Below are 111094 nucleotides of genomic sequence, written 5' to 3' on the forward strand. Positions count from 1 at the left end.
TGGAAGACCGACTTGGCCAGATCCAGTCCGACAACCGACACTTGCTCCATCTTCACTCTCCCTCTCCGACTTATCCGCAGAAAAATATCCCGCGGGGAGGAGAGCCGTCCACGACATCAATTGTGGACATCCCGTCCTATGGCATCGTCAACTTGCGGGTCATGTGGGCGTCGGAAGATAACAAGTACACGGCACAGGTGTTTGTGACCAACGCCCTGAACAAAGACTATTTTGTCAGAATGAACGACGCCATCTTCTCGTCAGGTGCGGTGATCGCGCAGATGGGCGAGCCACGACTGTGGGGCGTCAAGCTTGGCGCTGCATTCTAACGTGTAGCTTGGTTCGCACCCTTCGTCGTTTCCATGTCTGAAACGACGAAGGGTATGCGAGTTTATCGGTTGTTCGGTTGAGGACGCGTGGCCGAGTGAGTTCGGCCCCCGAAGGCCTATATACGGGATGCGGCGTATGGTGCCAGGAACACGGGATGCCCAGGCGTTGCGGGCGCATATCAGGCATCTCAAATATGCTGTAGCGGCCACAACTTGTGAAGAGAGCGTTGCCATGCTGCGGGGATGCTCAGCGAAGCTGAATTTGCTCTGCTGAACCGCGCCGGGTTTGCGGGAAGCTGGTTGGTTGAGTCATGCTGCCAGATCTATAGCGGCGGTGGCGGCATAATATCGGCCTTCGGCTTCGGCGGGCGGGATATTGCCGATGGGTTCGTCTGCACGCCACAGCCGATCTTCTCCGCGATCGACACGACCGCTGCCCAGCATGAGGCGTGATCCTTCTCGTGATCCAAAACCATCCGTACCGCGCGCTCGCGAACTTCCGGCGCATACTTGTTCGCCGTCTTGCTCATACAGGCTCCACCTTCTCCGGAGTTGAAGCCTCCGGCAAACCCGGCGCGGTTCAATTTGCATCCGCGCGATCGCCGCGGCGGTTCAGGCGGACGCCCATAATCACATATATAGATTCGGTCGTTCGGAAGTTCCGCACGCTTGCGGAGATCGAGGAATATCGCAAGGAAGAACCGAATGATGACGTTTCGCCGCCAAAGCAAATGGCGAGCCCCTTCACCGGCGCATGAAGTGGATGCTGCGACGGGGTTCGCCGCGAGCCCGGCCGCGCGGTGCGAATGTACAGGAGATCGGTGATGGACGTGACACGCAGCGCAACGCCCGAAGCGCGACGGCGGGCAATTTTATCTGACTTGGGGCCAGGCGCTCATCAGTGCTGGTACCCGATCGCACTGTCGAGCGACGTGCCCAAGGGAAAAGCCATTGGCGTCGATTTAGCGGACGGCCGTGTTGTCATTTATCGAGGCGAGGATGAAGTCGTCCGGGTGATGTCCGCGTTTTGCAAGCATATGGGCGCTGACCTCAGCGTGGGCGGCGACGTTATCGGCAATAATATTCGTTGCCCCTACCACCATTGGGAGTTTGGCGAGGGCGGCAAGTGCAAAAAGATTGCGTCCGGCGATCCGATTCCAAAAGGATCGAGCTTGGCGAATCTTCCGACGGAAGAGCGCCTGGGACTGATCTGGGCGTTCCTGGGAGAAGCGCCGCTTTACGATCTGCCCACCTTCGAGGAGTTCGATGATAAGAAGCACGCGTATCGGGCATTCGAAATCGAACTCGACGCAAAGTTGAACATCGAGCCTTGGATGTTTGCAACCAACGTCTTCGACGTTGTTCACAATCGCGTGGTTCACGGTTTGACATTTGCCGATCCTGTTGTCGAGGAAGTCAGCCCTTATCTGCGACGAATGAGCTGGGACGCGGAGCACACAGGTGAGAAGCAAGAAGGCGCGTGGCGTCCCGACATCGAGGTCAACGGCGTTAACGGCATCACAACAAGGAGCGAAGTTGACGGCCGGCTCAAATGGTACGTCGCCGTGATGACGCCATGCGGCAGCCTGGGAACGAGGGTATTCTTTTCGATCGTCACCACGAAAGACGAAAAATCCGAAGAATATCTCGATACCTGGCAGGCGATGCATAACAGATTTGTCAACGAGGATCTTCCGATCCTGAACGGTTTGAGATTTGGCGACATGCATTTGGTGAACGCCGATCGCGCCATGGCGCGTTTTATGAGCGCGGTCCGGAAATACCCCCGTACAACGTTGGACGCACTTGAGACTGCGGCCAACGTGGCAGAGCGCAAGGCGGCAAATGCTTAGGTGTCGCGTCTCGAACCAGCCGCCGCGAAGGCCGCGCGCAACGCGCCGTGGGCGCCTTTGAAAAAATTAGGGTAAGCCGTCACGGCTAGGAATCGTCGACATTTAAGGTCAATCAGCTTGAACCTTAAAGAGGAAACAATGTCGACGAATTGCGGGCTGCTTACAGAACTGAGGCGACGCGATAACTCATGAGCTCGAAGATCATTTCCCGGCACGCTTCGAGGACGTCTAGCAGAAGAACATTCGGCTCGTCGTCCAAGAACATGGAGCGGAGAAGCCGACCTTTGTTCGCATAAGCACGGTGAACTCGCCGGAGTTCCGCGATGATTTAGAGGCGATTGTTTGCAAGGATCTGCATGGCGTGACGCTGCCGAAGGTTCAGAAATACCGCGCTTCGGCGCGGAGCTCATGATGAGCAGCGTCGATCACTTTTAGCTGCAGCTGCTGTCGCGCGCTCCATGGCCGCCGACTTCGATCGGTGTAGCTGTCGTTCTGACGCTCCCGTGTAGCATCCGGCCCACAGTGCATCTGTCTATTACGGGCTGAATAAATGCACCATCAAATCGCGGGACTAAATAGAAAATGTCCCAGGCGATCGAAACCCTGAATGACGTCGCGGGCTGAGACTGGGCACCGGCAACGTCGCGCTAAATCAGATGCGTGATGATTCAAGTTGAGCCGGGCTGACGGCTATCAAAGTCGGATCGCGTGATCTACTCGATTTGCTCAAGCGCTGCGGAATACGCGGTTTGTGGTTGGAGGGTTTCGATGACGGATGGCTGGCGGATTATTTCGAGCGATTCGCACGTGGTGGAGCATTGCGATCTCTGGCAGGAGCGGGTGGCCAAGCAGTACAAGGACCGGGCGCCGAGGCTGGTTCGCGAAGCGGACACCGACCGGCTGGTCTGCGAAGAAATTGCGATGCCGCCGATCGGCTTCATGGCCGGCGCCTACCGCAGCAACAAGGATGTGAAGCGCGAGGGTCGCTGGGAAACCGACGTGCCGTCCGCTGGATACGACCCGGACGCGCGCCTCAAGGAGATCGATAAGGACGGGGTCTATGGCGAGGTTCTGTACCCGACTCTGGGCCTTATCTTCTTCACGCTCGACGACCTTGACTTCAAGTGGGCGCTGTTTCGCGCTTACAACGACTGGATCGCTGAGTTCTGCGCAGCGCATCCCAATCGGTACAAGGGCATTGCTCTCATCGCTCACGACGATGTCGAATTGGCTACTCAGGAAATCCGGCGCGTTCACAAGCTCGGCCTCTCGGGCTTCATGCTTGCGACGGTGCAGGGTGAAGCCTATCAGCCCTATTCCTCCAAAATATACTACCCGATGTGGCAGGCCGCCGTTGAGTGCAATATGCCCGCGCACTTCCACTCGGCAACGTCGCGTGACAAGCGGAACTCGTTCAACAACGCGAAGGGGCGTGACCCGATTTGGTCCTTGCTGCGCAACGACCGCATCCAGCGTCCGCTTCTGGGGATGCTGATGGGCGGTACGTTCGATGCGTTCCCGGACCTGATCTTCGTCTCGGCAGAGAATGAGGTAAGCTGGGCGCCTTTGATGCTGGAAAGCGCCGACTTCGAGTTCCACCGGCATCGTGGGATCGAATATCAGGGCTTCGATGCCCGCAGCGATCATCCGCCGAGCTACTATTGGGAGCGCAACGTGAAGGCGGCGTTCATGCGTGATCACGTCGTTGCCCGCTTCCACGATATGATCGGCACGGAAACGCTGATGTTCCAGACCGACTTCCCGCACAGCGTCAGCACTTTCCCGAACACGCAGGCTTTTGTCCAAAAGCTGCTCGCCGGCGTCGATCCGGTGGCTCGGGACAAGATGCTCTATCAGAACGCAGCGACGCTCTACGGGTTCTGAGCTGGCGGCAATATCGGCCAACGCATGCCCCTGATGGCTGTGACAAACGAATGGGAACAGGGTAGAGGATGTACGACCTCATCATTCGCGGCGGGACGGTGATCGATGGCTCGGGGCAGCCTGGCTATCGGGGCGACGTTGCAATTCAGGACGGGCGCATCGCCGCGATCGGCGATGTCTCGGGCCTTGCCACACGAGAGATCGATGCCGACGGGCAGGTCGTCACACCTGGTTTCATCGACGGGCACACGCATCTCGACGCACAGATGCATTGGGATGCGCTGGGATCGTCGTCCTGCTGGCAGGGCATCACGACGGCGGTGATGGGCAATTGCGGGTTCACGCTGGCGCCGAGTTCCAAGGCGCGGCGCGGCCTGGTCGTCCGCAATCTCGAGCGTGCCGAGGACATCTCTGGCGCGGCGATGGAAGCGGGGATCGACTGGCGCTGGACGACGTTTCGCGAATATCTCGATGTCGTCGATGCCTTGCCCAAGGGCATCAACTACGCCGCCCAGATCGGTCATTCGGCGCTGCGCACCTTCGTCATGGGCGAGGACGCGTTCGAGCGAACGTCGAACGACGACGAGCTCGCGCTCATGCGGCGTGAGCTGGAGGACGCGCTGTCGGCCGGCGCGATCGGCTTTACGACCTCGCGCGGGGAGGGGCATCTGACCTCTGACGACCGCCCGGTGGCGTCGCGCCTGGCCGATTGGAGCGAGGTCCGCAGCCTCGTAATGGCGATGGGCAAGTTCGGGCGGCGGATGTTCGAACTCGCCCCGCCCAGCGCGTCGCGCTTTGGCGACATCGAGGTTCGCCGCCGCTTCCACGAGGAATTGCTGCAGCTTTCGGTGGCGAGCGGGGCGACGATTACCTGGGGCCTGATCCCGTTGCCCGACGTGACGGCGGAGGAATTGCCGCTGCTCGACCGCGCGGCGGCGGCGGGCGGCAAGCTGATCGGCCAGTCGCACAGCCGGGGCATCTACCTGCTCTGGTCGTTCCAGACGCAAACGCCATATGACTGGATTCCCGAGTGGAAGAAGGTCCGCTCGCTGCCGATCGAGCAGCAGCTTCAGGCGCTGAAGGACCCGCAGGTTCGCGCGACCCTCGTCAATTCGGCGAAACATGCCGTGTTCCCGGTCTCCGCCGCCGCGGACATCCCCAAGCCGCCGGATTTCGAGCAGATGGTGGTGTGGCAGAACGCGCTGCCGCCCAACCCGACGATGCACGACATGGCGGCGCAGCGCGGTGTAGATCCGATCGAGCTGTTCATCGATCTCGCCGTGGAAACCAATCTGGAGCAATATTTCTACCAGCCCGGCTTGCGCTGGGACGAAAAGGCGCTGATCGATGCGATGCGCCACCCGCATTGCGTGATGACCTTCTCCGACGCCGGGGCGCACGTCACGCAGCAGGAATGCTCGCTGCAGACCTATCTGCTGTCGCACTGGGTGCGCCAGCGGCAGGAATTCTCGCTCGAGGAAGCCGTGCGCATGGTCACGCTGGCGCCGGCCAAGGCGTGGGGCTTCACCGACCGCGGGTTGCTGCGCGAGGGCATGGCGGCGGACATCAACATCTTCGATCCCGAACGCATCACGCCGACGCTGCCCGTGCTGCTCCACGATCTGCCGACCGGGGCGCCGCGGCTCGAATCGCGCGCCGACGGCATCCTCGCGACGATCGTTGGCGGGCAGGTGACGATCGAGCGCGGGGAACATAGCGGGGCACTGCCCGGCAAGCTGCTGCGCCGTCAGGCGTGAAAGGGATCTCATGAAACAGCTTTCGGGCAAGGTCGCGGTGATCACCGGCGCGGGCAGCGGCATCGGTGCCGGCATGGCCCGCGCGTTCGCGGCCGCCGGCATGCAATGCCCTGACGCCCACAAGAACCGATCGCAAGATGCTGGCCCGTTCTTCGGCTGACGCGGCTCCGATACAAGCAGAGAATCGCGACATGGCAAGAATTACGTTCGTTGAATCCGATGGAACCGAGCATCAGATCGAGGCCGATGACGGCTACACCGTCATGGAAGTGGCGCGGGACAATGACGTGCCCGGCATCGAAGCGGAGTGCGGCGGTGCGGGAGCGTGCGCAACCTGCCATATCTATGTCGACCTGGCCTGGACCGCGGTGGCGGGCGAGGCCGGACCGACTGAGCGCGAATTGCTTGAGATGGTTGAGGACCGCCGCGCTGAAAGCCGGCTGAGTTGTCAAATCAATATCCGCTCCGAGCTTGACGGGCTGATTGTAAGATTGCCCGAAGTGCAGGGCTTTTGACCAGGCGAGAAAATCTCCTTCAAATTCGATCGACGGGCGCCGTCCGATATTAGTGGAAGTGCAAGGCGCTGACTGAACTTGCCAGGCTGACAGCGGGGCATCGTGCCAGCTGCTCCGATCGCGATTGTGCGCTGCACGCCAACAGCTTTACCGACGACATAGGCATGGTTCACCCGAGCGGCCCAAGCCGAAGGACCACAGTTCGAGCCGTTGATGGCCGAGCTTGGGTCGTCACAGCATCATCGTACTTCCGGTGGATGTAGCTTGGAAGGCTGGCGCCCTTCAAGCGGGCCGCAGGGTGGAAACCGCGTCTGTCAGTGGGCGTACAATTCTCCGCAATAGTGGGCTTTGAAAATTCCCTGGTGGCTGATCAGCCCAGCCAATTTTGCCGGGGCTAGCCCCGACAAAATTGGCTTCGCCGACATCCATGCCGTCCCCGTGTTGCGGGGAGGCGGTGTCGATGGTCCGACTTGGAGACTGCCGATGATCCTGAAGCTACACCGACCGGGTGTTCCGGTCGCTGCCATGGCTGTTCATCGCATCAACTCAACTCTTCGTGCGCCGCATCAAGGGGATAATGTAATCACAGCGAATAATTATGAATCAGACTCTTGAGGTACCGCGAGCCACATCTCTCGGTTTACACGAACCGACAGCCGCTCAGACCTTCGCCAAATGGTGACCGACCAACAGGTAGTGTACTGCGCCCCAGAGCTTAAAGAGCGACAGAATGAGAAGCGCAACCTTCAGAGAATCCGCGCCATAATAGGGCTGGAACAGATCGCTGAACAAGCCGCAGACGAACGCGCCAGAGGCCATGCCGACGCCGCTGATGGCGAACATCGTCACCGCTGCGGCGAAGCTGCGCGCGCTTGGATCCACGGCGGACTGAATCGTCGAGTACGTGGGGGCGAGGTAGAATGCCACCAGGAAAATGCTGATCCCCGTCAGGACGATGAACAGCGGATAGTTGCTCGTTAGCAGCGAGCCGATTTGGGCGATCATGGCGATGACGAAGGCAATGGCGAGCACATTGTACGAACTCCGCGGACCGCGCTTCGCCAGCCATCCACCAATGAAGCCGCCCCCCAAAATGCCCAATATCGCTACGCCGCCGGCAATTGCGCCAAAGGATGCCCCGGTCTCGGTCGCGTTGAGGCCGAACGTACGCATCACATAGGCCGGTCCCCAGCTGCCCAGCGCGCCCGAGCTGATCCCAAGGACCGCACCGCCGATCATCAGGTTACGAATTGGTTTGTTGGCGAGCAGGCTCCGAAAATTCCCCTTGGGCAGTTCGCGCGTGCCGCTCGCTTGCTCACGCACAGGCTCGCGGACGGTGGTGAGCACCAGTGCGCACATCACCACGCCGGTGCCGCCTACCATGAAAAGCGTCATGCGCCAGCCCAGCTGGTCGTTGAGGTAGCCGCCGAGCGATAGTGCGAGGAAGGTGCCGATCGCGAGTCCCAGTGAATAGATGGCAATCGCTTTGGGTCGCGAGCCCTTATCGGTGTAATCCGCGATAATCGAGTGGGCGGCCGGTGTCAGCGCAGCCTCGCCCACCGCGACACCAATGCGACTGATCAGCAATGTCTTCATGCCCAGCGCAAAACCACCGACGGCAGTCAGCGCGCTCCAGAAAGCGATCGCACCGCCGATGACGTGAACCCGGACGCCGCGATCCGAAAGTTTGGAGATCGGGATCGCGCTCACCGCATAAGTGAGTGAAAATGCCGGTCCGGTGATCAGTCCAATCTGCGTATCGCTCAACAACAGGTCGCGCTTGAGCGATTCAACCAGGATGAAAAGAACCTTGGAGTCCATCGCGGCGAGCGTCTGACAGAGCATCAGCACCCCCACGACATACCAGCCATAAAGCCTGCTGTGGGCGCGTGCGGGCGTGTCGATTGTCACGTTATCGAACCCTTCGATATGAGGAGCGTAAATTTGCAGAAATTGGTGATCTCAGCGTGCAAGGGCCTGACCGTCCTTGCGCGGATCGGAGCCGGCGACATAGCCATCCGCCGTCTTGAGGATGATTTGCGCGCCGCCGAACGAGAAGGTGGCATCCAGCTCTTCAGACACGACCTCGTGCCCGCGCGCCTTCAAATATTCGATCAGGGCCGGATCGGTTCCAGGCTCGATACCCACCCTGCGACCCGTGTCGATCCGCCAGCGCGGCGCATCGGCGGCCGCCTGCGGGTTCTGGCCATAGCCAAGAATGCGCAGCGCGATCTGCAAATGCGCCTGCGCCTGGATCGGCCCGCCCATCACGCCGAACGCCATCAACGGATTGCCATCAAGGTCCGTAGCGAAGCCCGGGATGATCGTGTGGAAGGGTAGTTTGCGCGGCGCGACCCGGTTCGCATGTCCCGGCTCGAGCGTGAAGCCGATGCCGCGATTGTGGAGCGCGATCCCGGTATCGGGAACGACCACGCCCGATCCAAAGCCCTTATAATTGGACTGAATGAACGACACCATCATGCCGTTCTCGTCGGCCGCCGCCAGACAGACCGTACCGCCCGGCCGCGGATCGCCATGACCGGGGTCGCGCGCACGATCAGGATCGATCAGCTTCGCACGCTCGCGGAGATAGGCGGGATCGAGCAATGCATCGGGCGCGAAGGGCATCGAGTCGACATCCGCCAGATGGCGGTAAATGTCAGCCAGCGCCAATTTCGTCGCCTCGATTGCGAGGTGCAGTTGCTGGGGATCGTCGGGCGACGATGGCTTCCAGCCCGCCGCGTCAAGGATGCCCAGACCGATCAGCGTGGCCAGTCCCTGATTGGCTGGCGGCAGTTCATGAACGATGCCATTGGCGAAGCGCTGGGAAATGGTTCCGACCCATTCCGCGCGATGCTCGGCGAGGTCGGCCAGGTTGAGTGCTGCCCCATGGGCCTGGGCATCGGCTACGATGCGTTCGGCGAGCGCTCCGCGATAGAAACTCTCGCCGCGTGTTGCGACGATCGACTCCAGCGTCGCGGCATGGGCCGGGGACCGAAACAGCTCACCAGCGCGCGGCGCTCGGCCGCCGGGCAGGAAACATTGCGCGAATCCGGGCTGATCCTTCAGCGTCTGGCCACCTAGCGCCCAAAGCCTGGCAATCGTCGGCGTAACATGAAACCCCTCGCGGGCATGGCGGATAGCGGGTTCCGCGATGGTTTCGATGGGTAGCGAGCCGAAGCGTTCCCACAGGGCGATCCAACTCGACACGACGCCAGGTACGGTAACCGAAGCCCAGCCGCGTTCCGGTACCGCGTCCAACCCCTGGAAGTACTCCGGCGTCCAGGCTGCGGGCGATCGGCCCGATCCGTTGAGGCCATGCAGTTCCTTTCCATCCCAAAGAATGGCGAAGCCATCACCGCCAATCCCGCATCCGGTGGGTTCGACAACGGTGAGCGCCATCGCTGCGGCAACGATCGCATCGACCGCATTGCCGCCCTTGGCAAGCATGTCCATGCCGGCAATCGAGGCAAGATGATGCGAGGTGGCGATGGCGGCGTGGCCCATCGCCGGCACGCGCCGCGATGGATAGGGCTGGGAAAAGTCGATCGGCGGCAAGCTCAAGCCATGAGTCATGTCCGGGTCAGCTCAACAGCGCCGGATCGACGCGCTCAGCAAAGATCATCTCGATCTTGACGCCATTGGGATCGAAGAAGTGAACTTGCGTATCGGCCGTATCGGCGACAGGTGCCGCCTTGAATTCGACCGCACGGCTGCGGAGATGATCCAGGAAAGCAAGCAGCCCGGTGCCCCGGAAGGCGAAATGATTGAAGGCGCCGGTCGGACCTTTTTCAGGCGCGCGATCAATGATGTGCAGGATCGGATAGTCGCCGCCGTCTGCATAGAGCCATGCGCCGGGTACCTTGACGCCGTTCGCCTCAAGCGGGGGGCGGTGGCCAGGCCGAAGAGCGAGTATGTCGCCGTAAAAGGCGATCGTGTCGTCCATGCACCCGCTCGATAGCGTCACATGGTCCAATCGAAGCGGCGGCATTTTCTCTCCCCACCCGGAAATGTGATACCAAGATAAGATACTTGAACGAATCTTATCGTCAAGTGGGGACGTGGAGATGAGGCGGCATGGGCGGGGGTGGCGGCACGCGCGGGCGCATGCGCACCGACAGGTCGGCATATCATTCACACGTATGTGATGAATCGAGACTTGCTTTGCGGAACATGCTTACGCAAGCACGCTTCGTCCTCGCTCGGGATCGCAGGGTGCGAAGGTATTTTTGTCGCCACAAGCGCGAGGAAGAATGTCGCTTTCGTCCGGGATCGTAAGGGGCTTGCGTTAGAGATGACGTTTGAACGCTGCCAACGCGAGTTCACCGCTGTTGGGCCAGCGCGCGCGATGACCGGCCGGCTGGTCCGCGCCTGCAATGCCACGCCTTCAATCGTAAAGGCCGAATAGCCGCTCCGGAGCAGCTATGCCCAGACGGCGTCAAGCAATGCGCCTTCCAGCTCGGCACCCCGCCGTCGCGTTTTCACGAGCAACTCTTCCGCTTCGTTGCCATCCACGACCACTTTAAGATTCATTTATGCATCCTAGTTGACGAAAAAAATAAGATGCACTAGCACCCCTTATAGCAAGGATAGCGCTCCTAGGTGAAGGGCAAGCTTCGCCGCGTAGACGTTTCTGTCGCGGATCGCTGCGACTCGGTGGATCGGGGTAAGAAGTGACGTCAGCTCATGGTTTGAAAATTCTCATCTCAGGCGCGAGCATTGCCGGCCCGACGCTCGGCTATTGGCTGACCGAATATGGGTTCGACGTCGAGATCGTGGAGCGCTCGTCCGAAGTGCGCGGCGGCGGCTATCCGATCGATCTTCGCGGCTCGGCGATGGATGTCGCCGAACGGATGGGAATGACAGCATCGCTGCGCGACGCGCATCTCGATATCCGCAAACTGACGTTGGTCGATCGCGACGGAGAGACGATCCTCGCCGTAAACCCAGAGCAATTCAGCGGCGGGACCCAGGGGCACGATGTCGAGGTGCCGCGCGGCGATCTCGCCAGGCTGCTCTATGAGCGAACCCGCGACCGCTGCGCCTACCGTTTCAACGACTATGTGACCGCGCTGGACGATCGGGGCGACTCGGTCGACGTCGAATTCAAGTCCGGACGGCGTGAGCGGTACGACTATGTGCTGGGCGCGGACGGGCTGCATTCGGCGACACGCGGCTTCATCTTCGGGCCGGAAGACCCTTTCATCCGCCATCTCGGCTATTTCTTCGTCGGCTTCACCATGCCCAACGTCTTTGGGATGGCGCGCGAGCAGCGAGTATTTTCGACCGCCGGGCGCATGGCGGGCATCAGCAGCGTCCGCAGTGACGATCGCGTGACCGCCCTGCTAACGATGGCGCTAGACGAAATGCCGGTGGCCGCGGAGCGCAACGCCGATGTCCAGCGCGATCGGTTCAAGGCGCTGTTCGGGCAGGATGGCTGGCATATCCCGCAGCTGCTCGAAGGACTCGATCGCGGTGACGATCTGTATTTTGACACGGTCAGCCAGATCCGCATGCCGGGCTGGTCGAAGGGCCGCATCGCCTTGGCGGGAGATGCGGCGCATGGCCCGTCGTTCGTGACGGGGCAGGGGTCCAGCCTGGCGCTGGCCGGTGCCTATGTCCTCGCCGGAGAACTGGCGAGCCATGCCGGCGATCCGGCTGCCGCCTTCGCCAGTTACGAACGCGAATTCCGCCCCTTTGCCGAGGCGAACCAGAACATCGCCGGCAAGCGCTGGCAGTTCATCCCGGACGATGCGGAAACCGAGCGCATGCGCAACGAGCACCTGCGTGCGAACGGACTGCCGGCGGCGTCCGGCGAAGCGAAGCGGGCGATTCACACCGCACTTAAGATCAAGGACTATCATGCTGACAGCTGACCATCCCAATGCCCTCTGGCTACGCGAGGTGTACGGGGTCGACCTGCAACCCGACCCGGCGGATGCCGGCCTGACTCAAGAGGAACGGGACCGCCGGCACGCCGAGCATGTCGCTAAATCTATGGCGCGGATGTCGCCCGATCTGATCATCCATACCGGCGGCGTGAAGCTGGCGGTGACCGCCGACATGGCGTTCATGAAGGCCTATGGCCGCCGCCGCGCGTCGCTGAGCGATAGCGGCGATGTCTCCATCATCGCGATCAACCAGGTCCTTGCCGACGATACCTATGGCATCCTGCACTTCCGTTCGCGCACGAAGCGCGGTGACCATGTCTGGGAACGGGTGGGGATGGGCGCGTGGCGCTTTGAGGACGGCATGGCCGTCGAACATTGGGAACTGTCCAACGGGCCCAAATGGGACGCCTATTATCTGGAGGGCGATCCAGACTTCAACGGTGATGCAATAGAGTATTGGACGAGGGGGCAGAGGTAACGCCAACTCTAATTATTAAATCGTTGATGTGAGTCAGGATCAAATAGATTCTCTTGAAGTATAAAACAGCATGCGGGGAGATTGACATGGTAACGAATTACTTGAAGTTGCGCTCGCGCAAGGCGTTGGTGACTATATTGCTGGGTTCGTCGATTTTAGTAGGCGGGCAGGCTTTCGCTCAGGATGGCGGCGCGAAGAGCGCTGAGAGTGCCGAGGACGAGATCTTCGTGACCGCGCAGCGCCGCGAACAGGCGGTGATCGACGTGCCGATCGCGGTCAGCGTGGTGGACGCCGAGAAGGTTGAGGATCTCAACCTTTCGACCTTCACCTCGATCGCACAGCAGACGCCGAACTTCAACGTGACCTTCACTCGCGGCGGCAACGCCGCCCCGAATCTGAGCATCCGCGGCATCCGCGGCGACGGTTCAACCGCGCGCGTCAACGAAAGCTCGGTTGCGGTCTATGTCGACGACATTTATCTGGGCGACGAGAACAGCCTGACCGGCCATATGTTCGATGTGGATCGCGTCGAAGTGCTGCGCGGCCCGCAGGGCACGCTGTTCGGGCGCAACACGACCGGCGGTCTCGTCCAGTTCGTATCCGCCAACCCCACGGCCGAATACACCCAGAAGGCAAGCATCCTCTATGGATCGGACAATTGGGTGGCGATCAACGGCGCCGTCAGCGGGCCGATCACCGACAACATCCGCACGCGTATCGCCGGACAGTTCGAAACGCATAGCGGCCATTACACCAATCGCGCCACGCTGCCCGGCGCGCTCCGCAAGCTCGGTGGCAAGGAAGCCTGGAGCCTGCGCAGCACGACCGACTTCGACATCGGTGAAGCAACGAAGCTGCGCGTGCAGGTGACGCAATCGCGCAACCGGTCGGAATCGACCCCGAACTACGGCTTGGGTATGTACCAGAATCTCACGGGTGCGCCGGTGCTGTGCTCGCGTACCCAGATCCTGGCCGCGCAGTGTTACGACAATCTCGTCCGCGCTGGCCAGCCGGCGCAGAACGGCATCCGGCCGGGTGACGCTATCACCGAACTCACCCGCGACGAGCTGGCGATCCGCCAGGACCTGACGTCGGCCACGGTCAAGTTCGAGACCGATCTCGGCTTCGGTTCGCTGATCAACATCGCCAACTACACCAAGTTCAAGTCGCGCATCGGCGTGGACGGCGACGGCAGCACGACGCCGAGCACGCTGGGCCAGCGCGTGTTCGTGGAGCTGCGCAACGCCACCGAACAGTTCAGCAACGAACTGAGGCTGCAGGGCGAGACGGATACGGTGAACTGGGTCGGCGGTCTGTTCTATTATCAGGACACCAAGACGGCCAGCCCGATCACCAACGTGCGTAACAATACGAATGGGCTGATACAGCGTTCGCCTGCCGATGCGCGCGTCGATACGACCTCCGGCGCGGTGTTCGGGCAGATCGACTGGAAGGTGGTCGATCAGCTCACGCTCTCGGCCGGCGCGCGCTACACCGTCGAGAATCGCGAGCTGTTGCGCGCGACGCTCGGCGGAATCACGAACGCTTTAGGCACGGGCCCGGTGATCGACGTCCGTGCTGCCGTCCCCGAGACCGACCCGGTCACCCGCGACGTGACGGGCCGGGCGAGCCTGACCTGGGAGCCGACGCCCGATAACAGCCTCTATGCGAGTTACTCGCGCGGTGCGAAGAGCGTCAGCTATAGCGTGTTCTATAGCAGCGGCACCGCGGCTTCGAACGCATTGCAAACCGGTCCGGTCGGCCAGGAGCATATCGACGCGTTCGAAATCGGCAGCAAGAACCGGTTCCTCGATCGTACCTTGTCGCTCAACCTTGCCGGCTTCTACTACATCTTCGACGGCAAGCAGGAGCTGTTGGCGGTTGCGCAAACCACCCAAACTCCCAGCGGTCCGGTGACGACCACCAGCACCCGCTTCCTGAATGTCGGGCAAGTCGAGATCTATGGTGCCGAACTCGAGTTCAACTACAAGCCGAGTGAGCGTTGGGACTTCGGGGTGAGCGGCGGCCTGCTGCACAGCGAAATCACCAAGACGCCGCTCACGTTCAGCGGTCCGCGGCTCGGCTTGGTGGCGCTCCAGGGCCGGCCGCTGCCGCAGACGCCGAAGTGGAATGTAAGCGGGACCTTCGCGCATCACGTCCCGACCGCGAGCATGGGCACCTTCACGCTTCAGGCCGAAGGGCGCGCGCAGGCGGAGCAGAATTTCGGCCTGTCGAACGATCCGCTCGCTCGGGTGCCGTCTTATGGTCTGGTCAACTTCCGCGTCATGTGGGAGTCGGACGACAAGATGTTCAACGCGCAGGTGTTCGTCACCAATGCGTTCAACAAGCTCTACTTCGCGAGCATCAGCGACGTGAATTCGGCGGCTGGCGCGTTCATCACCCAGGTGGGTGAGCCGCGCCTGTGGGGCGTCAAGTTCGGCGCTGCGTTCTGATCAACGGCCAACTCCGTACCCCCTTCCTCGTGCCGGCACCGAGAAGCAACGAAGGGGGTACGGGTTGGCTCGTACGATGAGCGTTGGTCTTCACTAAAGTCGGGGATGCGCCCATGTCCTGCAAGTGTAGTGGATGCCGTGACCAGCGCATGCAAATCTGGCGTTCACTGGTCGAGCGGCTGACAAGCAGCAAGAACGCCGTCCCGACAGTGGGGTCCGCGCCGGTGGAATCGCTCGGTGAGCTTCGTCCGCTCAGACGTCAGTAAGCTTTGTTACGGCCCATAACACGCTCGCGGTAATCCTGGCGCATGCTGCATCGGATAAGTCGGTAGCCCTCATTAGCCTGAGACCGGTTGCGGCCACTGCGAATTGATAGCTTGCGAACGATTTCTCAAAGCCGAACAGGCGCCGGCCTGTTTTGCGGATACCGATTATCGCCACGGCATAGGGATTTGAACACATAGGTGGTTTGCCGAGCGCAATCAGCCGCTCGACCTCCCAAATGTCGTCGAACGTCGCATTTGACGGCGCGTTGATACGCACACTCATTTCCAGTGCTACAATATCTTGAAAGATATGCCCGCGACCGGTGCGCTGAAAATCGATTACGCCCGCAAACTTCCGGCGGCCGTCGAGCATGATATTGTCCGAGTTCAGATCGCCGTGAACGATACAGCTCGTATAGGTACGCGCATCGCGGCGAGCGAACAACAGCTCGCAGATAGCTGGAAAGTCGGCCTTGTGGATCCGATATCCTCGCGCGTTATGCTGCCCTCCGAAATATCGTGCGGCATGACCTAACAGTGTCGTCTCGGCCAAGATTGCTGAACGAGTATCCCCGAAATAGCGTGCAAGATAATATCGTGCCAAATCGCTTTCGGGCTGTATCTCGCTGGCGCTACGCCAGCGGTGCAAATGCTCGAAAAGGGGCAAGAGGATCAAGTCCAGCGCAACCAAGTCCCCCATAGCGAGGCGATCGGTCAGCGTTTCCGGCTTGTCGCCATCCCCGAGCAACGAGTAGCAAAGCGCAGCGCGATCACGCGCCGTAGCGAAACCATGCAGCTCGGGCCGGTAGCGGCTCGGCAAGAACGGGCGGACGAATTTCTCATAGTTCGCCTGTTCGGCGGTTCCGGCATCGAGCGGCGCAACCTTTACCACCGTTCGAGCTGGATAAAGCCTGCGCCCGTCAGTGGCCACGGGCGTGGCCTTGAAGACGAAGGAGCCACTGCGGCCGCCGTTGAGCGTATCGAGCATGATTGCCTCACCCGCGGAGTCGCCGATATCGGCATTGGCGTTTACGAGAACTAATCTGATGAGTTCAGAAACTTCCTGTGCTTCGCGGGCGGTTTCAAAAGGACGCCTGCCGGAAAAACGGAGGTCCGGTGCCGTCGAAGCGGATGTACGCGGCATGGTTGTTAATTCCCAATGTCGTCGCGTGCGACGACTTTGCTGCTGGGTATCTTGAGGCCTGCCATGTCAGACCCGGGCGCCAGTTCGGCGTAGTAGCGAACCGTTCTGTTTGATTGCATCGACCAGCGCGCGCGCCGGGTTTCGACGACCTTTCCCATTGGCCAGCACGACGAATTCGACGTCACCCAGCGGCGGCAGGTCGTTGGAAGCGATTTCGGTGAGGCCGGCCGGAACGAGCGAGCGCGCGTGCGGTGCGACGCCCAGGCCAGCAGCGAGCGCGGCATGGATGCCACTCTGGGTGCTGCTGGTGCAGACGACGTTCCAACTGCTGCCAATCGTTTCCAGCGCCGTCAGTGCCGCAACGCGGGTGATAGCGGGCGGTGCCAGGAGAATAAGCGGGATCGGCTGTGTCGGGTCCAGGGTGAAAGCGGGCGCGCTGATCCAGATCATCGGCTCTCGCCAGACCAGGTCGCCCTGCTGCTCACCTGGTCGGCGCTTGATAAAGGCTAGATCGAGTGCGCCTAACTCGAGCTTTTTCCGTACATTCTCGCTTAGCTCTACTGTCAACTCGAGGATGATGCGGGGATGCTCGGCGGTGAATCGTCGCAGAACCTCCGGCAGTCCAGCCAAGACCACATCCTCGGTCACGCCCAGGCGGATCGAGCCGGCGAGTTCGGTGTGAGCAAAATGGCGCAGGGCGCGGTCATTGGTATCCAGTATCGAGCGGGCAAACCCCATCATCGCTTCGCCGCCCGGCGTAAGCCGCACCGAATGCGTGTCGCGCACGAATAGCCGGGTGCCACAGGCGGCCTCCAGTTTGCGGACATGTTCGCTGACCGTCGACTGACGCCGGTTCAGGCTCGTTCCCGCGAGCGTAAAATTGAGCGTGCGCGCGACCGCGACAAAGCTCTGCAGCCAGATTGGGTCCAGCATTATACTTATTCCTAAATACGATAACAGTAACATCAGTTATCGGAATTTACAATGAAGCAATTCTGGACCAGCGAAGTGTCATGGCGAAGCTCTTCAAACTGTTCGATCCGTATATCGCGCTCATGCTGGTCATGATCGGATTGGCGGCGGTGGTACCGGTATATGGCAAGGGCGCAGCGGCGGCAGGGACGACCGCGGACGTCGCGATCGCCTTCCTGTTCTTTCTCTATGGCACGCGACTTTCGCCAAAGGCTGCCATTGCGGGCTTTGTCCAGTGGAAGCTGCAAATCGCGGTTTTGCTATGCACGTTCGCGCTGTTTCCGGTCCTCGGGGTTGGCATAAGTCACCTTATGGCCGGCTTCCTTCCGCATGCGCTTCTGGTCGGGGTGGTGGTCTTGTGCATGATGCCGTCGACGGTTCAGTCGTCGATTGCGTTCACATCGGTTGCGCGCGGCAATGTCGCGGCGGCACTATGCGCCGCATCGCTGTCGAACATCCTGGGCGTCTTTATCAGTCCGCTGCTGGTGGGCTGGATGTTTCAGACGAGTGGCGTCACGCTGTCTTTTGATGTTTTTCGCGATATCCTCCTGCAACTCCTGGCGCCCTTTCTGGCGGGACAGCTTGCGCGGCCGTGGATTGGTGAGTGGATCCAACGCCACAAGCAGATCCTGGGCTACGCCGATCGTGGTTCGATCCTGCTGATCATCTACGTCGCCTTTTCCAAGGGCATGGTCGATAATGTCTGGGGCGGGGTCCGTCCGATGGATCTTTTGATCCTGATCGTTGTCCTGACGCTGCTGCTGGCTTTCATCCTTGCGCTGACCCACTTCGTCGGACGGCGGGTGTTGTCGCTCCCGATCGAAGATAGCATTGTCTTGCAATTCTGCGGATCCAAGAAGTCGCTCGCCAGCGGCCTGCCCATCGCGAGCCTGCTGTTTCCAGGGCCACAGTTGAGCCTGATTCTGCTGCCGTTGATGCTGTTCCACCAGATCGAGCTGATCGTTTGCGCGGTGCTGGCCCGGCGCTATGGTGCGAAGGCAGATCGCCGCGCTGTATCCGATCCCGGTACGAACCCGGTGGCGGCTCCGGCAACTTGAAAATGCGCCGATACACTGGTCGGTTCAGTACCGGCAACGCGGGGGGCATGGGAAATGGCGTATAACACCATTCGGTATGATGTGGCTTCGGGCGTTGCGACGATCACCTTGTCCCGCCCCGCCAAATTGAACGCATATAATGCGGAAATGATGCGCGAGCTGATCCATGCGTTCGACGCCGTCGATGGCGATGACGATGTTCGCGTGGCCATCGTCACCGGCGACGGCAAGGCCTTCTGCGCGGGCGCGGACATCAGCGAGGGCGTCGACGGGTTCAAGGTCGGCTCAAGCAACGAATTGCCGCTGCCCGATGGGCGTATCGATTATGGCTCCGACACAATCCGCGACGGCGGCGGGCGTATGACCCTGCGCATCTTCGAGATGAAGAAGCCGATCATCGGCGCGGTCAATGGGCCGGCGATCGGGATCGGCGCAACGATGCTGTTGCCGATGGATATTAGGCTGGCGAGCGACACCGCGCGCTTCGGCTTCGTCTTCGCGCGGCGGGGGATCGTGCCGGAGGGGGCGTCTTCCTATTTCCTGCCGCGCATCGTCGGCATTGGACGGGCACTGGAGTGGTGCTGCACGGGTCGGATCTTCGATGCGCAGGAAGCGCTGAACGGCGGGCTCATATCCCGGCTGTATCCGGGGGAGCAACTGTTGGCCGCGGCTCACTCGCTGGCTCGCGAGATCGCCGACAACACCGCACCGGTATCGGTCGCACTCACCCGGCAGATGTTGTGGCGCGGACTCGGCATGACGCATCCGATGGAAGCGCACCGTATTGAGAGCCGCGGCGTCTTCTCTCGCAGCGGCAGTGCCGACGGGGTGGAGGGTGTCGCGTCGTTCCTTGAAAAGCGCGCCGCCCATTTCCCCGACCTGGTCACGCGCGACATGCCCGACTACTTCCCCTGGTGGGAAGACGAACCCTACCGTTGATCCAGGCGGCGGCGGGCGCCACACCGGCCGGGCCGCAATCTCCCTTCGCCGCTACGACTTCGTCCCATAGGCTCCGGTGTAGCTTCCGTCGCGGATGCTGCGCAGGATCTCCGCTTCCCGGGCCTCCTGCGCATGCACGGCCTTGAGCAAGTCCGCCGCGATGGCTTGCGGAAACGCGACGACGCCATCGTCATCGCCCACGACGATGTCGCCGGGCGCAACGATCATGCCGCCGATCGCCACGCTGACGTTGATCTCACCGGGGCCATTCTTGAACGGCCCGCGATGAATGGCGGCGCGTGCGAAGCACGGGAATCCGGACTGTACAAAGGCATTGCGGTCCCGGATCGCGCCGTTGATGACGAAGCCTGCCGCGCCGCGAACCTGAGCGATCGTCATCATGATCTCTCCGACCAGCGCACGGCTGATTTCTCCGTCGCCATCCACGACGACGATATCCCCCGGCTTTATCAAATCCAGCGCCTTGTGGATCGCCAGATTGTCACCGGCCGCAACGCGGACCGTGAGCGCGGGTCCGGCCATGACGCCATCGACGACATGAAACGGCACGATGCCGATCGCACCGGGTAACCGGTCGAGATTATCGCTGATGATTGCCGTCGAACTGCGCTTGTACGCGGCGACAAGGCTTTCAAGCGTGCCAGCGGCGGCGGTGGCATTATCCATTGACTAGATTCCTGCTGCGACGGGTTGCTCGACTAGCGCTCTGCACGCTGTCACAATCGCCCTGCTGCCCGCTTCGACCGCATCCGGCGACGCGGCGAATGACAAGCGCAGATAGGGCGAGAGGCCATAAGCACCGCCGTCGAGCACTGCGACCCTGGCCTCTTCCAGCAGGTACAATGAGAAGTCCAGGTCCGTCTCGATGCGCTTCCCCCCCGGCGATGTCCTGCCGAGCAGGGCCGACACGCCGACATAAATATAAAATGCGCCTGACGGTGAATATGGATCGAGGCCGGGCGCGTCGGACAGGATTTCCAACATGCGGTCCCGCCGCGCCTGATACATCGCCTTTGCCTCGCTGACGCAGGTCTGGTCGCCGGTCAGCGCGACGAGTGCCGCTGCCTGACCGACCGAGCTGGCGCAGGTGGTGCTCTGGCCGATCATCTTGACGATCACATCGATCAACGGCTTGGGACCGGCGGCATAGCCGATGCGCCAGCCGGTCATCGCATAAGCCTTTGACGTGCCGTTGATGATCAGCGCGCGTTCGAACAGCAATGGTGCGACCTCGACCAGGCTGGGCGCGCGAGCGCCGTCATAGCAGAGATGCTCGTAAATCTCGTCGGTCATCACCCAGACATGCGGATGGCGGTGCAGCACCTCCGCAAGTTCGCTGAGTTCCTGCCGTGAATAGACGGCACCGGTCGGATTGTTCGGCGAATTCAGCACGAGCCAGCGGGTACGGGGCGTGATTGCCGCTTCGAGCATCGCAGCGGTTAGCTTGAACCCGACGTCGGGGCCGCAGGCGACGATCACGGGGCTGCCGCCATGCAGCGTGGCGATGTCGGGGTAGGAAACCCAATAGGGGGCAGGAATGATGACTTCGTCGCCGGGGTTCAGCGTTGCGGCGAACGCTTCATAGATCAACTGCTTGGCCCCGCATCCGACGACGATGTTGTCGGGGCCACACGGCAGCCCCTTTTCACGCTGAACTGTTTCCGCAATCGCACGCCGCAACGCCGGTTGGCCGGCCGACGCGGTGTAATGCGTGTCGCCGGCGCGCATCGCATCGAGCGCGCCGTCGATGATGTGGGCAGGGGTCGCGATATCGGGTTCGCCAATTGTAAGGTCGATGACCTGCTGTCCCGCCGCCTGCAGATCCGCGACAATCTTCTTCGCCACGATACTCGCAGAGGGTTTCATGGCCGCAGCGCGGCTGGAAATCGTTAAAAGCGGCGACATCGATTCTCCCTCTCACACGATGAGGTGCGATATCCAATAAGATACTTGAATGAATCTTATCGTCAAGTGTTGGGGGATCGCCTGGCGATCAGCAGGACGCTTATTCCGCGGCCAGATGGCTCATTTTGGCGGCATGCGGATCGCGCCGTCGAGGCGGATGACTTCGCCATTGAGCATGGGATTCGCGAGGACTGCGGCAACCAGTTCGGCAAATTCTTCAGGCTCGCCCAATCGGCTTGGAAAGGGCACCTGCTTGCCGAGCGAATCCTGCACGCCCTGTGGCAATCCGCTCACCATCGGTGTCCGAAAGATCCCGGGCGCGATTGCCATAACCCGGATCGCCGCCTGCGACAGATCGCGGGCGAGCGGCAGGGTCATGCCGATCACGCCGGCCTTGGACGCCGCATAGGCGGCCTGCCCGATCTGGCCGTCATAGCCCGCTACGCTGGCCGTGTTGACGATCACGCCGCGCTCCTCGCCCAACAGCGGTGTAGCCGACAGCCGCGCAGCGAACCGGCTGATCATTGCGAACGTGCCGATCAGGTTGACGTCGATTGCCTTGCGGAACAGCGCCATCGAATGCGGCTGGCCGTCGCGACCTACGGTGCGCATGCCCGTTGCAATCCCGGCACAATTGACCAGGATGCGCGCCACGCCATGTGCCTGCTCGGCGGCATCGAACGCTGCATCGATATCGTCATCGCATGTAATGTCGGCGCGTATGAAGCGTCCCCCGATGGCCGCTGCGTGGAGGCGGCCCGCTTCTTCGGCAAGGTCGACGATCGTCACCTTTCCGCCTCTGGCGGCGATCATTGTGGCGACCGCCCCGCCCAGGCCCGAAGCGCCTCCCGTTACGATTGCAGCGACATCTTTCAGCTTCATGCAATATTTTCCAATGGAGGGGGGACTTGCGAGATTTCCGCAACCGGGCGTTTCTGCAGCAGTCCGCTTCGCAGGCATTTGCAGACGATTTCGTCACGCTGATTATAAAGGCAGTGCTGGAAGGTGACGATGCCCGCATCGAGCCGCGATTTGCTTTCCCTCAGTTCGACCACCTCGCTCGTCGCATGAAGCGTATCGCCGATGAAGACCGGATTTGGCGTGACGACCTGGTCGAAGCCGAGATTGGCGACGAGTGTACCAAGCGTCGTCTCCCCGACCGACAGGCCGACCATCAGCGCGAAGGTGAAGGTCGAGTTGACGAGGATCTGGCCGAAGCCGCTGGCCCGGGCAGCTTCGATATCGAGGTGCAAGGGCTGCGGATTGTGCGTCATTGTCGAAAACAGCAGATTGTCGGTTTCCGTCACGGTGCGCCGGATCGGGTGCCGGATCGTGTCGCCGACCTGCCATTCGTCGAACCAGCGTCCGGCCATCATTCCCCCCTTGCGGTAAGTTGCGGCCATAACGGCGTCTGGTTGCGCAGCGCCACGCGGCCTAGTTCCGTCGCCCAATAGCTTTCGCCGCCGAAATCCTCGCGCCACTGCCACAGGCGGCGGGTCAGGCGGGCCAGGGCATATTCCTGCGTATAGCCGATCGCGCCGTGGATCTGATGCGCGTGCTCGCAAACGGTGCCTGCCGCCAGTCCCGCCCGGAATTTTGCGACCGCGACCGCTTGAAGGTCGAGAGGCGTCCCGGGCTGCACTGTGGCGACGGCAGCGTCCAGCGCCGCACTTGCCGCAGCAACCTCTGCGCTCATCTCGGACAGCAAATGCTGGATCGCCTGAAACTTCGACAGCGCCCGGCCGAACTGGATACGTTGCCCGGCAAACTCGATGCTCAGCGTCAAGGCTGCCTCGAGGGCGCCGCACATCTGCGCCGCGCGCGTAAGAGCGGCGAGGGGCAGGGCAATGTCATGGTGCAGCTCACCAGTCGCGATGACAGCCCCCGTAAGGGCGCCAGCATCGCTCAGCGGATCCTCGCCGACAGCGGCATAGGCGCTGGCGATCGGCCCGCGATGCAGGGTCAGCGAACGTCCCTGAACGCGAACCACATGATCGGCGCCGTCGCCAAACGGTATGCCGCGCTGCCATCCTTCGATGAGGACGCTCATCCTGCCAACGGGCGACTGCAGCCCGGCCTCGCTAAGCAGCCAGGAAGCGACAAGCGTGTCGGCGATCGGCACGGGCAGCGCATGAGCGCCCGCCAGCCGCGCCAGGCCGAAGCCTTCCGCGGGCGCCATCCCGTACCCGCCATGCGCTTCGCTCACCCAGAGCCGTGTCAGGCCGCTTCCCTCAAGCGCGACCCAGGCGGCGTCGAGCGACTCCCTGTGATCGGTGAGGATGCGTGTAGCCGTCGTTTCCAGCATCGCGTCCATCAGCGTACACCCAGCTGCCGGGCGATCACGCCGCGAAGGATTTCGGTCGTCCCGCCGCGCAGCGTGTTGGCCGGCAGGCGAAGCTGGACCTCGTCGCGCAGGCGCAGCAACGCCACCGGCACCTCGGCCTCGGGACGCGCTGCAATGATGCCTCGAATGGTTGCGAACAGATGCTTCTCGAACGCGTTGCCGAGTTGCTTGACGAGCGCGGCCTCAGTGTCGGGATGCTCGCCCGCCTGCAGGCGATACGCAATCCCGCGCGACATGATGCGCAGCGTGCTCAGGCGCGCAATAAGGTCACCGACAATCACAGGCGGGATGGCTTCGGGCATCGTGGCCAATGCATGCTCCAGCAGCAGGAATGTGGTCAGGAAGCGTTCGGGACCGGAGCGCTCCATCGCGAGCTCGCCCATGCATTGCGCCCAGCCATTACCCTCTGTGCCCAGCAGTGCATCGTCGGTGAGCTGAACATCGTCGAACACGACTTCATTGAAGTGCGTGTGACCGGCGATGTCGCGGATTCCGGAGATTTCGATCCCGGGCAATGTTAAATCGACCAGGAATTGCGAAAGGCCGACATGCCGGTTCTTTCCGTCGGCGGGCGATGTTCGCGCCAGAACGAGCATGTAGCTGGAGATGTGCGCAACCGTCGACCAGATCTTCCGTCCGCTCAAGGTCCAGCCGGTCGGCGTCTTCGTCGCCTTGGTCGTGACCGCGGCCAGGTCGGAACCCGCTTGCGGCTCGCTCATGCCGACACAGGTGTAGCATTCACCCGCGGCGATGCGCGGCAGGATCGATTGCTTTTGCTGCTCGGTGCCGAATTTCAGGATCTGGGCGCCTGACTGGCGATCCGCGATCCAGTGCGCGGCGACCGGTGCCCCGGCGACCAGAAGCTCTTCGGTGACGACGAGCCTGTGCAGCGTGGGCAGGGCGTGGCCGCCATAGGCCTTCGGCCAAGTCATCCCGATCCAGCCCATCTGGCCAAGCTTGCGGCTGAATGCCGGCGCGACGCCGCTTACCCAGCAATCGGCTGCAGGTTCGAATCCGCCCGCCGCTCGCTCCGTTTCCAGGAACAACCTGACACGGCTCCGTAGCGATCGTTCTTCCTGCGTTTCCGGCGCGATCGGGAAGATGAATTGGCTCAACTCACTTGTCCTCCGGCCTGATCAACGCGTCCTGATTTAGAACTTGGCTGCGTTTCGGTCCGCAGCGGAATGCGCAATGGCATCGTCAGCCCATCGGCGAAAGAAATTGCCGTGATCGGGGGCGTGATATCACATTCCGGATCATTCCCCGGTACGTTGTATACGGACCAAAGATGCGCGATTGGCCGGACACTGATATCCGCAATTCCAGTGAAATATGGGATTACGGCGAATTCAGCCCAATCCGGCCGAATGGAGAAGCGTGTTATGTCGGTTCTTTACGAACAATCGGGACGGCTCGTTACCCTCACACTGAACCGGCCCGAAACGCATAACGCCTTGTCGGCGGATGTGGTCGAGGCATTGGTCAACGGGCTGAAAACGGCGAATGCCGACCGATCGGTGAGCTGCGTGATCATCACTGGTGCCGGGAAAAGCTTTAGCGCGGGTGGCAATCTGCATGAGCTTCGTGACCTGACGGCCACGCAGAAGCTGACCGAGCCGGAACTCGCCGTCTGGTACCAGACGGGAATTCAACGCATCCCAGCGACCTTCCATGATCTCGACGTGGTCACGATCGCGGCCGTTCATGGCCATGCGATCGGCGCAGGCTGCGACCTGGCGGCAATGTGCGATATTCGTATCGCGGCCCCCGACGCATCCTTTGCGGAAAGCTTTGTGCGAGTGGGGCTTATCTCGGGCGATGGTGGCGCGTGGTTTCTGCCGCGTGTGATCGGCCTCGCGCGCGCCAAGGAAATGATGCTCACGGCGCAGCCCGTGGGCGCGCAAACGGCACTGGATTGGGGACTGGTCAATGCCGTGGCGGAGGATGGCAAGCTGGTCGATGCCGCAACGGAAATGGCCGGGCGGATCGTTGCCCTGCCGCCCAACGCATTGCGCGGGACGAAGCAGCTGCTTCGCAAGATGGAGAATAGCAGCTTCAAACGGAGCCTGACCGATGCCGCGCAGATGCAGGCGGCGCTCCAACTGCAGCCCGATCACCTCGAAGCCATTTCCGCGGTGCTGGAGAAACGACCGGGGACGTTCACGGGTGCTATCTGAATGCGCCGATCAAGGATGTGATGGTTTGCGTCAACCGCGCCAGATTGTTGGCCTCCTGCCGCTAGCAACCGATGAGGAAGTAGGCGTGAATGCATCGCGTTCGCGGGAAAACAGTGTCGGACCCACCGGAGCGAAACTGGCGCAGCATTGCATGCTGCCAAGGCTCGGCTTGCCGGAGGACATGGCGAAAGCCGTCGCGTTTCTGGCTTGGGACGACGCATTCTACATCACTGCGCAGTTGCTGCGGGTGGATGGTGCGCTACTCGATCACGCGCCGCAGATGGCTGAGGCGCGACGCAATGACGGTTTTTACCAAAGCCAGTTACGGCAATATTGATACGTCAGCTGTTCGCGTGCTGAGGGTGTGAAGTCGATGGGGCCTTTCGCGGAGCGGCCTGTCTGACCTCTATTCTCAGCAATTCCACGAAATTCGACAGCTCGCTTTCGATCCGGTCGACCGGTGCGCCGATGCCGACGGCCAATGGGGGATGATCACCCAATCCGTCGAGGCGCATTGCAATGACCGCCGCACCGGGCGTCACGATCCCCTTGGTGAGGAAATAGCCCAGCTTGCGTCCGTGCCTGACCGCATCAAGGACCTCAGCCGGCGAGATCAGCGGATCGCCCGCTTCTCGTTCGGCATTCGCGCGGCGAACGATCGCGCCGATTTCCGTATCGGATTTGCTGGAAAGCAAGGCGCGGCCGATTGCGGTCGTGCATAAGGGGCGACAGGCGCCCTGCTTCATGTGGAAGCGGATCGGATTGGTCGCCTGCTCGATCTTTACGTAGACAGCATTCATGCCCTGTTGCGTGCCTAGCAGGATCATGTCGCCGGTCGCGGCGCTCAGTCGGCGCATCATGGCTGGGGGATTTCGTCCCCGCCCGGCTTGCTCGATCAGCCAGGAGCCCAACAGGGCGATGCGGATGGTCGGCTGGAAGCGGCGCGTGCCCGGCTCCTGGCTGAGATAGCCCAGCGTCGTCAGCGAATGCAGCAGGACCGAGGTGCTCGATTGGGGATAGTCGAGCGCTTGCCTGATTTCCTGGACCGTCGCCGGTCGCTGACGTTCGGCGAAATATTCCAGCACTTCCAGAACGCGGCGCGCGGATTTGACGGTATCGTTCATGCCGGACCCCGCTGGGCTGCTTTTATGTCGGAATGACGTGCCACCGCCGTCACGCCGTCCGATCATACAAATGCGAGATCTTTTCCAGGCCGTGCAGTTGATCGAGGCGGCCGAACAGGGCCTTGCGTCCGGCAGCGTCCAGCCGCGCTTGCGTGCACTCCTCGAACTTTGCCCACAGCTTCGCATCGGACACGGGATTGCGCGCATGACCGAGGGGGAAGCGGACTGGTGGACCGGTCCGGACTTCGCCGGTGTCATATTCGATTTCGACCCAGTCCGCCGGCGAGAACAGCGCCTGGTCCGGATCGACTTCGTGGCTTTCGATCCGCTGCGTGCATCGCATCAACTTCACGACATCCGCCCGGCGGACATAGGTGTCGTCGAGTTCGCGCAGGCCGACATTGCTGGCGATGATCGCGGCCGCCACCGCGAATTCGGCGCTGAATTTTGCTTCGAGTCCGTCGGTCGGCATGCGGTAACGAAGGATCTGCGACTGGGTTTTTCCCAGGTGGACGCGGATGGCTCGAATCGCGTCGATGCGGCCTTCCGCGAGGCCGTCCATCGCCAGGGCCGAATTGATCAGTCGATGCGCTGCATAACAGACAGGATAGAGTTTGATATTCAGCCCTTCGGTAAGGATCCGCCACGCCTCGCCAAAGCGGGGGGCAGTTTCACGATCGACCTGACCCGATGGAGAAAAGGCTAAAAGAAACCCCCCCGGATGCTCCAGCGCGTCGAGCCCTGCGGTCATTCCGCGCGCTGCCATCTGAGCCGCCAACACCCCGCTCTGCGCGGCGCGCCCGAGTTGAAACGGCTTGGTCATCGTACCGAAATTCGCGACCAGACCCGCTGACATGGAAGCGGCGATTGCCAGTGCGGCAGAGGTCTGTTCGGCGTTAAGACGCAGCAGATTGGCACACGCTGCCGCAGCCCCGATCGACCCGAAAATGCCCGAGGGGTGAAAGCCTTTTACGTGGTGCTTGTCCCTGTCTCTCGATACGAGTTCGCACCAGATTTCATAGCCAGCGACATAGGCCGTGATGACGTCCTTGCCGCTGGCAAACGGCTCGCCAGCGGCAAGTAGGGCAGGGAACAGCACGGCGCTTGGATGGCTTTCGCCGCTGGTGTCGTCATAGTCGAGCGAGTGTGCCGAGGTCGCGTTGAGCAAGGCCGCATAATCGACAGTCGTTCGCAACTTTCCCCATAAGGCGTTGGCATCGTCCGACCGTGGTGCGCCGCTGGCGACGATCGACGTCACCGGCTCGTCGAGCCCGAGCAGGATAACCGACGCGCAATCGGCAATGCCGATCATCGCCGTCTCCGCCGCGGCGAACGGAAGGTTGTCGTAGCGCAGCTCCGCGACGAAGCGTCCCGCGCTTTTGGTCAACTCGTCCATCGAACACCTCGCATTTTCCGGTTCGGCGGCGCTACAGCCCGGCCCGTTCGGCGCGCTGCAAGATAACTTGCTGCATGCGTATGGTCCCGGCATCCACCATCTGGCCATCGATGGAGATAGTCCCCACACCCTCGGCCTCTGCCTTGGCATATTCCGCCATCATGGCGCGGGCCTTGCGCACGGCTTCTGCGTCGGGTGTGTACACGTCCAGCGCCACGTCGATCTGGACCGGATGAAGCGCCCATTTGCCGATGAATCCGAGCAACTGCGAGCGGATGCATTCCTCGCGATAGGTCTCGGTATCCTTGAGACCGGGGAATGGCCCGTCGATCGCATCCACTCCCGCCGAACGTGCGGCGATCGCCAGCTGCCACCGGCCATAATGCCAAGGATCGCCGGGATAGCTGCTCTTGCCGTACAGGATGACAGGGTCCATCCCCATCGACGCCGAGTAATCGCCGAAGCCGAAGATCAGCGCTTCGAGACGCGGCGTGGCGAACGCGATTTCGTTGACGTTGCGCATGCCATCGACTTCCTCGATCAGGACTTCGAGGCCGATTTTCTTGGTAAGCTTCAGCCGCTTCTCGATCTGCGACAACAGCGTGTCGACGAACAGCAGGTCGGATGCGCAGCGCGCCTTGGGCAGCATGATCGTGTCGAGATGCTCATGCGCCTGTTCAACGACATGGATGATGTCCTCATAGCACCATTCGGTGCCGAGATCGTTGATCCGCACGCAGCGCGTCTTGTCGCCCCAGTCGAGGTTCTTGAGCGCATCGATCACCTTTGCGCGGGCCGATACCTTCTCGCGCGGCGTGACCGCGTCCTCGAGGTCGAGAAAGACATGGTCCGCGTTGGACGCTGCCGCCTTGACGAGCATCTTTTCGCTTGAAGCCGGTACGGCAAGCTGCACGCGACGGCGACGGACGGGGCGTTGGTAGTTCATGGCGTTCCTATTTGACGATGTTGTGCTTGAAAAGGCGGTCGGCGGCGTCACCGGCATAACCGGCTGCCTCCAGTATCTCGCGCGTGTGCTCGCCGAGCAGCGGGGCGCGGTGGCGCACCCGGCCGGGCGTCAGGCTCATCTTGATCGGCACGCCCGCGACAGTGACGGGGGTCGCAGATCCCGGCTGCTCGACCTCGACGAGCATTTCGCGAATGCGGAAATGCGGGTCGGCGAAGATGTCCGACACATCGTAGATCGGACCGAACGGGATGACGCCGCCGAACAGCTCGGTCAGTTCGGCCTTGGTCCTGGTGCGCGTGAAGGCCTCGACGATCGAATAGACTTCGTCCTGCCGTTCCAGCCGGGCGCCATTGGCGGCGTATCGCGGATCTTCCGCCAGATCGTGCCGCTCGATCAGCGTCAGCAGCTTGCGCCAGAAATCATCGGTCGGCGCGCTCAGCGTAAGCCAGCCGTCCGCCGCTTTTACGACGCCATAGGGACATAGAAGTGGATGCCGGTTTCCCTCGGGCCGGGGAACGCGACCGGTATAGCTATATTGGTTGATGATCCGCTCGCTGGTGGCCAGCACGCAGTCCACCATGCCGACATCGACGAACTGCCCGAGCCCAGACTGCCTGGCCTTCATCATGGCCATGAGAATGCCGATCACGGCGAACAGCCCCGGAATGAGATCGCCAACGCCCGGACCGACCTTGACCGGTGTATCGGCGTCCGGTCCGGTGATGCCCATCATCCCGCCCATCGCTTGCCCCACTATGTCGAAGGCCGGCCAGGCGGCGTAAGGACTTTCGCCCGACCGCGGATCGCCGAAGCCGCGGATCGCCGCGTAGACCAGCTTGGGATTACGTGTCGACAACAGCTCATAGGAGAGGCCAAGCCGCTCCATCACACCGCCGCGCGAATTCTCGACCACGGCATCGGCGCTGTCGATCAGCTTGAGCAGAACCTGCCGGCCCTCGCGCGACTTCAGGTCGAGCGCGATGCTCTTCTTGTTGCGGTTCACGCTCTGATAATAGCCACTGATCTCACGCAACTCATCATCCGTGCGATAGGGGCCGAGCTTGCGCGTCTCGTCCCCTTTGAGCGGTTCGACCTTCAGCACTTCCGCGCCATGGTCCGCCAGAATTTGCGTGCAAAAGGGACCCGCGAGCACTTGGGTCAGGTCAATTACGCGCATCCCCTCCAGGGCGCCTGGCGGGGCCAAATTCATCAGGCCGTGGCCGGTCGGTTGCGGATGAGAACCGTGCGTTCGACTTCACACACCAGTTCATCGCGTTGATTGAAGCCATAATGCTTGAATGTGACCAGCCCGGCATCTGGACGGTCCGAAGAGCTGCACGACAGGACTTCGGTCGCGCTGTAGAGCGTGTCGCCTTCGACCACAGGCGTCTTGAGCCGCAGCTTGTCGAGAGCGACGTCGGCCAGTGCGTTTTCCGACGTGTCCTCGCTGGCAAGGCCGACGACGATCGACGCCGTCACGCCGCCATAGGTGATGCGCCGCCCGAATTTTGAAACCGCCATATTGTGGGCATTGAAATGCCCCTGTGCGGTATTCATCGTCAGATGCGCCAGAATGACGGTCTCGTTCTCGCCGATCGTCTTTCCGCGGACGTGGCGCATGCGCTGACCCGGTGAGAAATCCTCGAAATAGCTGTCTGGGCTGGTAAGTTTTGCGGTGGTCATTTGGCAGGCTTCCCCAGCAGTCGGTCGGAGATCACACGCAGCTGAATCTCGGACGTACCCTCGAAAATCTTTGTTAGGCGCGCGTCGCGCCAATGGCGTTCGACGGCGTAATGTGTCGTGTATCCGGCACCGCCATGGATCTGCAGCGCTTCGGACGTCACGCGCTCCGCCATTTCGGTCGCGAACAGCTTCACCATCGCCGCCTCGACGTCGCAGCGAACGCCGGTGTCGATCTTGCGGCAAACGGAATAGAGCAACTGACGCGCCGCTTCGATGTCGGTCGCCATCTGCGCCAGCTTGAAGCGGATCGCCTGGAATTCGCCGATGGCGCGGCCGAACTGAACGCGCTCCTGCGCATATTTCAGCGCGTCTTCCAGTCCGCCGCGCGCAAGGCCGATCGCCCGTGCTGCCGTGTGGGCGCGCGCGACTTCGAGGCCGCTGGTCGCGAGGTAGAAGGCGCGTCCTGGCTCGCTCACCATGTTGGCGTGCGGCACGCGGCATTGGTCGAGCGCCAGCTCCCAGGTCTTCCAGCCGAAATAGCCGATCTTCGGGATCGGCGCGCCGGCGCAGCCCTGTGGGAGCGAACCGCGCGGCTTTTCGACGATGAACGCGGAAATCCCCTGGTGCGGCCTGGCCTTGTCGACCGGTTCAGTCCGGGCAAGCACCAGGATGGCATCCGACCCGTCGGCATTGGTGCACCAATATTTGTTGCCGGTGATCAGCCAGTCGTCCCCGTCGCGCTCGGCTCGCGTCGAAAGGCCAGAAATGTCCGACCCCGTGCCTGGTTCGGACATCGAGAAGGCGAAGAGCATCTCGCCGGTGGCCATTTTGGGAAGGTAGTTGCGCTTCTGGGCCTCGGTCATCGCCTTATAGCCGAGCATCGGGCGGATGATGCTGCTGACGCTCATCCATGCGCGCGAAAGCTCTTCGGTGACCAGGCAATATTCCATGCAGCCGAGGCCCAGGCCGCCATATTCCTGCGGAATGGTAATGCCGAAAAAGCCCATTTCGGAAAGTTGCGCGAGCAGGGACTGCGGGATGTCGCGCCGCTCCGGATCATATTCATTGGCGATCGGCAGCACTTCGTTCATCGCGAAATCACGCGCCGCGGTCTGGATCATCAATTGTTCGTCGGTCAGCGAAAAACTCATAGCTTGGCATCCCTGCGGGGTACGAGATTGCTTCTCGTGAAAACGATCACGCGCTCGCCCTGCTGGTTGAATCCTTCGGTCAGCCAGGTGGCGATGCCATAGTTGGTGTCGCTCTTCGACGGCCGCAGCGCCTGCACCGTCGAGCGTGCGGTGAGCGTGTCGCCGACATGTACCGCACGTTCGAACGACAGGTCGTCCACGCCCAGAAACGCGCCGCCGCGCTCGCTCAGATCCTCGACCGACAGGCCGAATACCGTGGCGAATACCAGCATGGAGGCGACCACGATGTCGTGGTGACCGTCCGCCCTGGCATATTCGCGGTTGAAGAAGAGCGGGTTGAACTGAAGCGTGGTCAGCGAGAACAGGATATTATCCGACTGTTCAATCGTGCGGCCCCAATGATGATCGAACACAGTCCCGACCGCGAAGTCGTCGAAGGAATTGCCACGCAGCCTTATCGGAAAGTCTTCTATATGGGTGGTGCTTTCGCTCATCCGTTCCCGCCTTCATGAGAATCGATCAATGTTCGGCCCGTGTATCATGGAATTATCGATTGGGGTCCGAGGCGGCGTAAGATCATGAATGTGATAGAGCGGGGAGTAGTTATCGTCATTTACACGCTGAAATTGCGATATCTGCGTCGGGTGATTGGACAATATGCGCCAGTGCTCGCAAATGGATGATACTTCTCACGATTTGGCTCAATGACTGTTCACTGACTTTCATCACATATCTAATTTGCCGAGCTGCCCATGACGGGGAAAGGAAATTGGTTCTAGGATGCCCCAGGCCAGCGAGATGCTGCGAGGCCCAGAACGGATTTGAGCATCGCGCCGATGTTAAGTCCATTTGGCGGGAAAGCGTTCGGTGAACGAAATCGAGAAAGCCAAGCAAGAGGCGCGCGGCTGGTCCTCCAATTTCAGTGACCTGGATCTTCCATGGTCGAAGCCTGGGCTCGATGCGCGGACTTGCACGATCTTCGGCCTCGGCTTTTACGTGATCGACGACGCCGAGTTCAAATGGGCGCTGCTGCGCGCGTATAACGACTGGCTTGCCGAATTCTGCAGCGCTCATCCGAACCGGTTCAAAGGCATCGCGATGATCGCCAATGACGATCCGGCGCTGGCGGTTGAGGAGCTCGAGAGGGCGAAGAAGCTTGGCCATGTCGGGATCATGATCCCGACGGTCGCGGGCGAAGGAGTGCCGCAATATCATGAGCGGGGCATGGACCCGCTGTGGGAGGCCGCTGTCGCCAACGACATGTCGGTCAACATCCACGCCGGCACGGCGCGCGAGCGCAACAAGAAGACCAACCTCATCCAGGCCTCGGGCGGGCGCAATCCGACCAAGTCGCCGCTCAAATATGAGGTCTTCGTACGGCCGATGCTGAACATGATCTTCGGCGGCGTGTTCGTGCGCCATCCCAAGCTCAAATTCATCTCGGCGGAGAATGAAGCCGGCTGGGCAACGCACATCCTGGAACGCGCCGATTTCGAATGGCTGCGCTATCAGAATGTCGCGGTGAAGGATTTCGAGGGGCGCATCCCGGAGAAGCCGAGCGACTATTTCAAGCGCAACATCAAGCTGACGTTCCTGCGCGATACCGTCGCCATCCGCACCCATGATCTGCTCGGCGAGGACACGCTGATGTTCCAGACCGACTTCCCGCACGGCATCAGCACCTATCCGAACTCACGTGCCATGTGCGACGCCATGTTCGAAGGCGTCGATCCCGCGGTGCGCGACAAGATCGTCTACCAAACCGCTGCCGAACTTTACGGCTTCTGAAGCCGAAAGGCTCCCGACGATCTCGGTTCCATCATCTGGGGAGGTGTGGAATCCGAGATCGTCGGTTTGAGGAATGAATAACATTTGAAGCGAGCGACCCATCGGCAATGGCAAGCTTTGGAGGAAATGCGCATGGATATCGTTGACACTCAGGTGCATCTGGGACCCGGCGGCGCGGCGGAAAAGCTCGCGGCGATGGACGCGCTCGGCATCAAGTCGGTGCTGATCGACGAGTGGTGGGGCCGATGGTGGGGGACCAAACCTGGCGAACCCGCCTATCGCGTCGGCGACGGGGCGATCAGGACGACATCACCCACGGCCGAACTCGCTTCATGGACATATCCCGGGAGATTTTCCTATCTGGTGCGGGTGGATCCGAACGATCCCGAAATTCGCAGCGTCGTGCGGTTCGCGCGCGACAGCACTTACGCACGGGCGCTCCGCATCACGACGCCTATGCCTCGCTCGGAACTGGTCGCCTTCGCCGAGGGTGGTTTTGACAGCGTCTTTGCCGCAGCGTCCGAATTCGGCCTTCCGATCTTCGTGTCGCTGCTCGGCCATTCGGAACTTCTCCGCCACTACCTCGAAAAATTTCCTGACGTCAAAGTCATCATCGATCACTGCGGGATGCCGCCTAGCATGGCGATGGTACCAATGGTCGTGCAATTCGAAGGATTGCCCGACAGCGAGCGCTATTGGACCACGCTTTCGGGTGCACCGCTGGAAGAGTCGTTCAACAAGGTTCTTCACATGGCCGAGTGGCCAAACGTCGCGCTCAAATGGGCCCATGCGCCATCTCGGCTCAACGCGGCAGGCTATCCGAACGAGGCTGCGCGACCGTTCTTGCGCAAGGCGATCGACACATTTGGTGCAGAGCGCATCATGTGGGCAAGTGATGCCACTGTCAATCCGACCGGCGAGACATGGGCAGAGCTTCTTCACGCGGTGAAGGACAATCCGGATTTGTCGGCTAACGAACGAGCGTTAATCCTTGGAGGCAGTGCTAGAAGCTGGTTGGATTGGCCAAGCTGAGCTTCGCCGTAAAGGTGGATATATCCGCAGGCAGACCGGCGGGCGTCCGTTGAGAATCGTTTTCTTCGTTACCTTTTCAGCCGGGTCGCAACCCGGCTGACGGACTATCACGCGCTGTTCTTGGTGCTGAACGCAGTCACCTCTCGCCACCACCTTCTATATCGGGTCGATCCACGGTCAGCGCCGCGCTACGAAGAAGAGCCGCGGGAAAGGTAGCAGCACGCTCCCATCGGGAAGCGGAGGGTAAGCGGCCTCGATCAATTCCTGGTAGCGCGCTTCGAAGGCGACGATCTCATCGGCAGTCAGGAGCGCGAAAAACCCACGGAGAGTCGAGCTCCGGAACCATTCTACGATCCCGGCAGGGCTGGGGAGTCGATGGAAATACGTGGTTCGCCACAAGTCGACGGATTGCGCGACAGGCATAAGGATGCGGTAATAGCGATCCGCGTCCAGCCGATTTTCCCAAGGCGCGAACGCTGGGAGGAGCCGATCAGACCACGGCCCCTCTTCCGCTACCTGACGCATCAGTCGATGCGTCGCCTCGGTGAGATTGTCGGGCACCTGCACGGCAAGGCTACCGCCCGGGCGGAGCTTTGCCATGAGGCGTGGTAACAGTGTTGCATGACTCGGAACCCACTGGATCGCCGCGTTGGCCAGGATCAGGTCGAACCACCCCGGCGCGACCCATGTCGCGATGTCGTCGAGGGTGAAGTCGATGTCGGGCAGACGATCTCGCGCTGCGGCGATCATCTCGGGGGAACTGTCCATCCCCGTCACGTGGGCATCGGGAAAGGCCGCGAGCAATATCTCGGTCGAGTTTCCGGGGCCGGAGCCCAGGTCGATTGCGCGGGATACCGGATTGGTCATGACGCGAGCGAGAAGATCGTGAACCGGACGATTACGCTCGGCCGCGAACTGCAGATACATCCCGGCTGACCAGGTCATCGCGGCATCAGGTTCGAAATGGGGTGGCTAAGCGCGCACCGGGCGCCCGGCCCTGATCGCCGTCCGTGCGCGCCGTGGCAGTGCCGGCGATCGCCTTAATCCCCGCACGAGCCGATTGCAGTCCTTTCAAACCTGTGCCCTTTCTTCGCCAGCCCGGTTCACAAGACTTGACTGTAAGATACATCTTCGCATCTTACGGTCAAGTCTTGTGAACCGGGCTGGGAGAAGCCGCATTTACCATCGTAACCCGCAATACCGATGGGTTGCCGGCTTTTGTTGCTCAGAATTGTGGGTTGCTCGAGCGGCTTTTGGGTAAAAACATGAGTGGATCCTTGTGGACGGTCTGCGCGACACTGTTCGCCGGCGAGCTATTCGCAGGACCGGGCAGCAGGCCGTTTCCGACGTCTGATGCCGGCTCGGGTTGGCGCCCGATTTTCGAAGCACGGAGGGGGCATCAGACCGGGTCGCCCGCGGTCAACCGTCCGACGAAATCCGAAGAAAGATATTAGAGTGATTTTGGATAAACCGGCCCTCGGGGCGGAAGAATTCGCGCTAAGGCTTTAAAATCGCTGGTGACCCCTACGAGAATCGAACTCGTGTTTTCGCCGTGAGAGGGCGACGTCCTGACCGCTAGACGAAGGGGCCGTGCAAGCGCGAAGCGGGGCCTCTACAGGCGGCGGGCGGGGGCGTCAAGCGGCTGGTTTCGCCCGCGCGGAACGCTGGCAATTGGCGCCGTCTGTGACTATCTGCGCTTCAATGGCGCGTTCCACCCGATCCGTAGACTGGGGCTTCCCCCGCTGGCGTTCCTATGGCGCCGAGCGCGAGGCGGTGAAGGTGCGGCTGTGCGATCGCCACGGTTGCGACCAGCCCGGCGACCGGCCCGCGCCCAAGTCGCCCAACAGCCCGGACCGCTGGTATTTCTGCGAGGAACATGCCGGCGAATACAACCGCAACTGGAATTACTTCGAGGGCCTGACCGCCGAGGAAGCGGCCCAGCGCGAAGCGGACGAGCGGCGCGACGCGGGCGGCTTTGCCGAGAGCAAGCACAATAGCTGGGCGGGGCCGGGCGACGGCAGCCGCTCGCGCGACGAGATGCGCGCGCTCGACGTGCTGGAACTCGACCCGGACTCGGATTTCGAGGCGGTGCGCGGCGCGTGGCGCAAGCTGGCCAAGGAAAACCATCCCGACATCCGCCCCAACGATGCCGAGGCGGCGAAGCGCTTCCAGGCCGTGCAGACCGCTTACGAAGTGCTGCGCGCGGCCGAGGAACGGCGGCAGTGGAAGCCGGATTGAACGCGCGCGTTCGTTCGAACTGGACGAACGCGGTGCTGGTCTGTGCGAGATGCTCGAAGCGGCTGAACGGCGGGTTCGGCAAGAAGGGCAGGCAGCCGCTGGGCAAGGCGCTGCGCAAACATCTGCAATTGAAGAAGGGCCGCAAGGCGGCGGCGGGCGTGATCGACGTCAAATGCCTCGGCGTGTGTCCGCGCGGCGGCGTGACCGTCGTCAACGGCGCGGCGAGCCGTGAATGGCTGATCGTGCCGGCCGGCGCCGATCTCGACGCGGTCGCGCGTGAGGCCGGGCTCAGCTGACCGCGTAGCGCTGCGCGGTGTCGCGGATCAGCGCGATCATGTTGGGGATGCCCTGAGTGCGGTTCGAGCTCAGCTGGTTGCGCAGGTCGAACGGCGCCAGCGCACCCTCGATATCGGTCGCGAGGATGTCGGTGGCGGGGCGGTCCTGCACGGTCAGCAGGACCAGCGCGATGATCCCCTTGGTGATCGCGGCGTTGCTGTCAGCGAGGAAGTGCAGCCTGCCGTCGTCTGTCTGCGTCGGATAGACCCACACCGCCGCCGAGCAGCCGCGTACCAGCGTGGCGTCGGTCTTGAGCGCGTCGGGCATCGGCTCCAGCGCCTTGCCGAGATCGATCAGCAGCCGGTAGCGGTCGTCGGCGTCGAGAAATTCATATTCGTCGCGCAGGTCGGAAAGGGTGGGGGCGGTCATGCCGCGCCCGATAGCGGGAAAGCGGCGGGGCGGCTAGCGCCCGCGCCCAACCCGGATCAGAGATCCACCCCCGCCGCGATCGCCTCGAGCTTGCGGATGCGCTCCTTCAGGTCGGCGATCTCGATCCGCGCGCCGGCGGTGCTCGGCGCGGGATGCATCGCGTCGCCGCCATGCACGGTCTTGAGCTCCTGGCTCTTGAGCTGGAGCCAGCCGCGCCAGCCGGCAAGGCCCGCGGCGGTGACCATGCCCAGCCCGGCGAGGCTGGCGGTGGCCATGACGAGGTAGAAATTCGGGTCGGTCATCGCGCCCTCCATTTCCTGGGCTGTTACTTGCGCTCGTCGCGCAGCTTCTCGATCTCACGGTCGAGGCTGGACGAGCTGTGATTGTCGGTGATCACGCGTTCGAGCACCTGGATGCGGTCCTTGAGCGTGCGGACCTCATCCTGAAGGCGGCGCGCCTCGGCGGTGTTGGCGCCATCGTTCGCACCATATTCGCCCCCGTGGCGGTCGCGGCGGACCCCCAGCTTGGCGCGGATGATGCTGCCGACGGTCACGATCAAAACGATGCCGATCACCATTTCGAACGGGTTCATGTGAGGCTCCTGCTCTGGTCTGTTCTGTTGTTATTCGGCGGGCTGCGCGGCTTCGCGCGCCAGCCGCTCGGCGCGGCGCACGGGGCGGTCGCGCATTTCGGACAGGGTGACGCCAATGGCGCCGATCACGCCCAGCACCACGAAAAATCCGATCAACATCATCACAATTACTCCTTCAATTCCGGGTGACGCGGAGCGCTTCGATCTCGCGATCCAAAGCGACGCTGCCATCCGTCACGATCCGTTCGACATTGCCCAGCCGGTCCTTGACCGAGCCGAGCTCGGCGCGCAGCTGGGCGTTTTCCTGGCTCAGCAGCTTGATCCGCTCGATCATCTCTTCATTCCGCTGCGGATAGATCGCCTGCCCCCAGGCGCCATCGAGCGGATAGCCGTTCTTGACGCGCAGCCAGGTGGTGAACATCCATCCGAACATTCCCGCGACGCCGACGATCGCGACGGCCGGCATGATCAGTTGAAGTGCGGCGATTTTTTCCATCTTCTCAGTCCCTCTTGATCTTCAGCGCAGCGCGTCGATTTCGCGCGCGGTGCGCTCGGCCGGGTCGGTGGCGATGCGTTCGAGCACCGCGATCCGCTCTTCCAGCCGGCTGATCTGGCCGGTCAGCCGCTCATTCTCGCTGGTCAGCAGCTCGACCTTGCGCGCCGCGTCGGGATCGCCCTTGTGGGCGACGCCGCTCCACTCATTCTCGATCGGATAGCCGTGCCTCGCGCGGATCCAGGTCGAAACGAGCCAGCCGAAGGTCGAGATCGCGATGATGGCGATGATGAAACCCGGTCCACTCCACGACATTTGCGTTCCCCTGTTGAGCGCTCCGCCTCAGCGAAGGCGTTCGATCTCGTCGGCGAGCTGCGTGTTGCGGCTCGTGTAGAAGGTCTCGATATCGGCCATGCGGCGGTCGATCTCGCGCAGCTTGCTGCGGACTTCCTGGGTGGAGCGGTGTGGATTGGCGCGCACCCCCTGCCAGAATTTCGCGTCCTCGTTGCTGCCATAGAGGTCGATCGGCTTTTGCGACGTGACCATCGCCAGGCCGATATAGACGAAGAACATCAGCGGGAAGGTCGCGAAGAACAGGGCGAGGAAGCCGAGCCGGATCCACAGCGGATCGACGCCGGTATATTCCCCCAGGCCCTCGCAGACGCCAAGCCACTTGCCATTGGCCTTGTCGCGATAAAGCTGTGTGCGGCTGACGGACATTTCAGTTCCTCCGTGCGCGTTCGAAGTCGGTGAGCTCGCGAAGCGGGGGCAGTTCAGGCCCGCGCACGCGGAATTCGGGATTGTCGGCGGCGATGATCCGCTCGATCGTCTGCAGGCGATCCTCGAGCCGGCGCGCCGTATAGTGCAGCTCGTCGAGCAGGTTCTCGTCCTCGCCGGTCAGCGTCTTCGCCTGCTTCCACTTGGTGACATAGTGGAGGATGATCCACGGCATGCCGATGAAGAGCGCGACGATCGCGATCACTGGAATGAAGTCGTCCATCGTCTCAGCCCTCCTTGTTCAGGCGCGCCTTGAGCGCGGCGAGTTCGGCATCGACCTTCTCGGCCGACTGAAGCTCGGCGATTTCATCCTCCAGCGTCTTCTTCGGTGCGCCCAAGCTCAGCGCATCGGCGCGGCCCTCGGCGAAATCGACGCGGCGCTCGAGCAGGTCGAAACGGCTGAACGCTTCGCTGACCTTCGACCCGTGGGTCATCTCGCGCAGCTTGACGCGGTTGTTGGCGCTCTCGAGGCGAGTCATGATCGCGTTCTGGCGGGCACGGGCGTCGCGCAGCTTGGTCTGCAGCTTGCCGATATCCTCTTCCGAAGCGCGCAGCGCGTCGTCGAGCACGGCGATCTCCGCGGAAAGCTGGTCGCACATGTCATACGCCTTCTGGCGCTCGACCAGAGCGGCCTTGGCCAGGTCCTCGCGGTTCTTGCTCAGCGCTAGCTCGGCCTTCTCGGTCCAGCTTTCCTGCAAATTCTGCAGCTTTGCGATGTGGCGGCGCATTTCCTTCTGGTCGGCGATGGTGCGCGCGGCGGATGCGCGGACCTCGACCAAAGTCTCCTCCATTTCGAGGATGATCATGCGGATCATCTTCGCCGGGTCTTCCGCCTTGTCGAGCAAGTCGGTGAAATTGGCCGCGATGATATCGCGCGTGCGAGAAAAAATGCCCATCTGAAACTCACTCCTTGGGAAATGCGGCTCGCCCGTCACGATGATCCTCATTCACATCGTCAGCTTTGCAGATGCCGTGCCAGTTTCAAAAGTGACGGAATTGCGTGGCCTTTTGAGACTTAATCGGCTAATACACCGTCTCGGGTCTTGCCAAGTGTTGGGAAAATCCGCCAAGGGTTCGGATATGGAGCGAGCGACTCAAGTCATCGGGCAATCGGGTGCGTTTCTCGACGCGCTGGAGCGGGCGTCGCGCGCAGCGGCGCTCGACCGGCCGGTGCTCGTGATCGGCGAGCGCGGGACGGGCAAGGAGCTGGTCGCCGAGCGCCTCCACCGTCTGTCGCCGCGCTGGGATCAGCCGCTGGTGGTGATGAACTGCGCAGCACTGCCCGAGACGCTGATCGAGGCGGAATTGTTCGGCCATGAATCGGGATCGTTCACCGGCGCCACCAAGTCGCGCGCCGGACGCTTCGAAGAGGCCGATGGCGGGACGTTGTTCCTCGACGAGCTGGGCACGCTCAGCATGGCGGCGCAGGACCGGCTGCTGCGCGCGGTCGAATATGGCGAGATCACGCGGATCGGCGCGTCACGGCCGATCCAGGTCGATGTGCGCATCGTCGCGGCGACCAACGAGCATCTGCCCGAGCGGGTCGAGCGCGGCACGTTCCGCGCCGACCTGCTCGACCGGCTGAGCTTCGAGGTCGTCACGTTGCCGCCGTTGCGCGCCCGGCCGGGCGACGTGCTGGTGCTGGCCGAATTTTTCGGGCGGCGCATGGCGGCGGAGATCGGGACCGAGTGGCTGGGCTTTGGACCGACCGCGCTCGATGCGCTGACCGATCACAGCTGGCCGGGCAATGTGCGCGAGCTGCGCAACGTGGTCGAGCGCTCGGTCTATCGCTGGGAACGGTCCGGCCCGGTCGACGAGATCCAGATCGATCCCTTCGCCTCGCCCTATCGCCCCGCGCCGATGCCGATGGGCATCCCCGGCAATGCCGCGCCGGTGCAACTGGTAACCGAGGAGCCCGGCCCGCTGCCGCGCGACGAGGATTATGCCGGCGACTTCAAGAGCCGCGTCAACCGCTTCGAACGCGAGCTGCTGAGCCGCGCGATGGCCGAGAACCGCTTCAACCAGCGCGCGACGGCGGAGTCGCTGGGGCTGAGCTATGACCAGTTGCGCCATGCACTGAAGCGGCATGAGCTGCTGGGGGCGGGGGGCTAGCCAATCCCAATGAACGCAGTCACCCCGGCCTTGTGCCGGGGTCTGCCGTGCCGCGAGTGATGGGCAAGAGGCGCAAGTGCATCCCCTGCCTCACGGTGGATCCCGGCACGAGGCCGGGATGACGATGTTTGAGCGCATCCCACCCACCCAACAGCCAACTCGCTGCCGCCCGCCGATTGTTGGATACAAGTTGGATTTGAACTGCTCGACCTTGGCGACTGGTTAAACTCGCCGTCCCTCACGCGCCCGCGCGTGCGAGCGCGCACACGAGGGAGCGTCAACTTTGTCAACTTCGGTCAAAATGGGTAACCCCGGCGCGGCCGTCGAACAGCCGGCCGGGGCGCCTCGTTCAGCGGAACGCCACCATGCACAGCAGCATCGGCAGCGACAGCAGGGTGTTGATGCGCGAGGTGATCATCGCGGTCTTGGCGGCCTTGGCCTTGGTCGCGTCGTCCGCTTCGACCAGGCCGAGCGCCTTTTGCTGGTTCGGCCAGATGATGAACCACACGTTGAACGCCATGATCAGCGCCAGATACATACCGATCCCGATCAGCCGGGCGCTGGCGTCGAGCTTGAGCGCGTCGCCGAGCTCGCCATAGAGATGCGCGAGGATCAGGCCGGTGAGCACCGTCAGCGCCGCGGCCCAGCGGAAATAGAAGAGCGCGGCCGGCGCGATATGCTTGGAGACGCCCGGCTTCAGCTCGGCCGGGATCTTGGGCATGGTCGGGATCTGCACGAAGTTGAAATAATAGAGCAGGCCGATCCACAGGATGCCGAAGAAGACGTGCAGCCACTGGAACAGCCCGAGCGCGACGCTGGGCGGCGCATAATAGGGCGCCAGCATCAGCCCGATCGCGAGCAGTGCGCCGACCCCCAGCACTGCATTCAGATTACCGAAAAACTTGTCCATGCTTCGTCCCCTCCGTTGGGCCGGCACGCCCCCGCGCCGGCACGGTCTGCCCAAGCTTAGGGCGGCAATTTTCGTTTGTCACATGCAACGATTTTTTGGCGGAAACGCGTTTGTTTTCATCATCTGACGGCCCCAGATGGCGGGGACCGGAACGTGCGGCCGCGCGTTACGCTCCCCGGAACCACCACTCGCAAAAAACAGATGAGGGTATTGTAATGGCTTTCGAACTCCCGACGCTTCCCTATGCCAAGGACGCGCTCGCGCCGACCATCTCCGCCGAGACGCTCGATTTCCACTATGGCAAGCATCACAAGGCCTATGTCGACAAGACCAACGGCTTCGTCGCCGACAAGGGGCTTGAGGGCAAGTCGCTGGTCGAGGTGATCCGCCACGCCAAGGAAGCGGGCGACAAGGCGCTGTTCAACAATTCGGCGCAGATCTGGAACCACAGCTTCTACTGGTTCGGCCTGACGCCCGAGCCCAAGGAGCCCTCGGGGAAGCTCGCCGAGCTGATCGAGAAGTCGTTCGGTTCGAAGGAAGAGCTGGTCAAGAAGCTGGTCGCGGAATCGACCAATCACTTCTCGAACGGCTGGGGCTGGCTGGTGCTGGAGGGCGGCGAGCTCAAGGTGACCTCGCTGCACGACGCCGACACGCCGGTCGTGTACGATTACCAGCCGCTGCTGACGATCGACGTGTGGGAGCACGCTTATTACATCGACTACCGCAACCAGCGTCCGGCCTATCTCGAGGCGCTGACCAAGATCATCGACTGGGATTTCGTGGCGCAGAATCTGGATGGCGAGGGCGTGAGCCGGGCCGACCAGAAGGGCTGAGCGTTCGGCTTCGACGACCCAAGCGGCGGGCCGGAGGCAACTCCGGCCCGTTTTACTGCTCGGGCGGCAGCGCCTTGTCGACGATCTCGGCGTCGGTATTGAGGCCATGGCGCAGCAGCATCGGGATGTTGCCCATCGCAAAGATCAGGGTGAGCGGGATCGCCCCCCACAGCTTGAACCCGGCCCAGAAGCTCAGATCGTCCTGCGGCCCCGGCGCGGACCAGCGCCAGACGACCTCGTTGAGGATCGCCATGAACACGAAGAACACCGCCCAGTTCACCGTCAGCAGCTTCCAGCCGCGCTCGCTGAGGCCGGGATAGGCAGTGCCGAGCAGGCTCTGCAACAGGGGCTTTCGGGTGGCGAGGCCATAGAACAGCACCACCGAGAACAGCGAATAGACGATCGTCGGCTTCATCTTGATGAAGGTGCCGTTGTGAAAATACAGCGTCAGCGCGCCGAAGATCAGCACGAACCCGCCCGAAATCCACAGCATCGGCGAAATGTGCCGCGTCTTCCACCACGACAGCCCCATCGCCACGAAGATCGCCGCCATGAACGCCGCCGTTGCCGCCAGCATCCGGGCCAGCGCGGGGCCGGGGGCAAAGCTGTTGACGAGGAAAAAGACCGCCAGCGGCCCGAAGTCGATCAGCATGCGCAGGCCCGGCGAAGGGGCGGGGGCGGATTGAGTATCGGTGGTCATGCTTCCCTCTGAAACGTCTCGACCCCGGCGATGATCCGCGCGACCTCATTGGCGTCGAAGCCGCGCAGGTCGTCGATCGTCTCGCCGACGCCGATGGCATGGATCGGCAGGCCGTATTTCTCCGCCGCCGCGACCAGCACGCCGCCGCGCGCGGTGCCGTCGAGCTTGGTCATGATCAGGCCGGTGACCCCGGCGACTTCCTTGAACACTTCGATCTGGCTCAATGCGTTCTGCCCCGTGGTGGCGTCGAGCACGAGCAGGACGTTGTGCGGTGCACCGGGATCGACCCGGCCCAGCACGCGGCGGATCTTGGCAAGCTCGTCCATCAGTTCGCGCTTGTTCTGGAGGCGACCGGCGGTATCGACCACCAGCACGTCCATGCGCTGGTCGGTCGCCTGCTTGAGCGCCTCGAACACGATCCCGGCGGCGTCGCCACCCTCGGCGCCCGAGACCAGCGGGACGCCAACGCGGTCGGCCCAAGTCCTGAGCTGGCCGATCGCGGCGGCGCGAAAGGTGTCGCCGGCGGCGAGCATGACCTTGAGCCCGTCTGCCTTCAGGATCGCGGCGAGCTTGGCGATGGTCGTGGTCTTGCCCGATCCATTGACGCCAATGACGAGGATCACCTGCGGCCGCGCAGCGTCGGTCATCAGCGGCTTGGCGACGGGTTCAAGCGCCTTCTCGATCTCGTCGGCGACGACGAGGCGGATGCCGAGATCCTCCATGCCGCGCTCGAACTGGCCGTCGGCGAGGCGGGCGCGGATGCGCGCCGCGGTGGCCGGACCAAGGTCCGAGGCGATCAGCGCTTCCTCGATCTCGTCTAGCGTCGCGTCGTCGAGCCGCGCAGCGCCAAGCCCGGCGAGGTTACCGACGAGGCGGTCGGAAGTCTTCTTGAACCCGCCGAGCAGGCGGTCGCGCCAGCTGGTCATGCGGCGGCTCCGATCAATTTGCCGTCCTGCACTCGTTCGATCTTCACCGTCGCTATCGTCCCGACTTTGTGGAGCGGAAGCCGAACTTCCGCGAAATTGCCCGCATGACCCCGATCGCCGGGGCGCTCGATCAGCACCCGTTGCACGGTCCCGCGCTGTGCGTCCAGCCACACCATGCGCCGCGCCGCCGCGCGTTCGCGCAACGCCGCCGCGCGAGCCTTGATCGTCGCGATGGCCAACTGCGGCATCCGCGCCGCCGGGGTGCCGTCGCGCGGGCTGTACGGGAAGATATGCGCGTGGACGATGTCGCAATCGTCGATCAGCGCGCGCGTGTTGGCGGCCATCGCCTCGTCCTCGGTCGGGAAGCCGGCGATCAGGTCGGCGCCGATCGCGATCTCGGGACGCGCAGCCTTGAGGCGTTCGACCAGCGCGACGCTCTGCGCGCGGCTGTGGCGGCGCTTCATGCGCTTGAGGATCATGTCGTCGCCGGCCTGGAGCGAGAGATGGACATGCGGCAGGATGCGCTGCTCCTGCGTCAGCAGCGCGAACAGGCGGTCGTCGATCTCGATGCCGTCGAGCGAGGACAGGCGCAGGCGCTCGACATCGGTGTGGGCGAGGATGCGTTCGACGAGCTGGCCCAGCGTCGGGCTTCCGGGAAGATCAGGACCATAGCTGGTAAGATCGACGCCGGTCAGCACGATCTCCCGATGGCCCGCGACCACGAGCCCGGCGATGCGCTCGATCACCGCCCCGGCGGGGACGGAGCGGCTGTTGCCGCGGCCATAGGGTATCGCGCAGAAGGTACAGCGGTGATCGCAGCCATTCTGCACCTCGACAAAGGCGCGAGCGTGCGCCGAGAAGCTGGCAGCGAGGTGCGGCGCGGTCTGGCGGACCGCCATGATGTCCTGCACCTGGACCTTTGTGTCGTAAGCTTCCCAAGCTTCAGACGAGAGCTTCTCGGCGTTACCGATCACACGGTCGACCTCGGGCATCGCCATGAAGGCCGCCGGGTCGATCTGTGCCGCGCAACCGGTCACAACCAGCTGCGCCGATGGCCGAGCGCGGCGGGCGCGGCGGATTTCCTTGCGCGTCTGGCGCACCGCTTCGTTGGTGACGGCGCAGCTGTTGACCACGACGACGCCATCCGACCCCAACAAGGTGCGGATCGTTTCGCTTTCAGCTAGGTTGAGCCTGCAACCGAGGCTGATCACCTCGGGACCGGCGACGGAGGACGACATGGACGGCGATCTAGGGCTCGCGACGCGGGAAGTCCACGACGAGGCGCGAGATGTGCTTCACTTCTGGTTCGAGGAGCTCAAGCCCGAGCAGCAATTCGCCAAGGAAGATGCGCTCGATGCGGCGATCCGTGACCGCTTCGGCCGCTGCCGCGATTTCCTGCTGGCGACCGGCGCGGCGGGATGGCGTGACGTGTGCCAGAATTTGCTGGCGGCGGTGATACTGCTCGACCAGTTCAGCCGCAACATCCATCGCGGCTCGCGCCAGGCTTATGCCGCGGACGATCTCGCGCTGTCGCTGACGCTGGAGGCGATCGGCAAGGGCTGGGACACCGAACTGCCGCCGGAGCGCGCGGCATTCCTCTACATGCCGCTGATGCACGCCGAAAACACCGAGGCGCAGCGGCTGTGCCTGCAGAAGTTCACGGCGCTCGGCCGGCCCGAAAATCTGCGCTTCGCGATGGAGCATGCGGTCGTGATCGAGCAATTCGGGCGGTTCCCATCGCGTAACGCTGCGCTAGGTCGCGAATCGACGCCCGAGGAACTCGACTATCTCAAGCGGCCCGACGCGGGCTGGTGATCAGCCTGCGCGGCGGGTTTCGTCGATCGGAATGACGGTTGCTGCGGGCTGCGGTGCGGCCTGCATGAGCAGACGGCGCTCGGCGAGCATCTTGCGCACGCCAGTCGGCGACAGCGGCTTGCCATAGTGCCAGCCTTGGGCCTTGGCGCAGCCGAGCGCCTTGAGCCGCGCTTCGATCGCGGCATCCTCGACGCCTTCCGCGGTGATCGGCAGGTTGAGACTCTCGCCGAGCGAGACGATCGCGTTGACGATCGCGGCCGAATCGGCGCTCTCGTTGAGCGAGATGACGAAGCTCTTGTCGATCTTGATGCGGTCGAACGGCAGCGCGCGCAGATGGGCGAGCGACGAATAGCCGGTGCCGAAATCGTCGAGCGCCAGCCGCGCGCCCTGATTCTTCAGGCTGCCGACGATCGACTGGGCGAGCGCGAGATTCTCGAACAGTGCGCTTTCGGTGATTTCGATCTCCAGCCGGCTGGCAGGGAAGCCGGTCTCGGTCAGCACCTTGATCACTTTTTGCGCCAGCCACGCGTCGCGCAGCTGCCAGGGCGAGATGTTGACCGACAGGTTGATCGACGGGTCCCAGTCGCGCGCCGCGGTGAACGCCTGGTGCATGATCGACAGCGACATCTCCGCGATCATGCCGGTTTCCTCGGCGATCGGAATGAACAAATCGGGGCTGATCAGGCCGCGCGTTGGATGTTCCCAGCGCGCCAGCACCTCGAAGCCGTGGAGCTTGCCAGTCGCCAGATCGATCTGCTGCTCGAAATAGGGGACGATCTCGCCGCGCGGGATCGCGGCGCGCAAGCCGGATTCGAGCTCGTTGCGCGTCTGCAGCTCGCGCTCCATCGAATGGTCGAACCAGGCGTGGCGGTTGCGGCCGCCCTTCTTGGCCGAATACATCGCGATATCGGCCGAGCGCATCAGCGCGTCGATGTTGCTGCAGTCAAAGTCCGAGCGGGCGATGCCGATCGAACAGCTGATGTGAAGACGGAAGCCCTCGGCCTCGAATGGCTGGCACATGCGCGCGACGAGCCGGTCGGCGATTCGCTCTATCGTGTCCGGCTGGTCGGCGTCGAACAGGAAACCGCAGGCGAACTCGTCGCCGCCGAGGCGTGAGGTCAGCGCGATCGGCGGCATCGCCGCGGCGATCTCGCCCGCCACCGCGCGCAGCAGCGCGTCGCCGACAGCGTGGCCGTGCATGTCGTTGACCGTCTTGAAGTGGTCGAGGTCGATGATCATCAGCGCCATCGACTTGCGGCGGCGCTGGGCGCGAACGAACATCGCCGCGCCTTCCTCGGCAAGGCTGCGGCGGTTGAGGAAGCCGGTCAGCGGATCGCGGCTGGCGAGCATGTGCGCGCGTTCTTCCGCCGCGGCGCGGATTCGCACCTCGTTCGACAGCGCGCTGTGGCGCCGCCAGCCGAACAGGATCAGCGCGACGTTGAGCAGCAGTGCGATGACCAGGGTGCGGTCGACCGGCGCGCCGCCCTCGAAGTAATATTGCAGCGTGTTGGATAGCACCGCGCTGCCCGTGCCGACGAACATGAGGATCGCCGCGACGCTGATCGCGCCAGTGATGAGATCGCTGCCAGGCTGTCCCGCCTCGGTCGCGGCCTTGTCGTCAAGATCCAGCTGCATGCCGGAGTCGCCCCCCATCTGTGCCCAGTGCGCGGCTATGGCAGGGTCAGGGTATAAAGGGAGTTAAAGCCGGTTCGGTTTATTTATCCTGCCGCCGGCCGCCGGGCATACACGCCGAACGCGGCGATGACGGCGTAACACATCGCAGGCAGGGCGAGCGCCAGCGCGAGGCTGCCGGTCGCGTCGGCCAGCGCGCCTGTGGCGAGCGGGACCACAGCGCCGCCGAAGATCGCGACGTTGATGATGCCCGACCCGTCCGCCGCACGGCTTCCGAGCCCTTCGGACGCGAGCGTGAAGATGGTGGGGAACATGATGGCGCCGCGGGTTGACGATCGCCGGGTGCTGAGGGGGATCATCTTCGTCAACCGCAACGGCCTGCGCTGGCGGTCAGGCGATCGCCTTCGCCAGATTCTCATGCTCGAAAGCGCTGGCCATCCGCTCGATCTGCGCCGCGGTGAGACCATTGTCGCTGGCCACTTCGCGCCAGGCGAGCACCGCCGCGCCGACCTCGGCGGTGATAGTGTGCGCGGCATCCGGTTTTAGACCAAATTGTCCGGCAACGGCCATAGCGGTATCGATTGAGCTGGTGTCATCTGCCTCATCCAGCGTCAGCGCGTGATGGCGCGGCTTCACATCGACCGGCATCGGATTGAGATCATAGGCTGGCGCCAGCAGCCATCCGCCCGCGTCGCGCAGATAGCCATGATTGCGTAAGTGATCGTCGGTGTTGGAAATCAGCACGTTGAAGACCATTCGCCGCCAGAGCTGCGCCGCGTCGCGCTCCGGCGCCGCGCCATCGGTGCGCAGGACGTCGAGGAGCTCCAGATAGCTGCGCACCTCGCCATCGGACGCAGCAAGCGCGGTCAGCGCCGAGATGAACGGGATACGCCGGCCGGCGTCGTCCCGGTCGAACCGGCGCATGATGAAGACGGGACGGTTCTGAACCTTATTGAGCGCGAAATCGGGCACGTCGATGCCGGCGGCTCGCGCCAGAGTCATCGCCGTCGCTTCCCAGCGCGGCACCGGCCAATCGTCGCTCGGGCTCGGGAACTTTGCGATCGTCAGATGCCCGCCCGCGTCGATGACCGCCGCCTTGGGCCGAGCGCCCCCGAGCGACGCTCCGGGCGCGAGCACAAGACGAAGATCGTCGTCGCTTTCCTTGTCGTTGAGGATGCGTGTCGTGGCGGAGAGTAGCTTGCCGAGATTGATGATCGGCGGGATTGGCTGCTCGGATTCCGCGAGGAAATGCTCACCACCGTCTTCGGAGAAGCGTAAAGCGCCCAGGCGGTTCCTGTCCTCAACCAGCGTTAGATAGTCGAGATCGAGCAGCGTCCGGGCCGGCCGGCCTTCCGCCTTGGCCCGCTTGCGCTCGCGGCGCAGCAGGAGGTTGCGGCCCCAGCGGTCGGGCGCAGGATCGGTGAAGGCATTGAACAGGTCTTCGGTATGGAAGGTGCCTGCCGTGAGCGGCAGCATCGGATCGAGCGCGAAGGCGTGGGGATGTCCCCGCCAGCTGTCGGTATATTCGAAGCTGGAGGTTTCCTTGTTGCCCTTGGAGCGCGCCCACAGGTGCCCAACGTGCAGGGTCTTCCCCTGCCAGTCGATATGGACGTCGAGCGCGCGTTCCATCGCCGCCTCCTCAGGACCCGCTGCGCGCGCGCTGGGGCAGGCGTTCGGCCTCGAGGGACAGCCCAACTGCGTCGCTGAATGGGTCGGCAAGGTCGCCGAGGCGCTCTGCCAGCCCGAGCACGAAAAGGACGGTGGCATAGATGCCAAGGGCGACTGCGGGATCCCCACGCTCCACGCGCGTAAGCGTGTTGCGGCTGATAAAGGCGCGCTCGGCGACGATTGTCATCGTCAGGCGGCGGCGCTTGCGCGCAACTTGGATGTCGCCGCCCAGCTTGCGCAGCGCCTTTCGTACCGCAAGCGGCAGGGCATTTTGGGATTGGGAGCTTCTCATGTTCGAACCATAACTCGTGCATTAGCAGACTTAGTGCTCAACTTATAACGCAAACATATAACCGACAGGGGTCAGGATTCGTTCTTTGCATCATAACTCATGCATTGACCACCCATATGCACAAGATATATTGCAATGCAGCGGATGCAGCCGAGAAGGGCCACGACGAGACCGGAGGGGTTCGCCGTTAGGCGAAGGGCCCCCTTCATCTGTGGACGCCGGGTGGAAGACAAGTGGTAATTCGGGCCTGATGTGCGCTTGGTCGGATGCGGCCATCTGTCCGGCCTATTAGTGCCGCACGGGGTGGCGGCCCGCCCGTACGGGAGCTCGCGGATCGGATCCAAAACATTAGCACGTGCTTGTGAACACGATGTACGTGTCCGGTTTTTCCGATCCCGTCTGACCAACTGAAGTAGCGAAACAGGGAAGGAGGCTGGGTTCGAGATTTGCGGCTCATTGAGCGCCGCTACAGTGTCGGACCGGCGCTGCGACTTTGCTTTGACCGCACCCGGCCGACTGTTTCGCTTCGGCGGCAGAATCTTCCTGATCTGGTGGGAAGCTCGGCATGATCGCCCGCGCAACGCCGAAACTCGATATCATGACCTAGAGAAAGGGGCGAATGATCCGGCTAACGACCAGTATCAGGTAATGAGGGGATCGAAGATGGCGGGGAGCGTTTCGATTGCATCCGGACCGTTCGAAGCCGCAGCGCCGGCCAGGGCGGCGCCCGCCGCCCGCGTCCGGCTCGAGAATATCGACGCACTGCGCGGCTTTGTGATGGTGCTGATGTTGCTCGATCACCTGCGCGAGACCTGGTTCGCCCACATCGCGGTGACCGACCCGATCGATGCGGCCACCATCCTGCCCGCGATGGGGTTTGCCCGATTCGCCGTCAGCTTCTGCGCCCCGATCTTCGTCGCGCTCACAGGCCTTGGCGTCTATCTGTTCAGTATCAATCACACCAGGGAGGAAACCACCGCCTACCTGCTGAAGCGCGGGGCGCTGCTCATGGCGCTCGAACTGGTGCCGCTATCGGTCTTCTACTGGGGCATCGTGCCGCAACCGACCTTCTGGCTGCAGGTCATCTGGGCGATCGGTCTGAGCATGATCATCCTGGCCGGACTGATGCGCCTGCCGCGGCCGGCGCTGATCACGCTCGGCCTGGCGATCCTCTGCTTCCACAATCTGCTCGACCCGATCCGCCTGACGCCGGACGATACGCTGTTCCCGCTCTGGGCGATGATCCACCAGCGCGATACCTTCGCGCTGCCGTTCGGCTTCCTCGCCAAGACGACCTATCCGATCCTGCCTTGGGTCGGGGTCATCGTGCTGGGCTTCGGCATCGGCCCGTGGTTCCGGTCGGAGGTTCCGGCTGAGACGCGCCAGCGCCGGCTGCTGCTTCTGGGTTTCGGCATGATCGCCGCGTTTGTCGTGCTCCGCTTGCTCAACGTCTATGGCGACAAGCCCTGGTTCGTGGTCGAGGGCGATCCGGTGCGGACGGTGATCAGTTTCATTTCGCTGACCAAATATCCGCCCTCTCTGCTCTTTCTGCTGCCGACGCTGGGCGGTGGCGCGCTGTTTCTCGTGCTGTTCGAGCGCATCCGCGAGTCTGGCGTGGTCGCCGCGCTGGCGGTGTTTGGCGGGGCGCCCATGTTCTTCTACATCCTGCACCTTCTCGTGCTGCGAATCCTCTATCATAGCGCGCTGGCGATCTGGGGACCGACGCACGGAACGCTGTTCACGCTCGACAATTACAACTGGGTGTTCGTCTGGTATGCCGCGATGATCGTGCCGCTTTATATCCCGACCGTATGGTACGCCCGGTTGAAGCGTCGCCGTCGCGATATCGCTTGGCTCAGATATTTCTGATCAGAGCCGTTGCCGGCAAGGCGTTGCGTCAAGGCCAAGGTCGGGGCCGGGGCCGGGGCGAGGGAGGGTCTGCCACCGTATCGATCGACGCGCACCGAGCGGAACGAACGGCCGCCGCATAAACTGCCGTGCCATCGTCACGGGATGTTGCAGATTGATGGCATCGGGCGGGTAATCGGCAGCGCAATGCGGATTTACCGGTTAGGCTGACGATCGCTCACGTTCAGGCAAGTAGAGGACGAAGACGCGGCATGGTCGATGTGCTTTCCACCGACATCTCCCGACGAGCGCTGCTAGGCGGGCTGGCGGCCGGACTGGCGGTCAACGGCGCCGGTGTCGGCTCGGCTACGGGACAGCCGCGCGCGGGCGGCCGTATCCGCATCGCCAGCACCAATTCCTCCACCGCCGACACGCTCGACCCTGCCAAAGGCAGCACCGCTACCGACTATATCCGTCACTATATGCTCTATAGCGGCCTGACCCAGTTTGACGGGCAGCTGCGCGGCCGGCCAGGTCTGGCCGACCGGATGGTGACGCAAGACAATATCGTGTGGAATATCCGCCTGCGTCGCGGCGTGCACTTCCACAACGGCAAGCCGCTGACCGTCGAGGACGTCATATTTTCGCTGTTGCGACACCGCGACCCGGCCGCCGGATCGAAGGTCAAGACCGTCGCCGACCAGTTCGCCAGCGCCAGACGGGCCGGGCCGCTTGAGCTACAGTTACGGCTGACCGGCCCCAATCCCGATCTGCCCGCCATCCTGGCCGTCTCGCACTTCCTGATCGTGGAAAACGGCCGCCGCGATTTCAGCAAGGCGAACGGAACCGGGCCATACATCGCCCATGAGTTCGCGCCGGGCATTCGCACGATCGTGCGCAAGAACCCCAATTACTGGAAGCCGGGCCGGCCCTATCTCGACGAAATCGAGCTGATCGCGATCCCGGACGAAATCTCGCGCGTCAACGCGTTGCTGTCGGGCGATGTGCAGATGGTCAACGCCGTGGGTCCCGGTTCGGTCAAGCGCGTGCGGGCTACCTCCACTCATTCGGTGATGGAAATCCCCTCGGGCTTGTTCACCAACCTGATCATGCGTCGAGACAATCCGGTGACCGCTAATCCGGATTTCGTGTTGGCGATGAAGTATCTGCAGGATCGCGAACTGATCAAGCGAGCCCTGTTCCGCGGCTTCGCGACGATCGCGAACGACCAGCCGATCTCGCCGATCGATCCCAATTTCAATCCGAACATCCCGCAGCGTCCGCTCGACCCCGATCGGGCGAAGTTCCTGCTCAAGCGCTCCGGCCTGCTGGGCGTGCGGCTGCCCGTCTATGCCGCGCCGGTCGCCAACGGGTCGATCGACATGGGATCGGTGCTCCAGGAGCACGCCGCCCAGATAGGCCTGAAGCTGGCTATCAATCGCGTGCCCAGCGACGGCTATTGGGCGACGCACTGGATGAAGCACCCGATGACGTTCGGCAACACCAATCAGAGGCCGACCACCGACATGATGTTCAGCCTGTTCTTTCAGTCGAAAGCGCTGACGAATGAAACGGGCTGGAATCACCCGCGCTTCGACCGCCTGTTGCTGGAGGCGCGCAGCACGACCGACGCCGCGCTGCGCAAGGAGATCTATGGCGAGATGCAGTTGGTCGTGCATCAACATGGCGGCCTGGCCATCCCTGCCTTCATCAGCTTGCTCGACGGGTATGACCGTCGTTTGAAGGGCATGTTCCCGATCCCGCTGGGCGGCTTCATGGGCTATAATTTCGCCGAATATGCCTGGTGGGACGCGTGAGCGCGGCGAGCACGCCCTCGCTCTGGCGCGGTGCCGGCCGGCTGATCGGCAAGCGGATCGGGCTGGCGCTCGTCACGCTGCTGCTCGTCTCGGCGGTCATCTTCACGATCAGCGGACTGTTGCCCGGCGATGCCGCGCAGGAAGTGCTGGGGCAGGGCGCGACCCCCGAGCAGGTGGCGGCGCTGCGCCATGAAATGGGCCTCGATCGGCCCGCGCCGGTGCGTTACGCCGAATGGCTCGGCAGCATCGTGGCGGGCGATCCGGGCCAGTCGCTCGTCGCCAACAAGCCGGTCGCCGACATCATTTCGGAGCGGTTGCCCAACACGTTAACGCTGGCGGCGCTGGCCGCGCTGGTCTCGGTGCCGTTCGCGTTCCTGATCGGCATCGCGTCGGCGGTTTCGCGCGGGCGCAAGCTCGACCGTGGGATCAATGTCCTGACGCTGTCGATGGTCGCGCTTCCCGAATTCCTGGTGGCGACGATCGCGGTGCTGATCTTCGCGGTCGAGCTGCTCTGGCTGCCGTCGATCACGATCGTGCCGAAGGACCCGACGTTCGCGCAGTTCGCGCGCGCTTATGCGATGCCGGTGATGGTGCTGGCGGTCGGCGTGGTCGCGCAGCTTGGCCGCATGATCCGTGCGGCGATCATCGCCGAGCTCGACCGGCCCTATGTGGAGATGGCGCGGTTGAAGGGCGTGGGGCCGCAACGGCTGGTGTTCCGCCATGTGCTGCCGAACGCGATCGGGCCGATCGTCAATGCCATGGCGCTCAGCCTGTCCAACCTGTTCGGAGGTGCGATCATCGTGGAAACCATCTTCAACTATCCCGGCCTCGCCAGCCTGATGGTGAACGCCGTCACCTCGCGCGACATGCCGCTGCTTCAGGCCTGCGCGATGATCTTTTGCGCCACCTATCTGCTGCTCGTGCTGATCGCCGACACGGTGGCGATCCTCGCCAATCCTCGGTTGCGCCAGGTATGACCGGCGGCAACCTCATCCGCGCGGTCCGCGCCTTGCCCTGGTCCGGCAAGATCGGCCTTGCGCTGGTCGCCTTCTGGATCGTCATCGCGCTGACCGGCCGGTTCATCGCGCCCCATTCGCCAGGCGCGTTCGTCAGCTACGAGGTGTTCGCGGGTTCGAGCGGCAAGTTCTGGTTCGGCAGCGACTTCCTGGGTCGCGATGTGCTCAGTCGGTTGCTGGTTGGCGCGCAGTTCACCGTCGGCCTGTCGGCGATCGCGGTCACGATCGCCGTCACGCTGGGCACCGGCCTCGCCTTGACCGCAGCGGTCGGGCCGCGCTGGCTCGACGAGCTGCTGTCGCGGGCGATGGATACGCTGATCTCGATCCCCAGCAAGATTTTCGCGCTGGTGCTGGTCGCGGCGTTCGGCTCGTCGATCGTGCTGCTGACGCTGATCGTGTCGATCACTTATGTTCCCGGCAATTTCCGCATCGCGCGCTCGCTCGCGGTCGGGCTGACCAAGCTCGATTATGTCGAGGTCGCGCGGGCGCGGGGCGAGGGGCGGTTCCATATCGCGCTGGTCGAGATGCTGCCCAACATGATCCGGCCGCTGTTCGCCGATATCGGCCTTCGCTTCGTGTTCATCGTGCTGCTGCTGTCGGGGTTGAGCTTCCTCGGACTCGGCTTGCAGCCGCCCGACGCGGACCTGGGCTCGCTGGTGCGCGAGAATGTCTCGGGCCTGGGCGAGGGCGCGCTTGCGATCCTGATGCCTGCGACGGCGATCGCCAGCCTGACGGTCGGCGTCAACCTGCTGATCGATGCGGCGACGCAGGGGAAGGTGAAATGAGCTTGTCGCCCCATGTGGAGGTCCGCAACCTTGCCGTCACGGTTCGCGGACCTGACGGCCAGCCGCTGCGCATCATCGACGACGTATCCTTCGACGTCGCGCGCGGCGAAGTGCTGGCATTGATCGGGGAATCCGGTTCGGGCAAGACGACGATCGCGCTCTCGCTGATGGGCTATGGCCGGGGCGGGGCGGCGATCAGCGGGCTGATTCGCGTTGGGGATGCGACGCTGGACGGTGCCGGCGGCGCTTCGCTTGCCGCGCAACGCGGACGGCGCATCACCTATGTCGCGCAGAGCGCGGCGGCGGCGTTCAATCCGTCGCGCCGTGTCATCGATCAGGTGATCGAACCCGCGCTGATCCATCGGACTGAATCCGCCCAAGCGGCACGGGCGCGCGCAATCGATTTGTTCCGCGCGCTGGGCCTGCCCGGTCCCGAGACGATCGGCAGCCGCTATCCGCACGAACTGTCGGGCGGGCAGCTGCAACGGCTGATGGCCGCGATGGCGCTGATCACGCAGCCCGACCTGGTGATCTTCGACGAGCCGACCACCGCGCTCGACGTCACCACCCAAGTCGGCGTGCTGCAGGCGTTTCGCCGCGTCGTCCGTCAGCAGGGGGCCACCGGCGTCTATGTGTCGCACGATCTCGCCGTCGTGGCGCAGATGGCCGACCAGATCCTCGTTCTCAATCGCGGACGCGTGCGGGAGCAGAACCGGGTGGCCGCACTGCTCGAAGCGCCGGCGGACGACTATACGCAGCTGCTGATCGCAGCGGCGCATCCGGTCGTGAAGGCGCAGCCGATCCCGGCCAAGCCCGAGCCGTTGCTGGAGATTGCGGGCATCTCGGCCGGCTACGGACCGATCGATCGCGCAGGCCGACCAGCGTATCCGGTGCTGAGCGACGTCAGCCTGACCATCGGGCGCGGCGCGGCGGTTGGCGTGATCGGTGAATCCGGATCGGGCAAATCCACCGTGGCGCGCGTCGTCGCCGGCCTGCTCGCGCCTGTCGCCGGCACAATCTCGCTGGCCGGTGAGACGCTGGCGCCAACCGTTTCCGGTCGGACGCGCGAGCAGCTGCGCCGCGTCCAAATCGTGTTCCAGAATGCCGATGTCGCGCTCAACCCGGCGCATAGCGTCGGCGACATTCTGGGCCGCGTGCTGCGCTTTTACCACGACATGCACGGCGCCGATGCGCAACGCCGCGTCGCCGAGCTGCTCGACCTGATCCGGCTGCCGGCGACGGTGGCCGAGCGTCGCTGCGACGAACTGTCGGGCGGTCAGAAACAGCGCGTCAACCTGGCGCGCGCGCTTGCCGCTGATCCCGACATCATCCTGTGCGACGAAGTGACGTCGGCGCTGGACACGGTCGTTCGCGGCGCGATCCTCGATCTGCTGGCCGACTTGCGGCGGGATCTTGGCGTCGCCTATCTGTTCATCAGCCACGACATCGCCACGGTGAAGGCACTGTGCGACGAGATCGTCGTGCTGTACAAGGGCACGCGGGTCGAAAGCGGCCGGCGCGACGGCTATGATACGCCGCCCTTCCACCCCTATACCGATTTGCTGATCGGGTCGGTTCCCGAGCTGCGGCCGGGCTGGCTGGCGGACGAATCGGTCCAGGCCGCGGCGCCGCTCGCGCATCTGGCCGAATCCCCCGATCTCTGCCGGTTCCTGCCCCGGTGCCCGGTCGCGATGGCCGGCCGATGCGATGTCGCGCCGCCGCCCTTGCGCGAGATGTCGGCGGGCAACATGGTGCTGTGCCATCGAACCGAGGCGGAACTGGTCGGCTGAGGCCGCCCGTGCCGATAAGCTCTGCGTCGAGCGCGAGATTATACGGCGAATCGTGCTGGTGAGCGCACGAGAATGGCAAAATCTGCCGACAGCTGCGCATAGCCTCGACCCACAACAATGATGGAGTGGACAAGTGGCGAAGATGAAGACTCTGGCTTGGTCGGCCGTGGCCGCGACAGCCATCCTGGCCCCCGCTCTGGCGCAGGCTCACGGCATCTGGTTCGCCCAGCGCGCCAAGCAGATCGCGATCATCTATGGCGTGGGTGCCGACGATCTGCAGACGGTCAAGCGGTTGCCGGGTATGGAAAACCTCCAGGCCTGGGATGCCGAGCTCAATCCCGTCGCCGCACAGCTTCGCACCGATGGGTCGCTGGTCGTGGTGGATACCGACGCCCCTCCGACGATCGTCAGCGTCGTGTTGCAGAACGGCACCTGGTCGTGGCTACCCGATGGTGAGATCGTCAAGAAAAGCAAGGACGAGGCGCCAACCGCGACCAAGACCGAGACGACGATCAAATATGCGGTGACGATCCAGGGTCCGCTGACCAAGCCGGTGCCACTGATCCCCGCCCAGGCGCTGCAGATCGTGCCCGTCGGCAAGATTCCCGAGAAGCTGGGCGAGCCCCTGACCTATCGCGTGAGCTGGAAGGGCAAGCCGGTGGCAGGGGCGGGGGTGATCAACGACTTCGTAAACGACCCCGATGCGGTGGAAGTGAAGACCAAGGCCGACGGAACGGTCACGTTGCCGGTGCGCAATCAGGGGTTGAACGTGATCCGCGCCGTACTCGTCACGCCGACCGATAATCCGGCCAAGACCGATCACTACGAGCACACTGCGTCGCTCGCCTTCACGCTTACGCACAAGCCCGAGTAACGCTTTTCGAGATCGGAGAACCCGTCATGAAGTTCATGCATTTTGCGATCGCCTCGGCGCTCGCCATTACGCCCGCTTATGCGCATAGCGACACCAAGCCGCGCCATGGCGGACAGGTGGTCGAGGTCGGCGAGACCGCGTTCGAGCTCGTCCGCACCCCGGCCGGCGTCTCGCTCTATGTCCGCGACGACGGCGACGACGTGCCGGCGGCGTCGATGACCGCCAAGCTGATCGTGACCACCGGTGCCAGGAAGAGCGAGATTCCGCTCGTCGCGGCAAAGGGCAGCCAGTTCTTTGCAAAGGGCGCCAAAATCCCCGCGGGATCGCGCGTCGGCGTGTTGATCATCAACAAGCAGAGCCAAGCGCGCCAGTCGGCGACGTTCAACATCAAATGAGGGCGCGGCGCGACATCCTGCTGCCCTTGCTGGGTGTCGCGCTGACGGTCGTCCTGCAGGGGGTCGCTGCGGCGCATGGCGTGGCCGATGAGGACAAGGCGTTCATCCAGAACAACCCTGGCGTGAACGTCATCCCCTATCTCTACCTTGGCGCGAAACACATGGTGACCGGTTACGATCACCTGCTGTTTCTGTTCGGCGTCATCTTCTTCCTCTATCGGCTGAGGGACGTCGGCACCTATGTGACGCTGTTCGCGATCGGGCACAGCACGACGCTGCTGGCCGGCGTGTACTTCAACCTTCACGCCAATCCGTACCTGATCGACGCGATCATCGGCGTGTCCGTGGTCTACAAGGCGCTCGACAATCTTGGCGCATTCCCGACGCTCATCGGGTCGCAGCCGAACCAGAAGGCGGCGGTGCTGATCTTCGGCCTGTTCCACGGGTTTGGCCTGGCCACGAAATTGCAGGACCTGATCGCCGCGCGCGACGGGCTGATCGCCAACCTCGTCAGCTTCAACGTGGGGGTCGAACTGGGTCAGTTCATGGCGCTCAGCGTCATCCTGATCCTGATGACGCTGTGGCGGCGCTCGCGCTCGTTCACGCGCAACGTCGTTGTCGCCAATGCCGCGCTGATGTGTGCGGGGATCGTGCTGACGGGCTATCAGGTCGCCGGCTACATGACGGAGCAAGCCATATGACCGCCACGACGACTGTGCCGTATCAGGCATCGCGAGCGACGCTCGCCCGGGCCTCGCTCGCCGCGCTGGCCGGCGGTGTGGCCATCCTCGTCCTGTTCGTGCTGCCCGCCGAATACGGGATCGATCCGACCGGCGTGGGCAAGTCGCTAGGCCTTACGCGGATGGCGGCGGGCGAGGACGCGGCCCAGCCGGCCGATGCGGCGCCCGCGCCCGTAGTGGCGCCGGCCGCCTATGCGGTGCCGGCCCAGACCCAGTCCAATATCGAAAAGAAGACCGGTTATCGCAACGACGAGAAGACGATCACGCTCGCGCCGCATACCGGGATCGAGTTGAAGGCGCGGATGAAGGCGGGCGACACGTTCAACTTCCGCTGGACCTCGACCGGCCCGGTCCGCGCCGACATGCATGGCGAGCCGACGGGCGGCAAGGAAGATGAATTCACCGACTATTGGAAGCAGAAGGACATCCAGAGCGCGCAAGGCAGCTTCACCGCGCCGTTTGCGGGAACGCATGGCTGGTACTGGAAGAACCGGGAAGACGTGCCGATCACGATCACGGTGAAGCTGGACGGCTTTTACGACAGCGTGTTCGAGCGAGAGTAGCCCGGCGCACGGCTCGCGGTCACCCGGTCGCGTGCGATGCCAGTGCGAATTGCGTCGGCGCATGTCCGGTCGAGAATGGCCAGGGTTCGTCGCGTGACATCCGGGTGACCGTCTCAACGACCTCCAGGCCGCATTGCCGCGCGAAATCGGCGATGCGGCTGGTGACCGACTCGGTATCGATGCGCCCGTAACTGCCTGTCTGCGCCGCCATCAACGGCGCTAGCACGCGCAGCGCGTCATCGTCGCTGTCGGCCATGATCGGACCGAACACCACGCCCCGGCCAAAGGGTCGCATCAACGCATAGGCCTCGACCCGCTCACCGCGGACGAGCACCATCCCGCGCGACTGCGCCAGCAGGGCATCGATCAGCAGGCCGCGATCCCACTCGGTCGCGGCCCGGTCGATGGCTCGGATCGCCGGAAGGTCCGTTTCAGCCAGCTCGCGAACCTGCGCTTCGGGCGGTGCAGCGACATACGGGACGGCACCGATATGACCCTGATACTGATATACGGTGCCTTCGTCGCGGAACCCGAGCGAACGGCACAAGCGGTGCGATTGCCGGGTGGCATGAAGGCCGAGCATGCGGCCTTGGGTCTGCGCCAGGGCATGACCCATCAGCCATAGGCCGCCGCCGTTGCTCTGCAGCCGGGGCGTGGTGATCAGCATGCCGATGGTGCCGCGGGCCACGCCGAACGGGAACCACATCACCGATCCGTGCACGCGCCCGGATTCGTCCATCGCAACCAGCCCGCGCCCCACGGAGCGCATGAACGCCCAGTCCGCCGCCCGATGCGACCAGCCGACGCTGACCGACAGCGCGAGCAGCGCGTTAAGGTCGGGTTCGGCGATATCGCGCGCCGTCACCTTGAAATCGTCGAGACGGAAGGTCGCGTCGGGCTGGCCGGACAATTGATCCCCACCCGTTGTGATGCTGACCATTATGAAGCCTCTCGAAATACCGTCGATAGCGGCAACTGGCGCGGCAGGATCGGCGTCTTGAAGACGATGTAGCTGAAGTATTTTTTCATGCCGACGCCCATGTCGAGCAGCCGTTCGATGATGTCCTGATATTCCGAAATGCCGCAGGTGTTGAACTTAACCAGATAATCATAACCGCTCGACACCAGATGACATTCGGTCACATTCTCGATCCCCTCCAACGCGCCGACGAAACGCGCGAGGTCCTCAGGACGGTGCCGAGCGAGGGTCACTTCGGTAAATACGGTCAGGATGTCGGCGAGCCGCGACAGGTCGATCTCGGCAGTGAATCCCCGGATCAGTCCGGCGGTGCGCAGCTTCTTCAGGCGCATCAGGCACGGGCTGGCGGACAGATGGACTCGATCGGCGAGATCATTGTTGGTCAGTCTGCCGTTCTTCTGCAACTCGGCCAGGATCCGGATGTCGATACGGTCCAGCTTCATGCGGGAAGCGTGAGCTGGCCGGGCATTATCATCCTTCGCATGGGCCTTGGCCGCTCCCCGATTGCTGGCCGGTCAGTCCGGCGCAGAGGCACATCGATCCTACGCCATCCGTTTTGTGGGCATCGGAATGGCTTTATCTGCCGAATTCGGCACTGGCCATGCAAATCAATCGCTGGATTCGGCCGTGACATCCCCACGACATGCCGGGGCGATACGGCTATCCGATGGCCCGCACACCGACGCTAAACGGGAAATCAGCATGAACTTCATGTCCGAAGAAGAGTCCGCGTCCCTTGTATCGCACGAAATGGCGTTCGCAGCCGCGCGCGAAGCGATGATCGCCGCGGCCGGTGATGCCGTCATCTTTCCCGCGGTGATCGCGCATGGTTCTTCGCCGACCAATCGCATCTCGATCAAGTCGGCGTCGACCCCGGATTTCACGGGGCTGAAGGTAGGGTCCTTCTGGCCCGGCAACCCCGAGCGGGGTCTGCCGCGGCACAATTCGGCGATCCTGTTGTTCGATCAAGACGTGGGCCGCGTCGAATGGGTGATCGAAGGGGGCAAGGTGAACGCCTATCGCACCGCCGCCGCCGATGCCGTGACGGCCGATGCGCTGGCGCGGCCCGACGCTTCGGTGCTGACGATCTTCGGCGTGGGGAACCAGGCGCTGTTCGAATGTGTCGCGATCGCGCGGATCCGGCCGATCGAGCAGGTGTTGGTGGTGGCGCGTGATGCCGCAAAGGGCACTGCCTTCGCAAACGCGCTCGCTGCCGAGGGCCTCGCGGCGAGGTGTGTCGATGCTCGCGAGGGTTGCGAACGCGCCGATATCGTCGTCACCGCCACGCCATCGCGTGCGCCGCTGTTCGATGCACACTGGATCCGCCCCGGCACGCATGTCGCCAGCATGGGATCGGATGCGGCGGGCAAGCAGGAACTTCCACCCGCGCTCTTCGATCGCGCTGCGCTGTTCTGTGACTTGCCATCGCAAGCGGTGGTGATGGGCGATCTGCAGCATTTTGGCGGCGATCGGTCGGCGATTGTCGCGATCGGCGACGTCCTGCTGGGGCGAAGGCCCGGCCGGGTCTCACCCGATCAGATCACCCTGTTCGACAGCTCGGGTATCGCGCTGCAGGATCTGACGATCGCCCGCCGGCTGGTCGCAGCCCGGGGCTAATCCCCGCCAAATTCTCCCAGCCGGGTGGCGACAGCAGATCATGCCGTCGCCGCGCCGAGGCTGGCGTCGCGATGCCAGCGAAGCGGTCAGAATGATGAAATCGGCTGTGCGGTGACGCTAACCTGGTTTCATAACGTCTGACGAGGGGATTTCGCATGCCGGTTCTCAAGCCCAAGTTCATCACCTTCGATTGCTATGGCACGCTCATCAACTTCGAAATGGCTCCGGTCGCGCGGCAGGTCTATGCCGACCGGCTGTCGGGCGGCGCGCTGGACCACTTCTGCTCCTATTTCTCCGCATATCGTCTCGACGGCGTGCTGGGTCCGTGGCGCCCCTATCTCGATGTCGTGATTGAGGCGCTGCAGCGCGCGTGCAAGCGCTCCGGCATCGAATATCGCGACGGGGACGGCGAGGCTCATTACAACGCCATCCCCACCTGGCAGCCGCATCCCGATGTCGTCGAGCCGCTCAAGCGGATCGCGGGCGAGATTCCGCTGGTGATCCTGTCCAATTCGATGGTCGACCTGATCCCCTATAGCGTCGCCAATCTGCAGGCGCCGTTCCACACGGTCTGCACAGCGCAAGAGGCGCAGGCCTACAAGCCGCGCATGCAGGCATTCGAATTCATGTTCGATACACTGGGCTGCGGGCCCGAGGACGTGCTGCACTGCTCGTCCAGCTTCCGTTACGACCTGATGACCGCCTATGACCTGGGCATCAAGATGAAGGCCTTTGTCAATCGCGGGCATGAGCCGCTGAACAGCTATTACGAAGTGAACGAGATCCGCGATCTCGGCGGACTGCCGGGGCTGGTCGGGTTGTGACCCCGGCCCTGGCGCGTGGGATGCGGGGGGTGAGTGGCGGCACGATCTGCCGCGAGCGACGCCTCGCGCCGTAGGAGCAAGTCGCATCGCAATGACTTTCGGAAGGTGTTGCCAGACAAAACCGGCTTAAAGGACATGGTCATCGCGGCGTCATGCCCGAACTCAGAGGGATCGATCTTCATGGCCGAAACCGCACCTGGTACCGCCTTATTAGCCCAGGGTGACGCGGTGCGGCTGGAAGAGCGCCACCTGTCCCAGGCCCTGGCCTTGTCGCAGGCGCTCAATTGGCCCTATCGGTTCGAGGACTGGGCCTTCGCCTTCGCGCTCGGGCGCGGCTTCGCGATCGAGGTTGACGGGCGCCTTGCCGGGACCGCTCTGTGGTGGCCCTATGGTGACCACCATGGCTCGGCCGGCATGATCATCGTCGCGCCGGACGCCCAGCGCCAGGGGATCGGCGCGCGGTTGATGGACGCGCTTCTTGCCGACGCGGCCGGCCGCACGATCATCCTCAATTCGACGGTCGAAGGCGATACGCTCTATCGCCGGCTGGGATTCTCGCCGCATGACGTGGTGCAACAACGCCAGGCCGTGCTTGCGGTCGCGCCCGCGCTCGATCCCGACGTGCCGCTGCGGGCCGCGCAGGCAAGCGACCGCGCCGCGCTGGAAGCGCTCGACCGGGCGGCGTCCGGGATGGACCGCGGCGGCCTGCTGGACGCCGTGTTCCGCATCGCGGACGTGCTGGTGGTCGAGCGCGAGGGGCGCATTACGGGCTATGGTTGTGTGCGGCGCTGGGGACGCGGTTTCGTGATCGGCCCGGTGGCGGCCTCGTCGGAGCGTGATGCCAAGGCGCTGATCGCTGCGCTCGCCGCGCGGCATGTCGGGGCGTTTGTCCGCATCGACGTCATGGAGTCCGGCGGGCTCGGACCCTGGCTGGACACGATCGGCTTGCCGCAAACCGATCGTGCCGTCGCCATGTCGCTTGGTGCGCCCCCGCAAGCCGACCCGGGCGTGACGCTGTTCGCACTGTCCAATCAGTCGCTGGGATGAACCGCCAGCCGGCCCCGCAAAGGAACTTCACATGACCCAGGCCCTGCTTCATCCGACCGAGACCGACACCGTGGAGAGCCTCGACACCGTTGAGACTCCCGCGCTGGTGCTCGACATCGCCAAGCTCGACCGTAACGTCGCGCGGCTTCGCAGCCGCCTCGACGCACTTGGCGTCGCCTTCCGCCCGCATGTGAAGAGTGGCAAGTCGATCGACGTGGCGCGGCGGCTGTTCGCGGACGGCGTGGGCCCGATCACCGTGTCGACGCTGGCCGAGGCCGACTATTTCGCGAGCGCGGGCTTTACCGACATCACCTATGCGGTCGGCCTGTCGCCCGACAAGATCGACCGTACGCGCGAACTGGTCGCGGCCGGCGTGGATCTCTCGGTGCTGATCGACTCGGTCGACCAGGCGCGGGCCCTGGTCGAGGCCGCGCGCGACGGCGGGGCGATGCCCGGTGTGCTGATCGAGATCGACTGTGACGGTCATCGCGGCGGCGTGCTGCCGGACGATCCGGCGCTGGTCGCCATTGCCGAGAGGCTGCGCGATGGTGGGGTCCTGCTGCGGGGCGTCTTGACTCACGCCGGCGAGTCCTATGGCGCGCGCGGCGGTGCGGGCCTGCCCGAAGCGGCCGAGCAGGAGCGCGCCGCGGCCGTGAACGCTGCTGAAGCGCTACGTGCGGCAGGCCATGCCTCGCCGGTGGTGAGCGTGGGATCGACGCCTACGGCGCACTTCGCGAAGAATCTGGACGGCGTGACGGAGGTGCGCGCCGGCGTGTTCATGTTCTTCGACCTCGTGATGCACGGCATCGGCGTGTGCGAGGTCGACGACATCGCCCTGTCGGTGATCGCCACGGTGATCGGGCACCGGCCGGAAAAGGGCTGGATCCTGACCGACGCGGGCTGGATGGCGATGTCGCGGGACCGCGGCACGCAGAAGCATCCGGTCGATCAGGGCTATGGGCTGGTGTGCGACATCGACGGCAAGCCGTTCGCCGATCTGATCGTCGAGGATGCGAGCCAGGAGCATGGCATCCTCAAGCTGCGGCCAGGCAGCGGGGCGGTGCTGCCTGATCTGCCGCTCGGCACGCGCGTGCGCATCCTGCCCAACCATGCCTGTGCGACGGGCGCGCAGCACGACTCCTACGCCGTGGTCGAGACCGGAAAGCGCGAGGTCACCGCGCGGTGGACGCGCATGCGCGGATGGTGAGAGCGATGTTGGCGCGTCTGACCGCTATCAGGATGTTGTGACATGACGAGCGATATTGCCGAGACGATCCGCTGGGCCGCGGCGCACCGCGCCGATGCGTATATCGGCGGCGAATGGACGCCGGTTTCGGGCAGCGAGACGCTGCCGGTGACCGATCCCGCGACCGGCGCGCCCGTGGCCGAGATTGTCGCGGGAACCGCTGCCGATGTCGACCGCGCGGCCGCGGCCGCGCGCGCGGCTTTCCCGGCATTCGCCTCGTCGCGAGTTGCCGACCGCGTCGCCCTGCTCGAGCGGATCCATGCTCTGATCCTCGAACGTGCCGAACCGCTCGCGCGGACCCTGACGCTGGAGATGGGCGCGACGATCACCCATGCGCGCGCCGCCCATGTGCCACTCGCGGCGGCGCATGTTCAGGCCGCGATCGATGTGTTGCGCGACTATGACTTCCTGACGATGCGCGGGACGACCGCGATCGTGCGCGAGCCGATCGGCGTCTGCGCGCTCATCACGCCGTGGAACTGGCCGCTCTATCAGATCACGGCCAAGGTGGCGCCCGCGCTCGCGGCGGGCTGCACGGTCATCCTCAAGCCGAGCGAATTGTCGCCGCTGAGCGCGCTGATGTTCGCCCAGATCGTCGAGGATGCCGGCGCGCCGGCGGGTGTGTTCAACCTGGTGAACGGCACCGGTCCGGAGGTGGGCACGGCGCTGGCCGCGCACCCCGATATCGACATGATCTCGATCACCGGGTCGAACCGGGCCGGCGTGCTGGTCGCGCAGGCGGCGGCGCCGACCGTCAAGCGCGTCACGCAGGAGCTGGGCGGGAAATCGCCCAATGTCCTCCTGCCCGATGCCGATCTCGCGCGGGTCGTACCGCTCGCGGTGATGTCCGCGTTCCGCAATGTCGGCCAGTCATGCAGCGCCCCGACGCGCCTGATCGTGCCGCGCGATCGCCTGGCCGAGGTGGAGGAAATCGCCCAGGCCACCGTGGCGGCGATCGTCATCGGCGATCCGGGCGACGACGCCACCGTGCTGGGCCCGATCGCCAACCAGCCCCAGTTCCAGCGGGTGCAGGCGATGATCGCCGCCGGCATCGAGGACGGAGCGACGCTCGTCTGCGGGGGCCTGGGCCAGCCGGCCGGACTGGAGCGCGGCTTCTTCACTCGCCCGACCGTTTTCTCCGACGTCGCAACCGGCTCGCGCATCGCGCAGGAGGAAATCTTCGGGCCGGTGCTGGTGATCATTGCCTATGACGATGTCGACGAAGCTGTCGATATTGCCAATGATACGATCTTTGGGCTGGGTGGCCACGTCCATGGCGCCGATCTGGATCGAGCGCGCGACGTGGCGCGGCGCATCCGTACCGGCCAGGTCCATCTCAACAACCCGGCCTGGGACCCGCACGCGCCGTTCGGCGGCTACAAACGCTCGGGCAACGGGCGCGAATATGGGGCCTTTGGCTTCGAGGAATATCTGGAGGTCAAGGCGATCCTCGGTTTCGCCTGACCCCCGCCACTGGAGATCTGACCATGCCCGCCCCGCTGCGCTTCATCGCCTCCACGCCGACGCTGCCAAAGGAGGCCGATGCCGTCATCATTGGTGGCGGCATCATCGGAACCTTCACCGCCTATTACATGGCCAAGCGCGGGCTGAAGGTCGCGCTGGTCGAGAAGGGCGTGATCGCCGGCGAGCAGTCGAGCCGCAACTGGGGCTGGTGCCGCCAGCAGAATCGCGACGAGCGCGAATTGCAGCTGGCGACCAAGGCGCTCGATCTGTGGCAGGCGTTCGGAGAGGAGAGTAGCGAGAATACCGGCTTTCGTCGCTGTGGCCTGTTCTATGTCAGCAATCTGGACGAGGAACTGGAACCATGGGCGCGCTGGGGCGAATATGCCCGGTCGATCGGCGTCAGAACGCGCATGCTGACGAGCGAAGAAGCGACCGAGCACGCCGCCTTTACAGGCCAGCGCTGGCGCGGCGGCGTGCATTCGAGCGATGACGGCATCGCCGATCCCGGCCGCGCGGTGCCGGCCGTGGCCAGGGCGCTGATGGCGCTGGGCGGCACCGTGCATCAGGCATGCGCGGCGCGCGGCATCGAGACCAGCGGCGGCGCGGTGAGCGCGGTGATCACCGAGCGCGGGACGATCCGTACGCGACAGGTGATCCATGCCGGTGGCGCATGGGCGTCCTCCTTCTTCAACCAGCTCGGCATCCGCTTTCCGCAGGCCACCGTGCGCCAGACGATCCTGGCCATGGGCACCGGCCCGCTGACGCTGCCCGACGCCTTCTACAGCGATTCGATGTCGATCACGCGGCGCGGCGAGGGCGCACACACGCTGGCGATCAGCGGCCGCGCCAAGGTCGATCCAACCCCGCAGTTCGTGCGTTTCAATCGCGAATTCATCCCGATGTTCCGCAAGCGCTGGAAGAAGACGTCGCCGGGCGGCCTGCACGCGCTTCGCGCCGGGCATGAGACGCTGTCGAAGTGGCGGCTCGACCGGCCCACGCCGATGGAGGCGATGCGCATCCTCGATCCGGTCGCCGATCCCAAGACGGTTCGCCTGACGCTGGACCGCGCGGGCAAGTTGATCCCGGCGCTGGCGAGCGTGCCGATGGTCGCGAGCTGGGCGGGATTCGTCGACAGCACGCCGGACGGCGTGCCGGTGATAAGCGAGATTGCCGAAGTGCCCGGCCTGATCCTGGCCGCCGGGTTCAGCGGACACGGCTTCGGCATCGGGCCGGGCGCCGGGCATCTCGTCGCCGATATCGCGACGGGGCATGAGCCGATCGTCGATCCGCGCCCGTACCGCCTCTCGCGCTTTTCCGGCGGCGAAAAGATCGACGTTTCGGAATTCTGATTCGCGCATCGCGCACACGCCGCCGCGCTTGTCCACCGTGTCTGGCGACACCGAAGCAGGGGTGGCGGGCTCTGCTGTCGCGGGGGTTGCGAGAAACCATATCTACCCCGTTCAGGCCCCATTACGGCATTTCGCCACGCTGTTCTTCCCATAAAAAATCGCTAGTTTGCACAGCAGTGAGAGAGCCCATGACCTTTCGGCCCGACTTCATCAGCTTCGACTGTTACGGCACGCTCATCAATTTCGAGATGGGGCCGACGGCGGAAAAACTGTTCGCGGATCGTGTCGATGCGCAACGAATGGGGCCGTTCCTGGCGAGCTTCAAAGCCTATCGCCTCGACGAAGTCCTCGGCGCGTTCAAACCCTTTTTCGATGTGGTGGCCAACTCGATCCGGCGCACGTGCGAAGCGCATGGCGTGGAGTATCGCGACAGTGATGCGCAGGCGCTCTACGCCGCCGTGCCGACCTGGCAGCCGCATCCCAATGTGGTCGAAGTGCTCGAGGCGATTGCGCCGCATTATCCGCTGGTGATCCTGTCGAACTCGATGGTCGATCTGATCCCGGCCAGCGTCGCGCACCTCAAAGCGCCGTTCCATGCGGTCTACACCGCGGAGGAGGCGCAGGCCTACAAACCGCGCATGCAGGCGTTCGAATATATGTTCGGCCAGCTCGGCACGACGGCGGATCGTATGATGCATGTGTCGTCCAGCTTTCGCTACGACCATATGACCGCGTCCGACCTCGGCTATATGGCGAAGGCGTTCATCGACCGCGGGCACGAGCCAAGCTCGACCGAATATGGCGTCAGCCGCTTGACGGATGTCCGGCAGCTGCCCGCGTTGCTGGGCTTGTAAGCCCGCTTCCCGCGACCTTCATCCGCGAGATCCGACATGCCCGCCATCTCCAGCGAAGCGCCTCCGAGCGGCTCGCAACTCTCTACCAGCGTGCCCGAGCTGTCGCTGGAGGCGGCGGCGGCGCTCGCGGCGCGCCACTATGGCGTTCACGGCACGGCTAAATTGCTGACTGGCGAACGTGACCTGAACTTCCGGTTGGTCGCCGACGATGGCCGCAGCTATCTGTTCAAGGTCAGCAATCCGTCCGAGGAGGCTGAGGTGGCCGATCTTCAGACCGCCTGCCTCCAGCATATCGCCGACCGCGATCCAGCCCGGCCCGTGCCACGCGTCTTGCGCTCATCGGCGGGCACGCTTCGCGACGAGACGACGCTGGCGGATGGCCGGCGCTGCATCATCCGGCTCCTCACCTATCTGGAGGGCGTGCCGGCCAAGGGCACGGGGCGCAGCGCGGCGCAACGCGCGCAGTTTGGCGCCGCGCTGGCCGCGCTTGACCTTGCACTGCGCGATTTCGCGCATCCGGCGGCGTCGCACGACTTGCTGTGGAACGTGTCGCGGGCCGATCGTCTGGCGCATCTGATCGACAACATCGTGGACGAGCCGCGGAGATCGCTGGTCCGACATTTCATGAGCCGGTTCGTCGCCGAGACGGCGCCGCGCCTCGCGCAGCTTCGCGCGCAGGTGATCCACAACGACTTCCACCTCTACAACATCCTGGTCGCTGCGAACGATCCCGATCGCGTGACCGGCGTCATCGATTTCGGTGACCTGGTCCATGCGCCGCTGGTGGGCGAGGTTGCCACGGCGGCGGCGTATCAGATGACTCAGGCCGCCGATCCGCTGGGCGCGGCGGCCGAATTCGTCGGCGCCTATCATCGCGTTCTCCCGCTGCTCGCCGAAGAACAGGCGATCATCGCCGACCTGATGGCGACGCGCCACCTGATCACCGTCCTGATCTCGGAATGGCGCTCGCGGCGCTATCCCGAGAACTATGCCTACATCATGCGGCACAATCCGGAAGCCTGGGACGGATTGCAGCTGATGGCCGACATTTCCCCACAAAGCGCGCGCGACCGGCTGCTCGCGCATGTGCGCAGCGGAGACGACAGATGACGAGCACGATCGATCTCAACATGGTCAATGCTTATATCCCGGGGCAAGCCGATGTCGGCGCGGAGACGGCGGCGACGATCGCGCGGCGCGACCGGCTGCTCGGCCCGGCCTATCGGCTGATGTACGAGCGGCCGCTGCACATCGTGAAGGGGGAGGGCGCCTGGCTGATCGCCAGCGACGGCCGCCGCTTCCTCGATACCTACAATAACGTCACGTCGCTCGGTCATTGCCATCCGCGCGTGGTCGAGGCGATCACGCGGCAAGTGGCGACGCTCGCGACCAACACACGCTATCTTCACGACACGATCCTGGAACTTGCCGAGCGGCTGCTGGCGACCGTGCCGGGAACCGATCTGGCGCACCTGATGCTGACCTGCACCGGCAGCGAGGCCAACGACCTAGCCTATCGCATCGCGAAGGTGCGCACCGGCGGCACCGGCATCATCGTCACCGAAACCGCCTATCACGGCTTCACCGACGCCGTGTCGCAGTTTTCGCCGTCGCTCGGCGTCAGCGTGGATCTGGGAGCGCATGTCCGGCTTGTGCCGGCACCCAGCGCCTATCATGCCGAGGGGGCGGACCTGGCGGATCGCTTCACGCGCGATGTCGAGGCGGCGATCGCCGATCTCAAGCGCCACGGCATCAAGCCGGCGATGCTGATCGTCGATTCGGTCTTCACCAGCGACGGCATCCTGCCCGATCCGGCGGGGTTCCTGAAGGGCGCGGTGGCGGCGATCAGAGACGCGGGGGGTCTGTTCATCGCCGACGAGGTGCAGCCGGGCTTTGGGCGGACCGGCAAGCATATGTGGGGCTTCCAGCGGCACGGCGTGGCGCCCGACATCGTGACGATGGGCAAGCCGATGGGCAATGGCCAGCCGATCGCCGGCCTGCTCGTGACGCAGGACGCGGTTGCGCAATTCGGCCGGGATTCCCGCTATTTCAATACCTTCGCGGGCAATACCGTCTCCTGCGCGGCGGCGGTAGCGGTGCTCGATGCGATCGAGGCTGAGGGACTGATCGCGCACGCCGCGACGACGGGCAAGGCGCTGCGCGACGGGATCGCGGCGCTTGGCCGGCGTCACGACGCGATCGGCGACGTCCGTGGAATCGGCATGTTCGTCGGCGTCGAGATCGTGTCGGACCCCGCGACGCGAGCACCCGATCGCGCGCTGACCAGCCGGATCGTCAATCTGCTGAGCGACAAGGGCATCTTGATCAGCGCCTGCGCCAAGGGGCATAATGTGCTCAAGATCCGGCCTCCGCTGGTGCTGAACGGCGAGCAGGTCGATATGGTCGTGCGGGGACTGGACGAGTCCTTGAGCGAAGCGATGGCAGGCGGCTGAGCGGGAGTCCGACTAACGTGCGTGCGCGGTTCGAACTGGACCAGATGGACTTCAAGATCCTCGACCATCTGCAACGGTTGGGACGGTGCTCCAACGTCGAACTCGCGGAGATGGTCGGTCTGAGCGCAAGTCCCTGCCTGACGCGGGTCAAGCGCTTGCAACAGATCGGGGTCATCCAGGGGTTCGGCGCGCACGTCGCGCTCGCGCAACTCGGTGATTATCTCATCGTGTTCAGCGAGGTCACGATCAGCGGGCATCGCCGTCACCATCTGCGCCGTTTCGAAGAAGCCGCCGAAGCGGTGCCCGAGATCATGGAATGCTATAATGTGAGCGGCGGTTACGACTTCCTACTGCGCATCGTCACGCGCAGCGTCTCGCACTTTCAGGGGATCATGGATGCCTTGCTTCAGGCCGATCTGGGGATCGAGAAATTCTCGAGCTACATTGTCCTGCGGGTGCCATTCGTGAAGCACGAACTGCCGCTCGACCAGCTGTTCGGCGAGGGGTCGGCGGTTCGGGCCGATGCGGTGGATCAGCCTTTTGAATAGGACCGCTGGCTTAACTTGCCAAAATCCCATGCGCGACGCTCGATCCTCCCTGATTCAGCGAACATCTTCGGCTTATTCTGTCGCACCGAAAGTGCGATAAACTGCGGCACGTTTTCGTTCTTCATCCGGTCAGGGGCACGCCACCAAATGTCTCCAGTCGTCGAGCGCATTCCGAGTGACGAGCGGCCGCCGTCCGCCGCGGACATCGTCGTCATCGGTGGCGGTATCATCGGAAGCGCCGCCGCCTATCTACTGGCCAAACGCGGATTTTCGGTCGCGCTTATCGAAAAGGGGCATGTCGGTTGTGAGCAATCCAGCCGCAACTGGGGCTGGTGCCGCCGGCAGAACCGCGATTCGCGTGAATTGCCGCTGTCGATCATCTCGATGCAATTATGGGACACGTTCGCGCCCGAGATCGGACGGGACCTGGGCTTCCGGCGGTGCGGTTTGACCTTTGCCACGCATCTCCAATCGACCCTGGCGCAATGGGACAGCTGGCGTGCGATCGGCGACGAATTCGACGTCAAGAGCCGCATCCTCAGCAGATCGGAAGCGGCAGCGCTGATCCCGGAAAACAAGCGCGAATGGATTGGCGGCCTGTACGTCCCGGATGACGGCAAGGCTGAGCCGGCACTCGCCGCGCCTGCGCTCGCGGCCGGTGCGCGGGCGCATGGCGCGACGATCCACCAGCAGTGCGCCGCGCGCGGGCTCGATCTGGCGAATGGCCGCGTCGTGGGCGTGCATACCGAACAGGGTTACATCAAGGCAAACGCGGTGCTGTGCGCGACCGGCGTCTGGGCGTCGCGTTTCCTGCGCCCGCACGGGATCAGCTTTCCGCAGGCGGGAGTCAGGCAGACCGCGCTTCGCACCAAGCCGATGCAAAATCTCGGTGAAGCGCTCTACACCTCGGATTTCTCGATGACCCGGCGGCTCGACGGCAGTTACACGCTGGCCATCAGCGGCAAGGCGAACATCGAGGTCACCGCGCAGGGCATTCGCTATTTCCGCGAGTTCGCGCCCCAATTCGCCAAGCGCCTGAAGAATGTGCGGTTGGGTGTCGGTCGCTCGCTCTTCTCCGGGCCGGAATCGGTCCCGGCGATGATGACCAACAACGACCGCATCTTCGAACAGAATCGCGTGCTCGATCCCGAGCCGATGGCGTGGCTGGAGCGGGAGATTGTGGCGAATATCCGCGCCACCTATCCGCAACTCGGCGACATCAAGATCGATAGCGCGTGGGGCGGACTGGTGGATTGCACGCCGGACGCGGTTCCCGTGATCTCGAAGGTAGATCAGGTCAGCGGTCTCGTGCTGGCGGCCGGCTGTTCGGGGCATGGCTTCGGCCTGGGGCCGGGCATCGGCTATCTCGCCTCGCAACTGCTCGTCGACGATACGCCCTGCGTCGATCCTGAACCATTCCGGCTCTCACGGCTGGTCAACGGATCGAAGCTTCAGATCGCCGCGATCTGACACCGCCACAGGGTCGGTCGACGCGGCTATGGGATCGAACGCGCGCAGGTGATATGAAATCACCAATGAAGCGATCGGACATCCCGTATCTCGACGATCTGCGCGCGTTCGAGTCGGTGGCGCGGCTGGGTTCGGTTCGCGCCGCGGCCGCCGAACTCGTGCTGACGCATGGCGCCGTCAGCCGCCGCGTGGCGAAATTATCCACCGATCTCGGCGTGCGCTTGCTCGAGGCGAATGGGCGCGGCGTGCGGGTGACTGCCGATGGCGAGAAACTCGCGGCGGCGACCGGGACGGCGTTCGGCCTGATCACCGAGACATTGGCCAAGATCCGATCGGACGGCGCGCCGGCGCCGATCATCCTGTCGTGCGAGCGTTCGCTGGCGATGCGCTGGCTGATCCCGCGCCTATCCGATTTTCAGGATCGTCATCCCGGGGTCGAGGTGCATCTGTCGACCGGCGGCGGCGCGCTCGACTTCGCGCGCGACCGAGTGACGCTGGCGATCCGCCGGCTCGATTTCCCAGTCGATCCCGATTGGCGCATCACGAAGTTGATGCCCGAGCGAGTCGGGCCGGTGATGCTGCCGTCGCTCGCCGCCCGGTTCGAAGCCGGCGATTATACCGCGCTGGGCTCGCGCACGCGGCCCAACGCCTGGGAAGCCTGGCTGGAGCAGCATCGGAACACGGCGCGGCCGCGGACGATCCGCCTGCTGGATCACCATTTCCTGATGGAGGAGGCGGCGCTGGGCGGACTTGGCGTCGCGCTCGCGCCGCAGGCGATCGCTGCCAGCGACGTCGCGAGCGGGCGTCTGCGGGCGCCGTTCGGCTTTGAGGACGATGGGACCGATTATGGCCTGATCCATCCCGCCGCGATGTCGGTTTCCGCTGGCCTCGCCGCCCTGTGCGATTGGCTGGCCGCCGAATCCGGACGTATATTCGGCACGACAGCCTGCCCGTCGAGTTGAAGGGGCGCTGGGTCGATTGGTGATCTCCGGTCACCGGAAATGGACAGGAAGTATCGCTTTTTAAGCCGCCGGGACCGGTCATAATCGCCGCATGTCCAGCCTCCATCCCTACCGCATCGGGATCCTTGCCGACGACTTGACCAGTGCTGCCGACGGCGCGGGACCGTTCGTCGATCTCGGCCTGTCGGCAGTGGTCGGTCGTGGCCAGCTGCCCGACGCAAGCGCCGCCATCCGGGCGGTGGACAGTCAATCCCGCTCGGCTTCGGCCGCCGACGCCGCGGCACGCGCGACTCGCCTGACCGGGCAGCTCGCTGCGTGCGATATTCTCTACAAGACGTGCGATTCCACGCTGCGTGGCCATGTGAAGATCGAGCTGGAAGCGGCGTTCGCGGCGAGCGGTCGCAAGACGCTGGTCTTCGCGCCGGCGTTTCCGGATGCGGGGCGGACGACGATCGATGGCGTGCAGTTCGTCAATGGCGTGCCAGTCGCGCAAAGCGGCTATGGCCGCGATCCGATTCATCCGGTGTGCCATTCGCGGTTGACCGATTTCGTGCCCGCGGCCGGTGAGATCGTCCTGCTCGACTCCACGACTCAGGCTGAACTCGACGCGAAAGTCGCCGCGCTGCCCGACCCGGAAACGATCCTGTGGGTCGGTTCGCCGGGGATGGCGATCGCATTGGCCAAGCGTTTCGCTTTCGGCGCGGCCCAGGGACCGGTCGAGATCGCACCGTGTGGCGACATCCTGATTGCGATCGGCAGCGCCAACCCGCTGAGCCATCGCCAGGCCGATCGCGTGGTCGCGGGCGCAGGGGTCACGTTGTTGCGCGCGCCGGCCGAGCGCGGGGACGAGCCGGCAGCGGTGTTGCGCCGCATCGCCCAGGACGCGGTCGAGTGGCTGCGCGGATCGCGCTTCAGCACAGTGATCGCCACCGGCGGCGACACCATGGAGGCGATTCTGGACGGACTGAATGTCCGCACATTCGAAGTGCTGCGCGAACTCGAACCGGGTTTTCCGCTCGGACGCGCAAAGCTGTTGGAAGATAGCGATCTCCTTATCGCCATGAAGGCCGGCGGCTTTGGTGACGATGACACGCTGTGCCGTGCGGTCGCGCAATTGCGCCAGATCACCCCGGCATCAGGACAGGCGGTTTGGTGAAGAATATCGCGCCCCTTGCCATCACGATGGGTGATGCGTCCGGCATCGGTCCGGAGATAGTGGTCAAGACCTTGGCGGCGGGCGATGAACGCGCCGTGGTTTTCGGCAGCCATGCGGTGATGTCGGACGCGGCCCGCCGGCTCGACCGCAGCCTCACGGTGCGCCGGATCGACCGGCCGCAGGACGCGTGGTTCGAGCGCGGCTCGATCGAGGTGATCGAGGCGACCCGGCTTACCGAATTGCCACCGGTCGGGGTCGCCAACGCGGCGGCGGGCCAGGCGTCGTTCGACACCGTCGTGGCCGCCATCGCGGCGGCCAAGGCCGGCGCGGTCAGCGGCATCGTCACCGCGCCGATCAACAAGGAAGCGATGGGCATGGCCGGCATCGGCTATCCCGGCCATACCGAGATCCTCGGCCATTATGGCGGTGCGAAGCGCGTGGCGATGATGCTGGCCAATGACGAGATCCGCACGGTGCTTGTCACCATTCACACCTCGCTGCGCAATGCGATCGAGCAGGCCGATTTCGACGCGCAGATGTCCGCGGTGCGGCTGGCGCATGAAGGCGGCAAGGCGCTGGGTATCGCCGCGCCGCGCGTGGCGGTCGCGGGCCTCAATCCGCATGCCGGTGAGGGCGGCCTGTTCGGCGACGAGGAGATCCACATCATTCGTCCCGCGATCGAAGCCGCACGGGCCGAGGGCATCGACGCCAGCGGACCTTGGCCGGGCGACACCGTCTATATGCAGGCGCGACAGGGCCGGTTCGACGTGGTCGTCGCGCAATATCACGACCAGGGACTGATCCCGGTCAAGTATCTGGGCCTGGAAAAGGGCGTGAACATCACGCTGGGCCTGCCCTTCGTCCGCACCAGCCCCGATCATGGCACCGCATTCGACATTGCCGGCCAGGGTATCGCCGATCACGCCAGCCTGCAAACCGCGCTCGCTTATGCGCACCGGCTCGTCGCCGCGGCGACCGGGATCAACGAACCCGAGAGTATCGTCTAATGGGCCTTCGCTTCATCTTCATGCTCACGCGCAACGACCGCACGGTCGAGGAGGCCGCCGTTCATCTCGATACGGCGCTGCGCCTGGGCGTTCGTCATGTCGGCTTCAAGGATATCGGCTTGCCGATCGATCAGCTGAAGGCGCTCAACCGGACGATCAAGGCGGGCGGCGCGACCTCCTATCTCGAAGTCGTCTCGCTCGATCCGGAAAGCGAGGTCGCCTCGGCGCGCGCGGCGGTGAAGATCGGGGTCGATATCCTGCTCGGCGGCACGCGCGTCGATGACGTGCTGCCGGTCGTCGCCGGCAGCGGAATCCGATATTATCCCTTCCCGGGGCGCATCGTCGGTCACCCAAGCGTGCTGGAAGGAAGCATCGACGAGATCGTCGCGAGCGCCATGGCGATGACGGCGCGCGACGGCGTCGATGGCCTCGACCTGCTCGCCTACCGCTTCGCCGGAGACGTGCCGGCACTGATGAAGGCGGTGTGCGAAGCGGTGGCCAAACCGGTCGTCATGGCGGGCTCGATCGCGACCGCCGAGCGGATCGCCATGGTCAAGGACGCGGGAGCCGCCGGCTTCACGATCGGCACCGCCGCGCTCGACGGACTGTACCCCGCCGACGACAAGAGTGTGGCCGGCCAGCTCGCCGCGATCATCCGCGACGTGGCGGCGTTGAACCGGCATCTCTCGCCTTTCCACAAGCGCAATCTCGCCGGCGCGTTCGATGAAGTCGAGGGGAATGGATCGCCCACGACCGTTGGTCGCATCAATGACATGCAGATCAAGCTGACGAAGCTGTCTGGCGAGCATATGTGGCGGTTCCACAAGCATGAAGATTGCATGTTCTTCGTCCACAAGGGGCGCATGCTGATGAAATTTCGCGATCGCGAGGAGCTTGTCGACGAAGGGGAATTCATTGTCGTGCCGCATGGCGTGGAATATTGCCCGGTCGCGATGGACGAGCCTTGCGAGATCGTCCTGATCGAGCCCGACGCCGCGGCGCCGGCGGATGACCGGCCTGCTGCCGCAATCCATCACAAGCGCGCGGTCAACGGCTGAAGAACGGCACAAGATGCCGGACGGGCGGGCTACTCAATGATCCGGTTCCAATCGAACGGCGTCACCCGCACGCACCATCGAGGCTGACGCGTTTCCGACGACAACACGCAGGAGGCAAGCATGGCGTTCTTAAAGACCATCGAACAGAATCCGACCTTCGAGCCGAAGCATGCCGAGCCGCTTCCCGAGCGCCTGATCTCCGGTAATCCGAAGTTCAAGAGCTGGCCGCAGGACATGGACAAGGACGGCCGCGTCGACACTGGGGTGTGGGAAGCCACGCCGGGCGTCACGCACTCGATCAAGGGCGAGGTCTACGAGTTTTGCTACCTGCTCTCCGGCAAGATCGAGCTGACGCCGAAGGACGGCGAACCGGTGATCTATTCGGCCGGCGACTCCTTCGTTCTGAAGCCCGGCTGGGTCGGCGTGTGGAAGACGATCGAAACTGTCCGCAAGATCTACGTCACCGTTACCTGAACCCTGCAAAAAGCGTGTCGGGCCGCTGCGGCATTTTTATTCCATGCGAGCGCGTGAATCAAAATATTGCGCCGTCCGGCACGTCAAGTTCAACGCATTATATCCGCGATCAGGCATAGCTTCGATCGGCAGTACGCTGGAAAATGCCACTCTGAAAAGGTGCCGGCCCCGCCGACAGAACCTTAAGGTTCGCACGGAGCCTAGATAAATTTGCGACCGCTCCGTCTCGCAGGAGGTGCGGAAACGCTTGAAAATAAAGGGGGATACACATGCGCACGCCTTCAAATCTTCGTCTGGTTCTTGCCACTGGCACTGCCGCGGTCGCCTTCGCTTCCGCCGCTCACGCTCAGGACGCCCAGTCGTCGCCCTCGGACGAGATCGTGGTCAGCGGCCTGAAGCAGCAATATTTCGGCGACACGCCGGTCAAGGAGATCCCGCAGGCCGTGCAGTTCCTGCAGGGTGAACTGCTCGAGGATCTCAACATCACACGCCTCGACACCGCGCTCGAACTGGCCAGCGGCGTTTCGAAGCAGAACAATTTCGGCGGCCTGTGGGACAGCTTCGCCATTCGCGGCTTTGCCGGCGACGAGAATTTCCCGAGCGGCTTCCTGGTCAACGGCTTCAACGGCGGCCGTGGTTATGGCGGCCCGCGCGATGCATCGAACGTCGAGCGCATCGAAGTGCTCAAGGGGCCGAACTCGGCGCTGTTCGGGCGCGGTGAGCCGGGCGGCACGGTCAATATCGTCACCAAGAAGCCGAACTTCAAAAAAGGCGGCAGCTTCTCGGTCGGAGCGGCCAGCTTTGAAACCTATCGTGTCGAAGGTGATTTCAATCTGCCGCTGAGCGACGGCGTCGCGGTCCGGATCACCGGTTCTTCGGAGGATGCCGGCAGCTTCCGCGACTTCGTGCGCAGCCGCAAATATACGCTGACGCCGTCCTTCCTCGCCAAGTTCTCGGATTCCGACATCTTCACTTACGAGCTGGAATATGTGAACCAGAGCGTTCCGTTCGAACGCGGTGTGGTCGCCATTCCCACGGTGAACGCCAACGGGACGATCAGCTATAATCTGGGCGCGATTCCCAATTCGCGTTACCTGGCCAATCCGAACGATCCCCCGATCCGCGTCGAGGTGCTGGGCCATCAGGCGCAGTTCCAGCATGATTTCAGCGACGAGTGGACGCTGATGCTGGGTGCGGGATACAAGGACACGACATTCATCGGCTTTTCCAGCGATCCCGAACTCGTCCTCTCGCGCCAGCGCCTCGACAATGACGGGCGCACGCTGACCCGCCAGCGGCGTTTCCGCGATTACAGCACCAACCACATGGTGCTGCGCGGCGAGATCAGCGGAAAGATCGATACCGGGTCGATCCGTCACAATATCCGGGTCGGCGCGGACTGGGACAAATTCGAGATCGATACATTTCAGACGCGTTATCGCCCGGTCGCGGCGGACCAGTCCTATTCGATCGATATCTTCACTCCCAACTATAACATCCCCGCTCCGACGCCCACGACAGCCATCCAGAACGCACTGGAAGTGCAGAAGGCATGGGGCATCTATGCTCAGGATCAGGTTGAGATCACCGACCAATTCAAGGTGCGATTCGGTGGCCGCTACGACCATTTCGACCAGGACATCGACGTACGCCTGACCCCGCCTTCCAACCCGCGCAAGACCTATACCAAGTTCAGCCCGATGGCCGGCCTGGTGTTCGAACCGAGCCGCAGCGTGTCGATCTATGCGAGCTACGGCAAGGGCTTCCGGCCGAACAGCGGTGTCGGCTTCAACGGTCAGCCGTTCGATCCGGAAAACAGCGAATCTTACGAAGTCGGCGCCAAGTTCATCACATCGGACGGCCGCATCACCAGCACCCTGTCGCTCTACACGATGACCAAGGATGGTGTGCTGACCGCCGATCCCGCCAATGCCGGCTTCTCGCGGCCGGGCGGCTCGGCACGCAGCAAGGGCATCGAGTTCGACCTCAACGCCAAGCTCGGCGCAGGGTTCGAACTGTTCCTGACCTACGCCTATACCGACGCGGAATGGGCGACCAACGCCAGTGACCCTAATTTCGGGTTCCTGATCCGCGAGGGCGACCCGCTGATCAACATTCCGCGCCATCAGGGCAACGCCCTGCTGTTCAAGAGCTTCACGATCGGCGGTCATGAGGCGATGCTGGGCGCGGGCGTGACCTATGTCGATCGCCGTCTGGGCGAGACCGCGACGACCTTCTTCCTGCCGAGCTATACGATCGCGCGGGTGACCGGGTCGATCGACATCACGGATCAGATCAAACTGTCGGCGGACGTCAACAATCTGTTCGACAAGAAATATTACGCCAGTTCGTATGCGGCGATGTGGATCCAGCCGGGTGCGCCGCGCAGCTTCTCGGTCCGGGCAAGCTTCAAGTTCTGATCGTCTCCGGCTTGGGCCGCGCGCGCCGGCCCGGCGGCCGCCGTCCCTCTCCACACGCCCCCGGACGGCGGCCGCTGATCTTTTCGAGTGACGAACCCCATGCTGTCCCGCGCCCGATGGCTTCGCTTTCACCGTATCGCGGGCTTGGGCATCGCGGCCTTTCTACTGGTTCAGGCGGTCACCGGCGCGCTGCTGGTCTTCGCCGGACCGGCTGCCCGGGCGATCAATCCGGCAGGCATGACCAGTCGCGGCCAGGGCCAGTCCATCTCGGCGGGCGCAGCCGTCGAACGAGCCGGCCGCGCCATGCCTGGCTATCACGTCACCCGGGTGTTTGCGCCTGACGGCCCGGGCGCGGTGTGGATGACGCAGCTCAGCGACGAGGCGGGGCGAGCAGGCTATGTCTCGATCGATCCGGCGGGCGGCGCGGTGTTGCGCGCGGGCGGCCTGCTTCGCTTTCCGGTCGAAACCGCGTTGCAGATCCATTACCAGCTTGTCGCCGGCAAGGCCGGGATGGTGATCATCGCACTCAACGGGCTCGCGCTGCTGTTCATGGCCGTGAGCGGGGTGGCTTATTGGTGGCCGAAGCGGAACCCAGCCAAGGCCTTGGCGATCCGCTGCACGCTGGCGCCGCGCCTCGTCTTGCGGCAGGCGCACCGCACGCTGGGCGTCGTGGCCGCCGCGTTCCTGATGATCCTCGCCACCACCGGCCTGATGCTGGTGATTCCGGAGATCGCGGCCAGCGCCGCCCCCGCGCCGCCAGCGACCGTGACGAACGCCGCCGCGGTCGATCGTGGCCTTGCCCTGGCGCAGGCGCGTTTTCCAGCCAGCCGGCTCCGCGACGCCCGGATCGCCGGGGAGCGCCTGATCGTCAATTTCCACGCGCCCGAGCGCAATGCGCGCGCGGTGCATCGCGCGGTCGTCAGCCTGGCCCACGCCCGGTTGATCAGCGCGACGCCGGCCGATCGCAACACCGCGCTATGGATGACCGTGCTGCCGATCCATGCCGGGGACGTGCTGGGCACGGTCGGACGCATATTGCTGCTGCTCGTCGCACTCGCGCTGGGCACATTGGCCGTGAGCGGGCCGATCATGTGGTGGCATGTCGCCAGCCAGCGGCGGGGCTCTGTTCGAAAGGCGGCGGTATGAGCTTGCTTCACACATCCAATGCAGCACGCGGACAGGTGTGGCGCGATATCTTTGCCGCCGAAGCGCCCGAGATCGAGTTCACCGAACTGACCGATGCGCCCGATCTTGGATCGGTCCGTTATCTCGCGGCGTGGGAACCCTCGACCGAATTGATCGCGCGCTTGCCCGCGCTCGAGGTCGTATTTTCGGTGAGCGCGGGCGTCGATCAGTTTGACATGGCCACGTTGCCCGATCATGTGCGTGTGGTCCGCATGATCGAGCCGGGCATCGCGGCCGGGATGGTCGAATATGTCAGCATGGCGGTGCTGGCGCTTCACCGCGACCTGATCGATTACGGGGTGGCGCAGCGCGCCGCGCGCTGGGCGCCGCTCAAGCTGGTGCCGGCGGAAGCACGCCGGATCGGCGTCATGGGCCTGGGCAATCTGGGTCAGGCTGTGCTGCGCTCGCTGGCCGCGTTCGGCTTTCCGCTTTCCGGCTGGAGCCGGTCGCCGCACAGCATCGCCGGCGTCGAGTGCCATGCCGGCGAAGCGGGACTCCCCGGCTTTCTGGCGAGCACCGATATCCTGATCTGCCTGTTGCCGCTGACCGAGGATACACGCGGCATCCTCGATCGCCGGACCTTGTCCCAGCTGCCGCGCGGGGCGAGTCTGGTCAATGTCGGGCGCGGCGGGCATCTGGTCGATCACGACTTGTTGAGCTTGCTCGACGACGGGCATCTGGGCGGGGCGGTGCTCGACGTGACCGATCCCGAGCCGCTGCCGCCCGACCATCGCTTCTGGTCGCATCCGCGCATATTGCTGACCCCGCATATCGCCAGTACGACCAGCGCGGAAAGCGGCGCGCGCGCGCTGATCGCCAATATCCGCCGCCATGTCGCGGGTGCGCCGATGGACGGCGAAGTCGCCCGCGACCGCGGCTATTGATCCCGCATGGTCGCGCCGGGCGCCTGACGAATGGAGGCATCTCGGACGTGATGTTGCCGCGGCATTTGCTGCATCCGCGGCGAAGCTGCGCGCGATAATCTTCCAAATTAAATGCGAAGGCGGCAGCGAATGCCAGCCCGTCCGGCTAAACCCTTATCATCGATTCTGGAACATGGGGTGGGCGATGGCTGCCCGTCGAAGGAGCGGATCCATGGTAGCGGGCGTTGAAACAATGGTGGGACTGCGGCGAATGACGCCTCAGGATCTGGTCGCCGCCCAAGCGCTCTCGAGTGAACAGAAATGGGCGCATCGCGTCGAAGACTGGGACATGATGCTCAGTGTCGGCTTCGGCTATGTCGCCGAGGATGACGGCGAGGTCGTCGGCACCGCCATGGCTTGGCGCTTCGGTGGGGACGCGGCGGCTATCGGCATGGTGATCGTGGCGCCCAAGGTGCAGGGCAGGGGGATCGGCCGTCAGTTGATGGAGGTGATGCTCGCCGATCTGGGTGATCGCACCGTGCGCCTTAACGCTACCGATGTCGGGCTGCCGCTCTATCGCAAGCTGGGATTCGTCGAATATGGGGCGATCGTGCAGCATCAGGGCGCCGCATTCTCGGTGCCGATGGCGGACCTGATCCCGGACGAACGCGTCCGCCCGCTGGGCAGCAAGGACATGGACACGCTTCGTTCGTTGACGCTGCGGGCGAGCGGCATGAACCGCGATGCGCTGCTCGACGCGCTGGTGGTCGGCACGCCGGGCATCGTGCTGACGCGGGATCACGATCCGGTGGGCTTCTCGCTGTTCCGCCGCTTCGGTCGCGGCTATGTCGTGGGGCCGACGATCGCCCCCGATATTGGCGGCGCGAAGGCGCTCATCTCGCACTGGCTGGGGTCGAACAGCGGCATCTTCTGCCGTATCGATGTACCCGAGGAAAGCGGCCTGGCCCCCTGGCTCGACTCGCTGGGCTTGCCCTGCGTCGGTCGCGTCATCCGAATGGTGCGCGGACCCATGCCGCCGGTCGATCCCACGGCCACCGTCTTCACCCTCACGACACAGGCACTCGGATGACGCTGACTCTCAAATATCCCGCCCTTTTCGTCCAGCGTGCCTTTATTGGCGGCGAATGGACCGGCGCCCGCTCGGGCGCGACGCTCGAGGTCGACAACCCGGCTACCGGCGCGACGATCGGCACGATCCCCGACTGCGGCGAAGCCGATACACAAGCCGCCGTCGACGCTGCGAGCGCGGCATGGCCGGCCTGGCGCGCGAAGACGGCGGGCGAGCGCGCCGCGCTGCTCGAGCGCTGGTACGCGCTGGTGATGGACAATGTCGTCGATCTCGGCCGGATCATGACCGCCGAGCAAGGTAAGCCGATCGCCGAGGCCGAGGGCGAGATCCGCTATGCGGCAAGCTTCATCAAATGGTTCGCCGAGGAAGGGCGCCGCACCGACGGCCACATCATCCCCGCGCCCGAAGCCAATCGTCGCATCCTGCTGATGAAGGAGCCGGTCGGCGTCTCGGCCGCGATCACACCGTGGAACTTCCCGGCGGCGATGATCACCCGCAAATGCGCGCCGGCGCTGGCGGCGGGCTGCCCGGTGGTGGTCAAGCCGTCCGAACTGACACCTTACAGCGCGCTGGCGCTGGTCAAGCTGGCCGAGGATGCCGGCTTCCCCAAGGGCGTGTTCAACATCGTCACCGGGCAGGCCGCCCCGATCGGCAGCGTGCTGACCGGCAGCGAGACGGTGCGCAAGTTGTCGTTCACCGGTTCGACCCGCGTCGGCGCCTTGCTAATGCGGCAGAGCGCCGACACGATCAAGCGGCTGAGCCTGGAGCTGGGCGGGAACGCCCCGCTGATGGTGTTCGACGATGCCGATCTCGACCTTGCGGTGGCGGCCACGATGGCAAGCAAGTTCCGCAACGCCGGCCAGACCTGCGTCTGCGCCAACCGCATCCTGGTGCAGGATGGTGTCTACGACGCGTTCGCCGAAAAGCTCGCCAAGGCGGTCGCTGAGCTCAACGTCGCGCCGGGCGATCAGGCCGGCAGCACGATCGGCCCGCTGATCAACGCGGCGGCGGTCGAGAAGGTCACCGCGCATATCGAGGATGCGCTGGCGCACGGCGCGACGCTGTTCGCGAAGGCGCCGGAGGGCGCGACCGGCGGTCGCTTCGCCACGCCAGTCATTCTGACCGGCGCGACGCGCGACATGCGCCTGGCGAATGAGGAGACGTTCGGCCCGGTCGCGCCGCTGTTCCGTTTCGGCGACGAGGCGGAGGGAATCGCGCTGGCCAACGACACCAGCTTCGGGCTCGCCAGCTATTTCTACACCGAGAATCTGCACCGCGCATTCCGCGTGGGCGAGCGGCTCGAGGCTGGCATGGTCGTGCTAAACACCGGCGGCATGGCGATGGAAATGGCGCCGTTCGGCGGCATCAAGCAGTCGGGGCTGGGTCGTGAAGGCGCGCATGCCGGGATCGACGAGTATCTCGAGACCAAGGCGTTCCATATCGGTGGGCTGAAGCTCTAGCCCGGCCGCAACGTCCTCGTCATTGTCACTATAAGCGCTCCGGCTAAGGGCGCGATCGGAGAAGGCCATGTCCGCTGAGCGCAACTACAAGATCTCGGTGATACCGGGCGACGGCATCGGCAAGGAGGTCATGCCAGAGGGCGTGCGCGTGCTGGAGCGCGCGGCGGGCCTCTATGGTTTCACGCTGGACCAGACATGGCATGATTTCGCCAATTGCGATTATTACGCCCGGCACGGCCAGATGATGCCGGATGACTGGAAGGCGCAGATCGGCGATCCGCACGCGATCTTCTTCGGTGCGGTCGGATGGCCCGACACGGTGCCCGACCACATCTCGCTATGGCAGTCGATCCTGCAGTTCCGGCGCGAATACGACCAATATATCAATCTGCGCCCGGTCCGGCTGATGCCAGGCGTGCCGTGCCCGCTGGCCGGGCGCGAGCCGGGTGACATCGATTTCTGGGTGGTGCGCGAGAATACCGAGGGCGAATACAGCTCGGTCGGCGGCAAGATGTTCCCCGGCACCCCGCGCGAGATCGTCATGCAGGAGACGGTGATGACACGGCACGGCACCGAGCGGGTGCTGCGCTACGCCTTCGATCTTGCCCGCACGCGTGAGCGCAGGCACGTCACTTCCGCCACCAAGTCGAACGGCATCGCGATCAGCATGCCGTGGTGGGATGAGCGCGTGGAGGAGATGGCTGCCCACTATCCCGACGTCACGCACGACAAATATCATATCGACATCCTTTGCGCGCAGTTCGTTATGAATCCCGACCGGTTCGATGTCGTCGTCGCATCCAATCTGTTCGGAGACATTCTTTCCGACCTGGGCCCGGCCTGCACGGGGACGATCGGCGTCGCGCCGTCGGCCAACATCAACCCCGAACGCACCACCCCCTCGCTGTTTGAGCCGGTCCACGGCTCGGCGCCCGATATCGCCGGCAAAGGGATCGCCAATCCGATCGGCCAGATCTGGTCGGCGGCGATGATGCTCGAGCATCTCGGCGAGCCGGACGCCGCCGCGGCGATCATGCGTGCGGTCGAGACGGTGCTGGCCGAACCGGGCCTGCGTACCCGTGATCTCAAAGGGAGCGCGGACACCGAGCAATGCGGCAGGGCGGTTGCCGAGGCGCTATCCTGACCGGACCGGGCGCTCGGCATTATATGCCGCGGTGCTGCGCGATTTGAGATTCGCAGGCCGCCTCATCGGGCATGTCGGACTTTCCGTCCGCGCGAGGCGATTAGGCTTGCCGCATGACCACAATGACGAGTCCTGCGATGACGCTGCAATCCAACCGCTCCCTGCTGGAGATCGATCGCGACCACCTGATCCATCCGGTCACCTCGTTTCGCGGCCATGAGACGCATGGCGCGATCCTGCTGGAAAGCGGCAAGGGCATGTGGCTCAAGGATCGCGAGGGGCGCGACCTGCTCGATGCGTTCGCCGGGCTGTGGTGCGTCAATGTCGGCTATGGCCAGGACAGCATCGTCGAGGCGGCGGCCGATCAGATGCGCCGGTTGCCCTATGCCACAGGCTATTTCCATTTCGGCAGCGAGCCCGCCGTGCGACTGGCGCAACGCCTCGTCGAGCTCAGTCCCGAGGGGCTCGACCACGTCTATTTCACGCTGGGCGGGTCGGATGCCGTGGATTCGGCGATCCGCTACATCACCCATTATTACAACGCCATCGGCAAGCCGGCGAAGAAGCAGTGCATCGCGCTGGAGCGCGGTTATCACGGCTCGAGTACCACTGGCGCGGGGCTGACCGCGCTTGCCAATTTCCATCGCGGCTTCGATCTGCCGCTGCGCTGGCAGCACCATATCCCGTCGCCCTATCCCTATCGCAGCGAGCTCGAGGGCGACGATGCCGCGATCATCGCGCGGTCGGTCCAGCAGCTGCGCGATAAGGTCGCCGAGCTTGGCGCCGACAATGTCGCGGCCTTCTTCTGCGAACCGATCCAGGGTTCGGGCGGCGTGATCGTGCCGCCGGTCGGCTGGCTCAAGGCGATGCGCGCGGCGTGCACCGAACTCGATATCCTACTGGTGGCGGACGAGGTGATCACCGCCTTTGGCCGTACCGGCCCGATGTTCGCGTGCGAGGCGGAGGGTATGACGCCCGACCTCATGACACTCGCCAAGGGGCTGACCGCCGGCTACGTCCCGATGGGCGCCGTGCTGATGTCCGACAAGGTGTATCAGGGCATCGCCGACGGCGCGGCTGCCGATATCGTGATCGGCCATGGCGCGACCTATTCGGGGCATCCGGTCAGCGCCGCAGTGGGGCTGGAGGTGCTGCGCCTCTATACCAAGGGCGGTATCCTGGCCAACGGGCAGCGTGTGGGCACGCGCTTTGCCGCCGGGCTGGCGGGGATCGCCGATCATCCCATGGTGGGCGATACGCGCGGCCGCGGCCTTCTGGGCGCGATCGAGCTCGTCGCGAACAAGGGCCACAAGACTCGCTTCGATCCCGCCCTCAAGCTGGCCGACAGGCTCTTCGAGCGCGGTTACCGCAATGGCGTGATCTTCCGCGCTTTCGCCGACAATATCATCGGTCTGGCGCCCGCGCTGTGTGCGTCGGACGGCGAAATGGACATGATCTTCGCGCGCATCCGCAACACGCTAGACGATCTGCTCGAAGAGGCGGATATTCGCGCCGCGGTGGGTTGAGATATCGGGGAGCTGAGACATGCTGGGCGGACCAAGACTGGACCGGATCGATCTGAAGATCCTGACGCAACTTCAGCAATCCGGCCGCATCACCAATGTCGAGTTGGCCGATGCGGTGGGACTGTCGCCCAGCCCCTGCTTGACGCGCCTGAAGCGGCTGGAGAAGGCGGGCTACATCACCGGCTATGGCGCGCATGTCAACCTGCAGAAGCTGGGCGAATATCTCACCGTGTTCACCGAGGTGACGCTGACCGAGCATCGCGCCGGCGACTTCTCGCGGTTCGAGAGCCGCATCCGCAAGCTCGACGAGGTCGTCGAATGCCATCTGGTCAGCGGCGGCTATGACTATCTGCTGAAGTTCGTGACGCGTGGCGTGGCGCGGTACCAGGAGCTGATCGAGGGGATGCTGGAAAGCGACTATGGCATCGAGAAATATTTCAGCTACGTCGTGATCAAGTCGCCGTTCGTCAAATATCATTATCCAATCCAGCATCTGTTCGGCGAACAGCAGCAGGAGCGATAGCCATGACGGAAATCGACAGCCTGATCGAGCCGCTCGTCGCCTTCCGCCGCGACATCCACGCCAATCCCGAGCTGGGTTTCCACGAACACCGCACCGCCGCACGCATCGCCGAACAGCTCCGCGAACTGGGGCTGGAGGTGCATGAAGGCATTGGCCGCACCGGTGTGGTGGGCGTGCTGCGCCATGGTACTTCCATGCGCAGCATCGGGCTGCGCGCGGACATGGATGCGCTGCCGATCCATGAACAGACCAATCTGCCTTATGCCAGCAAGACGCCGGGCAGCTTTCACGGCTGTGGCCATGACGGGCATGTCGCGATGCTGCTCGGTGCCGCGCAGCATCTGGCCCGCACCCGCAACTTCAACGGAACGATCAACTTCTTCTTTCAGCCCGCCGAAGAAGGGCTCGGCGGCGCGCGTGAGATGGTGAAGGAGGGGCTGTTCGAGCGCTTCCCGTGCGACCGCGTGTTCGGGTTGCACAATTGGCCGGACCTTCCGGCGGGCACGATCGCCACGCGGGCCGGCCCGATCATGGGCGCCGCCGACAAGTTCGAGATCGCCCTGACCGGACGCGGCAGCCATGCCGCGATTCCGCAGGACAGCCCGGACGCGATCCTCGCAGCGGCCGCGCTGGTGCAGCAGTTGAACACGATCATCGCTCGCCGCATCGCGCCGACGGCGTCCGCAGTCTTGTCGGTAACGCAGATCCATGGGGGCCACACGCACAATGTCATTCCAGAGCGAGTGACGATAGCGGGCACGGTGCGCACCTTCGATCCGGCAGTGCAGGACCGGATCGAGGCATCGCTGCGGCAGATCGCCGACGGCGTCGCGCGAGCGAACGAGCTCACCGCGACGGTCGACTATACACGCTACTATCCCGCGACGATCAACGACGCGGAGGCGGCGCAGGAGGCGCTGGACGCGGCGGCGACGGTCGGCACGGCGCAGGTGGCGCCCGAGCCGGCGTTCACCTCGGAAGACTTCGCCTTCATGCTTCAGGCGTGCAAGGGTGCCTATATCTGGCTGGGTCAAGCGAAGCCGGAAGGCTCGGTGCCGCTGCACAACCCGCATTACGACTTCAACGACGAGGTGCTGGGCCACGGCATCGGATTGCACGTCGCGCTGGCCGAACGCCACCTCGCTAGAGGTTGAACCCGATACCGATCAGCGCCATCGTCGAGTCCAGCGCGTCCCCCTGCTGACGGCCCAGCCGGCGCGTGCCGCCGAGCAAGCGTTCGTGAACCACGCCGGCATAAGTGTTGACGCGCTCGTTGAGCGTGTAGCGCAGGCGCAGCGCGGTTTCCGCCTCGGCCAACCCGGGGCGGGTCGCCTCGGCCAGATGTTCCTGCGCCGACCATGCGATTTTGACGCGCGGCTCGAGATGCAGCACTTGGGTGATCGGCAGGTCGTAAATGGCCTGCACTTCCCCGGTCACCTGGCCGGTCTCGGCCACGAAAAGATAGGTTTCCCAATCGAGCCGGGTGCCTAACGTGCCCTGCAGGCCGAATGCGGCGTGCCAGTCGCTGTGCGGCTTGATGTCGCGGCGCACCCCCACCAGTAGCGTGGCGGCGCCAATGGTGCGGCCGTACAGCAGCTTGGCGTCGACTTCGTCGATCTGATTGCCCAGCGCACCGCCGCCCGAGGTCGTCAGCATCACCTGATCGGTGTCATTACCCAGCGAGAAGGTCGCGTCCCAGATGAAGAGCTCGTCGCCCTTGCCGGCGCGCAACTCAAGCAGATCGAACTCACCGCTGAACCGCCACGCGTCAGATTCTTCCTGCGCGGCGGCCGGCTTGGCGGCCATCAGCGCGCATGAAGCGAGAAACCCAAGACAGACAGACCGCAGCATCCAACTCATCCTTCTTCGGTATCGCGGACGAGATTAGCGCAACGGATCGGCGCGAATGCGCGAAGGGGGCCATGACTGGGCGATTCGATGCCAAGATTGCGGTGTCGTGCAGCAGCTTATGCCGTGCGTTTCAGAACCAGAAGCGCACGCCTATGACGAAGCTCGTGGATGCCGCTTCGTGCCCGGCCGCGCGCGCATGACGGGCGGTACCGCCGAAGCGGCGCTCCCATTCGATCCCGACATAGGGCGCGAATTCGCGCGCGATCTCGTAGCGCAGGCGCAGCCCGATCTCGGCGTCGGAGATGCCCGAACCGATGCCCAGCTCAGGCACGTCCTGCAGCGCGATGTTCAGCTCGGCCCCGGGCTGCAGGGTCAGCCGCTCGGTGATGCGCTGGTCGTAGCTTCCCTCAAGCCGGAGATGCACGTCGCCCTTGTCGGAGACGAATGCCTGCGCGCCGACTTCGAACCAATAGGGCGCGAGCCCTTCGATACCGACCACGGCATAAGTGCGTTGCGGATTGGGCCGGAAATCGTGGCGTAGGCCGGCCTCGACATTGAACCACGGATTGATCGCGCGGCTGTAGAGTGCCTGCACCTCGGCGCTTTCAAGCGCGCCGCCCAGTTCGCCTTCGCCCTCGCTCTTGACCGCGAAGCGATTGATGTCCCCGCCGATCCAGCCTTCGCCTTCCCATGCGTATCCGTGGCTTCCCTTGCGGCCGCGAAACTCGAGGCGGTCGAGCATCAGCTTCGAGAAGGCCATGCCGCCGCTTTCCTTGGCCATCGCGGCGCGCGCCCTGGCCATCACTTCGGGGTCGAATAGCGCATCGGCGGCGTGATCCTTGGGCACTGGCGGAGCGACACCCTGCGGAATGGCATCCGCATCTTCGCTGGTGGGCGCATTGTCACTGGCGGCGGGTATGCTGTGGCCGGCATGCGGATTGGCGGGTTGGGCCGCCTGGCCGTCCTGGACCGGCGCGCCATACGTCGCGGCGGCCAGCAGCAGCGTTGCGGCGGCAATCGCGTTCATCATGCTGCGTCCTCCCCGGCGCGGACCGTCACGACTCGCATCATCCCGGCGTGCATGTGCATCAGCATGTGGCAGTGGAACGCCCAGTCGCCCAGCGCATCGGCGGTGAGATCGAAGCTGACCTTGCCGCCGGGCAGCACGTTGACCGTATGCTTGCGCGGATTGTGGTCGGCGTCGCCAGTGACCAGCTCGAAGAAATGACCGTGCAGGTGGATCGGGTGCGGCATCATCGTGTCGTTGATCAGCGTGACTCGCACGCGCTCCATGTGCCGGAAGGCGATCGGATCGGCACCGTCGGACAGCTTCACGCCGTCGAACGACCACATATAGCGTTCCATGTTGGCGGTGAGGTGGATGACGAGCGAGCGGGTCGGCTTGCGCGTGTCCTGGTTGGGTTCGAGCGAGCGCAACTCGGCATAGGTGAGCACGCGGTGACCGACATCCTCCAGCCCCGTCGGTCGATCGGCGGTGCGGTCGGCGGGCATTGCCGACAGCGATGCGACGCCCGGACCCATCGGCACTTGTGGCGCGACCGACGGGTCCAGCATCTTCATGCTGTGGCCACCCGAACCGCTGCTGGCGGGCCTGCTGAGGTCGATCACGCCGCCCTGGCCCATGTCCATGCCCGACATGTCCATGCCCATGTCCTTCATCGTCAGCAGCGGCCGCTCCCGCAGCGCGGGGATCGGCGCGGCCATGCCGATCCGCGGCGCGAGCGTCGCGCGAACCAGGCCGGAGCGGTCGATGGCCTCGGCAATCAGGCCATAGGCGGTCGCTTCGGTCGGCCGGACGATCACGTCATAGGTTTCGGCGATGCCTATCTGGAACTCATCGGTCTCCACAGGCTGGACATGCTGGCCGTCGCACTGCACCACCGTCATCGCCAGGCCGGGCAGGCGGACATTGAAATTGGTCATCGCCGAGGCGTTGACGATGCGCAGGCGCACGCGTTCGCCGGGCGCGAACAGCCCGGTCCAGTTCTCCGGCGTGCCATGGCCGTTGATCAGGTAGCTATAGGTCGCGCCGGTGACGTCCGAGATATCGGTGGGGTCCATGCGCATCTTGCCCCAGTCGACGCGCTCCTGCAGCGACTGGTCCTTGCCCGCCAGCAGCCCGGCGAGCGTCTGGCGCTGCATGTTGTAATAGCCGCCCGACTGCTTGAGGCGCTTCAACTGCACATGCGGATGGACCGGCGACCAGTCGGACAGCACTATGACATGCTCCCGGTCGCTCTGCACCGGATCCGCGCCGGCAGGATCGATCACGATCGGGCCGTAATGGCCCATCGCCTCCTGCATCCCCGAATGGCTGTGATACCAGTAAGTGCCATATTGGCGGATCGGGAAGTCATAGGTGAAGGTCTCGCCGGGGCGAATGCCGGGAAAGCTGATGCCGGGAACACCGTCCATCTGGAACGGCACAATCAACCCGTGCCAATGGATCGAGGTATCTTCCTTGAGATTGTTGGTGACGGCGAGCCGGACATGCTGACCTTCCTTCAGGCGGATGAGCGGGGCGGGCAGGGTGCCGTTGATGGTGATCGCATGCGCCGAGCGGCCGCCCGTGCTGAAATGGCTTTCGCCGACGGTGAGTGCGATCCTATCCCCCGACAGCGTGCCGGATTCAGGGCGTAGGCCTGCCGTGCCGCTGCGCGCCCAGCTGGGGAAGGCCTGTGCCAGCGTGAGCGCGGCGGCGCCCTTGAAAAGGGTGCGGCGGTCGATGGACTGATGATTCATGCCGGGTGATACGCGCGAGCCTGCTCAATCCCTCAAAAGTTCCACAAGCTTGGCACGCGCGCGATAGAGCCGGGTTTCGACCGCCTTTTCGGTAATACCGAGCACCTCCGCGGTTTCGGCCTGGCCCATCGTCTCGATCGTCCGCAGCAGCAGGACTTCGCGCAACGTCGCTGGCAGCGCCGCGATCCTGGCGTGGATCCGCGACAGCTCGTACGAGGAGTGAAGCGCGGCCTCAGGAGAGGCCCCGGGGTCGGCGAGATCTAGCGCATCGTCGATCGGCTTGGCGAAGGTGAAGAAACGGCGAACTGTGCGCCGCCGCGCCCAGTCGCGGCACTTGTTGATCGCGATCCGCGCGATCCAGACGCGAAACGGTCGGGCGCCGTCATAGCGCGACAGTGCAGCAAAGGCCGACACGAAGGTCTCCTGCACGATGTCCAGCGCTTCGTCGGCGTCGCCGACCTGGCTTCGCGCGAGCCGCCACACCGCGTCACGGTGCCGCCGCATCAATTCGCCATAGGCCGATTGCTGTCCCGCGAGCGCGGCGGCGGCGAGCGCCCTGTCGTCGGCCTCGGGCGCGGTCACCGGGCCGGCTGAGTCAGCGCCCTGACGATGGCGGCGTCGAGCTGGGCGGCCTGGTCCGGTCGCAGCACGCCGCGCATCGCGAAGATATGCTGAAGCGTCTCCTTTTGCAGCTGCCCCATGACGTGGTGAGTCCGATCGACCGCCTCGCCAACCTTGGGGCCATAACCATGTTCAGCGACGATCGCCGCGGCGAGCCGCTCGTTGTCGGCGCGCATTTCCGCCTCCAGCGCCTCGCGGCGTTTGGCGAAGGCGGCCTCCAGCGCATGGATGCGGCGCTCCTGATCGGCATCGAGCGTCAACTGGCGATGAAGCAGCGTATGAACCTGGCTTTCGACGCGAGGCGTTGGCACGAACCATGCCCGCGCGGCCAGCACCGCGCCGAGCGCAGCGGTGAAGGCGACCAGCGCGACCAGAAGATACCGCCGAGCGCTCATTGGCCGAGCAGGCGCGAGGGGGCGTAGTCCGACATGCCAATCGATACGGGCGACGCCTGGGCCGGTGCAGCGGGCACGATGCTGCCGGCCCAGCCAACGCCGATCGCCAGCAGTCCGGCCAGCGCCAGGCTGCGGCGTGCGGCGATCCGATCGCGCCGCACGGCAACACCGCGTAGCACGGCGTCGTCCAACTGCTCGAGCCGGACGTCGGTCGGCATCGTCCGCACCGCATCGAGCATCTGGTCCAGATCGGTCATCCGGTAATCTCCATCTTCATGACCGCATACGCATGTCGTGCATCGTTCCCTCGACGTGGTTCCTGATCCGCCACTAAAAATTATGCGCATGGGTGAGGGTACGGGCAAGCCGCTGCGTATTCCCGCTGCCAATTGCTGGAGATTTCCGATGACTCGCCTGTTCCCGACCCTCGCCGCGCTCACGCTGATCCTGCCCGGCGTTGCGGCCGCACACGTCAAGCTCGTCTCGTCCACCCCCGCCGCGAACGCGACCGTGGCCAAGCCGACCAAGCTGACGCTTACCTTTTCCGAGGCCTTCATGGGCCCTTTGAGCGGCGTCGATCTCACCATGACCGGGATGCCGGGCATGGCGGACCACGCGCCGATGCCGATCAAGGGGTTCAAGACCAGCGTTGCGGGCAAGACGATGACGCTCACCCTGCCGCGCGCGCTGCCGGCCGGCACCTATCTGCTGAAGTGGCACATCGTCGGCGCCGACCAGCATAAGATGGAAGGCAGCTACACCTTCAAGGTGAAGTAAGCGGCAATGGTCGAGGGGGCGTTGATCGCGGCGCGGTTCGCGCTGATGATCGACCTAGCGCTGCTGATGGGCCTGCCGCTGTTCTGGTGGACCATGGGCTTGCCCGGGCGGCGCGGCATCGTCGCACTGCTCGCCATTAGCGGTGCGCTGCTGTCGGCGCTGTGGCTGCTGGCGAGCGCAGCGGCGATGACCGGTACGCCGATCTCATCCCCCGACTGGGCGACCGCATGGATCCTCCTGACCATGACGCCGATCGGCCCGGTTCTGGCGGTTCGCGGTGCCGCGCTGGTGCTGGCGCTGGTCGCGGCGGCGTTGCCGCACGGCTGGCGCTGGGCGCTGTTGCCTGCGGCAGTCGCGGCGGCGACATTGGCCTGGACCGGCCATGCCGGTGCGACCGAGGATACGGTCGGATCGCTACACCGCGCGGCCGATGTGGCGCATATCTGGGCGGCGGCGGGCTGGACGGGCGCGTTGGCGGTGCTGCTGCATGCGGTGCTGACCGTGCGCGCGACGACGGGCGAGGTGCAGCATGTCGCGCGGATGCTCGCGCGCTTTTCCGTCATGGGAACGCTGATCGTGGCGACGCTGGTTATTAGCGGGGCGATCAACGCCGTCATGATCATGGGTGTGGCGCAGCTGCCGGCGTTGCTCGGAAGCACCTATGGCTGGCTGCTGGGCGCGAAGCTGGTGCTGTTCGGGCTGATGCTTGGGCTGGCGGCTGCCAATCGCTGGCGGCTGACGCCCGCGCTGGAAGGCGGCATGCCGGCTACGACGCTGGCGCATTTGCGGCTGTCGCTGATCGTCGAGACCGGGGCCGCGGTGGCGATCATCGCGCTGGTCGCTTGGCTCGGCACGCTCGATCCCGCTGTCTGATTGAACTTTCCGGGCGCGGCCGGCGTCCCGGCAGCCCGGCGTAATGTGGTGCTTGGGGCGCCCTCTGCCAAAGGAATTGCCGCGGATGCCGCAGGATCGGCCGCTTCCCAATGCCCTGATCGCTTAGGCGCGGGCCATGAACATCATGACGGGCATCGGGCGGGCAGGCAGCTGACATGGCGGTTTATACCCAGGTATCCACAACCGAGCTGGCCGCGTTCCTCGCTGGCTATGACGTAGGCGAACTGCGCGCCGTGGCCGGCATCGCCGCAGGCGTGGAGAACAGCAATTACCGTGTGGAAACGACGCGCGGCCAGTTCATCCTGACACTTTACGAGGGCCGTGTGGATCGCGCGGACCTGCCCTTCTTCATCGACCTGCTCGATCATCTCGCGGCGCGTGGTTGCCGCGTGCCGCGCTTCATTCCGGACCGGCAAGGCCGCCGGCTCCAGCAGCTGGCCGGGCGACCGGCCTGTCTGGTGGAGTTCCTGAGCGGTGACACCGTCACCGAGCCCGATGTGGCGCGGAGCCGGGCGGCGGGACGCGCGCTGGGCCAGCTTCATGCCGCCGGCGCGGATTTCGAGGGTTGCCGCCGCAACAGCATGGCGGTGCCGGCCTGGCACGCGCTCGCCGGGCAATGTCGCGCGCATGCCGACGCCATCGCACCGGACTTCGCCGATCGCATCTCGGCCGAGCTTGCATTCCTGAGCGCGCACTGGCCGGAGCAGCTTTCTCAAGCCGTAATTCATGCCGACCTGTTTCCCGACAATGTGCTGATGCAGGGTGTCGAGGTTACCGGACTGATCGACTTCTATTTCAGCTGCACGGACGTCCGCATTTACGATCTGGCGATCACGCATGCCGCATGGTGTTTCGACGACGATGGTAGCCGCTATCATGCCGATCGCGCGGCCGCGCTGGTCGAAGGATATCGGCAAATGTTCGAGCTGAGCGCCGAGGAGCGCGCGGCGTTCGCGACGCTGTGTCGTGGCGCCGCGCTTCGCTTCACGCTGACGCGCGCCTATGATTGGGTCAACACGCCGTCCGGCGCGCTGGTGACCGCCAAGTACCCGCTGGCGTTCCTGCGTCGTCTCGACTTTTACGCAAGCGCGACGCCGGTCGAACTGTTGGGAAGCTGACGGGGAAAGACGTCGACCTGTGCGACGCAGGCCGGCGTCGCAGGCGGAAATGAGCTGCTGCGGGTGCAGCCGAGGCCACCCCCGCAGCATGACCGCATCAGAACTTGATGCCGGCCCTCACATACCAGAAGCCACCACTATACCCGAATGGCGAAACATCGATATATTGATTGCCGTTGCCGGGCAGGCCGGTGAACGGATCGATCGAGCGCAGATCCTTGTCGGGATAATTGTCGAACAGGTTCTGCGCGCCGACCGACAGGGAGAAATGGTCGTTGAAGGTATAGGTCGCCTCGACATCGGCGACTAGTTCGTCGCCGAATGTCTGTGCTACGTTCGTGCTCGATGTGACCGTGAACTCGCTAAAATAGTTCACCCGCCCGAGCAGCGACAGTTTGCCCAGCGACCAAGTCTCGGTGAAGTTCACCCGCCATTTCGGCAGGGTGGTGCGGCTGGTCCACCGCGACGGCCGCGCGGCGGCGCTATCTTCGGGGTCGGACCACTCGGCGCTCAAGCTGCTGGTCACCGCGCGGCGGTGGTGGACGATCCTGCGCGAGGGTGAGATCCGCATCAACGAGCTGGCAGCTCAGGAAGGGGTCAGCGCATCGTGGATGACGCGGGTGGTGCGGCTGGCATTTCTGTCGCCGGAGATCGTCGACGCCATCCTTGCGGACAACCTGCGCAGCGACGTGGACGGGCTGGTGCCGACCGGTGCTGACGGCGTCCCGGCATACTGGAAAGATCAGCGGCTGCGTTACCTCACCGCTGGCGCTGGGTGACCGCGCTCAGCTCACTTCCGGCACCCGGTTGCCGTTGGAACCCGAAACCCTGCCGCGATGCCCCCACGAAATCATTACAAAAAGTAGTACTGTTCAACGCAACTCAAAACGAGCTTGATCCGTTAACCCAAAATAGCCATTGTGGGTAAGGCAAAGGCAGGCTGGAGAGGAGCCGGATCATGACATCGGTTACCTGACGATGTCTGAGAATAGTTGTCTTTGTAACAGACGTAACTCGCCCTGATAATGACTATCTTAGGGAGTTGCTGAAATGTACTTTGAAATAACTAGGCAGGGTGCGGAGGCCAAAGCTGTCGGCGCACGAGGGCCATGGAAGTGGCGGTTGGTGCGGGAGCCGGACAATATCGTCGCGTACGGAGAAGGCTACGGCTCGAAGAAGGAGTGCGAGGCCGCGGTAGCTTCGGTGATGCTGGTCACCAATGCGACACCGATCCGGTATGACCCCGGCGACAATTAGGGGTCTCTGATCGAAGCGCGAGGTAGCAGCGGTATAACGCTCGCCGAGCTCCACTGATCGCCTCGCCTCAGGAGGCAGATGCGCGCAAGATGACCTCGCTACGTCGGAGGTCTGCAATCGCTTGCGATCCGGTTCGGCCCCTGGATCAGCTGGATATAATCATGAGACTGGAAATGGCTGCCAGCACCTGGGCATCGGCATAGGGCTTCTGGACGACGACGCTTTTGGGGACACCCTCGGCGGCCCAGTCCGCCGCACTGTCGCCAGTGGTATAGACGACGGGAAGCTCCGGGTTCAGCGACCGTGCGTGACGTGCTACCTCCCAGCCGGTTGGTCCTGCTCCCATTCGCACGTCGGTAATGAGCCCGCCGATCTCTTCGATTCGCTCATCCAGCAGCCGTATCGCATCCTGGCCGTTGCTGGCGGCGAGGACGTGGTACCCGCCATCGACAAGCGCGTCTTCTGCAGCCGACTGAATAAGCGGCTCGTCTTCAGCAAACAGAATGAGGATGGAACCAGACATGAAGATCGTCCCGTTTGAAGAGAGCGGACTGTCGATGATGTCCGATGCCGGAGGGCTGCTCCCAGACGATCAGCATGATGTAATAGTTCCCGGCCCTCACAAGACCGGTAATCGGAGAGGTAACCTGCTCGCCTCGCTCGCCGGCTGACACATGCAGCTTCTCCATCCACCGGGGGGCTTGTCGAATCGATAATTCGAGGATATTCGAATTATCGAATCAACTGAGAGAGTGGTTATGAAGCGCCTTCACATGCACGTCAGCGTGCCCGACATCGAGCAGGCTATCACCTTCTACAGTACGCTGTTCGACGCGGCTCCAGATGTTGTGAAGGATGACTATGCGAAGTGGATGCTCGACGATCCGCGCGTTAATCTCGCAATATCGTCGCGGGCTCGCGCAACCGGGATCGATCATGTCGGTATCCAGGTCGATAACCCGGATGAGCTTGCCGAGCTCGCCACAAGGTTGAAAACCGCAGGCTCCAAGACCTTCGATCAGGCGGCGGCGACGTGCTGCTACGCGAAGTCCGACAAGTCCTGGGTAACCGACACCGCCGGCGTCCGTTGGGAAACATTCTTCACCCATGGCGAAGCGACCGCATATGGCGAGGACGAAGCGATCCCCGACGATCGTGCGTGCTGCGCGCCGCAACCGGTCGCGAAGGCGTGCTGCTGATGCAATTGCCCACGGCCGTGGCCGCGCTGTCGGCGCTTGCTCATGCGAGCCGCCTCGCCGTGTTCCGTCTGCTGGTGCGAGCAGGCGCGCAAGGCGTGGCGGCGGGCGATATTGCTCGTGAAGTCGGAGCGCGCCCCAACACGCTTTCGACGCATTTGACGATCCTGGGCACTGCGGGGCTGATCCAGTCGCGGCGCGAAGGCCGGTCGATCATCTATACGGCGGATTATGATCGTATGCGTAACTTGCTGGGCTTCCTTGTCGCCGACTGTTGCGCGGGGCGTCCCGAGATCTGCGGGTCTCTGGTTGACATGGCGCAGGAAGCCGATTGCTGCTCGCGATGACGCTGTCCCGTCGCGCAGCTGCCGAGCTGGTGGGCACCGCGATGCTGCTCGCCGTGGTGGTCGGCTCCGGTATCATGGGGCAGCGACTCGCCGGGGGTAACGACGCGATCGCGCTCCTCGGCAATACGATCGCCACAGGAGCGGGGCTGGTCGTCCTGATTCACATGTTCGGACCTGCCTCGGGTGCCCATTTCAACCCGGCCGTGACGCTGGCCGTTATGATGAGGCGCGGGATAAGTGCGCGCGCCGCGCTGCTTTATGTTGCGGCACAGTTCGTGGGTGCAATCGTCGGGGTGTGGTCAGCGCACCTCATGTTCGCCGAGCCGCTTTTTCAAGTCTCGTCCAGGCTGCGCGATGGCTGGCCGCAGGGAGTTGCCGAGGCAATTGCCACCTTCGGTCTGATCGGGACGATTGTGACCACGCAGCGATCGAGGCCCGAATTCACGCCGGTCGCGGTCGGTCTCTATATCACTGCCGCATACTGGTTCACCGCTTCAACTTCGTTTGCAAACCCGGCGGTGACGGTTGCCCGAAGCCTGTCCAACACATTCGCGGGGATTGCGCCGTCGTCAGTCGCCGTCTTCATCGCGGGGCAGCTCGCGGGCACGCTTTTCGCCATCGCATTTTTCGGATGGCTCTTGAAAGAGGACAGCCCCGAGTGACCGACGCATTCCCGATCACGATCTATCACAACCCTGACTGCGCCACGTCGCGCAACACGCTCGCGATGATTGAGGCGGCTGGATATGCGCCGCTGATCGTTGAATATCGCAACGCCGGTTGGACGCGTCCGCTACTTGAGAACCTGCTTGGCGCAATGGGCGCCAAGCCTCGCGACATCATGCGTGACAAGGGTACGCCCGCTGCCGAATTAGGCTTACTCGATTCTCAGGTGCCCGATGAAGCAATCATTGCGGCCATGATCGAGCATCCAGCCCTGGTGAACAGGCCGATCGTCGTGACACCGAAGGGCACGAAGCTATGCCGCCCGTCCGAAAGTGTCCTCGAACTCCTCGACCGCAAGCCAGCCGCGTTCACCAAGGAGGACGGGAATATCGTGCAGCTATGATGCTTCAGACATTCGGTTGCCATTGACGGGGGCAGACACGTATCGTCGGCAGGTGGGAAGGTTCAGGCGACCGCGTCCACTGGCGAGGCCCGAATGATGTCGCTCCAGAACGACCCTGTCGATCAAGTGCTCAAGCCAATCATGGACTCGGTGCTCGACGCAGTCGTGGCGATCGACGGCGCCGGCGTGGTTGTCGGGTGGAATGCGGTCGCTCACAAGATCTTTGGCTGGACGGCGGAAGAGGCCCTCGACCATACGCTGGGCGATCTGATCATCCCCGAGCGGTATCGCGAGCGCCATGACACCGGCATGCGGCGGTTTCAGGAAACCGGCGAGGCGCGTGTGATCAACCGCCGGATCGAGATCACAGCGATCGATAAAGCCGAGCGGGAATTTCCGGTGGAACTTGCGATCGTCCAGACACCGGGGACGGGCCGATCAGCGTTTATCGGCTTCCTGCGCGACATTACCGACCGGCGAGTGGAACAAGAGCGTCTGTCGGTCAGCGAAGAGTCACTGCGCCTCGCTACGGATGCCGCCGAGATCGGGACATGGGATCTCGATCTGCTGACCGATACCTTGACCTGGTCGAACCGCACCAAGGCCATGTTCGGCATATCTCCTGATGTGCCGTGCAAGATGGGCGACTTCTACAGCGGACTGCATCCGGAAGATGTGGAAGCGACCAGCGCGGCGTTCGCAAGTTCGCTCGATCCCATCACGCGCGCGACCTACGATGTGCAATATCGCACGGTCGGCCGCGAAGATGGCCGCATCCGCTGGGTGGCCGCGAAGGGTCGCGGGCTGTTCGACGAGCAGGGGCGCTGCGTGCGCGCCATGGGCACGGCGATCGACATTACCGCGCGAAAGCTCGCCGAGGCGCGCCACGCCTTTATGCTCGAGCTGAGTGACGCGCTTCGTGGTCCGGACACGGACACCGCGCTTACCAGGGCGTGCGAGTTGATGGGGCGTTTCTTTGGGGTCGCGCGGGTCGGTTACGGCCAGCTCGATCGGGACGAAGACCTGTTCGACTATTCGATCTGCTGGACCAACGGCCGCGTGCCGCCGCTACTCGGGCGTTTTCCCGCCAGCGCGTTCGGGACGAAGATCGTGGCGAAGCTCGGCGCAGGCGAGACCGTGGTGGTAGGCGATCTGCTGTCCGATCGGGTGAGCGATGAAGCGGAAACGCGCGCAACGGCATCGTCAGTGGACACCCGTGCCATTCTGGTCGTGCCGTTCCTCCGCGCGGGCCGGCTGCGGACGATCGTCTATCTCAACGACCAGAATCCCAGGCAGTGGACCGACGAAGAGATCGAGTTCATGCAGGAGGTCGCCGAACGAACTCGCCAGGTCATCGAGCGAGGCGAGGCCGAGACCGCGCTAAGGGCGCTCAATGCGACGCTCGAAGTGCGGATCGAAGAGCGAACCGAGGCCCTGCGCAACGCCGAGGAAGCATTGCGCCAGTCGCAGAAGATGGAAGCGATCGGTCAACTGACTGGCGGCATCGCGCATGATTTTAACAACCTGCTTCAGGGCATTACCGGCAGCCTCGACCTGATCAAGCGACGTGTTGCCCAAGGACGGTCCAATGACATCGACCGGTTTCTCGACGGTGCGATGACCTCTGCGCAACGAGCCGCCGGGCTGACCCACAGGTTGCTCGCATTCGCACGTCGTCAGCCGCTCGACCCACGCAGCGTGGGCGCGAACCCGCTGATCGCCTCGATGGAGGATCTGCTCCGTCGGACGCTGGGTGAAGATATCGCGCTCGAACTCGTGCTTGCCGCTGACCTGTGGCCCACTCGGTGCGATCCAAACCAGCTCGAGAATGCGGTGCTTAATCTGGCGATCAACGCACGCGATGCCATGCCGGACGGCGGCGTCTTGCGGATCGAGACAGCGAACAGCCAGGTCGATGCCGCAACCGCGGAGGGTACGCCGGGTCTCGCGCAAGGTAGCTATATCCTTATCCGCGTCAGCGACACGGGAGCCGGCATGAGCGCCGATACGATCGAACGCGCGTTCGAGCCGTTCTTCACCACCAAGCCTACCGGCCAGGGGACGGGTCTTGGCCTTTCGATGATCTATGGTTTCGCGCGTCAATCGGACGGTTACACCGCGATCCAGAGCGAGGTCGGGCAAGGAACCACGTTTTCGCTTTATCTGCCCCGCCATGACGGCGAACTTGACCAGACGTTGGAAATGGAGAGCGACGACGCCATTGCCGAAACCGGGGAGATCGTCCTGGTCGTGGAGGATGAATCCGTGGTTCGTTCGCTCGTCGTCGAGGTGCTTGACGAACTCGGCTATCGCACGCTCGAGGCTGAAGACGGTCGAGCCGCTCTGGAGATCCTGCAATCCGACCGGCAGGTGGATCTCCTCATCACGAACATCGGGCTGCCCGGTCTCAACGGCCGCCAGCTCGCCGATGCGGCGCGGGTACACAGGCCTGCGCTCAAGGTCATGCTGATGACCGGATACGCGGAAAGTGCGACCGCGGCCTCCGGGTTTCTGGAAGAGCGGATGGCGATGATCACCAAGCCGTTCGCCATGGATGATCTTGCCGCTCGCATTCGTGAGCTGATCGAACGCTGAAAATAACTCCGCACTCTGCGTGCCGTTGTTCAATCGCGAGCGGCCAGCCTTTAAAGCTTCGCGCGTGCGGCTAGTTGGCGTTCGAACTTGCCAGCGCCGTCGCAATCATGGCCGCGAGACTTTCCTCGGCCTCGCGGCGCTGTTTCTCTTCCTTCGAAACCAGCCCCTGCTTCAACCAGTCCGGCGCGCGAGCCAGCGTCGATGCGACGAGTTGCTGGAGATCGGAAACCGGCGTCATGCCCTGCCTTGAGCATATGACCGCTACCCGGGCAAGCGCCGTGGTCGTCATCGCACCACCAGAATGTCTCGCCCTGGTTTCCTCTTTTCCGACAAGGAACGTAAGCGCCGGCAGGACCGTTGCCACGCCGGAGGATCATCCCGGATGCACACAAGCTCACAGCTAACCCTGCTCACCCGGATCGGCTTCGCCAGTCGCGGCGTGCTGTACATAGTGATCGCGTATCTGATCCTTCGGGCGAGGCGAGCGGAAGATCAAAGCGGAGCCCTCGAATATCTCGGCAACGGCTCGGGGAAGCTGCTGCTGTGCGTCATGGCCGTGGGGTTCGTCGCCTATGGGCTATGGCGCCTGTCGGACGCGATCTTCAACATCGAGCGGCACGCGTCCGATGGCAAGGGTGCAGCGGAGCGTGTGGCAGCGGGGCTCAGCGGCCTGGTCCATCTGTTCCTTACCTGGCAGGCAGTGGCATTGATCCGGGGGATTTCGTCATCGGGCGACGGCGCGCAGGACGGTGCGCGGTCAGCGCTCGAATTGCCCGGTGGACCGGCCCTCGTCATCCTTGCGGGCGTTGTGCTGGCGGCAACTGGCGTCTGGCAACTGGTCAAGGCGGCAAAGGCTGGATTTCTGCGGCATCTCGAGCCGGGTATGGCGGACAAGACATGGGTGAAATGGAGCGGACGCGCGGGCTACGCCGCACGGGGCCTGGTGTTCCTGATCACCAGCGGTTTTCTCATCAAAGCGGGCTGGGAAGCGCGCGCACGCGAAGCCGGCGGGATGGCCGACGCCATCACGTGGCTCCCCGAACCGTTCGACATCGTTATTGCGGTGGGCTTGCTCGGCTTTGGTCTGTTCAGCCTGATCGAGGCGCGGTTTCGTATCCTGCATGATGTGCCGGTCGAAGGCATCGCCCAGCGAGTAACCGGCGGACGCTTTTCGTGACCGGATGCTCGTGTCCGTCGAGCATGGGAGCTGACAGGGGATAAGGTCGCCCGCCTCCGCCGGCGGGAACGAGGACCCGGCGCTACCGCTTCAGATCAGGCTCGCAATTCGGGCCAGGACCATCCGGACAGCTACCGTCAGGATCGGTTTAACGCTAATTACGTTGTCGCAATACGAATACCTCGATTGACGCAGGCTGGCGATGGCCGTCAAGGACCTGGAATTCTACACAAGGCGAGCGCGGCAGGAGCGCGAGCTGGCGGAGCGCGCCCTCGACGCGACCGCCAGGCATGCACACGAGAAACTTGCAAGCGAGTATGAAAGTCGAGCCAGGATGGAGGGCATGGCCCTAAGGATTGCCAACGACCTCTAACAGCCGGGCAAATCACGCTATGGCCGCCCCGGCGGATGCTGTCCATTGCCGGGGCGACGGCGTGATGTCCTTCGCACGACGACCCTGGTCTGTCTTCTGTTAACGCCACTTTTTCGGGATAGAGGCGCTGCTCGGCTTTTACCGGTAATGAAAAGGCCCCTGCCATGGGAAGATGCCAGCCCCACCGGAGCTGGCATCTTCCTCCTCAAACAGTTCCACACAGCTATAATGCTCCTCTTCGCTTCATGGCCGCCGGAGGAGCGCCTGGGAACCACGCGAGCGGTGCAACCCCCTGCGACAGTCTTCGTTCCGTGCTTCCTTCGCTGGTTCAACAGGCTGGATGTTAGGTCATTATCGCGATCGCGCCCTCCCATCGACATCGCGCCTATCTCCACCGCGCTACATTCGCGACGCTGGCCGGGAGGCGTACAGCGGCGCCGACGTGCTTACGGTAAGGAACGGAATGGGGGAGCCTCCACGTGATCGCAGCAGCTTTGCGCGTGACGAGAAACGCGCGAACGACCGACATTTTTCGGCGTTGGAACCAACGAGGCGTTCAAGTGATCTTTTGCCGCGAAGAGGGGTAATCAATGCCGACCCGCCTGAAGATGTATAAAGCCTGGTGGCTTGCACTGCCGCTAGCCTGCCTGCTCCACGCATGCGGCAGCGGTAGCCCCGATGGGACGCCCGTCATCGGCGCGCAGGACCGCGACTATGGCGAAGAGGCTCATCCGCAACTCCTCGCCGAGTTCGGCGGTGCCTATGCCGGCGATGAGGCGGCGTACGTGCGAACCGTCGGCGAACGGGTCGGGGCAGCGGCGGGCCTGGCTGGAGAATGCACCTTCACGCTGGTCAACTCCGACGTGGTCAACGCGTTCGCGGTACCTGGCTGCTATATCTACGTTACACGCGGGCTTGTCGCCATCGTTACCAGCGAAGCTGAGCTCGCTTCGGTGCTGGGCCATGAGGTCGGGCATATCGTCGGCCGACATGCGCAGCGGCAGCAACAGCGCTCGATCTGGCGTAGTTTGGGCGTCATTGCGGCCCAGGCGACAGGATCGGAACGACTGACGCGCCTCGCGAGCCAGGCAAGTCAGCTGTTCGGGCTCCGCTACTCGCGAAAGCAGGAATATGAAGCGGACGATCTGGGCGTCCGCTACCTGGAAGATGCGGGCTATGATGTCTACGCCGCAGCGGACATGCTCACTGCGCTCCAGCGCCACGACACCTTCATGGCGCAGATACAAGGGCGTGATGGCGCGCGCAGCCTGCCGGAATGGGCGCTGAGCCACCCGCTCACCGAGCGTCGCGTCGAGCGGACGCGAGCGGCGGCCAGGCAGACCTCGCTCAAGGACGACGAGCTTCCAGAAGGCGCGGATCGCTACCTCAATGCCGTTGATGGCATGCTTTACGGCGACGATCCCGAGCAGGGATTTGTGCTCGACCGGCAGTTTGCGCATCCGATCATGCGGATAGCGTTCGAGGCTCCCGTCGGGTTTTCGCTGACTAACAGCCCGCAGGCGGTTCGTCTGACCGGGCCTCACGGCATCTCGGGTGAGTTCGGGGGCGGCCCATTGGGGACTCGGGATGTCGGCAGCTATGCCGAGGCACTGGTTTCGCGCATTCTGGGGGACGCGCCCGCCGAAGTCAGCGATGTGCGTGAGACCACAGTCAACGGGCTGAGCGCCGTCATCACGCAAGTGCGAGTCGCTGTCCGCGATGGGAACGTGCCGATGTCAGTGGCCGTTTACGATGGTGGGGACGGTCAAGCCTATCATTTCATCATTGTATCGCCGCCAGCCAATACGGACCACGCAGCTGTGAACGCGCTGTTCCGGTCGTTCCGCCGCCTGACGAAGCAGGAAGCGACAGCGTTGCGGCCGCGCTTCGTGCGGACGGTCGCCGTGGGACCCGATGATACGCCCGACACGCTTTCGCGCCGCGTCGCGGATCCCGCCAGCAGAGCGTTATTCGATCTCCTCAACGGCCGCGATGGCAACGCGCCGCTGAAGCTGGGCACACGGGTGAAGATCGTCACCCACCAGTCAGTGCCGTGAGCCAGGCAGCCGCGAGGTTCAACGATTGCTCGGGCGTCGCTCGGCATCGTCATGAGGCTGGCGTCGTCGTCCCAGAGCATAACACGGGACCGGTTATGTGACCGGCCCAGCTATGAGAAGGCTGCTGGCGATCGGCGCAGTGCCGCCAGCACCGCGTTGGTAAGAAGCGCGATCGAGGCCGGATTCCGGACGGTCAGCATATAGCCGTCGCTGACGATGTAGGCGTCCCAGTCCCCTCCTGATTTGGGCAGCGTGTCAGCCAGCAGCCATGGCGCGTTACGCGGCGGGTCAGCGCGTACATTCCATGAATCACGCCGGCGCCCTCGAGGACGCCGGTGGAGTTTGGATGGATCAGGCCACCTCGCGATCGCCCTTGGGACCTTCGAGCCGATCATTCGCAGGGCTTCCCTCGATCGCGATCTTGCGGGGCTTCATCGCCTCGGGGACGACGCGCTGCAGCGCGATGCTGAGGAGGCCGTTCTGGAATTCGGCCGAGCGGACCTCGACGAAGTCGGCAAGCTGGAAGCGCCGCTCGAACGGACGCGTGGTGATACAGCGATGAAGGTACTGGCCCTCGTCCGTGTCCTCGGCGCGCTTGCCGGTGACCGTCAACTGGTTCTGCTGGGCGATGATCTCTATTTCATCGGGGCGGAAGCCAGCGACCGCGAGCGTGATCAGATAGCTGTCCTCACTTTCACGGGCGATGTCGAACGGCGGATAGCCGTCGGCGATTTCGCCGCGAGTGCCCGATTCCAGCAGATCGAAAAGGCGGTCGAAGCCGACCGTGGAGCGCCGGAAGGGCGCAAAGTCAAAGTTTGTTCTCATCTCCAAATCCTCCTTGCGAAGCAATCTGGGCATGAGAAGCGCCGGTAAGGAGCCGACGCTCTCTATGTCCCACCGGACCCGGATGGCGCCCGGCAGCGAAAAAATGAGGAAACCCATTCCCAGTTTCAAGAACCCGTTGTGCAATTTTATTGGTCGTGTTCCGGGTGATGGCTCAGCTCGACGGTATGGCAGCACGATCAACCCGGCTTTAGCCAAAAGTCGCCATGCTACGCCGGCCAACCTACACCCGGCATGGCAACACGACCTGCGCGGGTCGGCTATCTGACCAAGCCCTCGTCGCTCGACTTGCGGATATGGATTGCGCGGCGCACCCGGTTCAGGACTAACAGCTACTGTCGCCGGGCAAGTCCGATACCGCTGAGCAATTGGGTTTTGGCAGCATCGGGGTTGTAGTAGGAGGCCCGGAACGAGAGCATAAGCTCCTCAGCATTGGGCCCGGCATAGCCGCCCGAGATCGCTCCATCGGGCGGCAGCCCTCCATAGGACAGCTTTCCGTCGAAACGTGGTCCTCCAGTGCTGTAGACAATGTCCGCCAGCCGATAGGCGACCTCGGGATATTCACATCCCATGAAGCAAACATGCTTCATGAACAGCGTTCCGGCCGCGGTTCCGGCTGCAAAGTCGATGTCGAGCTCCACTCGGCCCACGACGAAGTCACCTGATTCCGCCAGGTTTCCCAGCAATCGCCCGATATAGCGTCGCGTACCGGTTTGCGGCACCTGCGCGCTCAGCGTAAATTGAGCGACGCCGGCGACGCCCGAACTGTATCGAAACCTGCTCCCGCCGATGTCCGCGCTGGTGTACCAGGGCAGCCATGCGACATAGTCATAAGGTGCGGCTGCTGTCCCCGGTCTGATCACGGCAATCTCGAAGTGATTGACGGCAGCGCTCGGCGAAGGGGCGACCGCGCCCTCGTATCGCATGCCACCGATCACGTCATCATACCGGATGTCGGACGTCCGATACATCGTGTTCGCAGCAAGGAACGGGAACGACGCCTGGTAACTCGCGGTCGATGCAGTGTAGGAAATCGCCACATCTTCCGATGGCCCTTCGGCCACGAAACCGGTGCCGTTCGCGTTCGCGCTGGACTGCCAACCACGCGCGACGACCCGGAACGACGAGGTGAGGCTGGGGTTCTCGAATATACTGCCGATTACCGGCGAGAACGGCGGCGGTGGCGTCGGTGTAGGAGTTGGCGTGGGAACGGGCGTCGGCGTGGGCAAACCGGCGCCCGCGCCCGGGATATTGATCGAACCCGCCGGCTGCCCCCCGCCCCCACAAGCTGCGAGCAAACCACACAGCACGATCATCGAGCAGGAAAAGCGCGCCGGTCTTATCCGCCGGTCTACCCGCAAACGTCTGTCAGGCACGACGCCGATTGTCCGCGAGGGCGTAACGCCGACCATTGTCTGCATCGCGAGCGCCATGTTAGCTACCTTCCGTGCCTGCCTCAGATTGCCCGTCAAGCTGGATGAGGACCGGGGGCGCGTGAATGATGGCGCGTTGATTTTTATCCGATGAATTACCGACGAGTGGCTTAACATTGAGCATCGAACCGGCATCGCTCGCACATCGTGCGGATTTTCGCTTGGGCAGCGCACGTATACGTCCGGCCCTGCGAACCGTTGAAGGACCGGCAGACAGCATTCAGATCGAGCCGCTCGTGATGCACGTGCTGGTCGCGCTCGCGGACGCCAAGGGTGATGTCCTGACGCGCGACGATTTGATCCGTCTGTGCTGGAATGGGCGCATCGTCGGCGACGATTCGATCAGCCGCGCCATCTCAGCGGTGCGGCGGGCGGCCCTTGCTACCGCCGCCGGCTTCTCCGTCGAGACCGTGCCGCGCATCGGCTATCGAATGCTTGGCATCGAACAGGCGGATTGCGCCACGCCTTGCGCTGTTCCCGAAGCGAAGCGCCTGGGCCTGGACCGCCGCACGATGGTCGCAGGCAGCGCCATAGCCCTGACGCTCGGGGTCGGAGGTGCGGCAGCTTGGTTGTACCAACGCAAGGAAGACGAAATCGATGAGCTGATCGCACGCGCGCAAAGGCTGGACCGGTCGGGTAAGCCCGATGGTGCAGCTCAAGCGGAGGTCCTGCTGCGCAAAGCCATCGCGAGAGATAGCGGCCGGGCCGATGCATGGGGTTGGCTTGCGACGGTTATCGACGACAGCGAAAAGGCACGAGAAGCTGCGCAACATGCGCTCACCCTCGATCCGAAGGAGCCTAACGCGCGCGCCGTACTGGCTTATCAGCGCCGCGACTTGGACGCCTGGACACAATGGGAGGACGCTCTGCTCGGCGTGCTCGCGGATGCCGCAGAGAATGTCCTCGCGCTAAACAGCCTGACGTTCTTCTATCAGGGTATGGGGCGATGCCGTGACTCGCG

The 111094-nt window shown here is 63.8% G+C and carries 118 protein-coding genes, 1 tRNA gene and 2 pseudogenes (1 of these 121 cut by a window edge); 70 read left to right on the top strand and 51 right to left on the bottom strand.

Annotated elements, in window-relative coordinates:
• The coding region (locus tag M9978_RS13310; RefSeq protein ID WP_254293993.1) for a hypothetical protein at positions 1 to 329 on the top strand (329 nt) is incomplete at its 5' end.
• A gap of 243 nt (positions 330 to 572) precedes the next feature.
• Positions 573 to 782 carry a hypothetical protein gene (locus M9978_RS13315; protein ID WP_254294248.1) on the top strand — a complete coding sequence of 70 codons (210 nt, stop codon included), beginning with the start codon at positions 573 to 575 and terminating at the stop codon, positions 780 to 782.
• Here M9978_RS13315 and M9978_RS13320 read toward each other — a convergent pair.
• Positions 719 to 859, bottom strand: a pseudogene (locus M9978_RS13320) (IS3 family transposase); the annotation flags it as partial. The gene M9978_RS13315 and the pseudogene M9978_RS13320 sit on opposite strands and share 64 nt — an antisense overlap.
• A 294-nt stretch (positions 860 to 1153) precedes the next feature.
• Here M9978_RS13320 and M9978_RS13325 point away from each other — a divergent pair.
• The 5 genes from M9978_RS13325 (at position 1154) to M9978_RS13345 (ending at position 6338) form a co-directional block, all read left to right on the top strand.
• On the top strand, positions 1154 to 2182 hold the full coding sequence (locus tag M9978_RS13325) for a Rieske 2Fe-2S domain-containing protein (protein WP_254293995.1): 1029 nt from the start codon (positions 1154 to 1156) through the stop codon (positions 2180 to 2182).
• Between the two features lie 768 nt (positions 2183 to 2950).
• Positions 2951 to 4066, top strand: coding sequence for an amidohydrolase family protein (locus tag M9978_RS13330; RefSeq protein WP_254293997.1), 1116 nt, complete (start codon positions 2951 to 2953; stop codon positions 4064 to 4066).
• A 68-nt stretch (positions 4067 to 4134) separates the two neighbouring features.
• A complete protein-coding gene (locus M9978_RS13335; protein ID WP_254294000.1) occupies positions 4135 to 5823 on the top strand; it encodes an N-acyl-D-amino-acid deacylase family protein in 1689 nt (562 codons plus the stop codon).
• 10 nt (positions 5824 to 5833) lie between these two features.
• Positions 5834 to 5983, top strand: coding sequence for a hypothetical protein (locus M9978_RS13340; protein WP_254294002.1), 150 nt, complete (start codon positions 5834 to 5836; stop codon positions 5981 to 5983).
• Positions 5961 to 6338 carry a 2Fe-2S iron-sulfur cluster-binding protein gene (locus tag M9978_RS13345; protein WP_302054001.1) on the top strand — a complete coding sequence of 126 codons (378 nt, stop codon included), beginning with the start codon at positions 5961 to 5963 and terminating at the stop codon, positions 6336 to 6338. Before M9978_RS13340 ends, M9978_RS13345 begins: the two co-directional genes overlap by 23 nt.
• A gap of 660 nt (positions 6339 to 6998) precedes the next feature.
• On the opposite strand, the gene M9978_RS13350 is transcribed toward M9978_RS13345, so the two are convergent.
• Genes M9978_RS13350 through M9978_RS13360 form a run of 3 tightly spaced genes read right to left on the bottom strand, consistent with a single transcriptional unit; the run spans position 6999 to position 10467 of the window.
• The gene (locus M9978_RS13350; RefSeq protein ID WP_254294004.1) at positions 6999 to 8249 is read right to left on the bottom strand and encodes an MFS transporter; all 1251 of its coding nucleotides are present in this window, start codon (positions 8247 to 8249) and stop codon (positions 6999 to 7001) included.
• Positions 8250 to 8300: 51 nt separating this feature from the next.
• On the bottom strand, positions 8301 to 9914 hold the full coding sequence (locus tag M9978_RS13355) for a gamma-glutamyltransferase family protein (protein WP_254294006.1): 1614 nt from the start codon (positions 9912 to 9914) through the stop codon (positions 8301 to 8303).
• A 7-nt stretch (positions 9915 to 9921) separates the two neighbouring features.
• Entirely contained in the window at positions 9922 to 10467 is a 546-nt protein-coding gene (locus tag M9978_RS13360) for a VOC family protein (protein WP_367305106.1), read from the bottom strand.
• A 562-nt stretch (positions 10468 to 11029) separates the two neighbouring features.
• On the opposite strand from M9978_RS13360, the gene M9978_RS13365 reads away from it, so the two are divergent.
• The 3 genes from M9978_RS13365 to M9978_RS13375 all read left to right on the top strand — a co-directional run bounded on the left by M9978_RS13365 (position 11030) and on the right by M9978_RS13375 (position 15160).
• Positions 11030 to 12214 carry an FAD-dependent monooxygenase gene (locus M9978_RS13365; protein WP_254294010.1) on the top strand — a complete coding sequence of 395 codons (1185 nt, stop codon included), beginning with the start codon at positions 11030 to 11032 and terminating at the stop codon, positions 12212 to 12214.
• Positions 12201 to 12707: a hypothetical protein gene (locus M9978_RS13370; RefSeq protein WP_254294012.1), complete on the top strand. Its 507-nt coding sequence runs from the start codon at positions 12201 to 12203 to the stop codon at positions 12705 to 12707. Before M9978_RS13365 ends, M9978_RS13370 begins: the two co-directional genes overlap by 14 nt.
• 86 nt (positions 12708 to 12793) lie before the next feature.
• On the top strand, positions 12794 to 15160 hold the full coding sequence (locus tag M9978_RS13375) for a TonB-dependent receptor (protein WP_254294014.1): 2367 nt from the start codon (positions 12794 to 12796) through the stop codon (positions 15158 to 15160).
• Between the two features lie 252 nt (positions 15161 to 15412).
• Here M9978_RS13375 and M9978_RS13380 read toward each other — a convergent pair whose 3' ends face one another.
• Both M9978_RS13380 and M9978_RS13385 read right to left on the bottom strand, forming a co-directional pair.
• Positions 15413 to 16570, bottom strand: coding sequence for a phosphotransferase (locus tag M9978_RS13380; protein ID WP_254294016.1), 1158 nt, complete (start codon positions 16568 to 16570; stop codon positions 15413 to 15415).
• Between the two features lie 66 nt (positions 16571 to 16636).
• Complete coding sequence (locus M9978_RS13385) at positions 16637 to 17503, bottom strand: LysR substrate-binding domain-containing protein (protein ID WP_254294018.1); 867 nt, start codon at positions 17501 to 17503, stop codon at positions 16637 to 16639.
• 80 nt (positions 17504 to 17583) lie between these two features.
• Here M9978_RS13385 and M9978_RS13390 point away from each other — a divergent pair, with 80 nt between their 5' ends.
• Entirely contained in the window at positions 17584 to 18600 is a 1017-nt protein-coding gene (locus M9978_RS13390; protein ID WP_254294021.1) for a bile acid:sodium symporter family protein, read from the top strand.
• 54 nt (positions 18601 to 18654) lie between these two features.
• On the top strand, positions 18655 to 19539 hold the full coding sequence (locus M9978_RS13395; RefSeq protein ID WP_254294023.1) for a crotonase/enoyl-CoA hydratase family protein: 885 nt from the start codon (positions 18655 to 18657) through the stop codon (positions 19537 to 19539).
• Between the two features lie 51 nt (positions 19540 to 19590).
• On the opposite strand, the gene M9978_RS13400 is transcribed toward M9978_RS13395, so the two are convergent.
• From M9978_RS13400 to M9978_RS13425, 6 genes are all read right to left on the bottom strand, one after another.
• Entirely contained in the window at positions 19591 to 20226 is a 636-nt protein-coding gene (locus M9978_RS13400; protein ID WP_254294025.1) for an RraA family protein, read from the bottom strand.
• Positions 20227 to 20229: 3 nt separating this feature from the next.
• The gene (locus M9978_RS13405) at positions 20230 to 21426 is read right to left on the bottom strand and encodes an aminotransferase class I/II-fold pyridoxal phosphate-dependent enzyme (RefSeq protein ID WP_254294027.1); all 1197 of its coding nucleotides are present in this window, start codon (positions 21424 to 21426) and stop codon (positions 20230 to 20232) included.
• Positions 21427 to 21585: 159 nt separating this feature from the next.
• Positions 21586 to 22347 carry an SDR family NAD(P)-dependent oxidoreductase gene (locus M9978_RS13410; RefSeq protein ID WP_254294030.1) on the bottom strand — a complete coding sequence of 254 codons (762 nt, stop codon included), beginning with the start codon at positions 22345 to 22347 and terminating at the stop codon, positions 21586 to 21588.
• Positions 22344 to 22838: a MaoC family dehydratase gene (locus tag M9978_RS13415; protein WP_254294032.1), complete on the bottom strand. Its 495-nt coding sequence runs from the start codon at positions 22836 to 22838 to the stop codon at positions 22344 to 22346. The genes M9978_RS13410 and M9978_RS13415 overlap by 4 nt, the downstream gene beginning before the upstream one ends.
• The gene (locus M9978_RS13420; protein WP_254294034.1) at positions 22838 to 23779 is read right to left on the bottom strand and encodes an acyl-CoA dehydrogenase family protein; all 942 of its coding nucleotides are present in this window, start codon (positions 23777 to 23779) and stop codon (positions 22838 to 22840) included. The genes M9978_RS13415 and M9978_RS13420 overlap by 1 nt, the downstream gene beginning before the upstream one ends.
• A complete protein-coding gene (locus tag M9978_RS13425) occupies positions 23779 to 24924 on the bottom strand; it encodes an acyl-CoA dehydrogenase family protein (protein ID WP_254294036.1) in 1146 nt (381 codons plus the stop codon). The genes M9978_RS13420 and M9978_RS13425 overlap by 1 nt, the downstream gene beginning before the upstream one ends.
• Positions 24925 to 25176: 252 nt before the next feature.
• On the opposite strand from M9978_RS13425, the gene M9978_RS13430 reads away from it, so the two are divergent.
• Positions 25177 to 25986, top strand: coding sequence for an enoyl-CoA hydratase-related protein (locus M9978_RS13430; RefSeq protein WP_254294038.1), 810 nt, complete (start codon positions 25177 to 25179; stop codon positions 25984 to 25986).
• Positions 25987 to 26011: 25 nt separating this feature from the next.
• On the top strand, positions 26012 to 26323 hold the full coding sequence (locus tag M9978_RS13435; protein WP_254294040.1) for an SDR family oxidoreductase: 312 nt from the start codon (positions 26012 to 26014) through the stop codon (positions 26321 to 26323).
• Positions 26324 to 26327: 4 nt separating this feature from the next.
• On the opposite strand, the gene M9978_RS13440 is transcribed toward M9978_RS13435, so the two are convergent.
• The 7 genes from M9978_RS13440 to M9978_RS13470 are packed head-to-tail and all read right to left on the bottom strand — an operon-like array spanning position 26328 to position 32801.
• A complete protein-coding gene (locus M9978_RS13440; protein WP_254294041.1) occupies positions 26328 to 27110 on the bottom strand; it encodes an IclR family transcriptional regulator in 783 nt (260 codons plus the stop codon).
• Positions 27111 to 27159: 49 nt separating this feature from the next.
• Complete coding sequence (locus M9978_RS13445; protein WP_254294043.1) at positions 27160 to 28506, bottom strand: MmgE/PrpD family protein; 1347 nt, start codon at positions 28504 to 28506, stop codon at positions 27160 to 27162.
• Between the two features lie 31 nt (positions 28507 to 28537).
• Positions 28538 to 29452 carry an HpcH/HpaI aldolase/citrate lyase family protein gene (locus M9978_RS13450; RefSeq protein ID WP_254294045.1) on the bottom strand — a complete coding sequence of 305 codons (915 nt, stop codon included), beginning with the start codon at positions 29450 to 29452 and terminating at the stop codon, positions 28538 to 28540.
• A gap of 7 nt (positions 29453 to 29459) precedes the next feature.
• Complete coding sequence (locus M9978_RS13455; RefSeq protein WP_254294047.1) at positions 29460 to 30650, bottom strand: CaiB/BaiF CoA transferase family protein; 1191 nt, start codon at positions 30648 to 30650, stop codon at positions 29460 to 29462.
• Positions 30651 to 30682: 32 nt separating this feature from the next.
• Positions 30683 to 31156 carry a MaoC family dehydratase gene (locus M9978_RS13460; RefSeq protein WP_254294049.1) on the bottom strand — a complete coding sequence of 158 codons (474 nt, stop codon included), beginning with the start codon at positions 31154 to 31156 and terminating at the stop codon, positions 30683 to 30685.
• Positions 31153 to 32307, bottom strand: coding sequence for an acyl-CoA dehydrogenase family protein (locus tag M9978_RS13465; RefSeq protein WP_254294051.1), 1155 nt, complete (start codon positions 32305 to 32307; stop codon positions 31153 to 31155). The genes M9978_RS13460 and M9978_RS13465 overlap by 4 nt, the downstream gene beginning before the upstream one ends.
• Positions 32304 to 32801 (bottom strand): MaoC family dehydratase, encoded by a 498-nt coding sequence (locus M9978_RS13470; protein ID WP_254294053.1) that lies wholly within the window; start codon positions 32799 to 32801, stop codon positions 32304 to 32306. Before M9978_RS13470 ends, M9978_RS13465 begins: the two co-directional genes overlap by 4 nt.
• Positions 32802 to 33174: 373 nt before the next feature.
• On the opposite strand from M9978_RS13470, the gene M9978_RS13475 reads away from it, so the two are divergent.
• The gene (locus tag M9978_RS13475) at positions 33175 to 34095 is read left to right on the top strand and encodes an amidohydrolase family protein (protein WP_254294056.1); all 921 of its coding nucleotides are present in this window, start codon (positions 33175 to 33177) and stop codon (positions 34093 to 34095) included.
• A 132-nt stretch (positions 34096 to 34227) separates the two neighbouring features.
• Positions 34228 to 35127 (top strand): amidohydrolase family protein, encoded by a 900-nt coding sequence (locus tag M9978_RS13480; protein ID WP_254294058.1) that lies wholly within the window; start codon positions 34228 to 34230, stop codon positions 35125 to 35127.
• Positions 35128 to 35304: 177 nt separating this feature from the next.
• Here M9978_RS13480 and tam read toward each other — a convergent pair whose 3' ends face one another.
• Together tam and M9978_RS13490 are read right to left on the bottom strand one after the other, a co-directional pair.
• Complete coding sequence (gene tam / locus M9978_RS13485; protein WP_302054004.1) at positions 35305 to 36072, bottom strand: trans-aconitate 2-methyltransferase; 768 nt, start codon at positions 36070 to 36072, stop codon at positions 35305 to 35307.
• A 570-nt stretch (positions 36073 to 36642) separates the two neighbouring features.
• Positions 36643 to 36717: transfer RNA gene (locus M9978_RS13490), tRNA-Glu, on the bottom strand.
• A 111-nt stretch (positions 36718 to 36828) separates the two neighbouring features.
• On the opposite strand from M9978_RS13490, the gene M9978_RS13495 reads away from it, so the two are divergent.
• A complete protein-coding gene (locus M9978_RS13495) occupies positions 36829 to 37365 on the top strand; it encodes a J domain-containing protein (RefSeq protein ID WP_254294061.1) in 537 nt (178 codons plus the stop codon).
• Positions 37362 to 37661 (top strand): (2Fe-2S) ferredoxin domain-containing protein, encoded by a 300-nt coding sequence (locus tag M9978_RS13500; protein ID WP_254294062.1) that lies wholly within the window; start codon positions 37362 to 37364, stop codon positions 37659 to 37661. The genes M9978_RS13495 and M9978_RS13500 overlap by 4 nt, the downstream gene beginning before the upstream one ends.
• Here M9978_RS13500 and M9978_RS13505 read toward each other — a convergent pair.
• From M9978_RS13505 to pspA, 9 genes are read right to left on the bottom strand one after another with little or no spacing between them, the layout of a single operon-like run.
• Positions 37654 to 38070 carry a SufE family protein gene (locus M9978_RS13505; protein WP_254294063.1) on the bottom strand — a complete coding sequence of 139 codons (417 nt, stop codon included), beginning with the start codon at positions 38068 to 38070 and terminating at the stop codon, positions 37654 to 37656. The genes M9978_RS13500 and M9978_RS13505 overlap by 8 nt on opposite strands.
• Positions 38071 to 38126: 56 nt before the next feature.
• Complete coding sequence (locus M9978_RS13510) at positions 38127 to 38372, bottom strand: hypothetical protein (protein WP_254294064.1); 246 nt, start codon at positions 38370 to 38372, stop codon at positions 38127 to 38129.
• A 23-nt stretch (positions 38373 to 38395) separates the two neighbouring features.
• Positions 38396 to 38662, bottom strand: a complete 267-nt coding sequence (locus M9978_RS13515) for a hypothetical protein (protein ID WP_254294065.1) — start codon at positions 38660 to 38662, stop codon at positions 38396 to 38398.
• Between the two features lie 30 nt (positions 38663 to 38692).
• A complete protein-coding gene (locus M9978_RS23170) occupies positions 38693 to 38824 on the bottom strand; it encodes a hypothetical protein (RefSeq protein WP_302054005.1) in 132 nt (43 codons plus the stop codon).
• A gap of 13 nt (positions 38825 to 38837) precedes the next feature.
• Positions 38838 to 39158, bottom strand: a complete 321-nt coding sequence (locus M9978_RS13520; RefSeq protein ID WP_254294066.1) for a hypothetical protein — start codon at positions 39156 to 39158, stop codon at positions 38838 to 38840.
• 21 nt (positions 39159 to 39179) lie between these two features.
• Positions 39180 to 39470 (bottom strand): hypothetical protein, encoded by a 291-nt coding sequence (locus tag M9978_RS13525; RefSeq protein WP_254294067.1) that lies wholly within the window; start codon positions 39468 to 39470, stop codon positions 39180 to 39182.
• A gap of 27 nt (positions 39471 to 39497) precedes the next feature.
• The gene (gene pspC, locus M9978_RS13530; protein WP_254294068.1) at positions 39498 to 39875 is read right to left on the bottom strand and encodes an envelope stress response membrane protein PspC; all 378 of its coding nucleotides are present in this window, start codon (positions 39873 to 39875) and stop codon (positions 39498 to 39500) included.
• A gap of 1 nt (position 39876) precedes the next feature.
• Positions 39877 to 40155, bottom strand: a complete 279-nt coding sequence (gene pspB / locus M9978_RS13535) for an envelope stress response membrane protein PspB (RefSeq protein WP_254294069.1) — start codon at positions 40153 to 40155, stop codon at positions 39877 to 39879.
• A 4-nt stretch (positions 40156 to 40159) separates the two neighbouring features.
• A complete protein-coding gene (pspA, locus tag M9978_RS13540) occupies positions 40160 to 40828 on the bottom strand; it encodes a phage shock protein PspA (protein WP_254294070.1) in 669 nt (222 codons plus the stop codon).
• A gap of 184 nt (positions 40829 to 41012) precedes the next feature.
• On the opposite strand from pspA, the gene pspF reads away from it, so the two are divergent.
• Positions 41013 to 42044 carry a phage shock protein operon transcriptional activator gene (pspF, locus tag M9978_RS13545; RefSeq protein ID WP_254294071.1) on the top strand — a complete coding sequence of 344 codons (1032 nt, stop codon included), beginning with the start codon at positions 41013 to 41015 and terminating at the stop codon, positions 42042 to 42044.
• 349 nt (positions 42045 to 42393) lie between these two features.
• Here pspF and M9978_RS13550 read toward each other — a convergent pair whose 3' ends face one another.
• Positions 42394 to 42954, bottom strand: coding sequence for a urate hydroxylase PuuD (locus M9978_RS13550; protein ID WP_254294072.1), 561 nt, complete (start codon positions 42952 to 42954; stop codon positions 42394 to 42396).
• A 215-nt stretch (positions 42955 to 43169) separates the two neighbouring features.
• Between M9978_RS13550 and M9978_RS13555 the strand changes: the two genes are divergently transcribed.
• Positions 43170 to 43787, top strand: coding sequence for a superoxide dismutase (locus M9978_RS13555; protein ID WP_254294073.1), 618 nt, complete (start codon positions 43170 to 43172; stop codon positions 43785 to 43787).
• 52 nt (positions 43788 to 43839) lie between these two features.
• Here the strand turns inward: M9978_RS13555 and M9978_RS13560 are convergent, their stop codons facing one another.
• From M9978_RS13560 to mtaB, 3 genes are read right to left on the bottom strand one after another with little or no spacing between them, the layout of a single operon-like run.
• A complete protein-coding gene (locus M9978_RS13560; RefSeq protein WP_254294074.1) occupies positions 43840 to 44487 on the bottom strand; it encodes a septation protein A in 648 nt (215 codons plus the stop codon).
• On the bottom strand, positions 44484 to 45413 hold the full coding sequence (gene ftsY / locus M9978_RS13565; RefSeq protein ID WP_254294075.1) for a signal recognition particle-docking protein FtsY: 930 nt from the start codon (positions 45411 to 45413) through the stop codon (positions 44484 to 44486). Before ftsY ends, M9978_RS13560 begins: the two co-directional genes overlap by 4 nt.
• On the bottom strand, positions 45410 to 46651 hold the full coding sequence (gene mtaB / locus M9978_RS13570) for a tRNA (N(6)-L-threonylcarbamoyladenosine(37)-C(2))-methylthiotransferase MtaB (protein ID WP_254294076.1): 1242 nt from the start codon (positions 46649 to 46651) through the stop codon (positions 45410 to 45412). The genes ftsY and mtaB overlap by 4 nt, the downstream gene beginning before the upstream one ends.
• Here mtaB and M9978_RS13575 point away from each other — a divergent pair.
• The gene (locus M9978_RS13575; protein WP_254294077.1) at positions 46650 to 47228 is read left to right on the top strand and encodes a DUF924 family protein; all 579 of its coding nucleotides are present in this window, start codon (positions 46650 to 46652) and stop codon (positions 47226 to 47228) included. The two genes, mtaB and M9978_RS13575, sit on opposite strands and share 2 nt — an antisense overlap.
• Here the strand turns inward: M9978_RS13575 and M9978_RS13580 are convergent, their stop codons facing one another.
• The 4 genes and pseudogenes from M9978_RS13580 to M9978_RS13595 all read right to left on the bottom strand — a co-directional run bounded on the left by M9978_RS13580 (position 47229) and on the right by M9978_RS13595 (position 50820).
• Complete coding sequence (locus tag M9978_RS13580) at positions 47229 to 48863, bottom strand: putative bifunctional diguanylate cyclase/phosphodiesterase (protein WP_254294078.1); 1635 nt, start codon at positions 48861 to 48863, stop codon at positions 47229 to 47231.
• A gap of 83 nt (positions 48864 to 48946) precedes the next feature.
• Positions 48947 to 49180: pseudogene (locus M9978_RS13585) on the bottom strand (glucose/galactose MFS transporter); the annotation flags it as partial.
• A gap of 70 nt (positions 49181 to 49250) precedes the next feature.
• The gene (locus M9978_RS13590; RefSeq protein ID WP_254294079.1) at positions 49251 to 50489 is read right to left on the bottom strand and encodes a type II toxin-antitoxin system HipA family toxin; all 1239 of its coding nucleotides are present in this window, start codon (positions 50487 to 50489) and stop codon (positions 49251 to 49253) included.
• Positions 50490 to 50499: 10 nt separating this feature from the next.
• Positions 50500 to 50820 (bottom strand): helix-turn-helix domain-containing protein, encoded by a 321-nt coding sequence (locus tag M9978_RS13595; protein ID WP_254294080.1) that lies wholly within the window; start codon positions 50818 to 50820, stop codon positions 50500 to 50502.
• A 663-nt stretch (positions 50821 to 51483) separates the two neighbouring features.
• Between M9978_RS13595 and M9978_RS13600 the strand changes: the two genes are divergently transcribed.
• The 9 genes from M9978_RS13600 (at position 51484) to M9978_RS13640 (ending at position 60648) form a co-directional block, all read left to right on the top strand.
• Positions 51484 to 52689 carry an acetyltransferase domain-containing protein gene (locus M9978_RS13600; protein ID WP_254294081.1) on the top strand — a complete coding sequence of 402 codons (1206 nt, stop codon included), beginning with the start codon at positions 51484 to 51486 and terminating at the stop codon, positions 52687 to 52689.
• Positions 52690 to 52940: 251 nt separating this feature from the next.
• Positions 52941 to 54485, top strand: a complete 1545-nt coding sequence (locus M9978_RS13605; RefSeq protein ID WP_254294082.1) for an ABC transporter substrate-binding protein — start codon at positions 52941 to 52943, stop codon at positions 54483 to 54485.
• Entirely contained in the window at positions 54482 to 55462 is a 981-nt protein-coding gene (locus M9978_RS13610; RefSeq protein WP_254294083.1) for an ABC transporter permease, read from the top strand. The genes M9978_RS13605 and M9978_RS13610 overlap by 4 nt, the downstream gene beginning before the upstream one ends.
• The gene (locus tag M9978_RS13615) at positions 55459 to 56286 is read left to right on the top strand and encodes an ABC transporter permease (RefSeq protein WP_254294084.1); all 828 of its coding nucleotides are present in this window, start codon (positions 55459 to 55461) and stop codon (positions 56284 to 56286) included. The genes M9978_RS13610 and M9978_RS13615 overlap by 4 nt, the downstream gene beginning before the upstream one ends.
• On the top strand, positions 56283 to 58076 hold the full coding sequence (locus M9978_RS13620; protein WP_254294085.1) for an ABC transporter ATP-binding protein: 1794 nt from the start codon (positions 56283 to 56285) through the stop codon (positions 58074 to 58076). Before M9978_RS13615 ends, M9978_RS13620 begins: the two co-directional genes overlap by 4 nt.
• 142 nt (positions 58077 to 58218) lie before the next feature.
• On the top strand, positions 58219 to 58950 hold the full coding sequence (locus M9978_RS13625) for a DUF4198 domain-containing protein (RefSeq protein WP_254294229.1): 732 nt from the start codon (positions 58219 to 58221) through the stop codon (positions 58948 to 58950).
• A 26-nt stretch (positions 58951 to 58976) separates the two neighbouring features.
• On the top strand, positions 58977 to 59345 hold the full coding sequence (locus M9978_RS13630; RefSeq protein WP_254294086.1) for a hypothetical protein: 369 nt from the start codon (positions 58977 to 58979) through the stop codon (positions 59343 to 59345).
• Positions 59342 to 60046, top strand: a complete 705-nt coding sequence (locus M9978_RS13635; protein WP_254294087.1) for a HupE/UreJ family protein — start codon at positions 59342 to 59344, stop codon at positions 60044 to 60046. Before M9978_RS13630 ends, M9978_RS13635 begins: the two co-directional genes overlap by 4 nt.
• A complete protein-coding gene (locus M9978_RS13640; RefSeq protein WP_254294088.1) occupies positions 60043 to 60648 on the top strand; it encodes a hypothetical protein in 606 nt (201 codons plus the stop codon). Before M9978_RS13635 ends, M9978_RS13640 begins: the two co-directional genes overlap by 4 nt.
• A gap of 19 nt (positions 60649 to 60667) precedes the next feature.
• Here M9978_RS13640 and M9978_RS13645 read toward each other — a convergent pair whose 3' ends face one another.
• Both M9978_RS13645 and M9978_RS13650 read right to left on the bottom strand, forming a co-directional pair.
• A complete protein-coding gene (locus M9978_RS13645) occupies positions 60668 to 61588 on the bottom strand; it encodes a GNAT family N-acetyltransferase (protein ID WP_254294089.1) in 921 nt (306 codons plus the stop codon).
• Entirely contained in the window at positions 61588 to 62070 is a 483-nt protein-coding gene (locus M9978_RS13650) for an Lrp/AsnC family transcriptional regulator (RefSeq protein WP_254294090.1), read from the bottom strand. Before M9978_RS13650 ends, M9978_RS13645 begins: the two co-directional genes overlap by 1 nt.
• 61 nt (positions 62071 to 62131) lie before the next feature.
• Between M9978_RS13650 and M9978_RS13655 the strand changes: the two genes are divergently transcribed.
• From M9978_RS13655 to M9978_RS13775, 25 genes are all read left to right on the top strand, one after another.
• Entirely contained in the window at positions 62132 to 63244 is a 1113-nt protein-coding gene (locus M9978_RS13655; protein ID WP_254294091.1) for an ornithine cyclodeaminase family protein, read from the top strand.
• 155 nt (positions 63245 to 63399) lie between these two features.
• Entirely contained in the window at positions 63400 to 64068 is a 669-nt protein-coding gene (locus M9978_RS13660) for a haloacid dehalogenase type II (RefSeq protein WP_254294093.1), read from the top strand.
• A gap of 180 nt (positions 64069 to 64248) precedes the next feature.
• Positions 64249 to 65115, top strand: coding sequence for a GNAT family N-acetyltransferase (locus M9978_RS13665; protein ID WP_254294095.1), 867 nt, complete (start codon positions 64249 to 64251; stop codon positions 65113 to 65115).
• A gap of 31 nt (positions 65116 to 65146) precedes the next feature.
• Positions 65147 to 66322 carry an alanine racemase gene (locus tag M9978_RS13670; RefSeq protein ID WP_254294097.1) on the top strand — a complete coding sequence of 392 codons (1176 nt, stop codon included), beginning with the start codon at positions 65147 to 65149 and terminating at the stop codon, positions 66320 to 66322.
• 42 nt (positions 66323 to 66364) lie between these two features.
• The gene (locus tag M9978_RS13675) at positions 66365 to 67825 is read left to right on the top strand and encodes an aldehyde dehydrogenase family protein (RefSeq protein ID WP_254294099.1); all 1461 of its coding nucleotides are present in this window, start codon (positions 66365 to 66367) and stop codon (positions 67823 to 67825) included.
• Positions 67826 to 67848: 23 nt separating this feature from the next.
• Entirely contained in the window at positions 67849 to 69174 is a 1326-nt protein-coding gene (locus tag M9978_RS13680; RefSeq protein ID WP_254294101.1) for an NAD(P)/FAD-dependent oxidoreductase, read from the top strand.
• A gap of 188 nt (positions 69175 to 69362) precedes the next feature.
• Positions 69363 to 70028 (top strand): haloacid dehalogenase type II, encoded by a 666-nt coding sequence (locus M9978_RS13685; protein ID WP_254294103.1) that lies wholly within the window; start codon positions 69363 to 69365, stop codon positions 70026 to 70028.
• A gap of 36 nt (positions 70029 to 70064) precedes the next feature.
• On the top strand, positions 70065 to 71138 hold the full coding sequence (locus tag M9978_RS13690; RefSeq protein WP_254294105.1) for a phosphotransferase: 1074 nt from the start codon (positions 70065 to 70067) through the stop codon (positions 71136 to 71138).
• Complete coding sequence (locus M9978_RS13695; protein ID WP_254294107.1) at positions 71135 to 72481, top strand: aspartate aminotransferase family protein; 1347 nt, start codon at positions 71135 to 71137, stop codon at positions 72479 to 72481. The genes M9978_RS13690 and M9978_RS13695 overlap by 4 nt, the downstream gene beginning before the upstream one ends.
• A 17-nt stretch (positions 72482 to 72498) precedes the next feature.
• Positions 72499 to 73029, top strand: coding sequence for an Lrp/AsnC family transcriptional regulator (locus M9978_RS13700; RefSeq protein WP_254294109.1), 531 nt, complete (start codon positions 72499 to 72501; stop codon positions 73027 to 73029).
• A 147-nt stretch (positions 73030 to 73176) separates the two neighbouring features.
• Positions 73177 to 74499 (top strand): NAD(P)/FAD-dependent oxidoreductase, encoded by a 1323-nt coding sequence (locus tag M9978_RS13705; RefSeq protein ID WP_254294110.1) that lies wholly within the window; start codon positions 73177 to 73179, stop codon positions 74497 to 74499.
• A 65-nt stretch (positions 74500 to 74564) separates the two neighbouring features.
• Positions 74565 to 75461, top strand: a complete 897-nt coding sequence (locus tag M9978_RS13710) for a LysR family transcriptional regulator (RefSeq protein ID WP_254294112.1) — start codon at positions 74565 to 74567, stop codon at positions 75459 to 75461.
• Positions 75462 to 75552: 91 nt separating this feature from the next.
• Entirely contained in the window at positions 75553 to 76617 is a 1065-nt protein-coding gene (locus tag M9978_RS13715) for a four-carbon acid sugar kinase family protein (protein WP_254294114.1), read from the top strand.
• On the top strand, positions 76614 to 77624 hold the full coding sequence (pdxA, locus tag M9978_RS13720) for a 4-hydroxythreonine-4-phosphate dehydrogenase PdxA (protein ID WP_367305100.1): 1011 nt from the start codon (positions 76614 to 76616) through the stop codon (positions 77622 to 77624). Before M9978_RS13715 ends, pdxA begins: the two co-directional genes overlap by 4 nt.
• A complete protein-coding gene (locus tag M9978_RS13725; RefSeq protein WP_254294119.1) occupies positions 77624 to 78682 on the top strand; it encodes a hypothetical protein in 1059 nt (352 codons plus the stop codon). The genes pdxA and M9978_RS13725 overlap by 1 nt, the downstream gene beginning before the upstream one ends.
• A gap of 120 nt (positions 78683 to 78802) precedes the next feature.
• On the top strand, positions 78803 to 79156 hold the full coding sequence (locus tag M9978_RS13730) for a cupin domain-containing protein (protein ID WP_254294120.1): 354 nt from the start codon (positions 78803 to 78805) through the stop codon (positions 79154 to 79156).
• A 269-nt stretch (positions 79157 to 79425) separates the two neighbouring features.
• Positions 79426 to 81576 (top strand): TonB-dependent siderophore receptor, encoded by a 2151-nt coding sequence (locus tag M9978_RS13735; RefSeq protein ID WP_254294122.1) that lies wholly within the window; start codon positions 79426 to 79428, stop codon positions 81574 to 81576.
• A 99-nt stretch (positions 81577 to 81675) separates the two neighbouring features.
• Entirely contained in the window at positions 81676 to 82722 is a 1047-nt protein-coding gene (locus tag M9978_RS13740; RefSeq protein WP_302054007.1) for a PepSY-associated TM helix domain-containing protein, read from the top strand.
• Complete coding sequence (locus tag M9978_RS13745; RefSeq protein ID WP_254294127.1) at positions 82719 to 83645, top strand: 2-hydroxyacid dehydrogenase; 927 nt, start codon at positions 82719 to 82721, stop codon at positions 83643 to 83645. The genes M9978_RS13740 and M9978_RS13745 overlap by 4 nt, the downstream gene beginning before the upstream one ends.
• Positions 83646 to 83895: 250 nt before the next feature.
• Positions 83896 to 84714: a GNAT family N-acetyltransferase gene (locus M9978_RS13750; RefSeq protein WP_254294128.1), complete on the top strand. Its 819-nt coding sequence runs from the start codon at positions 83896 to 83898 to the stop codon at positions 84712 to 84714.
• On the top strand, positions 84711 to 86174 hold the full coding sequence (locus M9978_RS13755; RefSeq protein ID WP_254294130.1) for an NAD-dependent succinate-semialdehyde dehydrogenase: 1464 nt from the start codon (positions 84711 to 84713) through the stop codon (positions 86172 to 86174). The genes M9978_RS13750 and M9978_RS13755 overlap by 4 nt, the downstream gene beginning before the upstream one ends.
• Positions 86175 to 86241: 67 nt before the next feature.
• Positions 86242 to 87318, top strand: a complete 1077-nt coding sequence (locus M9978_RS13760; protein ID WP_254294132.1) for a tartrate dehydrogenase — start codon at positions 86242 to 86244, stop codon at positions 87316 to 87318.
• 113 nt (positions 87319 to 87431) lie between these two features.
• The gene (locus M9978_RS13765; RefSeq protein ID WP_254294134.1) at positions 87432 to 88844 is read left to right on the top strand and encodes an aspartate aminotransferase family protein; all 1413 of its coding nucleotides are present in this window, start codon (positions 87432 to 87434) and stop codon (positions 88842 to 88844) included.
• 19 nt (positions 88845 to 88863) lie between these two features.
• The gene (locus tag M9978_RS13770; RefSeq protein WP_254294136.1) at positions 88864 to 89367 is read left to right on the top strand and encodes an Lrp/AsnC family transcriptional regulator; all 504 of its coding nucleotides are present in this window, start codon (positions 88864 to 88866) and stop codon (positions 89365 to 89367) included.
• Between the two features lie 2 nt (positions 89368 to 89369).
• Entirely contained in the window at positions 89370 to 90521 is a 1152-nt protein-coding gene (locus M9978_RS13775) for a M20 aminoacylase family protein (RefSeq protein ID WP_254294138.1), read from the top strand.
• On the opposite strand, the gene M9978_RS13780 is transcribed toward M9978_RS13775, so the two are convergent.
• The 6 genes from M9978_RS13780 to M9978_RS13805 form a co-directional block, all read right to left on the bottom strand.
• Positions 90511 to 91173 carry a copper resistance protein B gene (locus M9978_RS13780; RefSeq protein ID WP_254294141.1) on the bottom strand — a complete coding sequence of 221 codons (663 nt, stop codon included), beginning with the start codon at positions 91171 to 91173 and terminating at the stop codon, positions 90511 to 90513. The genes M9978_RS13775 and M9978_RS13780 overlap by 11 nt on opposite strands.
• Before the next feature lie 175 nt (positions 91174 to 91348).
• Positions 91349 to 92245: a copper resistance protein B gene (locus M9978_RS13785; protein WP_254294231.1), complete on the bottom strand. Its 897-nt coding sequence runs from the start codon at positions 92243 to 92245 to the stop codon at positions 91349 to 91351.
• Positions 92245 to 93981: a copper resistance system multicopper oxidase gene (locus tag M9978_RS13790; protein WP_254294143.1), complete on the bottom strand. Its 1737-nt coding sequence runs from the start codon at positions 93979 to 93981 to the stop codon at positions 92245 to 92247. Before M9978_RS13790 ends, M9978_RS13785 begins: the two co-directional genes overlap by 1 nt.
• Positions 93982 to 94005: 24 nt before the next feature.
• Positions 94006 to 94563, bottom strand: a complete 558-nt coding sequence (locus tag M9978_RS13795; protein WP_254294146.1) for an RNA polymerase sigma factor — start codon at positions 94561 to 94563, stop codon at positions 94006 to 94008.
• Complete coding sequence (locus M9978_RS13800) at positions 94560 to 94997, bottom strand: periplasmic heavy metal sensor (RefSeq protein ID WP_254294149.1); 438 nt, start codon at positions 94995 to 94997, stop codon at positions 94560 to 94562. Before M9978_RS13800 ends, M9978_RS13795 begins: the two co-directional genes overlap by 4 nt.
• The gene (locus M9978_RS13805) at positions 94994 to 95254 is read right to left on the bottom strand and encodes a hypothetical protein (RefSeq protein ID WP_254294151.1); all 261 of its coding nucleotides are present in this window, start codon (positions 95252 to 95254) and stop codon (positions 94994 to 94996) included. The genes M9978_RS13800 and M9978_RS13805 overlap by 4 nt, the downstream gene beginning before the upstream one ends.
• A 148-nt stretch (positions 95255 to 95402) precedes the next feature.
• Between M9978_RS13805 and copC the strand changes: the two genes are divergently transcribed.
• From copC to thrB, 3 genes are all read left to right on the top strand, one after another.
• Positions 95403 to 95774 carry a copper homeostasis periplasmic binding protein CopC gene (gene copC / locus M9978_RS13810; protein ID WP_254294152.1) on the top strand — a complete coding sequence of 124 codons (372 nt, stop codon included), beginning with the start codon at positions 95403 to 95405 and terminating at the stop codon, positions 95772 to 95774.
• Between the two features lie 6 nt (positions 95775 to 95780).
• Positions 95781 to 96647, top strand: a complete 867-nt coding sequence (gene copD / locus M9978_RS13815; protein ID WP_302054008.1) for a copper homeostasis membrane protein CopD — start codon at positions 95781 to 95783, stop codon at positions 96645 to 96647.
• A 176-nt stretch (positions 96648 to 96823) separates the two neighbouring features.
• Positions 96824 to 97786 (top strand): homoserine kinase, encoded by a 963-nt coding sequence (gene thrB, locus M9978_RS13820; protein WP_254294156.1) that lies wholly within the window; start codon positions 96824 to 96826, stop codon positions 97784 to 97786.
• A gap of 97 nt (positions 97787 to 97883) precedes the next feature.
• Here the strand turns inward: thrB and M9978_RS13825 are convergent, their stop codons facing one another.
• Positions 97884 to 98213 (bottom strand): TonB-dependent receptor, encoded by a 330-nt coding sequence (locus tag M9978_RS13825; RefSeq protein WP_254294158.1) that lies wholly within the window; start codon positions 98211 to 98213, stop codon positions 97884 to 97886.
• Between M9978_RS13825 and M9978_RS23375 the strand changes: the two genes are divergently transcribed.
• Both M9978_RS23375 and M9978_RS23380 read left to right on the top strand, forming a co-directional pair.
• Positions 98203 to 98565 carry a hypothetical protein gene (locus M9978_RS23375; RefSeq protein WP_254294160.1) on the top strand — a complete coding sequence of 121 codons (363 nt, stop codon included), beginning with the start codon at positions 98203 to 98205 and terminating at the stop codon, positions 98563 to 98565. The two genes, M9978_RS13825 and M9978_RS23375, sit on opposite strands and share 11 nt — an antisense overlap.
• A 271-nt stretch (positions 98566 to 98836) precedes the next feature.
• Positions 98837 to 99043: a DUF1508 domain-containing protein gene (locus M9978_RS23380; protein ID WP_367305101.1), complete on the top strand. Its 207-nt coding sequence runs from the start codon at positions 98837 to 98839 to the stop codon at positions 99041 to 99043.
• A 145-nt stretch (positions 99044 to 99188) separates the two neighbouring features.
• On the opposite strand, the gene M9978_RS13835 is transcribed toward M9978_RS23380, so the two are convergent.
• A complete protein-coding gene (locus M9978_RS13835; protein WP_254294162.1) occupies positions 99189 to 99566 on the bottom strand; it encodes a response regulator in 378 nt (125 codons plus the stop codon).
• On the opposite strand from M9978_RS13835, the gene M9978_RS13840 reads away from it, so the two are divergent.
• From M9978_RS13840 to M9978_RS13865, 6 genes are all read left to right on the top strand, one after another.
• Positions 99565 to 99714: a hypothetical protein gene (locus M9978_RS13840; RefSeq protein WP_254294164.1), complete on the top strand. Its 150-nt coding sequence runs from the start codon at positions 99565 to 99567 to the stop codon at positions 99712 to 99714. The two genes, M9978_RS13835 and M9978_RS13840, sit on opposite strands and share 2 nt — an antisense overlap.
• 102 nt (positions 99715 to 99816) lie before the next feature.
• Entirely contained in the window at positions 99817 to 100242 is a 426-nt protein-coding gene (locus M9978_RS13845; protein ID WP_254294166.1) for an ArsI/CadI family heavy metal resistance metalloenzyme, read from the top strand.
• Positions 100242 to 100586, top strand: coding sequence for an ArsR/SmtB family transcription factor (locus M9978_RS13850; RefSeq protein WP_254294233.1), 345 nt, complete (start codon positions 100242 to 100244; stop codon positions 100584 to 100586). The genes M9978_RS13845 and M9978_RS13850 overlap by 1 nt, the downstream gene beginning before the upstream one ends.
• Before the next feature lie 2 nt (positions 100587 to 100588).
• Entirely contained in the window at positions 100589 to 101248 is a 660-nt protein-coding gene (locus tag M9978_RS13855; RefSeq protein WP_302054014.1) for an MIP/aquaporin family protein, read from the top strand.
• Entirely contained in the window at positions 101245 to 101655 is a 411-nt protein-coding gene (gene arsC / locus M9978_RS13860) for an arsenate reductase (glutaredoxin) (RefSeq protein ID WP_367305102.1), read from the top strand. Before M9978_RS13855 ends, arsC begins: the two co-directional genes overlap by 4 nt.
• Positions 101656 to 101751: 96 nt before the next feature.
• The gene (locus tag M9978_RS13865; protein WP_302054015.1) at positions 101752 to 104250 is read left to right on the top strand and encodes a PAS domain S-box protein; all 2499 of its coding nucleotides are present in this window, start codon (positions 101752 to 101754) and stop codon (positions 104248 to 104250) included.
• 70 nt (positions 104251 to 104320) lie between these two features.
• Here the strand turns inward: M9978_RS13865 and M9978_RS13870 are convergent, their stop codons facing one another.
• The gene (locus M9978_RS13870; protein ID WP_254294170.1) at positions 104321 to 104488 is read right to left on the bottom strand and encodes a DUF6771 family protein; all 168 of its coding nucleotides are present in this window, start codon (positions 104486 to 104488) and stop codon (positions 104321 to 104323) included.
• 144 nt (positions 104489 to 104632) lie between these two features.
• On the opposite strand from M9978_RS13870, the gene M9978_RS13875 reads away from it, so the two are divergent.
• The 3 genes from M9978_RS13875 (at position 104633) to M9978_RS13885 (ending at position 107857) form a co-directional block, all read left to right on the top strand.
• Entirely contained in the window at positions 104633 to 105427 is a 795-nt protein-coding gene (locus M9978_RS13875; protein WP_302054016.1) for a DUF1206 domain-containing protein, read from the top strand.
• A gap of 202 nt (positions 105428 to 105629) precedes the next feature.
• Positions 105630 to 105800 (top strand): hypothetical protein, encoded by a 171-nt coding sequence (locus M9978_RS13880; protein WP_254294174.1) that lies wholly within the window; start codon positions 105630 to 105632, stop codon positions 105798 to 105800.
• Between the two features lie 590 nt (positions 105801 to 106390).
• Positions 106391 to 107857, top strand: coding sequence for a M48 family metalloprotease (locus M9978_RS13885; protein ID WP_254294176.1), 1467 nt, complete (start codon positions 106391 to 106393; stop codon positions 107855 to 107857).
• Between the two features lie 351 nt (positions 107858 to 108208).
• On the opposite strand, the gene M9978_RS13890 is transcribed toward M9978_RS13885, so the two are convergent.
• Positions 108209 to 108682, bottom strand: coding sequence for an Hsp20 family protein (locus tag M9978_RS13890; RefSeq protein WP_254294239.1), 474 nt, complete (start codon positions 108680 to 108682; stop codon positions 108209 to 108211).
• A 350-nt stretch (positions 108683 to 109032) separates the two neighbouring features.
• Positions 109033 to 110133, bottom strand: coding sequence for a HupA family protein (locus M9978_RS13895; protein ID WP_254294178.1), 1101 nt, complete (start codon positions 110131 to 110133; stop codon positions 109033 to 109035).
• Between the two features lie 116 nt (positions 110134 to 110249).
• On the opposite strand from M9978_RS13895, the gene M9978_RS13900 reads away from it, so the two are divergent.
• Positions 110250 to 111094: the 5' portion of a winged helix-turn-helix domain-containing protein gene (locus tag M9978_RS13900; RefSeq protein WP_254294180.1), read on the top strand. 667 nt of this gene lie beyond the right edge of the window; the window shows 845 of its 1512 coding nt (coding positions 1-845); the start codon lies at positions 110250 to 110252; its stop codon lies off the right edge, out of view.

Source organism: Sphingomonas tagetis, from assembly GCF_024211275.1.
In the GTDB taxonomy this organism is placed as follows: Bacteria; Pseudomonadota; Alphaproteobacteria; order Sphingomonadales; family Sphingomonadaceae; genus Sphingomonas; species Sphingomonas tagetis.

Excerpts from the sequence above, each read along its gene's own strand:
- M9978_RS13315 (WP_254294248.1), top strand. The coding sequence starts at position 573 with ATGCTCAGCGAAGCTGAATTTGCTCTGCTGAACCGCGCCGGGTTTGCG.
- M9978_RS13325 (WP_254293995.1), top strand. The coding sequence starts at position 1,154 with ATGGACGTGACACGCAGCGCAACGCCCGAAGCGCGACGGCGGGCAATT.
- M9978_RS13330 (WP_254293997.1), top strand. The coding sequence starts at position 2,951 with ATGACGGATGGCTGGCGGATTATTTCGAGCGATTCGCACGTGGTGGAG.
- M9978_RS13335 (WP_254294000.1), top strand. The coding sequence starts at position 4,135 with ATGTACGACCTCATCATTCGCGGCGGGACGGTGATCGATGGCTCGGGG.
- M9978_RS13340 (WP_254294002.1), top strand. The coding sequence starts at position 5,834 with ATGAAACAGCTTTCGGGCAAGGTCGCGGTGATCACCGGCGCGGGCAGC.
- M9978_RS13345 (WP_302054001.1), top strand. The coding sequence starts at position 5,961 with ATGCTGGCCCGTTCTTCGGCTGACGCGGCTCCGATACAAGCAGAGAAT.
- M9978_RS13355 (WP_254294006.1), bottom strand. The coding sequence starts at position 9,914 with ATGACTCATGGCTTGAGCTTGCCGCCGATCGACTTTTCCCAGCCCTAT.
- M9978_RS13360 (WP_367305106.1), bottom strand. The coding sequence starts at position 10,467 with ATGCCGACCTGTCGGTGCGCATGCGCCCGCGCGTGCCGCCACCCCCGC.
- M9978_RS13370 (WP_254294012.1), top strand. The coding sequence starts at position 12,201 with ATGCTGACAGCTGACCATCCCAATGCCCTCTGGCTACGCGAGGTGTAC.
- M9978_RS13375 (WP_254294014.1), top strand. The coding sequence starts at position 12,794 with ATGGTAACGAATTACTTGAAGTTGCGCTCGCGCAAGGCGTTGGTGACT.
- M9978_RS13380 (WP_254294016.1), bottom strand. The coding sequence starts at position 16,570 with ATGCCGCGTACATCCGCTTCGACGGCACCGGACCTCCGTTTTTCCGGC.
- M9978_RS13385 (WP_254294018.1), bottom strand. The coding sequence starts at position 17,503 with ATGCTGGACCCAATCTGGCTGCAGAGCTTTGTCGCGGTCGCGCGCACG.
- M9978_RS13390 (WP_254294021.1), top strand. The coding sequence starts at position 17,584 with ATGGCGAAGCTCTTCAAACTGTTCGATCCGTATATCGCGCTCATGCTG.
- M9978_RS13395 (WP_254294023.1), top strand. The coding sequence starts at position 18,655 with ATGGCGTATAACACCATTCGGTATGATGTGGCTTCGGGCGTTGCGACG.
- M9978_RS13400 (WP_254294025.1), bottom strand. The coding sequence starts at position 20,226 with ATGGATAATGCCACCGCCGCCGCTGGCACGCTTGAAAGCCTTGTCGCC.
- M9978_RS13405 (WP_254294027.1), bottom strand. The coding sequence starts at position 21,426 with ATGAAACCCTCTGCGAGTATCGTGGCGAAGAAGATTGTCGCGGATCTG.
- M9978_RS13410 (WP_254294030.1), bottom strand. The coding sequence starts at position 22,347 with ATGAAGCTGAAAGATGTCGCTGCAATCGTAACGGGAGGCGCTTCGGGC.
- M9978_RS13415 (WP_254294032.1), bottom strand. The coding sequence starts at position 22,838 with ATGGCCGGACGCTGGTTCGACGAATGGCAGGTCGGCGACACGATCCGG.
- M9978_RS13420 (WP_254294034.1), bottom strand. The coding sequence starts at position 23,779 with ATGGACGCGATGCTGGAAACGACGGCTACACGCATCCTCACCGATCAC.
- M9978_RS13430 (WP_254294038.1), top strand. The coding sequence starts at position 25,177 with ATGGAGAAGCGTGTTATGTCGGTTCTTTACGAACAATCGGGACGGCTC.
- M9978_RS13440 (WP_254294041.1), bottom strand. The coding sequence starts at position 27,110 with ATGAACGATACCGTCAAATCCGCGCGCCGCGTTCTGGAAGTGCTGGAA.
- M9978_RS13445 (WP_254294043.1), bottom strand. The coding sequence starts at position 28,506 with ATGGACGAGTTGACCAAAAGCGCGGGACGCTTCGTCGCGGAGCTGCGC.
- M9978_RS13450 (WP_254294045.1), bottom strand. The coding sequence starts at position 29,452 with ATGAACTACCAACGCCCCGTCCGTCGCCGTCGCGTGCAGCTTGCCGTA.
- M9978_RS13455 (WP_254294047.1), bottom strand. The coding sequence starts at position 30,650 with ATGCGCGTAATTGACCTGACCCAAGTGCTCGCGGGTCCCTTTTGCACG.
- M9978_RS13460 (WP_254294049.1), bottom strand. The coding sequence starts at position 31,156 with ATGACCACCGCAAAACTTACCAGCCCAGACAGCTATTTCGAGGATTTC.
- M9978_RS13465 (WP_254294051.1), bottom strand. The coding sequence starts at position 32,307 with ATGAGTTTTTCGCTGACCGACGAACAATTGATGATCCAGACCGCGGCG.
- M9978_RS13470 (WP_254294053.1), bottom strand. The coding sequence starts at position 32,801 with ATGAGCGAAAGCACCACCCATATAGAAGACTTTCCGATAAGGCTGCGT.
- M9978_RS13480 (WP_254294058.1), top strand. The coding sequence starts at position 34,228 with ATGGATATCGTTGACACTCAGGTGCATCTGGGACCCGGCGGCGCGGCG.
- tam (WP_302054004.1), bottom strand. The coding sequence starts at position 36,072 with ATGACCTGGTCAGCCGGGATGTATCTGCAGTTCGCGGCCGAGCGTAAT.
- M9978_RS13495 (WP_254294061.1), top strand. The coding sequence starts at position 36,829 with ATGGCGCGTTCCACCCGATCCGTAGACTGGGGCTTCCCCCGCTGGCGT.
- M9978_RS13505 (WP_254294063.1), bottom strand. The coding sequence starts at position 38,070 with ATGACCGCCCCCACCCTTTCCGACCTGCGCGACGAATATGAATTTCTC.
- M9978_RS13510 (WP_254294064.1), bottom strand. The coding sequence starts at position 38,372 with ATGACCGACCCGAATTTCTACCTCGTCATGGCCACCGCCAGCCTCGCC.
- M9978_RS13515 (WP_254294065.1), bottom strand. The coding sequence starts at position 38,662 with ATGAACCCGTTCGAAATGGTGATCGGCATCGTTTTGATCGTGACCGTC.
- M9978_RS23170 (WP_302054005.1), bottom strand. The coding sequence starts at position 38,824 with ATGATGTTGATCGGATTTTTCGTGGTGCTGGGCGTGATCGGCGCCATT.
- M9978_RS13520 (WP_254294066.1), bottom strand. The coding sequence starts at position 39,158 with ATGGAAAAAATCGCCGCACTTCAACTGATCATGCCGGCCGTCGCGATC.
- M9978_RS13525 (WP_254294067.1), bottom strand. The coding sequence starts at position 39,470 with ATGTCGTGGAGTGGACCGGGTTTCATCATCGCCATCATCGCGATCTCG.
- pspC (WP_254294068.1), bottom strand. The coding sequence starts at position 39,875 with ATGTCCGTCAGCCGCACACAGCTTTATCGCGACAAGGCCAATGGCAAG.
- pspB (WP_254294069.1), bottom strand. The coding sequence starts at position 40,155 with ATGGACGACTTCATTCCAGTGATCGCGATCGTCGCGCTCTTCATCGGC.
- pspA (WP_254294070.1), bottom strand. The coding sequence starts at position 40,828 with ATGGGCATTTTTTCTCGCACGCGCGATATCATCGCGGCCAATTTCACC.
- pspF (WP_254294071.1), top strand. The coding sequence starts at position 41,013 with ATGGAGCGAGCGACTCAAGTCATCGGGCAATCGGGTGCGTTTCTCGAC.
- M9978_RS13550 (WP_254294072.1), bottom strand. The coding sequence starts at position 42,954 with ATGGACAAGTTTTTCGGTAATCTGAATGCAGTGCTGGGGGTCGGCGCA.
- M9978_RS13555 (WP_254294073.1), top strand. The coding sequence starts at position 43,170 with ATGGCTTTCGAACTCCCGACGCTTCCCTATGCCAAGGACGCGCTCGCG.
- M9978_RS13560 (WP_254294074.1), bottom strand. The coding sequence starts at position 44,487 with ATGACCACCGATACTCAATCCGCCCCCGCCCCTTCGCCGGGCCTGCGC.
- ftsY (WP_254294075.1), bottom strand. The coding sequence starts at position 45,413 with ATGACCAGCTGGCGCGACCGCCTGCTCGGCGGGTTCAAGAAGACTTCC.
- M9978_RS13575 (WP_254294077.1), top strand. The coding sequence starts at position 46,650 with ATGGACGGCGATCTAGGGCTCGCGACGCGGGAAGTCCACGACGAGGCG.
- mtaB (WP_254294076.1), bottom strand. The coding sequence starts at position 46,651 with ATGTCGTCCTCCGTCGCCGGTCCCGAGGTGATCAGCCTCGGTTGCAGG.
- M9978_RS13580 (WP_254294078.1), bottom strand. The coding sequence starts at position 48,863 with ATGCAGCTGGATCTTGACGACAAGGCCGCGACCGAGGCGGGACAGCCT.
- M9978_RS13590 (WP_254294079.1), bottom strand. The coding sequence starts at position 50,489 with ATGGAACGCGCGCTCGACGTCCATATCGACTGGCAGGGGAAGACCCTG.
- M9978_RS13595 (WP_254294080.1), bottom strand. The coding sequence starts at position 50,820 with ATGAGAAGCTCCCAATCCCAAAATGCCCTGCCGCTTGCGGTACGAAAG.
- M9978_RS13600 (WP_254294081.1), top strand. The coding sequence starts at position 51,484 with ATGGCGGGGAGCGTTTCGATTGCATCCGGACCGTTCGAAGCCGCAGCG.
- M9978_RS13605 (WP_254294082.1), top strand. The coding sequence starts at position 52,941 with ATGGTCGATGTGCTTTCCACCGACATCTCCCGACGAGCGCTGCTAGGC.
- M9978_RS13615 (WP_254294084.1), top strand. The coding sequence starts at position 55,459 with ATGACCGGCGGCAACCTCATCCGCGCGGTCCGCGCCTTGCCCTGGTCC.
- M9978_RS13620 (WP_254294085.1), top strand. The coding sequence starts at position 56,283 with ATGAGCTTGTCGCCCCATGTGGAGGTCCGCAACCTTGCCGTCACGGTT.
- M9978_RS13625 (WP_254294229.1), top strand. The coding sequence starts at position 58,219 with ATGAAGACTCTGGCTTGGTCGGCCGTGGCCGCGACAGCCATCCTGGCC.
- M9978_RS13630 (WP_254294086.1), top strand. The coding sequence starts at position 58,977 with ATGAAGTTCATGCATTTTGCGATCGCCTCGGCGCTCGCCATTACGCCC.
- M9978_RS13635 (WP_254294087.1), top strand. The coding sequence starts at position 59,342 with ATGAGGGCGCGGCGCGACATCCTGCTGCCCTTGCTGGGTGTCGCGCTG.
- M9978_RS13640 (WP_254294088.1), top strand. The coding sequence starts at position 60,043 with ATGACCGCCACGACGACTGTGCCGTATCAGGCATCGCGAGCGACGCTC.
- M9978_RS13645 (WP_254294089.1), bottom strand. The coding sequence starts at position 61,588 with ATGGTCAGCATCACAACGGGTGGGGATCAATTGTCCGGCCAGCCCGAC.
- M9978_RS13650 (WP_254294090.1), bottom strand. The coding sequence starts at position 62,070 with ATGAAGCTGGACCGTATCGACATCCGGATCCTGGCCGAGTTGCAGAAG.
- M9978_RS13660 (WP_254294093.1), top strand. The coding sequence starts at position 63,400 with ATGCCGGTTCTCAAGCCCAAGTTCATCACCTTCGATTGCTATGGCACG.
- M9978_RS13665 (WP_254294095.1), top strand. The coding sequence starts at position 64,249 with ATGGCCGAAACCGCACCTGGTACCGCCTTATTAGCCCAGGGTGACGCG.
- M9978_RS13670 (WP_254294097.1), top strand. The coding sequence starts at position 65,147 with ATGACCCAGGCCCTGCTTCATCCGACCGAGACCGACACCGTGGAGAGC.
- M9978_RS13675 (WP_254294099.1), top strand. The coding sequence starts at position 66,365 with ATGACGAGCGATATTGCCGAGACGATCCGCTGGGCCGCGGCGCACCGC.
- M9978_RS13680 (WP_254294101.1), top strand. The coding sequence starts at position 67,849 with ATGCCCGCCCCGCTGCGCTTCATCGCCTCCACGCCGACGCTGCCAAAG.
- M9978_RS13685 (WP_254294103.1), top strand. The coding sequence starts at position 69,363 with ATGACCTTTCGGCCCGACTTCATCAGCTTCGACTGTTACGGCACGCTC.
- M9978_RS13690 (WP_254294105.1), top strand. The coding sequence starts at position 70,065 with ATGCCCGCCATCTCCAGCGAAGCGCCTCCGAGCGGCTCGCAACTCTCT.
- M9978_RS13695 (WP_254294107.1), top strand. The coding sequence starts at position 71,135 with ATGACGAGCACGATCGATCTCAACATGGTCAATGCTTATATCCCGGGG.
- M9978_RS13705 (WP_254294110.1), top strand. The coding sequence starts at position 73,177 with ATGTCTCCAGTCGTCGAGCGCATTCCGAGTGACGAGCGGCCGCCGTCC.
- M9978_RS13710 (WP_254294112.1), top strand. The coding sequence starts at position 74,565 with ATGAAGCGATCGGACATCCCGTATCTCGACGATCTGCGCGCGTTCGAG.
- M9978_RS13715 (WP_254294114.1), top strand. The coding sequence starts at position 75,553 with ATGTCCAGCCTCCATCCCTACCGCATCGGGATCCTTGCCGACGACTTG.
- M9978_RS13725 (WP_254294119.1), top strand. The coding sequence starts at position 77,624 with ATGGGCCTTCGCTTCATCTTCATGCTCACGCGCAACGACCGCACGGTC.
- M9978_RS13730 (WP_254294120.1), top strand. The coding sequence starts at position 78,803 with ATGGCGTTCTTAAAGACCATCGAACAGAATCCGACCTTCGAGCCGAAG.
- M9978_RS13735 (WP_254294122.1), top strand. The coding sequence starts at position 79,426 with ATGCGCACGCCTTCAAATCTTCGTCTGGTTCTTGCCACTGGCACTGCC.
- M9978_RS13740 (WP_302054007.1), top strand. The coding sequence starts at position 81,676 with ATGCTGTCCCGCGCCCGATGGCTTCGCTTTCACCGTATCGCGGGCTTG.
- M9978_RS13745 (WP_254294127.1), top strand. The coding sequence starts at position 82,719 with ATGAGCTTGCTTCACACATCCAATGCAGCACGCGGACAGGTGTGGCGC.
- M9978_RS13750 (WP_254294128.1), top strand. The coding sequence starts at position 83,896 with ATGACGCCTCAGGATCTGGTCGCCGCCCAAGCGCTCTCGAGTGAACAG.
- M9978_RS13755 (WP_254294130.1), top strand. The coding sequence starts at position 84,711 with ATGACGCTGACTCTCAAATATCCCGCCCTTTTCGTCCAGCGTGCCTTT.
- M9978_RS13760 (WP_254294132.1), top strand. The coding sequence starts at position 86,242 with ATGTCCGCTGAGCGCAACTACAAGATCTCGGTGATACCGGGCGACGGC.
- M9978_RS13765 (WP_254294134.1), top strand. The coding sequence starts at position 87,432 with ATGACCACAATGACGAGTCCTGCGATGACGCTGCAATCCAACCGCTCC.
- M9978_RS13770 (WP_254294136.1), top strand. The coding sequence starts at position 88,864 with ATGCTGGGCGGACCAAGACTGGACCGGATCGATCTGAAGATCCTGACG.
- M9978_RS13775 (WP_254294138.1), top strand. The coding sequence starts at position 89,370 with ATGACGGAAATCGACAGCCTGATCGAGCCGCTCGTCGCCTTCCGCCGC.
- M9978_RS13780 (WP_254294141.1), bottom strand. The coding sequence starts at position 91,173 with ATGGCCGCCAAGCCGGCCGCCGCGCAGGAAGAATCTGACGCGTGGCGG.
- M9978_RS13785 (WP_254294231.1), bottom strand. The coding sequence starts at position 92,245 with ATGAACGCGATTGCCGCCGCAACGCTGCTGCTGGCCGCCGCGACGTAT.
- M9978_RS13790 (WP_254294143.1), bottom strand. The coding sequence starts at position 93,981 with ATGAATCATCAGTCCATCGACCGCCGCACCCTTTTCAAGGGCGCCGCC.
- M9978_RS13800 (WP_254294149.1), bottom strand. The coding sequence starts at position 94,997 with ATGAGCGCTCGGCGGTATCTTCTGGTCGCGCTGGTCGCCTTCACCGCT.
- M9978_RS13805 (WP_254294151.1), bottom strand. The coding sequence starts at position 95,254 with ATGACCGATCTGGACCAGATGCTCGATGCGGTGCGGACGATGCCGACC.
- copC (WP_254294152.1), top strand. The coding sequence starts at position 95,403 with ATGACTCGCCTGTTCCCGACCCTCGCCGCGCTCACGCTGATCCTGCCC.
- copD (WP_302054008.1), top strand. The coding sequence starts at position 95,781 with ATGGTCGAGGGGGCGTTGATCGCGGCGCGGTTCGCGCTGATGATCGAC.
- thrB (WP_254294156.1), top strand. The coding sequence starts at position 96,824 with ATGGCGGTTTATACCCAGGTATCCACAACCGAGCTGGCCGCGTTCCTC.
- M9978_RS23380 (WP_367305101.1), top strand. The coding sequence starts at position 98,837 with ATGTACTTTGAAATAACTAGGCAGGGTGCGGAGGCCAAAGCTGTCGGC.
- M9978_RS13840 (WP_254294164.1), top strand. The coding sequence starts at position 99,565 with ATGAAGATCGTCCCGTTTGAAGAGAGCGGACTGTCGATGATGTCCGAT.
- M9978_RS13835 (WP_254294162.1), bottom strand. The coding sequence starts at position 99,566 with ATGTCTGGTTCCATCCTCATTCTGTTTGCTGAAGACGAGCCGCTTATT.
- M9978_RS13845 (WP_254294166.1), top strand. The coding sequence starts at position 99,817 with ATGCACGTCAGCGTGCCCGACATCGAGCAGGCTATCACCTTCTACAGT.
- M9978_RS13850 (WP_254294233.1), top strand. The coding sequence starts at position 100,242 with ATGCAATTGCCCACGGCCGTGGCCGCGCTGTCGGCGCTTGCTCATGCG.
- M9978_RS13865 (WP_302054015.1), top strand. The coding sequence starts at position 101,752 with ATGTCGCTCCAGAACGACCCTGTCGATCAAGTGCTCAAGCCAATCATG.
- M9978_RS13870 (WP_254294170.1), bottom strand. The coding sequence starts at position 104,488 with ATGACGCCGGTTTCCGATCTCCAGCAACTCGTCGCATCGACGCTGGCT.
- M9978_RS13875 (WP_302054016.1), top strand. The coding sequence starts at position 104,633 with ATGCACACAAGCTCACAGCTAACCCTGCTCACCCGGATCGGCTTCGCC.
- M9978_RS13880 (WP_254294174.1), top strand. The coding sequence starts at position 105,630 with ATGGCCGTCAAGGACCTGGAATTCTACACAAGGCGAGCGCGGCAGGAG.
- M9978_RS13885 (WP_254294176.1), top strand. The coding sequence starts at position 106,391 with ATGCCGACCCGCCTGAAGATGTATAAAGCCTGGTGGCTTGCACTGCCG.
- M9978_RS13890 (WP_254294239.1), bottom strand. The coding sequence starts at position 108,682 with ATGAGAACAAACTTTGACTTTGCGCCCTTCCGGCGCTCCACGGTCGGC.
- M9978_RS13895 (WP_254294178.1), bottom strand. The coding sequence starts at position 110,133 with ATGGCGCTCGCGATGCAGACAATGGTCGGCGTTACGCCCTCGCGGACA.